The organism is Chryseobacterium gregarium DSM 19109, assembly GCF_000430845.1.
Classification (GTDB): domain Bacteria; phylum Bacteroidota; class Bacteroidia; order Flavobacteriales; family Weeksellaceae; genus Chryseobacterium; species Chryseobacterium gregarium.
The window spans coordinates 1-115343 of record NZ_AUMU01000015.1; the positions used below are offsets into that span (position 1 = coordinate 1).

The window sequence follows — 115343 nt, forward strand, 5'->3', positions numbered from 1 at the left end:
ATTTGCACCACTAAAATAAACAGACCCATGGTGTAACGGTAGCACTCTGGTTTTTGGTACCATCAGTTGGGGTTCGAATCCCTGTGGGTCTACAAGCCATCCTTTTAAGGGTGGCTTTTTTGTTTCCTATTCTATCAAATAAAAAGATGCAGAATAAAAATTCTGCATCTCTGTTAATATTCAAGATAATTTAAACTACAACTGATTTAAATCGCTGACGATAAGTTGTAAATCGCCTTCTTTCAAAAGACTTCCATTTCCTACACGCATAGCATCAATTTTTAATGTTGAGTAATAGGTATTCGGAAGCTTCAGCCAAAGATAGACATGAGAGTCTGAACCTACATATTGGCCTGCTGTAATAGCCGTAGATACAGCTACATGAGATTTATGATTGATAATATTCCCAATGGGCTGATAACAGTAACCAACCCATGTTACATCAATAATATCTACCGAACCATAAGCATAACCTGAAGCTTTTATGTGATACATCGCGTAATGTGTATTTACTTTATAAGGAAGCTTAATATGGAAAATATCCGTACCGCTCTGGTTAGCCGTAAAAAATTTTAAGATTCCTTCTCTTGTGCTTCCTACATCAGTTGGCCCTTCAATATCTACAACGACATTTCCGGTTTGTCCATTAACACTATGTACCAAGTTATTAGGAATTCCCATATTACTTTTGATGTCCTGAAGGGAAATTTGGGCAACAACAGAGTTATCCATTCCTCTGAGCTTCAGATATCCGTTCTCCGTATTGATATTATTGGTGATTCTGGCTAGCTGCGGACCGTCTAAATGTGCGTAACTTTCCAGAAAATCTGCAAACTGATTTTCAGTAGGCCTTTTTCCTGCTCTGAAATATTCTTTTAATTCTGATATTAGTCTTTTTGGCATTATAGTTTATTTACATATGATTTTAACTGCTCAATTTCCTTATGCTGAAAAATTGCATATAGTGTGAGCTCTTCTATTTTCTGTAATAATTTCATCTGGAAATCTCCCAGTGTGACTCCATCCTGAGTCATTTTATTTCCTGAAGGAATCTCCGGGAGATGCTTGTTTTCTTTAATAAACGATTCAAGTTCATTCAGATCCATCATGGCATAATCTTCTCTGATTGATGAATGATTATCATAATATTTCTCGAATACATAATCTGCCGGGACATTCATATCTATAATGACATCTTCCGCATGAATTTTACCCTTAACTGTAAACTTCTGATCCGCATTTTGAGTTCCGATTCCTATATTACCGGTAGTAGCATTAATATGAATTCTTTCTATCCCATTCGTTCCCAATGTTAAATGTCTGCTTCCAAAAGTTTTTAGCTCGACAATACCGTTTCCGTTTCTGGAGAAAGACATTTCACAAACATTATCCCCTAACTCACTGATATTGAAGCCTACCTTATTTGTTGAATTTATACTGGAATTTGTTATTGTGCTGGTCACAAAACCATTAACATCTAGTTTTGCCTGTGGATCGTTTATGCCAATCCCTACATTTCCGCTATCTCTGTTCAACACAGTTCTATTACCAACAGGGTTTATCTGAAGAGTAGAACCTGAATGGCTCTGAATCCAGGTATATTGTGAATTATATCCCATCCTAAGGTTTGGAGAAGTGGTATCACCTAATGAAAAACTTCCCTGCTGATCAGGTGTTGAGAAAGGCGAAACGATATGTAATCTTGCTTGGGGATTTTTAGTTCCTATTCCTACATTCTGATTATAGTTAATGAAATGCCTGTTTTGTCCAACAATAGGTTTATTATATATAGTTGATAAACTTATCTTCTCTAAAGCAAGTTCTCCTAAAGCCTGTTGTGAAATTTTAAGATTATACGGATTTCCTAAAGGCACGGTATGGTAGATTGTAATCTTGTACTGATTAATTGCTGGATCCCATACAAAATCTCCGATATAAACATTATCAAGAATACTGCCTTCCGCTTCAACTACTCTTGATGTAGTAGGATACCATATAAAATTATCAGGATTAGCCCCAATCTGAAACTGTTTTTTTATACTTCCCACACTGCTTTGGTATGAGTAAGACCCCACCATTTCAAGAGTAACTAATCCATTTACAAAGTTATTTCCAAACACTACATCAATAGCAGCATTACTCTCATTATGGGGAAAATCAATATAGAAATCTACGTAATCACTATTTAAATTTTTATTTTGATGGACATAACTGTCGAGCAAGTCTCCAAATTGGTCTTCCGTAGGTCGTTTTCCTGCTTTAAAATACTCTTTCAATTCTGATATTTGTTTCTTTGACATAATTTCTTGTTTTAATTGTTAAGGCCTGATAATAAATGTTCCCTGAGTGATCATCCCATCAATTCCGTCCGATGAAATACCTCCAATGTCTGACCAGGTTTCTTCTTTATAAATGGTAAGGATTTTTTCCTGGGTGCTGAACATATTGGATGTATTCTGTGCCACTAATTTAAAGTGGTGATACAAAATATTTCCGTCAGAGTCTTTAATCTGCATCGGATCCAGATTTACTTTTTCAAGCGGTAAATAGAATTTATTTGCCGTAAGATCAAATGTCTCCTGAATTACCCATTCTTCCGTATTGGTTGAAGGGATCGTTTGAAGCAGAGATAAATGCGCTTTAGAAATATCTTTAACATCTGTATCAATTTTTGCAATTTCTTTCCAGTTCCCCTGGTTGCCTAGCTTGTATAATTGATATTTTCCTTTATAACAAACTTGGTCCCATGATAAAATTACCCAGTTGATGGTATCCGAATCTACAGCTACAGGCTCAGAGTGATACTTCAGTTCAGGGGTCGGCGGATTATAATTTTCAATCAGCATGCTTACCACCACTTTTGAAGGCATTGAAGGAGCTTCTTCAACAATGACTTCTGCAGCAGGAGGTGATAGAGTATAATTTGTAGAAGAATACTCTACTTTTCTGGTCACAACGACACGATAAAAAAGAAGGTCTCCATACGGTTTATCTGTAAGATCTTCAAATCCGTCATATAAAACCCAGTTATCCGTTGCTTGATCTATTTCCAGATCTGCAACATCCACCGTCTTAATATGTTTCATACTCAGGATGGAATCTGCATCCAGCTTATTGTTGCCACGGTAAAGAGAAACTTTAGTAATCTTCTGTACATCCGGATAAGGATTAACTTCCACTTTTACTTTAGCGGTAATTCCCAGTGTTGCATTATCCACTACCGGTAAAAGACTTGCAATTTTAGGAGGTTCAGCCGGATTTGTATTGACCAGTTTGATCGGTCCTAAAAATGCACTGAACTCTCCCATCTGCATCTGGTTTCCAAGTTCCCTTGCCCCGTAAAAATAGAAGTTGTCTGAAGCACCATCCAATGTAAAATCCGTAAACAGGGTTGAATGTTTTGGAGATGAACTATACACGGCTGCCATGGGAGCCATATCAAAATCTGCATGGGTAGCAGGCAACAGGTATCCTGAAGCATCCCGGATATTCTGTTTCTTATTCTTCGGCCTGTGCCCGGAAGGATCAGAGAAACTCATACTCTTAATATGCTGATAGATCATCGGAACTTCTGTTAAAGGAAGGAAACAGTTGAAAATCCTTTCTTTAATGAAATGTCCTAATCTCAATTCATCAGATGTATTCGGAACGGCATTAATGACACGATGGTTGATTTTATATATCCCGTTTTTCCAATTTCCTTCATCCAATAATGGTGAATAGATGCCTTGTTGAGAAGGTTCGAGTTTAAAATAACGGTTGTGTTCTGTTATAAAGGCATTAATATCATTCCAGAAATCCTCACTGTCCGGGATAGGCATCGTATACCGTTTTTTTCCGGCATAAGGAAATTCTGTATATACGGTACTTACCGGATTGGTTAACATATCAAAGTCCATGAAGTTAATCCAGCGGTCATTAAAGAATTCCTCATCCGTACCTCCCAGTCCATTAAGCCTGCTTTTGATCTTTTCGATGGTAGCCGGCGTGTAGAGTGCTGCCATCAACAATGCGTTATTCGCTCTGAAAAACTGGACGGAATAAGGTTTATGACTGTATTCTGTAATAAAACTGTAGGTTGATTTTCCGAATTTATCGGGTCTGGTAGCATATTTTGATCCTGTAGGCTGCTTCGGCTGATTCGGCTCAATAATCTTATTGGCGAACATGACGGCAGGAACACTGAATTTTGATTTATACTTTGCACCCTGCAGATCCAATGTATCGTTGTCTACACTTCGTAACCCGAATACCGAATATCTCACATCTTCATTATCATCAGGCAAAATAACATCCTGCGTAAGATTATTCGCTACATTTTTGTACAGAAATACTTTATATGAAGGATAATAGTTCAATTTAAGTCCTGATCCCAAAACAGGATCGGAAGTTTTAGACGCAAAGTTTGTATCATTAATATGATGAAACTTCGGCTTATGATCATTATCCTCTTCAATAATAAAATTATTATCGTAAACATATAAAATCAAGTCGTTATTGGTTCCTATATTTTCCGTTCTAACGACTTTAAATACCGATCTGGATTCTGAAGGATTTCCATTGTTGTAATCTTCATTGATAAACATTCTTACAATACCATTCTGCCATTCCACGGAATGGGAGGATGCATTATACTGTAAGTGCTGTGCCATTTTGAACCCGGGGAATGTAATCTTATAAATACCTTTATGGACAAGGGGCCCATCCGGATAATCAATCACTGTTCCCTGACTGTTCTGATACACAGTAAGTGTTTCAAAATATTTTTCCACTACAGCCGGTTTCCAGAATCCCCTGCTCTTTTCAAGATATCTTTGGGTTCCTCCTGCAGATGATGCCGTTTCGATAATTTCTCTATGAACAGTCCAATCGCTGGTCCCGATCTTTACTTTTAATGAATTCGGGTTTTTAATACCCCAGGTTGAAGTATTCTGCATATTTTCCGTTACGCTGAAAAGACCTTCCGTAGCAGGGTTGATTACGGGAAGCGTCAAACTTGCCTGATCGATCAGTGGTGTCGTTCCGGCTATAATCGCTTCGCTGGCAGCCTTTTTAAAGACCGTAAAATGAAGACCTGCGGAGGTCTGGTCTATTCCGTTAATGATATAGCTGTCACCGTCCATCATGAATATTCCTCCGATATAATCACCTGCTGATGTTCCTGCAGGAATTTCAGACTTATAGGTTTGTGTCGGAATGGAAGGCTGTGTTACACCGCTGTTCAAAGCTCCTGAGCCGGGAACCAGATAATCCATTGTCTTAATAATGGCCATAAGCTGATTGGCATGCGGCAGTACTTCATATGCTTTTGCAGAGATGATTTTTGGAGCATAGTTTCTGTAAAAAATTTCCACTTCATCCGCGAAGACTTCTTTATTATCCGGGAATAAGCTTTCAGGATCCTGTTCGTATGTTGTACTTGAAATTGCGGAATCAAACGGAACTGAGTAACCGATCATATCCTGATAAATATGATAATCGTAAGTGATCCTTACTAAAGTTTTGTCTTCGTTTTCACTGATAGCCAGTAAACGTTCCTGCTCATTCTGAGTAGTAAAGGTTAACGGTTTTTCTTTCTGAATATTAAAAGCATTTGTTCCCGACGGAGGCAGTAGCCTGTTTGCCGGCTTGATATCCGTATCAATGGAGAGTTCTTTCTCTCCATACTGAGCTCTTGAAAACCAGTTGATTCCATATCCTTTATAAAAATAGGTTCCGCTTTTATCCTGTTTATGCATGTAAAGCGGTGCATATGTTGACGGAATCTGAATCGGCAATGTCTCAAAAGAATTGGCTGAGGTATCTGCATTCAGGTATTGGGTATCATGGCAAAGTTCGGGTTTGGCCCAGACATAGGTATCGGGTTCGCCTGGTTTTACCAGTCTATGTTCCAACCCTGCATATACCGGATTGGTAAATGAGGAAGCATCAAATGCCTGGCTCGAATCAAAAAATGAAGGATTCATCTGAAAATCCGGAATCTGGATATTATAGATACTGATATACCTGTATTTTCCGTCATGGGAATACCCTTCACTGTTATAAAGGCCGGCAGAGTTCGGATTATTACCTTCCATTCCTTTAGAAAGCTTCAGCAGATCTACCGGAAGGGATAATCTCTCGGTTTGTATAGATACCGGCAATGACATGGATAATAACTGATACGTTTTATCAGACGTATTGATATCCAGGTTTTTATTGGTGTAATATTCTGCAATGTAAATGAATTCATCATTTATTACATCGTTTTTCACATCCAGATGCCCTAATCCCAGCATTCTTGCTATGTGATAATCCAGTGAAGCAATATTCAGAATATCCAAATTTGAAATTTCTGTCTGCCCATCCTGAACTGGATCTGCACTGATGACTACTGACGGATCATTCTGGGCAGCTCCGAAATTCAGATCAAGAGTTTCATTAGCCTTAGGATTCGGCTGTGCATTACTGAGGCTGATATACTTTTTAATCACTGTAAGAATATCCCTGTCCAAAGGTCCTTGGGAAGGATGCTCCCATTTATTTTTATAGTTATCGGTATTTACAAAAGCATTGTCATTATATCGCAGCCAGGCTCCATTTACAGGGTTGGAATCCGGCAAAGGGTCCAGTCTGTTCAACGCCTGAGCAGTATTTGTTGTCAGGGAGAATTGCCCTGTAAATTTCCATGCCTGCGCACGGTTCCTGCTGATGATAAAATCTGAATAGAATTCAAAATCAATAACTGATATCAGGCAGTTGTCCGCCTTAAAGCGAACGGTCTTTCCATTTTCAGCATTGAAATGGTTGGAACCGGCTTCTGTTCCGTAGAATGCTTTTCTGCAAGTAAGGTTCTGTTGTGCAACAGAGCTGTTGTCCACTACAGAAAGCGCTTCCAGCTGCAGTCCGGAATAAGACTGCAGATTATTCACTTTCAGAGAGGCTGCGAAAAACAGATCGGTTTTACACTGTACTTCAATCAGTTCGTTTCCATATTTTTCAATAAACTGTAAAGGATTTGTAAGCGGATTATAAGACTGTCTAACCTGTGCATATACATTTTTATTTTTGAAATATACATAAATGAGTCTTGTATTATGGTTGAATTTATAGACCCACATTTTCTGGTTATCATCTACCAGCTGCGGGGGCGCAGAAAAGTCCAGTGAGAAAACAGATTTTACATACGGCGTCCTGTATATTTTGACAAAATCATCCGGTTTGTTGAAGTTATATGACGTAGAAGCAGCATTTCCTTTAGGCAAATGGTTTTCCCCTAATTTCCCTCCAAAGCTCCACCTCAGATGTATTCCTTTTGTACTGTCTGCGCCGGTTGAACCGGCAGCCTGCAAATAGAAGCTTGGGGTCTGCAAACCTGAAAGATCATTAAAATTGATGCTGTTTCCTACTTCACATACCTCCGAAAGATCATATGATAAATCAGCCATATCAAATCCCCTTTCGTATGTTTTGAATCCACTGTTTTCAAATTTATATTCTGCAGAAACCTTCTGAAATTCTATAGGCTGGGGTCTGAAGTATTCCTGCGGAACTGTTTTACAGCTGTTAAAATCACTCTGCAGGTATCCGGAATAACTTGCTGAATCATGAAGCCCGTGAAACAACGGCAGACCATTCCAAACCTGATCAATTCTAAGTGTTTTCACATCCAGCTTTTTAACCCATTCATGTATGTAGTTATAGTCTGAATGAATGATCTCATTTCTACTGTTGTAAGCATAGAAAGACGTTTCACTTATCGCAAATTTTGTAGGCAGATCTTTAAACTGCTGATAATTTACTCCATACCCTTCATCGAATTTTAAAAAATAAGGGAGATCATTGGCAGTTCCTGAAATGAAAAATGTTCCCACCGACTGATGGCAGTAAGCGCCGTCCGGAATGATGGGTACGTCATCATATAATGAGATGTATTTTGCATCTGCCGCATCCTGTCCAATTTCTCCTTTTATGACAATTCCTCTTTCCATTTTGTCTGCCATTTCAACCCCTGCCAGATAGATAAGCTCTCCGTAAGTGGCGAAACCTGTCAGTTTAAAATCTCTTTTACCCTGACTGTTCAGAACAAACTGCTGATAGATTATTTCCCCTCTTTCCGAAATGAACATCAAGCCGCTCTCATTTAACCTGGAGTCATGAAAAGCAAAATGAATATACTGTTCATAAAAATCCTTCATGAAAATATTTTCCTTAACGGTAATCTCCGGAAAGCTCTTATACCATAAAACAATTCCTGACTCTGTCATACGAAGCAGAAACGGGGATTCCCCGTTTTCTGCTCCCATAATGACGTATCCGTCCTGGAATTTCATTACTTTTTTGAAATTAATATCCGCATCTGTAGTATAGGTTCTACTCCATACTGTATTTCCACTTTCGTCCAGTATACTTATAAAACCGGCACCGTTTTGCTGACCAACCTGTGCCAATACATCGGAACCTTTACAGGTGTGATTGATAACAGCATCCGAACTGCTGTAGTTATGATATTTAAAAAAACTCATTTTAATTTAATTTTATAATTGGATTTCATTTAATGTAACGACAGATTTTTGCTCGTAAAGCGCTCCGTTCCAGGTTTTGTATCTGAATCTGCAGTTTAATTTTGAATTAATAATTTTCTTACTCTGATGCATGACCAGAATCTGAGAATAATCTTTGGAATAAATCACTTTGAATTCCAGATTTACATTCCCGGTCTGGCTCAGCACCTCGAAGCAGTTGGCCATATCGCTTAACGGAATTCTCGGATCATTGAAAGGCTCAGGATTCCTGATTAATAAAGCCACTACATTTTTCGTAGCATTATCTATGATCTTTACAAATTCTGTATTGGAAGGCGGATCAAGCGGTTTCAGCCCCATTACGCCCTCAAGAGCCCTGTCGAAAATTTCAGAATAGGTATTGGCCAGATCTTTCAAATGTGCATTTTCAGTTCCTCCCGACACCAAACTATACAGATCATCCAGTTTCTGCTGGTTAAAATTGGCATTGATTTGATATACTGCCTCTTTTTCTCCTATAACTGCCTGATGATCATTATATTCTTTCAGTTTATAGCTTTCTACCTGCTCTTTGAAATTTTTATACCTTGATGTTTTAAATACAAATTCGTGTACTGAAGGGTTTTCAACATAAGTTTTATCTTCAGGCAGAGGATACGGTGCAAAATCCAGGTCTCCATTATCATCAAATGCATTGGATACAATCGCTGTATATAATTTTTCCGGATTCAGGTTATCCAGTACTACGGAGTAGCTGTTGGATTTCGGTTTTACTGCTTTACCCGGCTTAATATTACAGATCAGAGTACTGTTAGGTGAATTCGCGTAGTTGATGTAGTTCATCATCTGCTGAATTCCCAGCGGAAGGTTCGGATCATTATCCCCTACCCATTCTGTAATGGTTTCAGGCACAGTTTCATGGGTCCAGTGTTCCGGTAACGGATATGGAATAATAACGTTTGTTACAGGATCTTTAATCATGATATTCATTTCTCCTTTGATAGGTCCAAGCCCCTGCCCCGGCTCCCAGTTTTTAAGCATATTGTATACGTAAGGCTTGGTAAAGAATAAACGGATCTCACATTCTTCATGACCATAAAATAACGGTTTCGCCATCAAAAGGTCACCGTTTGCTTTAGGATAAGACCTCTTCATATCAATATAAGAGCCGAGAGAAGTAATCGGATATTCTTCCTTACTTTTCTTTTTCGGAGGGGTAACAGGTTCTCCTTCCTCATCTCTCACCCAATCTATATAACCAGGATTCTTCTGTTCAAAATGCCCAATAGGTCCGGCGGTTTTGAAAGCAAAATAATAATTAAAGTCATGCGGAGTATCTCCGTTTACATTATCCCTCGTCTTGATATGGATGCAGTAAGCACTGCTTGGTCTCCATACAGGCTGTACTACTTTAGACATGGCATCAAGCATCAGCTGCATATCCTGCTGTACGGCCGGTTGTGCCGGAATGGTCTGTTCATACTCATAGTCAGTAGCGGTCATCCATGAAACCTGTTGCAGTAGCGTATAACAGTTGGTTACATAATCTACAGGATCAGTACATCCGCAGTCTCCGATTTCGTATAGGATATCAAAAATCTTTTTTACAATATCCAAAGCTCCCTGCAGGGTAGCACCGTCTGTATCCAGGTATTTCTTCAGTTCATCCATCAGATTCAGGATAAGCCCGGCTCCGCTGATCAGGTTGTAATAAGGATAATCTTTATCAAAAACGTAGATGGCATTCATCAGGATCTCAAAACATTTACGGTTGTTACGCAGCGGCGTTCCCGGTGTGATACAGTTATAAAGACTGGCATTGATCTCACTGAGGAAATTACACAACAGATCATCTTTTTTGCAGGGTTCCGTTTCTTCATTACATCCGCAATTCGGTGTAAACTTAAGTCCGATCGGTTTTTGAGCGACTTTATTTACCTTGATAATTACTGCCTTATTGATTAACTCTTTCGGATATTCAGCAGAATAACAGACATCAATTCCATCTGTTTTATCTGATATTTTTGTAATGACACTGTTTCTTTCGATAAATGAACTGAAAGGATTGTTCGGCAGATACAGGAAAATAACAGAATGAATATTAAAATCCACATACGGTGCCTGCCCGCCATAGGTTGTCTGCATGTACATACTTTCAAACTCTGCCCAGTTATTTACGACGGCAGAAGCATCAAAGTTCACTATTCCGGAGCCGAATAATCCCTGATAGTTGTTAACGGTTTCCAGCACTTCAAAATCCAGTTCATTACATTGGGCACTGGTACATCCTGCATCTTTCAAGCTATCCAGCTGAGCAACCAAATTATCATGCAGCTCCTGATCATCCTGAGAAAGAATGACTGAACTCACCTCTCCGGTTGTATTGGCCGTGGCATTTGCCCAGATCTGGTCAATCTGTGCATTGATCGCATCGATCTGTGCCTGGTTCACATGGTAAGGGATAACCTCAATTTTGCTGACATACTTACTGAAAAGATCTCCCTCGTTAAATTCGAGTTCTACAGCAAGTTCATCTTTTGTTTTGTTAACTTCCGTAATCAGTTCATAGTTCTGGTAGATCGCATTGGAAAACACTTCTTTATAAAGTCTGATTGTTACATCACTTGCCAATGTTGAAAGTTTCAGCTTAATCCTGGCGGAAGCTTCCGGAAGCAGGATGACCATTGCATTTCCATTGGTAATCTTCAGGGATTTTGCAAAACCATGAGGATTGGATGCATTGGAAACAACCATATAGTCATCATCCGTTGCCGTTCCAAGGATATTGTAATAGGCTCCGTTGATATATTCATTCGGATACATAACAGGCTGATGGTATACCGTCCCGACTGTTTTATCCAGTACATTGGAATGATGCCAGACAGACTGATGATCGGTACAGAACAGTGAAGAAGCGGTAATTCCATACTGTTCCGGGATAAACCACCCGGGCTGTCCTCCGTCCAGGAATGAGAAAGGAGTGGATGCCAGAAGCCTGATCGTATCATACTTTTCATTGGTTTTCTGCCAAAACCCTATTTTAAAATCATCAATTCCTGTGATACTGTTGGCCTGCTGTTCAGACAATACACCACGATACGGGTTATATTCTATCCAGCTATCCCCTTTAGCAATTAAAATACGGACATCCTCCAGAGAATATTGGTGCTTCACCTGACGGATTACATGACCTCCGGGCTGCACTTTTTCAGGAGGTATAAGATCAGTATAGCCGTTTGCACCGCTGGTATGTCCCCCGATTTTCTTGTCGACCTGTGAAGTCGGGATCATTCCTTTTTCCACTTTAAAATCCACATAGGTATCGAGCGGAATATAATTCACTTTAGGATCATTTCTCACTGTTGAAGGGCTCGGGATCTGAATTCCTGTAAATGCCTTAAGTATGAAATCCTCATTCGTGAGCATATTTACGCCTTTTGCAGCACTTTCAAGCCTGGCTACTTTAGGATAGTCAATATTGGGGTTATCTGAAACATAGGTAATCGGAGCTACCGGATCTGTATCCACCTGATCGTTTTTCTCCCATTTGATCGTTAAATGGATTTTCAGCTTGATCTTAATAAACAGGACTTTCACTTTTAGCTCCAGTTTGAATTCGGCAAGAATAAGGAACGGCTTTACGAGCTCGACCCTGAAGTAAATGGAAATGAACAATGAAACCTTAACAATAAACAGATTGATTTCCGCTCCTCCTTCAACATAAACATACCCTCCTACCTGAGGCCGCTCAAAACTGATTTTGGTTCCCACTTCAATAGCGGCCCAGACTTTCAGGATGAGAAGGTTCAGGTTGAAATCCACTCTTGCTCCCGCTTCGATGCCTTTGGCAGCGATCATCAGGTAGGCCTGCGCTTTAATGTTAAGAGAATCTTTAAATAAAGCTGCTGTAATCGGCTTTTCTCTGGTTCCGAAATTGATATACCATGGTTTCTGGTTTTTAAAAAAGAATCCCATCTGAACCTCAGCTTTAATATCAATAAAGGAGCCGTCATTTTTATTGAGCTGGAAGTTTCCTCCCGCCCCGATTTCCAAGGAATCGCTGCTGACAATAACAAATGCATAGAACGGCGGCATACGCGGATCGTCTTCCGCAAGACCCAGACGCTCACTGAGGATCGTCAATCCCGCATCAATAGCGAACATACTCGGAACGGACAGCAATACCATGGCGCGTAGCGATGCCAGACGGCCATCCAGCGTGGCCAGCGATGCTCCGGCCCCAATGGAGAATGGAAAGCCCATATCTTTGGTATGCTGCGGACCGATAAATTTATCCATGTGGATTCCTCTTTCCGGATGAACATAATAGTCGTACCAGCTGTCATTATCTCCCATTCCGATGGCACTCTTATGGGCTACATACCGGTAGCCGAGCAGGCCCCTGAATCCAAAGATCCCGAACGATCCCAGCGGAATCACAAAAGGAAACTCTACATTGGCATCAATTAAAAACCCGGGATATTTAGGATCAAAAGCCATTTCGGCAGAACCGTAAATATTCATCTGCGGCAGCTGAAGCGCCACTTTTCCGCGATATTCCGTCGAAATTCCAGGCTCAGGAATTGTCAGTGACCCTTTAATGATGGCCACGGCGGCTTCTGCACTGGCTGTTCCCGGAATGACTAAATCGATCTCAAGAGTTGAAATATGGAAATAGTCATCTTTGTAATCTTTTTCTTCACCGCCATACTGAGCAACCATTTCATCGTTATCATTGGTGTAATAGTATTTTACCCCGTTTCCTCTTACATCGATTCCTAATGGGTTTACATTGATTCCTCCATCAAATCCGATATAATTATACTGACGCATTACCCCATTGAACATTTTCTGTACTGTCCCAATGTGGATGGCAGAAACGCTCATGGTCACCGGTCCGATATTCAGGTTCAGGTTTACAGGAATAATTGAGTTCCCGCCTCCGAGCTCAAATTTCCCGCTGGCATAGTAGCGGATGGATGGAAGATCGATCCCCTGTTCACCAAATAGTTTCTCTCCGAAGGAATCTGCCGGAAAGAAAATCTGCGTATCGGCTTCGATGTAAAAGTTATCATCCTTTTTGCCGATCTCAATACTCTGAAGATTAAATTTCAGGATATCGAATAGATTCATGGTAAGTCCCGAAGGCAAAAATGCAGCAGCAAGCTTGAAGTTTTCTTTGCTTTCCCATTCTCCTATTACATTAATAAGCAATTCTCCCTGTCCATTTTCGGGCTTAAACTTTTTAATTCTCAAGGCGGCATTTAATAAGGAATGGACTACCTGTCCGTGATGGAAATCAATTTCAAAATTGCTGAATCCCAATTCCCATGACTTATCTGCATCTTTTCCAAGATTAAACCATAATGTACGTTTGCTGATATCAGTAAGCTGATTAACATCAAGGCTGCTTAAGAATTTAGTATATTCATCCTCTTTCTTGAAGGTCCTGTGTTGTCCTGCTGTGGTCGTCAGCTCCAAAGGAAAGACAAATTTCAGCTGTGCAGGAGACTCCAGTCCGTTGATATATAGTAATAAATCTGCTTTACTGGCAATAGGCTGCACAGATGCACCGTTCATGGATTTCACTTTAAGATTGGTATAATCCAGATTAAAGAAATTTCCAAAATAATCGACTACTTTTGTAGTGTTGCCTATTTTTTCCGTACTGTATGTAGGACGGATGGCAATATTTCCGGACAATCCGCCTGTACCGATCAGCAAATGGTTGGCAGAAATCCCGAGAGTCTGCCCGGTCTGCTGTTTTTTAAACCATTTTTTAGGCAGGAAGATCTCGGTATATTCCATATAGACCCCCATGAATTCCTTAGGCCGTCCGTCGGCATCGGCTTCTGCGATGTTTTCTTTTTTGCTTAAATCGATCTTCATGTTGTGAATATCGATAGCAAAGCCTGTATTCCCGATCAGTGCGGGAGAACTGGTGCTGAGGGCCAGGTCCATATTGTACCCAAAGCCTCTTTCAGTATCGGCGTAAAATACAGCCTCCCCAAATTTCAGCATTACTTTATCCAAAAATCCCGGTGTATTTTCAGGAATAGGATCCAGGGCTTTTTCATGATTACGGGGATAAGCCGGTGTTAAAATATTCCTAGGAAATTCAATAGCTGCCGAAAGCATCAGCGTGGCTTTGAATTTCGGAATGATCACTTCCTTGATGAATTCATCGATATCCTGCGGGATCAGCGAACGGAAAAATTCTTTCACTTTTTTCCCGGTTTCCTGGATGTCGTCTGTTGATAAATAAGTAGCGAACGCTACTAAAGATGCATATTTTTCATTTGATTTCTGGTAAATATCCATTACCACATCTGTTACTGTAGTTGCATTGGTAGCAGGTGTTAATCCTAAATTCTGATCTCCATCTAGTTCCTGCACAAACTTCATTAATGGTGTAATATTCGGATTGTCAGACTCTACAAAAGTATTAACAATATGGGCAATTACCTGTTCTTCCGTAATGTTCAGCACCCGAAGCGCGACTTCAAATATTTGCTGCGGCTCAAAGGAAAAATTCCCTAAGCTGAACTGGCGCAGGTACGCCAGGATTTTCCATTGGTATTCGATCGTGATCGGAAAAGCCGAGATCAATGAATCGTTTCCTTCGAGATCCGGATTGAGGACCAAAGAAATTCCCGTTCCCGGAAGTTCAATATCCAATCTCTTCGATACGATGGATAAACTGTAAAAAGCCGAATCTCCTTTCGGGCCTTTACTGTACTGTAAATCTTTGTAATAGATCTTGTCGAGGAGCCCGATGACTCCGTCTTTTATAAATCCCAGAATGTCTGGGATCTGGTCAGGTGTAACCACAGAGGATAACCTCGGGTAATACCTGTGTGTTACCGGTGTTTGATTTGGCATGTAAATTATTTTGTGTTGAGGGGGTTATTTAAAGAGTAACATGATATACATTAAATAAAAAATCATCTTCTAAGAATAAAGCATTACTCTAAATACTCTCTTCAAGAAAAGCATCTTTTTCAATTCTTGTAAAGGAATAATAGTTTGTAACCCATATTGAAGTAACCTATTTTATTCATATCATATTTTTAAAATTTGTAAGGATATATAAACGTTAATTACTGTTGTAATAATCATTATAAAAAGTTCTTCAATAACATATTTATCAAGAACTTACCTTGGTAAATCCATTTTTTCTCCCATACATATGGTGGAATTATTATTTATTTCATAGGTTGTCAGTTTTTGGTTTAACAGCATCCATCGGCCCCATTGAATAAAATTAGTCAGACAATTACTTAAAATGCTTACGCGTTAACTCGTCTGTTATTCTGAAACAAAGGTATCCGGGCACAACGCCAAAACTTGACGTGTTATTTTTTATTTAAAAAAACTTTTAAAATTTTATTGTGGAATAAAAGGCAGGGAATCAGATTGATTTAATTTCCCTGCCTTAGAAGAATTAGATAAATGCCTTTGTAATATTTATTATCCTGTAATAGTTTCAAGTATTCCAAGACGGCTTATATTTCTTAAAGTAATTTGCCTATTCATTAATAATCCTCATAAGATCTCTCCTTTCCGCTTCTGCTCTTCAGCTGATTTATACATAGATCTCTGAATGTTTTTGTGCCAAAGGATAACCCTAAGTAAGACCTGCGTTAATTTGGCATATAAATTATTTCATTTTTGGATTCATTACAGCTTTGTTTTTAGACAAATAAAAGTCGTATTGAGTAAAGTATTTACCTAATTTCCATAATTATTATTTTAAATTTTGTTAAACTAAAAACTTAACCCAATCTAAAATTTTGATTTTTAAACACTTACAGAAGTAGGTAAAAATGGCATTAATGAATGGTAATATGGATGAGCATCCCAAAAAGCCTGACCAAAAAGTTCAATAAATTTAGTTACATTCATTGTATTTATTTGTCCTGTAGTTTCATTCAGATCTTTTATAGAAATAACAAATTGATTAGTATTTATATCAAACTCATATGTGAATATTAACTCTAGATTGGGTAATCCATTTGCCGTATCCAGAGGTGTTCCAAAGTAGTATTTTGTTGGAGAATATGCAGGATGACGAGTTATTTCATTTGTTTGTAAATCGAAATTAGCACGTAAAATTGTTCTACCTTGCTCATCAATCACAATTTTTTTCTTGGATTTTAAAACTCCATTCTCATTGTAAAACTCACAATCCCAAGCTTCAAATCCAAATATACTCTGCTTATTAAAATAAATAAGCACAGAATGACTTTGCATTGAATTTGTATATTGTTGAACTATGTCGCTTTTACTCTCTGAGAAGTTTAAGTAATATTCATGCCATGTTTTCTTAATTCCTGCCCTGTTTAAGTGGCTAAAATTTTCTGTTTTTTTCAGTTTTCCTGTAGCATCATCATATATATAGATCTTACCTTCTTTCAGCATACTAAATTGTTGTGCTGTAACAGTTTTTCCATTAGAGTTTTTGTATTCTATCATAATTTTAGTATTTAAATGGTATTTCTGGTAACTTATCGTATTTTCCTCCTTTTTTAATGATTGCAAAATTAATATCACCAAAATCAAAATTAGTATGAGAATCAGCAGCTTGCCTTATTTTACTTACAAAATCAGAATTTCCAATAGGAACTTGTTTAAGAATTTCATCGTATTGTAACTTTCCATTAGTATTCTCAATTTTTTTTATCAATCTTGTCGCTTCTTCAGAATCATCTATTGTATCTAATACCACCATTTTTAACTCTTCAACAAAATTATCATAATCCGTAGCATTTAATCTCATACCCATATCAATATCATCAGCCTTTTTTAATGGTATTGTGACTCCAGATGTAGATACTAAAGGATCACCTTGTTTTAAGGTTCGCGCTGCAGAACCTTTCACTACGAATTCCAAGCTCCCGATATGATCAGATAAGTCGCCTGGTAAATCTAATAAATTTTGTTTGAATTTATTTCTGACTGCATTACAAAAACTTTTATATTGAGATAAATTATTGAATCCAGCGCCAAAACCCCTTACTAAAATTTCTTTAACATAAAAATTTGTCTGCAAAATCAGTTCATCAGGAGAAATAAATTTAACTCCATCTTTACCTTTCTTATTAGCAATTACCACTAAGTCTTCTATAAAATCATCTGAAAGACCTAAGTCTTGTCTACAAAGTTTTATATATTCAGATAAAAAGTTGTTTGTATATAGAGGATCCAAATCCCACGTTTGTTGCTTAATAAGTCCTTTGATTTTATTAATCAAAAAGGAAGGATCTATTGGAATAATACTGCAATAATAAATTTTATCCGTAGCCTGCTGTATAATAGTATCACTTTCATTAGGATGCAACTGTTTTAAACGCTCTTTTACCTTTTGCCTCAACACATCAGGTGTTAAACCTTCACCAAAAGTTTTTGTTGCATTCTTAGCAGATTTTCTCAATGCTACTGTTGTAAAAGTATCTGCTGCTGTTACCGAAAGCGTTGCTAATTGCAAAAGCATAATAAAGTTTTTCATGTTTTTGCAAAAAGCGTCATTTGTATCACAATTCACAAAGTTGGCAAAAAAACCTAAAACGCCTGAGGTAAATTCTACACCTCCTAGTACAACTCTTAATCCTGTTTTAGTCAACAAACCAACTTCACCAGCTCCCATTGCTGCCCATCTAAGGTGTCGTAACTTTATAGCATTACCTATCCCAGAAAGAGTAAGTACTCCATCTACGCTATAGCCAATTACCGTTTCCACATCACTTCTATCTCCAAGATCGTCTACCATTTTTAAAACAAAGATTGGAATAAGAGAGTTTATGGTAACTGAGCCATCACCAATCTGTATCTCATCACCATAAAGTGTTAGTATAGGGACTTTTGTTTCCACATTGTTATTAATTAATGTAACAGGTTGGTAAGGATGGTAAGTTCCATATAACATAGTTTTTTGAGAATAATGACTGGATCCCTGATATAACTCGTCGTCTAATATGTACCAAGGTAATTTTTCTCGTAAAACTTCTATCTTCCCATCTTTAAATTGAAAAGTAAAATTATCTCTAAATACTCCTATTCTTTTCTCAGATTCATAGGGAATTGTTATTGGTGCTGCTTCAGGAAAGTGAACTGAATAAACATATTCTGTATGGCCTGACAACCAATATGGGTATTCTGTAACTGGATGTATTCTTATCTCATCAAGTTGGTATGCGGTTTCATAGCTATACTTATACAAAACAGAGGAAGGGACAGTAGCTGCATTATCCTCGACAAAATATTTATTATTCGCAACAGGTTTATTCGATGTTGGATTTAAAGATTCTATATAAAAAACATTCTGTTTTAGATTCCCATTAGTATCATACGGATTGTATTTACTATTCATCCATAATCCATACATTGCATGCACAAAAGCACTTTTTGTTTCTGTTGGCTTAAAATCTGTCTTGAATAATAAATTTGAAAATTCTAATAAAGCAACCGAAATGTTATAACTTTGTCCTAGGTTATCATACAATACTTGATATAGCGGTATTTTATTAACAAATAGAAGTCCATCATCAATATTATTCAGCATATGATCTAAAAAATAATCTACTTCCGTACTTTTGACGGAATATACCAAATTAACAATAAATGAACCCAAAACCTCATCTGAAAATGGAACCCCATTCAAAAAAATACTTTTAGTATGTATAATGTTTTTTTCGTTATCAAGCCCTGTAATATTTCTTACATTATTTACATACTTTTTACTGCATATAAATTTAAGAATTTCAATTTTTAATGTCGCAGGAATCAATTGTAAAACAGCAGGGCTAAATGGTATCGCTAAATAAAGTAATTTTTCTAAATCAGAATGATTGCTACCATTGGGATTGGAATTAAGGATATAATTTTTAAAATTTACATATAACTCAAAATATTTGCTAAGTATATTTCTGTTATTGATATAAATTTTTTTCCGATCATTATCCGGTATAGTAATAATGTTTCCAATAAGAAGAGGAGGATCAACCCATAACTGCTTCTGATAATTTTTTATTTCCGTCACTCTATCTTTTATCTCTTGATTAACTATATCAATCTCGGAAAATGCTTTAAAAACGGTTTGAGTTATGTTGTAAATAGTTTGTGCCGTATCAGCAATTGCATCTGCAGTCTCCCGATCTTTTGCATATTTAATATTATTTTTGAAGTATTGATATGCTGATATTTCATCGTTAAAATAGACTTCATCTACTTCTTGACCGGTCTGTGTAAAACCAGTTATAAGTACTTCATCTTTAGAAAAAAAATCTCCAGATGCATATTGTTTAGTATAATCAACCCATTTGTAATGATCATCCGAAGAAGTGTCATTTATGACGAAAACAATCTCTCGCTTACGTACTATTATTGATTCACCAACATTAGGATTTTGCCAATCTAAGAAAACATTTACATCCTCGATATCTCTTAATTTATTTCTATATTCAATATATTGCAAATAATTAGAATAATTCCCTTCATCATTATATTGAAAAAAAGTTCCAGAATCAGTTTCAAAACCTGCTAAGTGACCAGAGGTAAAGAATTTTAAGCTATTGTATTTTACTTGTGACAGCTTTTTCACAATACCATCTTTTCTAACTATAACTACATCCATATTGTTGACATTATCAATTTATAATCATTACTATTTATCATCGGCACCCACTTACTATATTCCTCACTTGCAAATACCATATTGTCCACAGTGCTTACCAATATTTTATTAGCAGGTTCCAGAATCTGTAATTTTCCTGTCTGATCTTCACCTATAATGGATAAGGAATATCTTGTATATAAAACATTTTCTAAAGAAGTATAATAAGCGTCGTTATCTTTTAGTTCATTATTAAGAAAGAACTTTGGATTATTAAGCGTACTTCCAATAAGAGTAACGAAAACATCATTCTCAGTCTTGGTAATTCCCAGCACTTTTTTACTAGGCAGTGATCCATCTACTACATTAAGAGAAAGCCCTGTAATAGTAACAGCATCTGTACCCGTAAAAACTTCGGTTTTTAAAAAATAAGGACTTTCCGGCTGATAAAAATTGTTTCTCTTATCACTGTAGGCGATTGTTCCCCCATTAGAATTATCCAGATAAGCAGATCGGCTTTCAAAAAAGCTTCCCGTACTCTGCCTGATATTGTGTAATAGTGTCTCATAAGTTACCCTTTTCAAACTTTCCGTATCATTTTTCATGATCAGATCTTCTACTTTCTTTGTAGTCACCGTCGCAATATCTTTCCCGCCTGCTTTATTCTCAAAATCAATCAATAACAAGTTCTGGTCGATCACATAAGCCAGCTCTTCGGGCTTTCTGCTTTCAATTTGCGGACTTACATTGATCAGTCCAAAGACATCATCAATATCCTTTAAGTTATAACTTGTCGTTACAACAGGATCCCCCGGATTGGCGCCCGGTGTTTCAGAAGTAATCTGTAGGCTTTTCCCCTCATAAATCAGCTGTATAAATGAAGCCACCGTTTTATTACTGCTGGTTCTGCTCAGGCTGAAAGTGATCGGTTTTGTGAAATTGGTATCGACTCCGGTAGCGACTTCCTGAAGGAGATTTTTTCCCCGGATGAAATAGTCTTCATTATCGGTATCAGTATGCAAAACGCCCCGTTTTACATACATCGCTGCCGCATCATTGTTATCGGTCGTCAGCTGAATAACCAGTGACGGCTGAGCATTAAGCTCTTTTACCGGCCATCCCTGTTCAAACTGCTGCAGGGAAAGGTTGTTGGCTGCCGTTCCGATCTTCATATTGTTCGTGCTTCCCTGAAGGCTGTGATTGCCGTAAAAATTATAGGATCTCTGCCTGCTGCCCTGGATATACAGATAGGTAGTCTGAGCGGTTGCAAAAGAGGCAATCTGAGCGGCAATCTGATCCACTGTCTGCAGGACAGAATGATCACTCAGATGGATCTTCCCTTTTCCCTGGGTATGTAAGCCATAGAAAGCGACAATATCAAGGAACTGGGTTGCCGTTTCCCGGATCAGCTTCTTCTGGAAATCATTCGCTCCCGAAGCCTGGTTCAAAACATGATCCGGATTGCGGGCAAAGTCGAGATTCAGCTGAAATGGATTGGGGTCATTGGCAATGGTATAGTCTCCTTCGTTTAAAACTATGTCAATACCTATGCTTCCATCTACTGTTCCCAGATGGGTTCCTCCCGGGATCATCGGCAGTTCGAATGCCTTTGCAGGCTCAGCTTCGGTAGTTGTGGTTCCGGTGGTCTGCGTTTTGGAGACTTTCAGGAAGTAATCATCAATCAGCGTATTGGCAGGCTGCGGGCTGCTGGATCCCGGAAACCCGATAAACTGCGCCGTAAATGTAGGTTCTGAAATTCCCAGCATACTGTAAAGGGCTGTAAATTCTTTTCTGATGACGTCTACAAAACCTGTTGCTCCCAGTCCGTTGATGACATCATCACTTCCACTAAAGAAATCAGATTTTTTCAGGCCTCTGTATACAATGTATTTAATAGCAAGGCCCTTGATCGGCTGACTGAAAGGCTTCAGGATCGCATTTACTTTAGTAGTGTCGGTTCCGCAAGGCTGCAAAAAAACCTGTCCCTGGCAAATCGTATAAACCTTGCCGTTATAGCTGCTTATTTTGGAAGTGGTCCTGAAAACGGTACCGTTGGATCCGAACTTATCTGCTGTACCCTGCAAGAATGATTTTCCCTTTTCCAGAAAGAAAAAAGACTCCGGCAGAAGGTCCGGCCGCACATTCAGGCCTTTGCTGTCTGAAGAGGTGGGCATGGATGCCTGTGTCGTATTTTGTGGCATTTGGTGTTGTTTTTTGGTGTTAAATAATTTTTGAAAAGCTTTTCAGAAAAGCTTATTTTTGTAAAAATTCCGTTGTTGGAATCTGGTGTTGGTGTCATTTATTTCATAGTTGTTAGTTTTGGTTAAACAGCATCAATCGGCCAATTGATTATTTAGATTTCGTCAGACAATGATTTAAATTCTTACTCGTTAACTCGTCTGTTATTTCTGAAACAAAGGTATCCGGGCACAACGCCAAAACTTGACGTGTTATTTTTTATTCAGGGAAATTCCTAAATATTACCCTACTGCATAAAAAAGGCGCGGGGATCAAATCGTATGATTTGATCCCCCCGCCTTAAGATAAAAGTATTGTTCTTTTTATTTCCTGCATTTGCTATATTCAGAAATAATATTGATCAGATTTTCTTCATTCTTTAAATCCAGGTTGTCTTTTTTCAAGCTTTCGGAAACGGCTTTACAGTCTTTAAGGTAATCTGCCAATTTTAAGGATAATTTTTCACTGGAACGGTTGTCGATCATCTGTCCTTTCGGCTGAATATCAGTTTTGATAACATACTTCTGAAGTTCCACCGGATCCTGAAGCAGCATGATTTTATTTTCTTTTGCCACCAAACGGTAGAAATAGTAGTTGTTCCCGTGAAGCGCTCCGTAATTCTGCAACTTTTTCATCAGCTCCCCTTTTACATCCAGCCCATAATAGCAGTCTTCTCCACCATTGTATGGCACACAGAAATGAATCCCGGAATCCGCATCATATGTTTTTATTCCTGTTCCTCTTGGCAAGCCGGTTTTCAGCGTTACCCTTTGTCCAAACAGATCTGCCCCTTCAGCCGATAGTTTTTGCCCGGTTCTTTCAGTGTCCAGCTGCTCAAACCAGATGGTAACTAAGCCTTCGGTTCTTTTACCCGACCGGTCTACAACATATCCCGGAACATCATATAAATTAATGCTGCGGTCAACAGCATCTTTTACTTTTGCCTGCTGAAGTTCCTGGTTTTTGTAATACGCCTGGTGACCAAGTGTGTATCCTTCCGCCAAAAGGTAAGTAACAAACTCATTCATAAAGGCATAATCCGAAGGAGCATAGGTCCTGATGGCAGGATAGGTAAATTCATTATTGTCGAAAGTCGTTACAATATAATTTTTAATGCCCCGGTTGCTCTGGTATAAGGTGGCCACGCGAATCCCGTCGAGATCCCGCACTTCAAGACAGGGGCTTGAGGAATTGAATCCGCAATTGAACACGGAAGAATATCCTATAATTTTTGCAGGATAGACACCGTCATTCACCAGGATCTCACCTTTTGGACCGATCCTTGGATTATAAAGGGTCCTGATATTGTTCAGGCCGCTCTGCCTGTCGCTTTCAGCAGCAATACTTCCGGCTTTGGCCTGCAGGTATTTATCCGTCAGGTTTTCCCGTTGGACATCAAAAAAAGCATTGATTTCTTCTGTATTCAGTCCTTGTTTAGTAAAGAAATTGTATTTTACCGCCAGCTGATGGGCAATAATACGGTCCGGCTTAAAGGAAGTAATCAGAATTTCATAAGGAATCTGGGTTGTTCTGCCGTCCGCAGCTTTCATATCCAGATAATACAGAAATTCTTTCCCGGCCAGAGCAATACCTTTAAGATCCAGATCAAAAACTTTTTGGTTATTCAAAGTATAAAACTCATAATGGTCTCTGTAGGAAGACTTGATAACAGCCACTTCTTCCTCATTATAAAGAACCTTATCTTTTTTAATTCCAATTTTCTGACAAAGAGCAAAGCCCGGAAGCATAATACAAAACAGTAAAAGTAATCTCATCATATTATATTTAATTAATAGGTAAAAGTCGGAATTTATCTTTAAACAGTAAATAATTCATTGAAAAATGAAAAATAGATGATGATTGTATGATGGAAAAGTCTGTTGAAAGTTAAAACAATTGTTACTACAGACTAAAGCTTTCAGTCATATTAGAAACTATGACTGTTTATATTAGATATGTGATGAATATTTGCTTTTGTATCATCTGAAAATTACCGATATTCTTCAGGGACCTCAATCCCGTTCTTTTTCATATATTCAATAAGGTCGCGGTATTTGTCTTCATAGCCATTACTGCTGTTGTTGCACTGATCGGAAATGCTGCAGATGTCGGCAGGCCTGATCTCTAAGATCGCAGAGATTTTCGTCAGGATATCGAGGTTGATCTTTACTTTGGAATTTTCGATATCCGAATAGGCTTTCTGCGAAATCCCCATCTCAAAAGCCATATATTCCTGGGTGAAATCCTTACTTCTCCTGATTTTCCTGATATTCTGACCGCAAATTTTCATCCTTTTTCTTTTAGTAGTTTTCAGTATATTTTAGAAGTATACCTATTAGACTCCCACAAAGTTAGTGAATACCTTTGTCAAAACATTACCACGCTATATGATATTTATTTTTAACGGAATTTCAAACTTATTATTTACATAAGAACTTCTGTTTCAGAGCAAATATCATTTCAGTACAATACATTGGAATTATGGAGACGCAACAATTTAGTTATGACAACAGCATTGTCAAGGCATTCCTCTATGCTACGATCGCATTTGGTCTGATAGGCTTCTTACTGGGTCTTACCGCGGCCCTGATGCTGTTCTATCCCGAGCTTCCGGAATTTCTGTTCGGAACCGATGACACGACGATTAAAAGCCTGTCATCAGGAAATATTCAGGGACTGATCAACACTCAGGGCGCCTTGGGATTCGGAAGGATCAGGATGCTGCATACCAGTGCCGTGATTTTTGCGTTCGTCTGCAATTCCTTTTTCTGCGGAGCCTATTACAGCATGCAGCGGCTGCTGAAAACCAGGATGTACAGTGATAATTTGTCATGGATCCATTTCTGGACCTGGCAGATCATGATTATCAGCGTAGTGATTACCTTCCTGATGGGCATCAATACCTCAAAAGAGTACGCCGAGCATGAATGGCCGATTGATATTTTAATTACCGTTTCATGGGTGATTTTCGGAATCAATATGTTCGGAACCATTGCCAAAAGAAGGGTGCGACATTTATATGTAGCCATCTGGTTCTATATCGGAACCTGGATTGCCGTAGCCATGCTTCATATCTTCAATAACCTGGAAGTTCCTCTATCATTCACCACTTGGAAATCCTACTCTATTTACGCCGGGACGAAAGACGCTTTGGTACAGTGGTGGTACGGCCACAATGCGGTAGCTTTTGTACTGACGACTCCGGTTTTAGGCCTGATGTATTATTTCCTGCCGAAAGCTGCAGACAGACCCGTTTTTTCCTATAAATTATCCATCATTCATTTCTGGTCGCTGATCTTCGTATACCTTTGGGCAGGACCGCACCATCTTCAGTATACTGCACTTCCGGCCTGGGCACAGGCAGTGGGTACCGGTTTTTCCATTATGCTGATTGCTCCGTCATGGGGCGGAATGCTGAACGGGCTGTTAACCTTAAGGGGGGCCTGGGATAAAGTGCGGGAAAACCCGATCCTGAAGTTCTTCGTCGTAGCCGTTACCTGTTATGGAATGGCCACTTTTGAAGGACCGTTGCTCGCCACCAAATCTTTAAATAAAATCGGGCATTACACCGACTGGGTAATCGGCCACGTACATATCGGAGCTTTAGGCTGGAACGGTTTTATGGCATTTGGAATTGTCTATTACCTGATTCCCGTGATGTGGAGAACATCACTTTGGTCTAAAAAACTGGCCAACTGGCATTTCTGGCTCGGGACATTAGGGATTATTTTCTATGCTGTTCCGATGTATATTTCAGGATTTACCCAGGGACTGATGTGGAAACAGTTCAATCCTGACGGAACCCTGGTATGGAAAAACTGGCTGGATACTGTTACTGCTATTATTCCCTATTATAAACTGAGGTTTTTAGGCGGTATATTTTACCTTTTAGGAGCCGTCTTAATGGTGGTGAATGTCATCAGGACCATAAAAGCCGGTTCATTCCAGAAAGACGTTCCTGCAGAAGCACCTGCTTTAGCACCTGTAGGAAGCGGAAGAAAAGAAGGCGAAGGCATTCACCTATGGATCGAAAGAACCCCAAGACTCATGGCAATATTGGCTTTTATCACCATTGCCATCGGCGGCCTGGTGGAAATCATTCCGACCTTAACTCTAAAACAAAGCGTTCCGACCATTACCGCTGTAAAACCTTATTCACCCCTGGAACTGGAAGGACGCGATCTGTATATCAGGGAAGGATGCAATGCCTGCCATTCGCAGATGATCAGACCGTTCCGTGACGAGATTGTAAGATTTGAAGGGAAGAACGGACAGTATTCAAAAGCGGGAGAATTCATCTATGACCGTCCATTCCTCTGGGGATCAAAAAGAACAGGACCGGATCTTCAGAGAGAAGGCGGTAGAAATCCTGATTCATGGCACTTCAAACATATGTACAACCCGAGAATTACGTCTGCCGGATCTATCATGCCGCGTTTCCCATGGCTGATCACAAACAAACTGGATAAGAAACAGATGATAGACAAGATGAAACTTATGAAAAACTATTTTGAGGTTCCGTATACGAAAGCTCAGATCGATTCTGCCAATCAATGGGCAGATCATCAGGCGGAAGGTATCGTAAAAAGAATTTATTCCGAAGCCACGGATGTAAAACAGCAGGTGGAAAAAGATAAAATTGCAAAAGGCAGTTCATTCGTTCCGCTTGAACAGAGAGAAATCGTAGCCATGATTGCTTATCTGCAAAGACTGGGAACCGATATCAAGACGACACAGATACAGACTGCAAGTGCAGAATAATTTAAATCCATTCATATGAAAACAAGAACTCCCGTTTCCGTATACATCCTCGTTACTGTCGGCTTAACCATTATGGCGTTCGAAATGTTCGCACCCGGCTCAGGATATTTTTCTTCACTTTTTTTCTGGGGCCTGATGGCCATTGCGGTGATCCTGCTTCTTATTATGGATTCTATCGGGGACCTGATTGAAAACCAGAACTTCACCCGGTTATCTGATGAAGAAAAAGCTGAATATATCAAAGAAAAAAACACGCCGTATTTTCAGAAGCTCTGGAACTCGGCCTTTAAGAAACAGCCGGCTACAGAAGAAAAAGACATCCTGATCGATCACGGTTTTGACGGAATTACAGAGTTTGACAATTCCCTTCCCAAATGGTGGGTCGGCCTGTTCTACTTCGGATTTATTTTCTGTGCCGTGTATATGGCAGCATTTGCGTTCACAGATTATGCCCACCCCGAAGCGGAGCTGACCGATGAAACCAAAGTCATGCTGGCCTCCATTGAAGAATTTGAGAAAACCGCGCCTCAGATCACGCTTGAATCTGCAAAATATAATGCAGACTATGTAACCGAAGGCCGGGAACTTTTCAAAACCAATTGTGTAACCTGCCACGGAGAAGGAGCAAAGGGCGGAATCGGACCGAATTTAACAGATACCCACTGGATCAATATCAAAGAAAAAAACTTGTTTAAAAATGTCTTCTGGATGCTGGAAAACGGATCCCCCAACAATCCTGCCATGCGGCCTATGATCAAAGAAGGAACCATTACCGGAAGAGATGCCGAAAAAATAGCCGCCTATATTTACCACATCAACCAGGAAACGGCACCTGTTACGCCTGCCCAAGGTGGTGCCGTTCCGCAGGGAGAACCCGTACAATGGGAAAACGGAAACCAATAAATTATTATCTCAGCATATTTAAACCATGCCATACCCCCTTTTAAAACACTGAACTTATATTGAATTTTCATTTTTGCTAAACCTTTTCAACATAGATAAATGATAAAAGGGGGTTTTTAAAAACCTAAATCCAAGCTTTGGCTGTCTTCATCAACTTATTCACTACATAGTTAATCAACTAAATTCCATAACAGGCAGTCAAGGCAGGATTTTTGCACTCACAAAAGGGTACCACAACAGATAATTAGTAAATTAGTATTATTATATTTGTTCTAAACCCATCACTCTTGAAACTGAAATTTAACAAAAGAAAATTCTTAAAGCGCTTTGCCATAACCATTATATCCATTGTGGTTTTTTTTACGCTGCTTATCCTTAGTTTAAGACTTCCGGTCGTTCAGAATTTTGTCAAGGACAGGCTGGTTGTATACTTGGAGAAAAAAATCAAAACCAAAGTAAGTCTGGAACGGGTTTACATAGGATTTCCAAACAGCCTTGTTATGGAAAATCTGTATTTAAAAGGACAGAATATCGATACGCTTTTAGCCGTTAAAAAACTGGATGTCGGACTGAACATGATGAAGCTGATCAATTCTACGGCAGATATCACCTCAGTGGATCTGGAAGGTGCCCGGGCAAATGTTGTAAGAAAGCCTGACGGAACATTCAATTTCGATTACATCCTTGATGCTTTTGCGACGAGCGATAAAGAAGAAAGCCCGTCAAAACCTTTTATTATATCCCTTGATAAAATCAATTTAAAAGATATCGGAATTACTTTTAATGACCAGCAGTCAAAGAATGATATTAATCTGTATTTCAAGTCTTTTGATACGAGGGTGAAAACTTTTGATCTCCAGAATAATTCGTACGCAGTAAGTGATATTAACCTCGATGGACTGAAATTAAAGCTTAAACAGGATCTGATAGAGGAAGTTTCAAAAAAAGTAGAGAAAAAAGTAGATTCCCTGAATAATAAAAAGCCGATGCAGCTTGGATTAAGGGGAATTAAACTGACCAATTTCAATATCGATTACGGTGATGACAATACCAAGACTTTTGCCAAAGTCCTGTTCAAAGAGTTAAGCACAAAAGTAAACAAACTTGATCTTGAAAACAATGCCTATCGTGTAGAGAATGTAGTTCTTTCAGGTGCAGATATCAATGCCAACCTTTACCTTCCGGCTCAGAATGCCAATCCTAAAGAAAACACAGAATCTGAAGTTTCAAAAAAATCTGATCAGCAGAAAGCACTGAGCTTACTGCTTGGAAAACTGGTTTTAAATGATGTGAAAGTAGCCTATAACAATATGGCAATCACCCCGACGCGTCAGGGAATGGATTTCAACCACCTGAATTTTTCCAGGATGAATGTTGAGGTAAAAGGCTTTAAAATGCAGAACAACACATTTGCAGGAACGGTGAATTCAGCGGAAATCAGGGAAGCAAGAGGCCTGGATATCCAGAAATTCAATACCGATTTTGTATACAATGAAAAGGAAGCTTATCTTAAAGACCTTTATCTTCAGACCCCGAAAACGGTTTTGCGCGATGAAGTAGTGCTGAATTATAATTCTATTGAGCAGCTAAGTTCAAACCTGGGTGCGGTAAAAATTTCAGCCAATATCAAAGATTCAAAAATAGGATTCTCTGATATTTTAAATCTTGTCCCAACCCTGCGCAATACGTCGCCTTTCAACAAATATCCGAATGCTATTCTCAATGTCAATGCGAATGTCAAAGGAAATGTCAATGACCTTCTGATCAATAATCTTAAAGTTTCCGGTTTGGACCAATTAAGGGTCGCTGCCTCAGGAAGGATCAGGAATGCCATGAATCCGGATAACCTCTATTATGATCTGAAAATCGCAGAGTTATCTTCATCTGCCAGAACCATCTTCAATCTGGTGCCGAAGAATACCATTCCTTCCAATATTTCCCTTCCTTCCCATATGAGCATTAAAGGAACGGCAAAAGGAACCACCAAAGTTGTGGATGCCAACCTGAACCTTTACTCTACCCTTGGCAACGCAGCTGTTATAGCCAAACTGGATATGCGGAGAAAAAACCGCGAGTTGTATGATGTGAAAGCAAACCTTCAGGGACTGCAGATCGGAAAAATTATTCAGAATAAAGATATCGGAACCGTCTCCGCACAGATTTATGTGAAAGGAGAAAGTTTTGATTTTAAAAATGCCAATACTGACCTCAGAGGCCATGTTGCTTCCGCCGTTTACAAAGGATACCGATATCAGAACATGAATTTAATTGGGAAAATAAGACGCGGCAACTACCATATCATTCTGAATTCAAAAGACCCGAATGCCAATTTACAGTTAACGGCTTCCGGAATCTACAATGAAAAAAATCCTACCGTAAAAATCAACGGTAATATAAATAAATTAGATCTTAATAAACTCGGGTTTTATAAAGACCCGATGATTCTGGCCGGAAAAATCGACGGTGATTTTACAAACCTGGATCCTGATAATCTAAACGGATATCTCAACCTGAAAGACTTTGCTTTTTCAGATGCCAAAGAAGTATACCCGATACAGGAAGTCAACCTGAAAGCATCTTCTACCAACGATTCTACCAATATTGTCTTCAATTCTCAGGTTGCAGATGTGGAATTGAGAGGTAAATATAAACTGACCCAGATTTTCGGGGCGTTATCACAAACAGTCAATCAATATTATCAGTTCCAGAAACCTGCAAAAAACCAGAAAATCCAGTCCGGGCAGTTCTTTACCTTTAATGCAAAAATTAAAAATGATGACCTGATCCGGAAATTCGTGCCGGAACTGAAAAGTTTTGAAACCATTAATCTGACCGGAAATTATAATGCGGATTCACAAAAAATAGAAATCGACGGACAGATCCCGCGGGTGCTGTATGGTGAAAACGCCATTGAAAATGCTATGATCCGGGTAACCAATGAAAACCGGGCATTACAGTATAACCTGAATGTAGCCGCATTGAAAAGCTCAAGTTTTGCATTAAACAAAGTGAATATCGGCGGGGATGTGGCGAACAACATCATCAATTATAACATCACCACCAAAGACGAAAAAGATGAAACGCAGTTCCTGATTGCCGGTAATGCAAAATCGCTGAACGATATTACGGAAATTTCATTAAATCCCGACGGCTTAAAATTAAACTATACGGACTGGACTGTTGGCGAAGGCAATAAAATCCAGATCAGCAGCAGGGGAATCCTGGCAGATAATTTCAGGCTTTCCAATGCAGGCAGTGAAATTTTGCTGCAGTCTGAGACCCAGTCACCGAATGCGCCCCTTAATGTTTCACTGAAAGATTTCAAGATAGAAACCATTACGGAACTGATTAAAAAAGATACCGTGCTGGCAAGAGGAACGATTAACGGGACTGCCCAGCTGCGTGACCTGACGAAAAAGATGACTTTTACATCTGACTTGAATGTTTCTGATTTAATCGTCTACGGAAGTCCGGTCGGAAACCTTGCCGTAAAGGTAAACAATACATCATCCAATCTGTTAAACGCAGATATTACCTTATCCGGAAATAATAATGATGTGAAGATTCTGGGAGATTACAACACCTCATCAAGCACCTTTGACCTGAATATGGCCATCAACCAGTTGCAGATGAAATCCGTACAGGGCTTCTCCATGAATGCCATTACCAATACGGAAGGATATATTTCCGGAAACCTGAAAATTACCGGCAACACATCACAACCGAATATTTTAGGTAAGGTAAAATTCAATGAGGTCGGACTGGAAATTGCCAAGACCGGAAGTGATTTCAGGAAACTGAACGATGATATCGACTTTACCAGCCGAGGAATTGAGTTCGATGATTTCAAAATCAATGATAAGGATGGAAATTCCCTTGTCATCGACGGGCAGGTATTGACACAGACCTACAGGGATTTTGCGTTCAATCTCGATCTTAATGCCAAAGACTTCAAAGTGGTAAATTCCGAGAAATCCAATGATGCCATGATGTACGGAATCCTTGCGATTGATGCCGGTTTACACATCAGAGGAAACCTCGATTTGCCGAAAGTAGACGGAAGACTGTCAGTTGCCGACAATACGGATTTCACTTTTGTGCTTCCCCAGTCCTCTCCTACATTGCAGGAAAGAGAAGGAATCGTTGAATTTATCGATCAGGATCAGATTGCCTTGAACAAAACCATCAAAGCGGATTCTTTAAACAGCCAGACCCGAATTAAAGGGATGGATGTCAACGTAAATATCGAATTAAGTAAAGAAGCCAAACTATCTTTATTGATTGACAAGGCGAACGGGGATTTTGTCAAAATTCAAGGTGAAGCTGAACTGACCGGAGGAATCGACCCGTCAGGAAAGACTACTCTTGTCGGAGTCTACGAAGTGGAATCGGGAAGCTATGAAATGACCGTAAGTGTATTAAAACGTAAATTCGATATCCAGAAAGGCAGCACCATTACCTGGACCGGAGAACCGACCACTGCGAATCTTGATATTACCGCAGTGTATAAGACCGAAGCGGCACCGATTGATCTGGTGGAGCAGCAGGTGAGCGGGGAAAGCTCAGGAATACTCAATCAGTTTAAGCAGAGAATCCCTTTCAATACCTTACTAAAGATGAATGGCGAGCTGCTGAAACCGGTTATTACTTTTGATATTACCACCGATGAGAAGAATAATGCCGTTTCTTCAACCGTTACGGATATCGTAGACCAGAAACTGTCTCAGCTGAGAACCCAGGAGTCTGAAATGAACAAACAGGTATTTGCTTTATTGTTGCTGAACAGGTTTATCGGGGAAAACCCGTTCCAGTCAGGAGCCGGACTTTCAGGAGAGATGATGGCCAGGCAGAGTGTGAGCAAGATTTTATCCCAGCAGCTGAATAACTTGGCTTCCGACCTGATCAAAGGTGTTGACCTTAATTTCGACCTGGAATCTTCAGAAGATTATTCTACAGGAACACAAAATACAAGAACCGACCTGAATGTCGACATCAGCAAAAAACTGCTGAATGACCGCCTTAAGGTTTCGGTAGGAAGCAATTTTGGTCTGGAGGGCGAATCCCGCCAGAATGAAAGCATGACCAATATTGCCGGCGACGTAACGGTAGATTACAGCCTTTCCAAAGACGAAAGATACATGCTCCGTGCTTACCGTAAAAATGAATATCAGGTGGCGTTACAGGGCCAGATCGTGGAAACCGGGTTAGGATTTATTATCACGCTGGATTATGATAAATTCCGGGATATTTTCCATAAATCAAAAAACAAGAAGCAGAAAGAATCTAAAAAGAACAAGCAAAACCAAGTTGTAGAATTTAAATAATGAGAAAAAATTATCAGACATATTTCAGATATATCCTTACTTTCGGAATGGCTTCGGTAACGCTTTCATGCAGCAATACCAAATACCTGAAACAAGGGCAGATGCTGTATACCGGGGCAGAGATCAATATTGAAAATGACACCATTTCCAAAAATGAGAAAAAAGATCTTAAAACTGCCTTGGAAGCTAATCTTACGCCTAAACCCAATTCATCATTTCTGGGACTGAGGCCAAAACTGTTCTTTTACAATATTGCCAAAGAGCCAAAAAAGGAAAAAGGGTTCAATTACTGGCTTAAATATAAAATAGGTGAGAAACCGGTTCTTTTAGGTGACGTCGACCGTGAGTTTAACAAGGAGATTATTGAAAACTATTCTGAAAACAAAGGGTATTTCAATGCCAGTGCCACTTATGATACGGTTTCTAAAAATAAAAAAGCCCAAGTTATTTATACGGTAAAGCCGGGCGCGAGATATCTGATCAGTAGCGTAAAGTTCCAGAAAGATTCTTCTGTGGTAAATCAGGAAATCCAGAATATTACAGAGAAAACCTTTCTGAAAAAAGGAAAGCCTTTTGACCTCGATGTGATCAAGTCTGAAAGACAAAGGATTGACAACGGTTTAAAGGAAAAAGGGTTTTACTATTTCCATCCCGATAATATTATTGTTCAGGCAGACAGTACAGTAAGCAAAAACCATACAGTGGAGCTTAATGTAAAACTAAAAGACAATACGCCTGATCTTTCTACCCAGCAGTTCAGCATTGATAAAGTAATCGTTTTCCCGAATTATAATATTCAGGACGTGAGAAAGGGGAAATACAGCGTCCCGATGGATCCGGATTCTCTTCAGAAATATGCTTACGAGGATATTTACGTCATTGACCCTCAACACAAATTCAAGCCGAAAATTTTCGACAGGGCACTGTATTTTAAACGGGGCGATCTTTATAACCGGACCAATCATAACCTTACCCTAAACCGGCTGATCAGTTTAGGCGTTTTCAAGTTCGTGAAAAATGAATTTGTGGTTTCAGATTCTCTGCAGCATAAATTTGATTCTTATTACCTGCTGACCCCAAGAGAACTTCAGTCTCTCCGCCTGGAAGCTTTGGGAAGGACCAACTCCGCCAACTATGCAGGGAGCGAACTGAATCTGAACTGGACCCACAGAAATTTCTTCAGAGGAGCGGAACAGTTTAAGGCTTCTGTTTACGGAGCTTTTGATGTACAGATCGGAGGACCGGAAAATGCTAAAAACATCTTCAGGGCCGGAACCAATGTGCAGCTTTCCATTCCGAGAATTGTGGCACCTTTCCGGTTCAATTCATCGAGTGCCTTTGTACCGAGGACCAATATTACATTAGGCTACGAGTTTCAGAACCGTACGGAATATTATACTTTAAATACATTCAGCGGTTCATTCGGTTATGTATGGAAAGAAAATGTAAGGAAGGAGCATGACCTGAAGATCCTTGATATCACCTATGTTTCTCCGGCCAATATTACGCCGTTGTATGATTCCATTTCCAGAAAAAGCGATGCGATGCGAAGGGTGGTGGAACGCCAGCTGATCTTCGGGCCGACCTATTCTTATACGTATACGAACACAATGCTGTCGAAACCTACAACCATGTATTATAAAGGGACGCTGGACCTTGCCGGAAATCTTACGGGACTGGTTACGGGGGCCAATGTAAAAAAAGATAAAGAAAAAAGTATTTTCGGAGTCCCGTTCAGCCAGTATGCCAAGATAGAAAATGATTTCAGGCTGTATCATAAATTCAGTGAAAAAACATCATTGGCCTCCCGATTGATTGCCGGTGTGGCCTATCCATACGGAAATTCAGAACATATCCCTTTTTCGAGACAGTTTTTCTCGGGAGGGAGCAACAGCGTAAGGGCTTTCAGGGCAAGAACGCTGGGCCCGGGAAGTTTTGACCCGCGGACGATCCAGGAAGGGTATTATTTTGACCAGTCCGGAGATATCAAGCTGGAATTAAATGCTGAATACCGGGCCAACCTTTATAAATTTTTAAATGTTGCGGTTTTTGCTGATGCCGGGAACGTTTGGCTTGTCAATGAAGATATTGAAAGGCCGGGTGCCAAATTTTCCAAAGAGTTTTTAAGTGAGGTAGCCGTAGGAGCCGGAGTTGGTCTGAGACTTGATTTCTCTATATTAATTTTAAGGCTCGATCTGGCAATGCCACTCCGGGTCCCTTATTATCAACGAGGTGACCGATGGGCTTTTGATAAAATTAATTTCGGGGATTCCAGCTGGAGGAGAGACAATCTTATTCTGAATATTGCGATCGGTTATCCTTTCTAAAATTGAATACATGGTAAAAAGAGCAAAATTTTTCTGGGAAACATTAAAGGAAACTTATACGCAATGGAATAAATCTTCGGCATCCAACGACTCGGCAAGCCTTGCTTATTATGCCATTTTCTCGATTCCCGGCCTGTTGATCATCATCATCTGGATTGCCGGCTATTTCTTTGGCGAAGAAGCGATCAGCGGAGAAATCAGCAAGCAGATCAGAGGGGTGATGGGTGAGGAAGCATCAAAAAGTGTTGAAGCCATGATTGCCGGCGCTTTGATTGATAAAGAGAATATCATTATGAAAGCTATTGGTATCGGCTCGCTTGTATTCGGTTCCACTACCCTTTTCTTTCAGCTCCAGCGTTCTTTAAACAGTTTATGGGATGTACAGGCAGCACCTAAGAAAGCGTTGACTAAGTTTTTACTTGACAGAGCCAATTCATTGGGAATGATCCTTATTTTAGGATTTCTACTGATGGTAACAATGATCCTTTCTAATGTGATCAGTTTTTTAAACAACTGGATCACCTCTTATTTCGGGTTTGAAACCTATCTGATTATAGAATTGATTAATTATGCTATCGGATTTGGAGTGGTAATGCTATTGTTTGCTTTAATGTTTAAAGTACTGCCGGATGTTCAGATCAGTTGGAAGCCTGTCTGGGGCGGTGCTTTCCTGACCGCCATTCTGTTTACACTGGGTAAATTTCTGTTAGGATTATACTTCGGAACTGCACAGCCTACCTCCACTTTCGGAGCTGCCGGAACCGTGATTTTGATTATGATGTGGATTAACTATTCCTGTATGCTGGTGTTCTTCGGTGCGGAATACACGAAGGTCTACGCCCTGAGGAAAGGATATAGAATTATTCCTTCAAAACACGCCAAATGGAGTGAGGCCAAAATGTATGAAGAAAGCCTGAGGGTCGAAAATAATAAATTGGTAAGCCGGAAAAATCCATAATTCCTCATTAATTATAAAAATAAAGGCCTCCATATATTCGGAGACCTTTGCTTTTACATTCTGTTTACGGTCTTTATTCCTAAAAGATACAGTAATTTTTTTATGGTTTTAGCGGTTAAGTCTGATAGGTTTAACCGCGCCTGCTTCAGGTTTTCATCCTCAAGTTTTAAAATCGGATTGCTCTGGTAAAATGAATTGTATGATTTAACCAGATCATAAAGATAGTTGGCAACCAGGGCAGGGCTCAACAGCTCTGCAGATTTTTCAACGGTCCCTTTATAATTGGAAAGCAACATGATTAATTCTTTCTCATGGGGATTGAAATTAATATCTTCAGCTTCCTTATACTGATAATCGGCTTTTCCTAATAAAGACTGGGTTCGGGCATAGGTATAAAGAATAAAAGGTCCTGTATTCCCATTAAAATCGATACTCTCTGCCGGATTAAACAGCATTTTTTTCTTAGGATCAACTTTCAGCATAAAATATTTCAATGCCGCCTGACCTATAATTTCATAGGAAATTTCCTTTTTCTCCTCCGAAAGGCTTTCAAGCTTGCCAAGCTCCTGGGTTTTCGCTTTGGCTGTTTCATGCATTTCCTGCATCAGGTCATCGGCATCAACCACCGTTCCTTCACGGGATTTCATTTTACCATTGGGTAATTCTACCATCCCATAAGACAGGTGGTACAGCTGGTCCGCCCACGCATATCCGAGTTTACCTAAAATCTTAAATAAAACCTGAAAGTGGTAATCCTGTTCATTGCCGACTGTATAAATCAGTTTTTTGATATCATTTTCTTTAAAACGTTCTACGGCAGTCCCAAGATCCTGGGTCATGTAGACAGAAGTTCCGTCTGAACGCAGCAGCAATTTCTGGTCCAGTCCTTCATCGGTAAGATCACACCATACCGAACCATCTTCTTTCTGGTACAATACTCCTTTATCCAGGCCTTCCTGTATAAGGTCTTTCCCTAAAATATAGGTATTGCTTTCATATTGAACCTGGTCAAAATTTACTCCTAATCTTTTATAGGTTTCATTAAAACCTTCGTACACCCAAGAGTTCATTTCATTCCACAGGTTCCTTACTTTCTCGTCACCGTTTTCCCAGTCCAGCAACATTTTTTGGGCTTCTTTAATCAAAGGAGCCTCTTTTTTTGCCTGTTCTTCATCAATTCCCTGATTAACCAATTCAGCAATTTCCTTTTTATATTCCTGGTCAAATTTTACGTAATAATTCCCTACAAACTTATCCCCTTTTGTTCCTGTTACATCCGGGGTTCCCCCTTTTCCAAATTTTTCCCAGGCCAGCATGGATTTGCAGATATGAATCCCGCGGTCGTTGATGATCTGGGTCTTGATAACATCATACCCTGCTTCCTTAAGAATCTCGGCTACAGAAAATCCTAATAAATTGTTTCTGATATGCCCTAAGTGAAGCGGTTTATTGGTATTCGGGGAAGAATACTCGATCATCACCGTAGCATTCTTTTTATCGATTGTATCAAAATGATCGGCTACGGACTTAAAGTTATCTATAAAAAACTGATTTTTAACTTTAACATTAAGGAAACCTTTTACCACATTGAAGCTTTCCAGCAATTCAGTCTGTTCAGTCAGCGCCTGCCCGAGCTCCACTCCTATAGTCTCCGGATTTTTCTTCAATTGTTTCACCAACGGAAAAGTAACAACGGTGAAATCGCCTTCAAATTCTGTTTTATTTTCCTGAACCTCCAGGGTAATCTCTTTCAGCTGGTAAACATTCAGAATCACTTCTGACAGCTTTTCTTCAATTATATTTTTAATATTCATGTGTGTATCGTTTTACGGACCTTCATCATCCGTTTAAAATTTTCGAAATACAAATATACAGAAATAAAAAAACCGCCCGAAGGCGGTTTTAGATATATTAATCTAAGATGCTAGATTAGTTTTGGTTCCAGAAAGGAGTGTATTGGTTTTTCGAGAATGCTTGTGCTTGAGTTACATTTGGAACATTACTAGAGTTCCCAGTATATTCAGAACTTGGATAAATAAGTCTATAAGGCTTATTAGGATAAATTGCATTATCAGCAACAGGAATATTTGGATAACCTGTCTTAAGGAAATTAATATAAGTTTCAACTTGTCTTAAATTTGCAAGAGAAGCAAATCTCTGGTATTGAATTGCGGCAATTTTATTAGGCGCTCCTGCCCAACCCACTATAGTAGCATTTAATCCATTAAGATAGTTAGTTGCTTGCGTGCTTGTCAAACCATAAAAGTTGAAAGAATCTTGTACTGCTGCCGTATAAAGTGCATCAGCTCCAAATGTAAAAATTGTTGGATACAATGTAGCAGCTTCAGCAAGCAGAAGTTTATTTTCTGCACCTAATGCTAAAAACCCATCCATTGCAGCACCTTTTTCAGCAATTGAAGCACCCGAATTAGTATCTCCCAGTTGGGTCATACGATAAATATCTACAGTATTATAGGGTGTATTAACACCATTTATAGGTGCATTACTTCCTATAAAGCCCCATCCAATAACAGATGCGAGGCTCCATTCATTACCTGTAAGCTTAGGAGCACCTTGTCTAAGACCTAATACACTAGTTGCCGGCTGAGGATTATTATTACTTGAAATACGTCTAAACAGAACTGTACCTCTTACGTCTGCTGCCGCAGAACCGTAACTGGTCCCATTTACTGAATATGCATAATATTGAGCAGCTTTATATAATCTCCATCCGTTAGTATTTAAAGCACTACCCTGAAAATTCACTGCACCATAATTACTAAACATTGGGTTAGCTGTAGACGCATTTTGATTGCTATAACCAGGATTAATAGCTACATTTCCTGTATAAAATTTATTTGCATAATTGGTAGTGGAAGCAGCTAATGTTTGAAGCTGTGCATCTACAAATGATCTTACAGTCGCATCAGTTACTTTAGATTGCCTTAAGAGAATTCTAAGCTTAACATTATTAGCAAATTGTTTCCATTTATCCATATCTCCCTGGAATATTACATCTTCAGAACCCGTAACAATGTTATCACCATTAATCCCGCTAGTTTGTGTTGCATTAATATCTGCAATAGCCTTATTAATCTCTAAAACCAGTTCTCTATAAATACTTGCGTCATCGTCATATCTTGGCGCAAGATTCTCTTGACCTTTAAAAGCTTCCGAATATGGTGCATCACCATAGAAATCCACAACATACTGCATAGTATATGCTTTTAAAATTCTTGCAATGGAAGAATGTAATGGAAGTGAAGAACCATTGTTAATAATAGTCTGTAAGTTATTTGTAGCAACATAACTGCTCGTCCAGATACCTGTACCGAAAGTATTAGAGATATCAAGAGAATATTCTCTTGTTAAAGGATTACCGAAATAAAAATTATTACCTGCCCATGTATTAGTCCATACATTCGAAAGAGAATTCATTGTACCCGCTTGAGCCGTAAAAACTAAGTTTTCAGAAGCTGTTAGAGTCTGTCTAGGTGAAATAAGCGCAGGATCAACATTATTTGGAGAAATATTGTCATCCATTTCACTACATGACGATACGAACGCTGTAAGTACAATCGATGAATATAAAAATATTTTTTTCATTTTTTATTTTATTAAAAATTAACATTTACACTAAAACCGTATGATTTTATAGAAGGATATTGTCCCACTGTAGCATAACCCTGTGCATTTCCTGTAGTGTAAGCAGATTCAGGATCAACAAAATTTCTGTTGTTATCAGAGTATTTTACAAAAGGATTTCTTGCGTGTACACCTATTGAAAGTCCTGATAAACCACTGTTTTTCAGCATATCTGAAGAAAAAGTATAAGAAAGTGCAACTTCCCTAAGTTTGAAATATGATGCAGAGACAACCTGATTTGCACCTACTGTCCCAAATTGGCTTTGATAATAGTATTCAACACCATCATATAAAGTATTTCCTGTTCCACCACTAGCATACTGATAATATACACTACTATTAGCAACATATTGGCCATTAGACAAATATGAAGAATTAGGCATAATAAAGCCTTGCTCTCTATCAAAGTTACCACTGTCTGGTAAACTACCACTAAATGCCATATTTTGAAGCAGTTCAGTTGTAATCTTGCCACCAATTCTCCAGTCAGCTGTAGCCGTAAGTTTAAAGCCTTTGTAATTTATACTGGTATTAAATCCCCAAAGATATTTAGGATTGACCGATCCTAAATTCTGTAATGTTGAAGTTACTGATGGCCTACCTGTTGTTGCATCTACTATTACTCTACCTTGATCATCTCTTACAAAATCAGTACCCATCAACTGTAGTCCTTTCATACCTTGTATGGCATAAATACCTACCAATGAAGTCCCTCCAATTGCTACCCTATCGGTATCAGGAGCTACTTCAAGTACTTCCGTTTCATACATTGTAAAATTTGCTCCAATATCCCATCTGAAATCCTGGCTTTTTAAAGCAGTTACATTGATATCAGCATCAATTCCCCTATTTCTTAATTTTCCAACATTTGTTAATAAACTTGCGATACCTGAAGCTACAGAAGTAGTTCTGTTAGTAATCATATCTGTAGTATCATCCTGATAAACAGATCCGTTAAGTAATACTCTATTGTTAAATAATCCTAAGGATAAACCAACTTCTTTTTTCGATACTTTTTCAGGTCTGATGTTTTTATCTGTCTGAGATGTTGGAGAAAGGAAACTTAAACCTCCTGTCGGTGTAAATGGAAATCCAGCACCTAGTCCAAAATAATTTCTTACGCTATAATTACTTACAGAAGAAGCATTGGCAGTACCACTGATGTTACCATATATTTTCATATAACTTAATATATTCCCTCCAAAATCAGCAAATTTAGTTGGAATAAAACTTAATCCAACTGATGGGAAGAAGTAACTTCTCTCACCTTCAGGCAGTACAGAATTCCACTCATTTCTAGCAGTAGCAGTAAGGAATAAATAATCCTTATATCCAAGATCTAAGTTAGCAAATACGGCTTGAGAATTATAAGAACCTCTTGTATTGTCGAGACTGTAAGGAGTTGTTGGATTAGCTAAATTCCAAACTTGGTATAAATTAGGAATAATTAAGCCTGATCCTCCAGCAGAAGTTGTATTATAACTAAAGTTCTGAAAATTATGCCCAATATTAAGCTTCATGTTCAAATCATCCGTGAGATTATAATTAAAGTTAACTAATAAATCTCCATAATATTTAGTCTGACTTGCATTAGACTGTGCATAAGATGATGTGATAGCTGTAGCATCAGTGACCAAAGTACTGTTCCATCCATCGTTCCATTGATTTGAGAAACTGCCAACGTACTGAAGATTTGATCTGTACAATACATCAATATTCTTATTGATTTTGTAACCAGCCGTACCGATTAAGTTTAATCGATCAGTCGTTGTATTAAATCTTACATGTTTCATGCTCCAGTAAGGATTCTGATAATAAATATTCCATGCATATGCATTATCAGGATAATCTTTCCATCTTGTAATAGGAATATCTACTGATGACATCATTAAATCTTCATACAGATTAGAATCGGTAGTATTTGTAGTTTGACGGGTATAGTTCACAATAGCATCAAAATTCCATTTACCGAATTTAGTTCCTGCTTTTAAGAATGCTGATATTCTTTTTAACTTATCATCAGGTACAACAAATTCTCTTTGAAGATGATCCAATGACATTAATAAATAACTGTTTTCATCTCCAATATTTGCAGTTACACCATTTTGATAAACAGTACCTGTTTTAAAGAAATCTTTGACATTATTTTTTCCATAAGGAGCATAAGTTGACATAATTGATGACGAATCATCCACACCAGGAGTAGCATCGTCAACATTTACGTCAATATGTCCATCTCCATCAACATCATATAATGGAATACCGTAGGGTACCATTTGACCAGCTAAAGGACCATTAAACGGTGCACCCCATGAACCATTTTCAACATTTACTTTTCCTCCATACCATCCCTGTCCGTAATTCCTTTGTCTTTCAGGTGTATTTAAAACAGATTCAAAATCAATAGATCCATTATAAGTAACTCTCATTCTTCCTTTTGCTCCTTTTTTAGTGGTAACCAAAACTACTCCGTTTACCCCATCAGAACCATAAAGAGCAGCTGCCTGAGAACCTTTAAGAATGTTCATTGATTCAATTAACTCAGGAGCTAACTGTTGAAGGGCTGCAGCTGATGAAATCACATTATCAATTACAACCAAAGCATTATTATTACCTGTAAGAGATCTTATACCTCGGATTTGAATCTTCGGCGTACCTGTTACACTGCTATTTGTATTTGTAATACTTACACCAGAAACCTTACCTTGTAATGAAAAGATTGCACTCGGGTTTGAGGCCGCAGTGATCTGATCACTGCTAATAACCTGTACAGCAGCAGTTTGAGCATCAGCCTTTTTTTGAATACCCAAGGCTCCAGTAATAACTACCTCTCCTATGTTTCCTTCTCTAGTTATCGTATCATTTCCTTTTTTCTGTGCATTTACTATCACAAAAGAAGATGATAAAACTACCAGTAGAACACTTGCTGTTAATTTCTTCATATTTAAATTGATTATTTTTTTATTATCTGCAAATATGTAAAACTTTCTTAAAATAACCAAATGTTTTGTTAAAAATATTTAATTTTACACGCTTTTATATTTTATGTCGCAATATAATTATGGATTTATTAAAAAAGTGGTCGGTTTTTTACGTTGAAGCGGGGTGTGATGAGGTAGGCAGGGGGTGCTTATGCGGGCCTGTGGTAGCTGCTGCTGTGATTTTAGATGAAAATTTTAACCAAAATTTAGTTAATGATTCTAAAAAATTAACATTTAAAACCAGACTGGGTCTGGACCACTATATTAAAGACAACGTTAAAGATTATGCCATTGCCGAACTGCCAGCTGACTTTATTGATCAGCACAACATCCTCAATGCCAGTATTCATGCCATGCACAAGGCACTTGATCAGTTAACAGTACGGCCTGAACTGATTTTGGTAGACGGTAACAAATTTCATCCTTATAATTACATCCCTCATGAATGCATTGTTAAAGGGGACTCAAAACTTCTTTCCATTGCCGCGGCTTCAATATTGGCTAAAAACTACAGGGACCGGCTAATGATTGAACTCCATGATGAGCATCCTGAATACGGATGGGATACTAATTTTGGATATGCCACAAAAAAACACCAAGAAGCCCTCATCAAATTCGGGCCGACAAAATATCACCGGCAGTCTTTCAGGTTAAAATATGATTAACAAAAGAAAAGGATAAATTAAATTGATTGTATACCTTATTATATATCCAAATAAAAAAAGAGAAGCAATCTAGCTTCTCTTTTCTGTTGATTTTATAATTAAATCATTATTTTTTCTTTTTCTGCTCCTGGTACTTCTGCTGTTCCTGAGCTTTCTCCATCATCTCCCGCATGCGTTTCTGGAACTTGCCTTCAGACTTGGGCTTTTCCTTATTGGCCTGAATCTGGGCATGGATTTTCTTTTCATCCAGAATGATATATTTAATCACCAGAATAATCAAAATATTAATCGCATTGGATACAAAATAATACCATGACAATCCGGATGCGGAAGTATTTAAGAAGAACAGGAATGTAACCGGGAAAATATACATCAGTACCTTCATATTCGGCATACCTTCCTGCTGAGGCTGCTGCATATTTCCGGAAGTCATAATGGTATAAATCAAAATTACAATGGTACAGGCAATAGCGAACACACTTAAATGATCTCCTAAGAACGGAACTTTGAACGGTAACTTAATCAAGTCGTCATAAGCGGTCAGATCCTTTGCAAACCAGAAGCCCTGACCTCTCAGATCGATAAAATTCGGGAAGAAACGGAATAAGGCGTAGAATATAGGAATCTGTACCAGTGCCGGTAAACATCCTGCCATCTGGTTGACGCCGGCTTTTCTGTAAATTTCCATAGTAGCCTGCTGCTTTTTCATTGCATCTCCATCTTTTAATCTGGCATTGGCTTCATCAATTTCGGGACGGATTACCCTCATCATTGCACTTAGCTTATGTTGTTTGTACATAATCGGTGACAGGATCAATTTAACCAAAATGGTCAGCAAGAAGATCGCCCAGCCGGCTGTTATGCCCCATGAAGCAATGAAGTTATAAATAGGAATAAAGAATCCTCTGTTCATCCATCCGATGAAAGACCAGCCCAATGGCAGAATTTCGTCAAAGTTTTTATCGTAAGATTTTAATAAAGGTAAATCCAACGGCATAAAATACCAGGTAAAATCCTGATTCAGTTCATTTCCCGTCATCTGAACAAAACCTTCGTAGTTCAGCTTTTTAAGATATTCTCCTTCTTCGATGGTTTCCTGATTTCCCTTACTTTGGGTGAACCCGCTTTTGGCTTCAATGACTGAAGTAAAGAACTGTTGTTTAACACCGATCCAGTTAAGGGTTTCCTTCTCTTCCTCCATGGTTGTTCTCCCGTCATAATCATAATCCTTATAATTATTAAAGGCATATGAGAATTCCGAATGAGACTGTTCCTGCGCCCGGCCCTTTTCCAGGCTTCTTACATTATAGTTCCAGATAAAGTCGGCTTTGTTATCAGCCGTTACTTTTGCCAGACCCTGAGTCCTTACTTTAAAATCCAATCTGTATTTGTCCAGCAGAGTATAGACAAACTGAATGACTGCCCCATTATAGTTTGCCGTCATTGTAACAGCATTTCTGTTCACTGTAGGTGAAAAAACAAGATCTCTTGTGTTGATTACTTTTCCTGTTTTATCTTTAAACTGGAAACCGTAATTGGAATTGTTTTTAGTGATCAGTAAAAGGGGAAGATCTGCTTTATCGGTTTTATGATCGTATGCTTTGTATTCTGCAAGTTCCACTTTGGAAACCTGGCCCCCTAAACCGGCGAACTCAATATTCAGCTCTTTATTAGAAAGATTGGCGGTCTGAATCGCATTGGGAGTTACATCTGGATTGATATTGCTTGCCTGAGTTGGTTTTACAGGATTTTTAGCCTGTTCAGTTTTCTGTTGCTGAGCTTTTACCTCTTCTTCCTTCGATTGCTTGTTCTGAAAATAAAACATGAAACCGAAAAGAACCAAACATAAAACCGCAAAACTAATCATTTGACTTTTATCGAGTCCGTTGTTCTGTTGCATTTTATCTTAATTAAAATTTTTACTATTTAAAGATGTATTGCAAAACGCCATACATTTTGAGTCGACAAAAATACTGTTTTTTTATCAAAACTCTATACTATAATCTGTTACTATATAATAAACTCAGGGTGATAATCATCAGCCTGAGTTTATTGTATAGACGTTATAATTTTACAATTACTTTACTTCTTTTCCGCAAGCCTTAATAAAAGCCCTGAATAACGGATGCGGCGTAGCTACCGTACTCTTGTATTCCGGGTGATACTGCACCCCGATATAGAACGGATGGTCCGGCATTTCCAGCGCTTCCACCAAACCTGTTTCCGGATTGGTTCCGGTTGCCAAGAAACCGTTCATTTCGAATTCACCGCTGTAATCACTGTTGAATTCATAGCGGTGACGGTGTCTTTCCGTAATATGCTTGGTCCCGTAGATATCGTTTAATGCAGAACCATTTTTCAGGGAACACTTCCATGCTCCGAGACGCATGGTTCCACCTTTATCCACTACATTTTTCTGTTCTTCCATTAAAGAAATCACTGCATGTTCCGTAGACGTATCAAATTCCATGGAATTGGCTTTTGAATATCCTAAAACATTTCTGGCAAATTCAATCGTCATGATCTGCATTCCCAGGCAAATTCCCAGCATCGGCACTTTATTTTCCCTTGCATATCGGGCGGTAAGAATTTTCCCTTCAATTCCCCTGTCGCCAAAGCCCGGAGCGACCAGAATGCCGTTTACTCCTGCCAGGGTTTCTTGGATGTTTTCAGTCGTTAAGTCACCACTGTATACCCATCTGATCTTTACTTCAGTCTCCAGATCGGCACCGGCATGCTTGAATGCTTCAGCAATGGAAATATAGGAATCCTGAAGGGAAATGTATTTTCCCACCAATGCAATTTCTACTGTCCTCTTCGGATTCTGGAATTTTTTAAGGAATGTTTTCCAGTCTTTCAGATCAGCCTCTTTGTCACTTTTCAGATCCAGTCCTTTTAAAACCACATCATCAAAATTCTGCTTCTGAAGGTACATCGGAACTTCATAGATCGTTTCAAGGTCTTTACATTCAATAACGTTATCCAAAGGAACGTTACAGAACTGGGCAAGCTTTGCCCTCTGGTCTTTCGGGATTTTATGTTCTGTTCTGCAGACCAAAACATCCGCCATAATCCCGCTTTCCATCAACTGACGGACAGAATGCTGGGAAGGCTTGGTCTTTAATTCCCCGCTTGACGCAAGGTAAGGCAGCAAGGTAAGGTGAATCACCATGGAATTTTTCTCACCCAGTTCCCATTTCAGCTGGCGGACCGTTTCGATATAAGGCAAAGATTCAATATCCCCTACGGTTCCTCCGATCTCCGTAATAATGATATCGTAGTTCTGTTTGGATAAGATTTTTATTCTGCGCTTGATTTCGTTGGTGATATGGGGAATGACCTGAACGGTTTTTCCAAGGAAGTCTCCTTTTCTCTCTTTTTCGATAACCGTCTGGTAGATTTTCCCTGTCGTAACATTATTGTTTTGGGAAGTGGGAGCATCAAGGTAACGCTCATAATGACCTAAATCCAGATCTGTTTCCGCACCATCTTCGGTTACATAGCATTCTCCGTGTTCATAAGGATTCAGTGTTCCCGGGTCAATATTAATATAAGGATCTAATTTCTGGATCGTTACATTAAAGCCGCGTGATTTTAGCAGAAGTCCCAGAGAAGCAGAAACGATTCCTTTCCCCAAAGATGAAGTTACACCTCCTGTCACAAAGATGTACTTTGTATTCTTTTTACTCATTAGATTAGGTTTGTGCAAAGTTATGGGAAAAAGATAGACAAAGCAATTTTTTAGATTTATCAATTTTAGAAATAGCAATTATTTTCTTAAATTTAACGAAATTTTTTATCTGTATTTAATCTTATCAAAACGCAAAAAGCCAATAGAAATAATGATTTCTGTATATAATTCAAGCCAAGGTGGCAACAGTTGCTCAGCCCTAAACTATTATTGTACACAAAAAAATAAATTACAGCTGATCAAATTCCGGTCTGTTCTATTCTGCCATCTGCAGAGTCCTGAAATCTTTGGAATTTCCTTAATCACGATCGCTTTAGGTTATTAATCTTAATGGTTCTAAAAATCATCTCCAAGACGATTGAAGAACAAAAAATCAATTATTTTCCCTTTCAGAAATAAAAACGGATGGTGAAATCACGATCAGGTCTTCCCTCTTTATTTTTTAAATATCATTATGTTGAGAATGCGAATGAATGAAAAGCAATTAAAAATCCGGCAGCAGGCATTTGCATTAACCATCTGTACCATTATATTCATGGCTGTTTACAATTTTTCCGCCTGGTATGTTTCTTCTCTAGATCAAGTGCCGTCATTCACTTTTGACTTTGAAAAATCTATTCCATTCGTACCTTTGTCGATCATTCCGTATATGGCAAGCGGGCTTTTTTTCTGCGTCGTATTTTTTTCATGTCAAAATAAAAATCAATTAAAAATATTGACATGGAGAATGCTTTTTGTAATTATTACAGCAGGCATATTTTTCATTACCGTTCCTTTACGATTTTCATTTGCAAAACCTGAAGTTTCCAATGTTATTTTGGCGCTGCCTTTTTCGTTTTTAAAAACATTTGACTCCCCTTTCAACCAATCCCCATCGTTGCATATTGCTTTTGCCTTCATATTCTGGTCAGTGTTTAAAGATCTTTCAAAGTGGCGGATTTTCTTCATGACCTGGCTGATTCTTTTGGGAATTTCAACATTGACAACTTATCAGCATCATGTGATTGATATTTTAACCGGAGCCATTCTTGCGCATATTACTTTTATAATTATTCCTTATCGTAAAAATGATCCTGAATACCGGAATTTCCGGGTGGCTAATTATTATTTCCTCTCAGGGTGTATCTTCATTTCAGCGGCTTTACTGCTCAATAAATACATCAGAACTGAGGGGTTAATCCTTTTATTACCTGCATTAGTAACGATTATTACCGGTTATCATTATCAGAAAAATAATGGATAAAAAAAACGCAATAAAATAGCCGTCTCATCATTTATCTTTATACAAAAAAAGGTTTCCAAAAACTGAAAACCTTTTTCTAAACCAAATTATATATGAAAATTATTATTGCTTGATCAGCTCAAAATATAAATTAACATCAACGTCTTTAGCTACGCCCGTTCCCGTAGGATCATATTTAATGTTATAATCCAGACGGTTTACTTTAAAGATGGCCTGGAAGCCCATTACTTCTTTTCCCTGCTGGTTTTTTGTCACCCCGCCAAAAGTTACCGGAACACTGATTTCTTTGGAGACATCTTTAATGGTCAGTTTCCCTTTTAAGGTATACATGTTATTTTTATCCTTCGTAAGAGAGCTTGACTGGAATGTCATGGAAGGAAATTTCTCTGCATCAAAGAAATCGGCACTTTTTAAATGCTTATCCCTCATTTCAACGGCTGTGTTGATAGAATTTACCTCTACTACAAAAGAAAGTTTTGCATCATCCAGACTATTGGATTTCGTTACGGCTTTTCCTTCAAATTTATCAAATCTTCCCTGCACAAAGTTGATGCCCATATGTTTGATATTGAAATTTACGGAAGAATGCATCGGGTCGGTCTGCCAAGCAGTCTGTGCAAAACCCACAATACTTAAAAGAGACAATACAAAAGTTAAGAATACTTTTTTCATTATATTTTTTTTAAATTAATTTTAAACAAATGTATGCCGATTATGATGACCTGACATTGACCTATGGTAGTTTTTACTGTTTATTTAAATTTTTTGATGCTGAGTTTTTTCATAATTTTACAGTATGGCAAAATTAAGAACAGCATATTTCTGTCAGAACTGCGGAACCCAGTACTCCCAATGGATGGGACAATGCAAAAACTGCGGAGAATGGAATACTTTGGTGGAAGAAGTCGTTGAAAAGACCTCATCCAAAACACCGCCGTTTTCAAAATCGAAGCAAAATGTCATCAATATCATTGAAGTTGAAACCAGTGAGGAACCCAGAATCAAAACCCCTTCCGAAGAACTTAACCGAGTACTGGGAGGCGGAATCGTTTTAGGTTCTGTTACTTTGATCGGGGGCGAACCGGGAATCGGCAAATCCACCCTGCTTCTTCAGTTGGCCCTTAAAATGAAGAAAAAAATCTTCTATGTTTCGGGAGAAGAAAGTGCCTCACAAATTAAAATGAGGGCTGACCGCTTAACGGATATCCAGAACCCGAACTGTTTTCTTTTTACGGAAACTTCGCTGGAAAAAATCCTTCATGAAGCCAAGAAGCTAGAACCCGATTTTGTCATTATAGATTCCATCCAGACCTTACAATCCCAGCTGATTGAAAGCTCACCGGGAACGGTTTCCCAGATCAGGGAATGTTCCAATGAAATCATTAAATACGCCAAGGAAAACAACGTTCCTGTTTTCCTAGTGGGCCACATCACCAAAGACGGGCAGATTGCGGGTCCGAAAGTACTGGAACACATGGTGGATGTTGTTCTGAACTTCGATGGCGACAGGAACCACCTGTTCCGGTTACTGAGAGCCAACAAGAACCGTTTCGGGTCTACGGCTGAGATCGGGATTTATGAAATGGTTTCCCAGGGACTGAAAGAAATTAAGAACCCGTCCGAAATTCTGATTACCAAAAAGTTTGAGGAACTTTCCGGAAATTCCGTTGCGGTAACATTAGAGGGAAACCGCCCGATGCTCCTTGAAATACAGGCACTCGTCAGTACGGCCGTCTACGGTACCCCGCAGAGGAGTTCCACCGGGTTTGATGCCAAAAGGCTGAATATGCTTTTAGCAGTTCTTGAAAAAAGAGCAGGCTTCCAGCTCGGTGCCAAAGATGTTTTCCTGAACATTACGGGGGGAATTAAAACCGATGATCCGGCACTGGATCTGGCCGTGGTTGCTTCTATCCTTTCTTCCAATGAAGACATTGCCATTTCCGAACATTACTGTTTTGCAGGGGAAATTGGTCTGAGTGGGGAAATACGCCCGATTGCACAGGCTGAGCAGAGGATTACCGAAGCAGAAAAATTGGGTTATGAAAAGATTTTCGTTTCCAATCTTAATAAAATCCCAAAGAAGAAATACGGAATAAAAATTGAAGAAGTGAGTAAAATTGAAGATTTCCACGAAAGATTATTTTAACAAATACACCAATATATTATGATGAAAACCGGTATTCTGGATTATTACGACAACCTTGCGAAAACGTATGATGAAAACCGGTTTGGGAATTCCTACGGTCAATATATCGATCGACAGGAGAAAAATTTCCTGATGTCTTTTTTCAAAGATAAAAAATATTCAAAAGTTCTTGATCTGGGATGCGGCACCGGCCGGTTGCTGGACTTTGCAACCCACGGAACAGATTTCAGTGAAGAAATGCTGAATATGGCCAGGAAAAAGAATCCCGGGAAAATTTTACTGAAAGGCGAAATTTCAAAAATTCCTTTTGATGGTGAATTTGACTGTATTTTTTGCTTCCATGTCATTATGCACCAAAATAAAAATGAAACCAGATTATTTTTAAACGAGTGCCATCGGAAATTAAGCAGGAACGGGATTCTACTCTTTGATTACCCTACAAAAAACAGACGAAAAGCCGTTTCTCCACAGGCAGACTGGCATGCCAACAACAGTTTTAATACTGCAGAAATTGCACAACTTTCAGAAGGTCAATGGAAAGTAAAGAATGCAACCGGAATTTTACTGTTCCCGGTTCATAGGATACCCAAGGGTATAAGGAAATATTTTCTTCCCCTTGATATTTTCCTGTGTAAAACGTTCATTAGAAATTGGGCTTCGTATCACATTGCAGTTCTGGAAAAGATATGAAACAGCAACTGAAAAAATGGCTGCCCCATCGCTGGAAAATGCAGCTGAAGCTCTTGCAGAGGTACCTTAGTGAACGGAAGACCAGATATGTATATTCAAAAAACTACAGCCCGGAAGATATTGGAAAACATAAAATTGAACTCAGGCAGGTCATTAAAAAAGGAGAATATCATCAGAATAAGATTCATAATTTACAGATTGTCGGAAACAAGGTTAATAATTTAATAATTAAACCCGATGAAGTATTTTCTTTCTGGAAACTAACCGGTAAACCGAGTGAAAAGAATCACTTCAGACCGGGTAGAAACCTAATCAAAAATAATATTTCAAGTGATTTCGGCGGCGGAATCTGCCAGTTTTCTTCCATTATCTATTTTTTGGCTTTACAATGCGGCTTAGATATTATTGAAAGGTTTCCGCATTCAATGGATATTTATCAGGAACATGAACGCTTCACACCTCTTGGCTCTGACTGTACCGTGGTGTATGGCTATAAAGATCTGCAGGTCCGTAACCCTTTCTCGTTTCCCATCCAGATGAAATGCTCTGTGGGCAATGAAGAACTTTCACTCAGTCTGGTATCACCCAATGAAATTGTTCTGCATACCATCGATTTCAAAAAGCATGAAACCGAAAAAGGAGTCTGGGTAGAAACCTTAAGCAATAACAAGACTTTGTTTAAAAATTTTTATATTCGTTTATGAATTATCTGGCGCATTCTTTTCTCACTTTTACTGACGGGCAGATCGTCGGTCAGTTCCTCGAAGATTTTATCCGGAACAAAGACCGGTATTCTTTCCCGAAAGATATCCAGGACGGAATCACCCTGCACCGTGCCATCGATACATTCACGGATTCCCACCCCGCCATCCATGAAGCCAAAAAAGTGTTTGCACCCCTGGTCAGGTTATACGCCGGAGCCTTTGTAGACGTGGCGATGGATTACTTTGTGGCTAATGATTTACATTTAAACTCATTACAGGGCTGGAAAGATCATTCATTGAAAGTTTACCGGGTTTTGAATGAGCATTATGAATTTTTACCTGAAAATTTCAGGAGGATGCTTGAAAAGATGGAACAGGATGACTGGCTCTACCATTACCGGCAGGACCAGAATATTAAATTCAGCATGCGGAATGTCCTGAATAAAGCAAAGTATTTAGATAAGGATATTCCTGTATTTGAAGCATTCTTAGCTCATAAAGAAGTACTTCAAAAATGCTATGATAATTTTTTTCCTGATCTGATGGAACATGCCAAAGGAATTAATACTCTTTTACAGTTGGAAAACTAAAATTGCTGAAACAAATAACGGTTGGGATAGGTCAGTTTTTCACTTTTTCTTTCTCCATTGACGATAATATGGACGATGTTCATCTGGTCGTCAAACAGATTATACAAAAAGCTTACGGCAGCTTCCACCTTTTTGGGGTTATCAACTCTTTCAGATTCCAGATAAACATTTACCGATTCGTGGTCCTCTTCATAGCCTATAAAATTTACCTTCAGAAATGTATTATTGGCCTTAAGCTTAAAGTATTCGGCAGAATAATTTTTAACTGCTTCCTGAAGCATTGTTCTAAATTTCGGATCATTAAAATGCAGTGATTTCCCGTATTTTTCATTCAGTCCGTTCTCAAGGTCGTCAAGAAAAAAGCGTCCTGTTACTTCAAAAGTTTTGGATTTCGGATTATAGTTAATCTCCACTGACCCTACATGATAAGGATGCTTTGCTTTAGCAAAAGAGCAAAGCAGCAATAAGGAAAATAACAGGAAAAGTATTTTTTTCATTTTAATAAATCAATTATTTTTTGCGGATCCTGCTTCATGTCAAAGAAAAGCAAAACAATGATCCTGTCATTGGTTTCCGTTCTGAAGAACATTCTTACATGTTTTTTACCGATTAAAAAACTTCTTGTGTTTTTTGTTGATTTTTGAAATTGCTGATAATTCCCGTTCTCAAGATCGGTTAAAATTCTTTGTATATCTTCAAGAAAAATTCTGATCTCCCGGTAAGTCCAGGTGATTTCAAGAAAAGCAATATGATCCGATAAAGTTTTCCTTGCTACTTTTGAGAATTCAACCTGCATATTTCTACGTCAATATATTTAAAGAACTCTTCTTTTGAAATAAGGTCCTCATCTTTCAAATTTGCACCATATTCTTCAATTTTTTCAAAAACATGTACAGGTAATCCTTCAACAGTTTCATATTCCGCATTGATGATTTTCACCCCTTTTAAACTTTCCAGAAGTTTTTTAATAAAGGGATAATCATCTTGGTTTTCTATTTCAATTGTAAGGTTCATCACTTTGATTTTATACAAAGTTAAAATAAATTTTGTATCATCGCATTTCGAAAAATGATTTAACAATGCAGGATTTTTTATTTTACCTCAACCTGGGCTGGGAGCATATTATTTCGCTAGATGCACTGGATCATCAGCTTTTTGTACTGGCTCTGATTGCCGTATATTCTTTTAATGACCTGAAGAAGATCTTAATTCTGGTCACGGCATTTACCATCGGGCACTCCGTTACCCTGGCTTTGAGTATTTTTGACATTGTAAGGATCAATTCTGCCTGGGTGGAATTCCTGATTCCGCTGACCATTGTTATCACTTCAATGGATAATATCCTGATGAAAAACAGAAAGCAGACGCTGATGAAAGCCAATTATTACCTGGCCCTGATTTTCGGACTGATTCATGGGATGGGGTTTGCCAACACAGCAAGGGTAATGATTGCCAAGAGTCAGAGCATCGCCGTTCCGCTTTTAGGCTTTAATATCGGTCTTGAACTTGGGCAGATTGCCATCGTTTTCGGTATTTTAATCCTCTTGTTTATTTTGCTTAAAGTTTTTAAAGTCAATCAGAAAGACTGGGTGCTTTTTGTCTCTTCAGGTGTCTTTGCCTTATCATTGAAAATGACGCTAGAAAGAATTCCTTTTTAAGGCTGAAACATTTCCGACTTTTCAACTACTTATTATTATATTTGAAAATCCTTAAACAATTTCGGTTATGAAACTAAAAGTTGCCATACTTTCCCTTTCTGTATTTGCGTATACAGGTTTCACCGCACAAAATATTCAGAACAATCCGGGCAGCAACCACGGAAACAGGTTTGAACAGCTGGGAACCATTCTTCCTACACCAAACATTTACAGAACGGCTTCCGGTGCACCGGGCCACGGCTACTGGCAGAATAAGGCGGATTACAATATCACGGCGTATCTTGATGAAGACAAGAGGAATCTGAAAGGTTCCGAAACCATTACCTATTATAACAATTCCCCGGACGATCTGGATTATATCTGGCTCCAGCTGGACGAAAACCAGCAGTCGACGGTAAAAAAAGCGGATTTCCCTTCCTCTTCTACCCTTCTGAAGGCATCCAACGATCAGCAGCTGCGCCCGACAGAAGTTCCTGTTTCAGATAACGGGTACGGCGTAAACCTTGAAAAAGTGACCGACACTTCCGGAACGTCTCTGAAATACACGGTGAATAAAACCATGATGCGTATTGACCTGCCTAAAGTCCTGAAGAAAGGAGATAAGCTGGTTTTTAAAATAGACTGGAACTACAATATCCCGAACAGGATAAAAATGGGCGGCCGCGGAGGTTATGAAAACTTTGCCGAAGACGGAAACGACCTGTATACCATGACCCAATGGTATCCGAGAATGTGCGTGTACAGCGACTTTCACGGATGGCAGAACCACCAGTTTACCGGGCGCGGAGAATTCGCCCTGGTTTTCGGAAATTTTAAAGTTTCCATGAATGTCCCGGCAGACCATGTCGTGGGCGGGACTGGAGAATGTAAAAACTACGATCAGGTTTTAACATCTGATCAGCTGGCGAGATACAACAAATCCAAAACAGCAACAGAGCCCGTTGAGATTGTGACGCTGGATGAAGCCAAAAAAGCGGAAAAGAACCATTCCAAGCAAAGAAAAACCTGGAATTTCGAAGCGAATGACGTAAGGGATTTTGCCTGGACTTCCTCCAGAAAATTCGTCTGGGACGGAATGGGTGTTACTATTCCCGAAAACAACAATAAAGTAATGGCCATGAGCTTCTATCCAAAAGAAGCATACGGGCTGTACCGAAAATATTCAACGAAAGCGGTAGCCCATACCATTAAAACCTATTCGGAATTCACGATTCCTTATCCGTATCCGGTGGCACAGTCGGTGGAAGCCGCCAACGGCATGGAATACCCGATGATCTGTTTCAACTACGGAAGAACGGAAAAAGACGGGACATATTCCGAAGGGATTAAAAACGGAATGCTGGGCGTGGTGATCCATGAAGTCGGGCACAATTTCTTCCCGATGATCATCAACTCGGACGAAAGGCAGTGGTCGTGGATGGATGAAGGGCTGAATACCTTTGTGGAATACCTCACGGAAGAACGGTGGGATAATAAATTCCCGTCAAAGCGCGGACCGGCCTGGACCATTACCGATTACATGAAGCTGCCGAAAGATCAGCTGGAACCGATCATGTCCAACTCGGAAAACATTATCCAATTCGGCCCGAATGCCTATTCAAAGCCGGCAACGGGACTGAATATCCTTCGTGAAACCATTATGGGACGCGAACTTTTTGACAAAGCGTTTAAAACCTATGCCAAAAGATGGGCGTTCAGGCATCCTGAACCTGCCGATTTTTTCAGGACGATGGAAGATGCCAGCGGTGAAGACCTGGACTGGTTCTGGAGAGGCTGGTTCTACGGGACAGATCCAGTGGATATTGCAATTGATAAAGTTACCATAGCAACACCTGACCTGAATACCGCTCCGAGAGAAGCTAAAGAAACGAAATACAAAGTAGACAAACCCCTGCAAAATGATTTTGAAGACATTTCAAAGATCAGGAACAGAAACGATAAGAATATTACTTTCTACGTAGACCAGGATAAAGAAGCACAGGATTTCTATTACCGATACGACAGAGGACAGGAAAAAGTTGACAGTAACAAAGAGTACATTTCCAAATTTGAAGGAACTGACCCTTTAACGCAAAAGGAAAAAGACAAGTTTAAAAATATAACCGCCTATCAGATTGATTTCACCAACAAAGGCGGCCTGGTGATGCCGGTGATCCTTGAGTTTACGTTTGAAGACGGAACCAAATTAACCGACAAATCTTCAGCCCAGATCTGGAGGCTGAATGAACAGAAAGTATCCAAGACCTATTACTTTGATAAAAAATTAAAGTCCATCCAGCTGGACCCGATGAGGGAAACGGCTGACATCGACACTTCAAACAATTTCTGGAGCAACGACGGCGGAAATGCACAGGTTTCCAAATTCGACCTGTTTAAACAGAAAGAAGCAGGAAACACGAGAGGTACCTCCAACGGCAAGGTCAACCCGATGCAGGCGGCAGGAAAAAAGTAACCGAAAAGTAATGTAACTTTTATATAAAAGGCACTACTTATTATTAAAAAAATCATGAAAACATTTCTGATCCTTTTAATAGTAAGCAGTGCCAATTTTTTTGCACAGAATTCCATTACACCATCCGGCGTAAAGCTTGAGTCACAGTATATAAAAGATAAAGTTTCGAACATGGTATGGTATGCCGAAAAAGACAGTGAGAAAATCGCCATCGGTAAGATTTCCACCCAAATGAAAAAAACGGATAAAAATACCTTCCTTGTCGAGACTACTGTAAAAATGAACCAAGCCCCGGAAAGCGTATGGGTAGATTCAACCTTAGTCAAAATTTCAGATTTCAGTCCGATCTACCATTCTTCTTATAATATGATGAGGGACATGCGCTTTAAATTTGAAAAAAATAAAGTCACAGGCTTTTATTTTGATAAAAAAACTCAGCAGAAACAACCTATTGACGAGCAGGTTTCCGGAGAATATTTTGACAGCAATGCCTATCCTACCCTGATCCCGTTTCTTCCCCTAAAGGAGCACTACTCTGCTGAAATATCGATCTTCGACTATAATCCGGCAGCAAAAAAAGGAATATTAAAGGCTTATCTTGAAGAGGTAAACAGCGGCGAGGTAAACGGTAAAAAAGTATGGATCGTAAAAACAACGGATGATATCCAGGACAGGAAAACGGTCGTAACCTACTTTATTGATAAAGAAACCAGAGAGGTTATCAGACAGGAAATTGATTCCGGCGATAGAAAAATGACCATGGAAACGGAAAAATAAAAGCAATAATGCATTTTCTATTAAAAGTATTCAGAATCCGGATACTTTTTTTTTAGATTTGCCCCAGATAAAAAAATGTTTTATAATCCATGAAAAAACTCAGCGCACTATTACTGTTCCTATTCTCAGTACAAAACTTCTTCACCCAGTCTTTACAGTTCTATACCGGAAAGAGAGACTTTATCCCTATTGAAATCCTGATGGAAGACGGAAGCTCCAAAAAAGGATTTGCACAGGATTTCATGCTTCCTGATGTTGCCACTTTTACCATTATGGGAAAAGGCCCGAAATATGCCAATCTGGACCGGAAAGAAGTCAAATTCAAATCCTCGAAAAGCGATACCCAGGTACAGATGATTCCGGTTTCGGATATTAAAAGCCTGATTTACACCAATGAACAGACCCAGGAACAATTCCAGTTGGATAAACGCCTTGTTAAAGAAATCAACAACGACCAGGAACTGGAACCGGAAGGAAAAGTCCTGATGCTTCCTTTGATGGAAAAAGGACCCATTAACCTTTACGGCTATAGAAGCATGATGTGCAAGGCAGATTTCGGCAATAATTTCTCAGCAGGATCTGATGGAAATGAAGACAATTGTCAGTTGACCTATGTCATGATCTATTTAAGCAAACCTAATGAAACTGTTGCCGTGGCACCGGTAGATTATCCTTCATTAACTCCTTTGGCGTTGCTTAATATGAAAACCTTATATAAAAAGTTCTACACCGCGTATGAAATTGTAGGAGCCGACTGCCCGGAATTCCTGAAAAAGGTAGACGAAGCAAGACAGGCCGATTACTTTTCCAATAAAACATTCAGAGAGAAAAAGAAAGCATCCGATACCGAAAGAAAGGCTTTGCTTAAAGGAAAAAGAGGAGCAGAAGCCTCAAGGATCAATATGAAATACAGATCCGAAATATACACGGATATTTATAAAAAGCTGATTGAGGATTATAAGGAATCTTGTGTATCGCACCTTTAACCCTAAAGTAAAAGATAAATTTAAAAAGCTGAATTCACCAAAAAGCGGCCAGATCATGTCGATCATTCTTTAATTTAACCTGAAGGCAGAACAAAACTGACTGATAAAAGTTGTTCCCAAAATCAGCCTAATGCAGACAGCAGAAAAAAACTGAAATAAATAATTTAAAAAAGTATCTCCAATTGAGGTGCTTTTTTTTAGATTTACCTCCAAACTTTTAACTATTTAACTTATGAAAAAATTATTTATTCTGATTCTGGGCTTTTTTTTCGCTCAATCATTTGGTCAGGGCCTGGATATTACCGTAGGGAAAAGACCTTATGTGAAAGCAGACCTTTTAATGGAAAACGGACAAACTAAACATGGGTATTTAAAAGACTTTCTTATCCCGAAATTTGTTGAAAGCGGTATCGCCAACAGTTTTAAAAGAGTCGAAAGTCTTTATCATTATGATACGAAAATATTTAAATTTAAAAGCAATCAGGATGAAGATGCTCAGGAAATCCCGCTCACTGAAATTAAATCGATTATTATAGTGGATGAAGATGATTCCGACACCACAAGGTTTGATAAAATGAAACTTAAGACCATCAACTCAAAATATGAGATTGAAGATTTGGATCTTACAGTGATGCTTCCGCTGCAGTCCGAAGGTAAAATAAATCTTTACGGATTTTCGGTTCTGCTCTTTATGGGAAGGTCCTATTATAGTTCGTTCTTTTTCCCTTACATTAAAAAGCCGAATGAAGAATATGCCTATGTAGTTCTTGATTATGATAATATGGGTTTATTCAATAGCGGTAAAATAAAAGGGAAATTTAAAAAAGCTTTTGAAGCAGTCACTTCTGATTGCACAATGTATCAGCCCCATTTAAATAGTGCCGTTGAAAAACTGATGGATAAAAAAATGATGAAAGAATCCAATAAAGAAAGATTTGACAAAAAGAAAGAAGCGAAGAAAAGCATAAAAGATAAAGAGATGGAACTTCAGATACTCCAGAAAATCGATAATGATTACAATATTAAACCTTATATAGATCTTATTGAAGAGTACGGAAGCCTATGCCCCTAAAAATATTGAATCATCTCATTTCCCTGAGATGATTTTTTTCTGCCAAAATTTCACATCATCCCCTAAAAATTCTGCCATTTCAGACAAAGACCGGTGATGGCATACATTTAGCCAATTACAACACAGAATAATTAAAAAATTAAATATATTATGTCAGTAAACTTTAAACCATTAGCAGACAGAGTTCTGATCGAGCCGATCGCTGCAGAAACTAAAACAGCTTCAGGTATTATTATCCCGGACACCGCAAAAGAAAAACCACAGGAAGGTACCGTGGTAGCTGCCGGTCCCGGTAAAAAAGATGAGCCTACCACTGTGAAAGTAGGTGACAAAGTTCTTTACGGAAAGTACTCAGGTTCCGAATTAAAATTGGACGGAAAAGATTATTTAATTGTAAAAGAGGGAGATCTTCTTGGGATTATCGGGTAATAACCTGTACGTTGTACAATGTAAAAGGTACAATGTGTTAATGGCTGATAAAAATAAATATTAAAAAAGTAAATCAAGTACTTTGTACAGGGTACATCGTACATTAATACAACAAACAATGGCAAAAGAAATAAAATTCGATATTGAGTCTAGAGACGCTTTAAAAAGAGGGGTTGATGCATTGGCAAATGCAGTAAAAGTTACGTTGGGACCAAAAGGGAGAAACGTAGTAATTGAAAAATCTTTTGGGGCTCCTCACGTAACGAAGGACGGGGTTTCCGTAGCAAAAGAAATCGAACTTGAAGACAGAGTAGAAAACATGGGAGCCCAGATGGTAAAAGAAGTGGCTTCCAAAACCAATGATATCGCAGGAGATGGTACTACTACCGCTACGGTTCTGGCACAGGCAATCGTAAGAGAAGGCCTTAAGAACGTTGCGGCAGGGGCAAACCCAATGGACTTGAAAAGAGGGATCGACAAAGCTGTAACCGCAGTGGTGGCTAACCTTAAAGAACAGTCTAAAGAAGTGGGAGATTCTACGGAAATGGTAAAGCAGGTAGCTTCCGTTTCTGCAAACAACGACGAAACCATCGGATCTCTGATCGCTGAAGCGTTCGGAAAAGTAGGTAAAGAAGGGGTAATCACGGTAGAAGAAGCAAAAGGGATCGATACAACGGTAGACGTTGTAGAAGGGATGCAGTTTGACAGAGGATACCAGTCGCCTTACTTCGTGACCAACCCTGAGAAAATGCTGACTGAGCTTGATAACCCATATATCCTTTTGGTAGAGAAGAAAATCTCTTCCATGAAAGAATTGCTTCCGGTTCTTGAGCCGATTGCACAGGGAGGGAAGGCTTTATTAATCATCTCTGAAGAAGTGGATGGTGAAGCATTGGCAACTTTGGTAGTAAACAAGTTGAGAGGTTCTCTGAAAATTGCTGCTGTGAAGGCTCCGGGATTTGGCGACAGAAGAAAAGCCATGCTGGAAGATATTGCCATCCTGACCGGCGGACAGGTAATTTCCGAAGAGCAGGGTATCACCATGGAAAACATTACCATGGATATGCTGGGAACGGCTGAAAAAGTGTCTATCGATAAAGATAACACAACCATTGTAAACGGTGGTGGTGAAGAAAGCAAGATCAAAGGAAGAGTAAACCAGATCAAAGCGCAGATGGAAACAACCACTTCTGACTATGACAGAGAAAAACTTCAGGAAAGGCTGGCTAAATTGGCCGGAGGTGTTGCCGTACTATACGTAGGGGCTGCTTCTGAAGTAGAAATGAAGGAGAAAAAAGACAGAGTGGATGATGCATTAAACGCTACGAGAGCAGCCGTTGAAGAAGGGATCGTTGCCGGTGGTGGTGTTGCTTTTGTAAGAGCAATCTCTGCTTTGGCTAATCTTGAAGGCATCAATGCAGACGAAACAACAGGGATCAAAATCGTGAAAAGAGCGATTGAAGAGCCGTTGAGACAAATTGTTGCCAATGCAGGCGGAGAAGGTTCTGTAATCGTTGCTAAAGTTGCTGAAGGCAGCGGAGACTTCGGATACAACGCTAAAACTGACGAGTATGTCAACATGCTTGAAGCAGGAATCATTGACCCTACGAAAGTAACCAGAGTGGCCCTTGAAAATGCAGCTTCTGTTTCAGGAATGTTATTGACCACTGAATGTGTCATCACTGAAGTGAAAAAAGACGAACCAGCCATGCCAATGGGTGGCGGAATGCCGGGAATGATGTAACAGCGTGTCGCTGAGACCATTTAATATACTAACCGCTCTATTTTTATAGGGCGGTTTTGTTTTCTTTTCATTTTACTATATTGCAAAAAATAATAAACATGGAATTATTTAAAATACAACAGAAACAAATAGATAATCTATGAATAAAATACTTACCATTTTAATCTTAATGATTTTAAGCATAAAACTAAATGCCCAAGGCAAGCCATCGTATCCACAACCAAAAGATGGTTTCAAAAGAGTTGATTTACTTCTCCCCAAAATAGAAAATTCAAAAGACTATAAAGTACAGGTTAAATTTTCATTTGAAGCAACAGCTAGAGAATGTTCAGACGCAAGTTTCAGTTTTAATAGAAAAAATTTAAAAGAAGAATATGGAATTCAGCAAGGTTCAAGATATCCCTATTATGTTATAGAAAATGATGCAGCAGAAATTTTTGAAGGAATGAATTCTGACTGTAAAAGCGATAAAAAAGTAAAACGGAAAATTATAAGCAGCCAAGATATTTTCATTGAATATCAGAGTTATTACGCAAGACCATTTTATATTCCCGAATCTTGGTCAGTTGAATATAGAATATGGAAAGGAGAAGATAAATACATTACTGTAAAAAATTGATTTTTTCGGTAATATAGTTCGCTTGCAGAAATACTAACCATTACTATTTTTAAATTATTTTATTATGAAAAATGTTTTACTTATTCTCTATTTATCATTCTTTTCATGGAGCTGTGCCCAAAACTCAGAATCTAAAAATAAACCGAATTCTAACGAAGAAGAATTTACTGAAATTATAAATTTTGAGGATTATGATATTTCTATGCTGAGATTAATTGTTACTCCGGAAAAATATCATAATAAAACTGTCCAAATTATTGGATACTTAAATCTTGAGTTTGAAGGAAATGCAATTTATTTTCATCAGGAAGATTACGAAAAGGGATCATCAAGAAATGGAATGTGGGTTGATTTCAGTGAGGATTTAGTTCATAAAATAGATTTGAAAAAATATAATAAGAAATACGTAATTATAGTAGGAAAATTTGATATGAATTCAAAGGGACACATGGGAATGTTTGGAGGCTCAATCAAAAACATATCCCGGCTTGATGAATGGAATTAAAAAATACTGACATAATATTTTCCCGATCTCGCGGATTTGTAATCCGTGAGAATCATATTACTTCAAATCCAACAGTTCCGACAAAGAAACTTCCAAAGCATTAGCCAATTCCAACAAAGTATAAAGCGTAGGATTAACCTTACCGTTTTCCAATTTTTCAATGGCCTGACGGTCTTTATTGCAGGCACGGGCAAGATCAGATTGGCTCCAGCCCTTTTGTCCACGCAGCATGATAATACGTTTACCTAATTCTATCTTTAACTGATCTTTAGTCATGAATAAAATAACTTCTGATTAGTCGGCATATCAATTACCTGTTGAAACCAATAATTCCCGAATATCCACTTTCAGAAATTTAGATATTTCATAAAGCGTTTCAACAGAAGGCTGGACTTCATTGGTACACCAACGCGAAATAGTTGATTCGGTCTTCCCTAAATGACCAGCTAAATCCTTACTGGTTTTATTTTTTTCCGCTAAGACAGATTTTATTCTATTTAAATTTATTTTCGACACAGTGCACAATTATTAACTTCTCCTACAAATATCGTAAAAATCTAAAGAACTGAAAATCACGCATAAATAGTAAATAATTATAATTTACTGCGTTATTATTTGCATTATAGTATTATTAATTATATTTTTACATCAATAAATAATAATGGAGCAAGAAAAAAAATTTCAGCATAAGAAAGACCGGCATTTGAAAGTGTATGGAAAATACGCTGATCGTATTAATTCCTGCCGTCCTAACATACTTCCAGAAATACGGCTATGCGGAAAATGGCTGAAGGATATCGGCTTTGAGCACGGACAGACCATTAAAGTGCAACAGAGAAAAAATAAAATAACCATTACTCTCGATCATCAGAAAAAAGAGTACTGATTTTATCAGCATCTGAATGTGATAATCATTTCATTACAAACAGAAGTGTTTGTAAGTTACGGAGTCCTCTAGTAGTCTCAAACAACATGCGGGGAATTTTCGGAGAAGTCATGTGGTTACAAACAGGGGTGTTTCTAACTTCCGGAGCCCTCCGGTAGTCTCAAACAACTTGCGGGAAACTTCCGGAGGCGTCATTTGGTTACAAACAATGCTGTTGGGAACTTCCGGAGACCTCCGGTGGTCTCAAACAACTTGCGCAAGACCTCCTGTAATCGCATTTGATCATAAACACACCTGTTTGTAATCTCCTGCAAATGCATTTAGTCATAATCATACTTGTTTGTAACCTTCTGCAATGGCAGGGAACCCTCATGGCGCGACTTTACAATCCGTATTATCCAATACAAACCACACAGCTAAAGAGCGATTTTTCACTTTAAAACTAATTGATGTCACATATCTTACAATCCGCAACTTTTCTCTATCTTTAAAATAAATTTTCCTGCTGAATTTCTATATAAAAAATCTCCGGGATCTTAAAAAAACATCAAGTAAACCAAATCTTAATACCATTGAAAACTAAATTATTACTCTTTTCGCTTTTCGGCTCATGGTTAACGCATGCACAAACCCTCACATTTCAAGATCTTTCTAATATGCATACCGGCAGAGGTGCCATAAACAGTGTTATTGTAGATGATAATATTTATGTAAGCAATGGATATAAGGAAACCGATGGTAATGCCAATTATATTGAGAAATACAGCTTCAAAGATAACCGTTGGAGTATGATCAATTCTACTCTGGTTCCTGAAAAATTTGCCAATTCGGAGACGGATCGTAATAAAATTTATATTTTTAACGGATCAGAAAATAATCGGCTTGAGATTTTAGATCTTGCGGCTCATACTGTAACCCATGGAGCTGTTAATCCTTTTTATGCCGAAGGCGCAGGCTCTGCCATACACCATGGTAAAATATATGTGTTTGGAGGCAGCGGATTAAACGGAGCCGCAAAGACTGTATTTTCTGATCAATTTCAGTATTACGATATTGCTTCGGACACCTGGAATTCATTACCCGATATGCCGACAGCCAAAGAAACAAGAGGTAAAATTGTTAATGATAAGCTTTATGTAATCGGCGGTTTCAACGGTACTTCTTCTAATCTGATCAACGTTTATGACCTTAATACCAATCTTTGGACTGACCAATATATGATGCCTGTGGGTGTTTCGGGACATTCCTTAGCGGTATCCGGGGATAAGATTTTTATTGTGGGCGGTTATGATGATCAAACCTTTTTGGCCTATTTTGACACCACCACCAAAACATTACATCAGCTCTCATCCAATATGATTCCCCGAAGGCATTCAGCAGCGGAAGTACATGACCATAAATTATACATTATCGGGGGAAGTACCACTTCTATTACGGCCTCTGCCATTAAAAGCATACAAGTTGCAGACATTAGCGAAAGTGTACTTTCCGCCAATAAAACCAGTGAAGATCAGGCTAAAACAAAGGTCTATACCAATGCACACAGAGACGGTTTTATCATCAGTAATAAAAATAACAGCAATCAGTTTGAATACACTGTATTTTCATTAGAGGGGAAACCAATCGGTAAAGGTTTTGCCCATTATAATAAAAATATAGATTTATCAAAAGTACCGCGTGGAACTTATATTTTTAGCTATAAAAATGAAAAAGGACTTTTGCAACAGGTTAGAATTATAAGATAACCATCTTATCCTGTGGTAAATTTACAATCCATGATGTAACATCACCAGTTCAGGCAGAGAAAGAAACTTCACAATGTTGGCCAATACAAGCAAGGTATAAGCGTAGGATTCACTTTTCCAGTTTCCAGTTTTTCAATGGACTGACTGTCTTTGTTACAAGGGCAGATCAGACTGGCTCCAGCCATTTTGCTCACGCAGCATCACAATATGCTTCCCTGATTTTATCTTTAACTGATCTTCTTGTCATGAAGTAAATACCTTCTGACTGGTCGGCATATCAATACCTGTAGACACCAATAACTTCCGGATATCCACTTTCAGAAACTTCAATATTTCATAAAGCGTTTCAACATACGGCTGGACTTCATTAGTACACCAACGTGAAATGACTGAACAAAGTGACCACAAAAAAGGTTGTTGGCAACTTCCAGAGTACTTTGTTGATTTAAGACAACATGATAAATAAGACTTTATTAATTCATCTGAATAAAAATTAATAAATTCGTTACTGTCTTTTTTGAACGAAACTAAAACCACTCAATTCATGTTTGAATTATACCGTTACCGCAATCGCATTGTTATTCTTCTCAGGTTGTAAACAAAATGGTACAAAATACAGTGCAGGCCAGGAATGGAAATACAAAACCCGCCCTGGCGAGGAAAACTCTACCCTGAAAATTTTAAAAGTTGAAGAATATGCTAAAACCGGGAAAGTGGTTCATATTTCAATCAGCGGCTTAAAGATTAAAAATCCTAAAAGTCCAGAAGGTTTTGCTCAAAATCTCAGTCATATCCCTGTTTCTGAAGAAGCTTTAGACAAAAGTGTTACCAGACTACAAAATGAAAACAGCAAAGCCCCCGATACTCTTGAACTTGATGGCTATTCTTATTGGAAAAAAGAGTTCGACAAAGGTAAGGCTGGAATATTTACTATTCCTGTGGTTGAGATTATAGATTCTATGGAAGAGACTATTGTTTCCGGAAACGTCGGTGAGTAAACTTTCCAAATATCTGAATCTAATCTAAATCATTATGTAAGTCTTCAAAATAGATCTGTTTTCATTATTTTTACCCTACAAAAGAAACAGGCATGAAGAACCTAGAAGCAAAAATAGATGAAGCCTTCAGGGAGACCATTCTCCTTCCGAGGGAAACCACGGTTACCAATTTCCTGGCTGATGTGCTAAGTTCGAAATACCAATTCCGGGAAGATGACCGGAAAATTGAAGTCATCAGCCTGTATTATTATGCTGCCAGCCCGCTAAGCTTTTTATTTGCCCTGCCGAATTATGAATATTATTCCCCGGACAAAACCGTCCTAATGGCAGAACTCCATGTAAAAGAACATGGGTTTGAAGATTATACCTATACCGATGTTCAGGAATTGTGCAAAAAAGTGCTGGATGAAAATGACATCAATTATGCTGCCCATGCCGATGAGAACGGCCTGCCGGACCTGTCCAATTACTGGGAAAACCAGTCCGGACTGGAAATTGATTTCTTAACAAAATGCTGGAAAAAAGCCAAAGAGCAGACCCGCTCCAAAACACTCGGGTTTTTAGAATCCTCAGATCCCGGAGGCGGACTGTATGATCTGGATAACTGCTATGACCTTCCTTTTGAGATCGGGCTGGATGAATACCTGCAGTCTCACGGTTTCAATTTTGAAAAGGAGCTGTAGGCTTTTCATCACCGGGAAATCTTTAATTTTAAAAATAAAAAAAATGAATCCGACCGCACAGCAATACCTATCCGGGCTGAAAAAAGCCTATTATGAAAACGAGGCAGAAGAATCCTGGGTTCACTTTGAAAAGATCAGGCACGGCGCAGCAGAAGAAAATATTAAAAAACTTACCGGGTTATATCCTGACATTCCGGACGCGCTGGTCAGCCTGCTGAATTACGTTGATGGAACTTACTGGCGGGAATATGAAGGCGAAAAAATTGCTTTTTATATTCTCGGCTCTGATATGGAAGAATATCCCTATTACCTCCTGTCCTCCGCAGAAATGATTGAAAACCATTATATAGCCGTTAAATATTATTCGGATTATATCGAACGGAAATATGAGGAAGTGGAGATCGATGAAAAAATCACCGATACAGCAAAAGATCTTAAATGGCTCCACTTTTCAGACTGCATGAACAACGGCGGGACCTCGCAGCTGTTCATCGATTTCAGTCCTTCAGAGAAAGGCACCAAAGGACAGATCGTAAGGTTTTTACATGATCCTGATGAGTTCAGCGTCATTGCCGACAGCTTTGAAGATTATTTACAGATGCTGATGGATAAAGACTACGACTTTATTAATGAAGATCTGCTGGAATAAAAAATTAAGGCTGGTCCGGAAGGACAAATAGGAATTGAAATCCTTAGCCGGATAAATTTGTCACAAAAGGTCACAGTAAAAAAACACAGAATGGATTTTAAAAGCATCGCTGAAGAAATAAGCAGTCTGAAAAATGCAGATCTCGAACTCAGAGACCGGCTTATAAAAAGCGGAAAACTGGGAGAAGGGTATGATGAAGCAATGAAAAAGCGGCATACCCGGAATGCAGAAATATTAGACGGCATTATTGACCGCATCGGTTATCCTACGGCCGATAAGGTAGGTGAAGAAGCCGTTGAAGCGGCCTGGCTGGTCATCCAGCATTCCATCAACCATCCCTGCTTTATGAAAAAATGCGCGAAGCTGCTGGCAGCTGCGGTAGACGAAAATAAAGCCGAAAAACTCAGTTTGGCTTACCTTACTGACAGAATTGCAGTATTTGAAGGGAAACCTCAGCAGTACGGTACCCAGTTTGACTGGGATGAAAACGGCTTATTAAGCCCAAACTTTTACGACAGCCTGAACCAAGTAAATGAACGAAGAAAATCTGTAGGGCTTAACACGCTTGAGGAGCAGACCGCTATTATAAGGAAACTGGCACAGGAGGAAAACCAACAACCTCCGAAAGATCCTGAAAAAAGAAAAAAGGAAATGGAAGCCTGGAAAAAAGCCGTAGGCTGGACTCAATAAAACTTTGTTATCAGGATCAGCAAAAAGATATTGCTTTTTACTGTATTCAGATATTTAAACATCTGCATCAAACATCAATAAACCAATAATATAATCCGCCTGAAAGTTTTTCTGAGCGGATTTCTTTTATTTAACGGAATTCAATTAAAATATTGCGGCCGGTGCCGTTGTGTTGTTCAGTTTCTTCTGGAGATCCGTCTTTTTGCCCTTTGAGAAATCATAGTTGAAACCTAAGACGAACATCGATCTGTTATTCATGATCCGGTTCACACGGCTGTAATCTACCAGACTTTCCGGTAAGCTTTTGGTCTTATATTCTGAAGGCATCCCGATCCAGTACATGCCGGCCGTCAAAGTCCATTCTTTCTTTTTATAGCTGGCAAAAATATGGTTCTGGTTTTCATTGGTGGTTAAAAAAGCGCCGTTTAGGGTGTACACCGGAATATTCAGCTGATACTGCAGGCTGAACGATTTATATTCCGATGACAGGACAAGATTATTGGCCAAGTAATTATTCTTAATCAAAGCACCACTGCTTGTTCTGATGGTTTCCGTGGCCGGCGTCAGATTAAGTTTGGCCACAAGAAGGCTGTTCCCGAAAGGTTTATAGGAACCTGACAGCTGTACCCCGAACTGCTGTGAATTTCTGGCATTTTCATACGTCAGGGCATACCCGAAGTTTTCATCTGAAACATAATACTGATTGATGGTCCGGTCCGTATATTTGTAAAATACATTGGCATTAAAATCAAAATATTTATTATTGAATGAATAAATGAAATTATTGGCAAATACCTGCTGGGATTTTAAAAACGGGTTTCCTTTCTGCACGATATTCGGAGCCATCTGTACAATATTGCTGCTTAATGCAGCGCTCCACGGGCTTACTGGCCGGTAACTGCTCGTTAAACGGAGACTCTGATTGTCTTTAAGCTGATAACCCAGGATAACTTTCGGCGTAAAAGACCACTGATCAAAAGTATTTTCCGCACTTTTATTGTGGATGTTTGTAAGGCCGGCTCCCACTCTGTAACTGAATTTATTGATCTTTCCTGAAAATTCGGTGTAAAAATACTGCTCCAGATAATTCACGCTGTACTCTGAAAAACCGGCCAGGTTCTGAAGGTCATTGGAGATATTGGTATTGGAAACCCTGTATCCCGAGGCCAGTTTCCCGGCTTCAAAAGTATGGGTATGGGCCAGTTCACCGACAATCCCGGTCTGCATGGTTTCAAGGTTCATGTCATTATCAAAAACCGGGGCTCCTGAAGAAATCACCCATTCTTTCGCCAGTTCTGTCGTATTGGTTTTAAAGCTTGAGCCGACGATATTGATGCTGAACTCATCACTCTTACCCATATTTTTAGAAAAATATAAGTCTAAAGTCGGTGTCGTATAACCGGAAGATCCGTTTTTCAGCATGGCATGTTCCTCGGTCAGGGTATCATTTGTAAAAATACTCTGTCCATTTCCTTTGATAAAACTTGTGAAGATATCCATATCCATTTTCGCCTGAAAAGCATAATGGTCCGGGACCATCCTTGTGTACCGCAAGGCAATATTCTGGGAAGTATACCCGAAATGGTCTGTCTTGTTTTCATCTGTCCGGTAATGACTGCCTTCTAACTGATAATCATAGATACTGTGTACTTTCCTGTTATCGTAATCCCTTAAATTAATCGAATATTCCAGTCCGAGATTATTTTTCCCTTTGGTAAAACTGGCATATGTCGTTCCGTTCACAAAGCCCGTGTTCAGGGCAGAACTCACATCAGTACCAAAAACATAGCCCGTTTCGGCAGAACGCGTAATCAGGTTTACGACAACATCCGCTCTTGTGGCCCATCTCGCCGGAGGAATATCGTAATACTCCACTTTTACCACTTCAGAAGGAGCAACGCTGCGCATTTGCATATCGGTGGCTTCAATCCCGTTGATTAAAAATAATGTGGTTCCGCCTTTTGTACTCTTCAGGATATTCCCGACCGGATCTATCTGCAGTTCCGGTAAGGTCTGCAGCAAGTCCCGGGCAAAGCGGGCTTTTTCCAGGGCTTCTTGATCAAAAGTATATACTGCTTTGTCTGTAAACTGTTTTTTGCGCTGGGCTTTTAAAATAACTTCCTGAATCTCCGAAGTCCTGGTTTTTCCAATGGTATCGTTCTTTACATTTTCCTGAGAGAGTACAAAAATTCCACAAAGGAAAAGCACGGAACCTATCGTTTTTTTCATATCCGAAAATTGAATAATATAAATAATGACAGGCCATAAGCGGCATTCATTACATTCCTCCTACACTAAAAGTCCGGTCTAATTATAAACAACTCATAAACAGATACTTATTTTTTTTCACCATAAAGTGTATTTCAGTGATTTTCTGCCCGTTTTTTGCTTTTACCAAAATAACATCAAACCATAAAAATTTTTAATCATGAAAAAATACTTTATTCTCATTTCGTATTCTGTTTTTTCAGCGCTGCATGCCCAGGAAGCACCTGCTCCGCCAACAGAAAAAATGAACATCATTAAAACGAATGTTACGGCCTATGCATTTAGGAATATCAATCTTTCTTATGAAAGGGCTTTTACACAATGGTTCTCCGTCAATATGGGCTTCGGCGCCATACCGGAAGGAAAAGTCCCCTTCATCAATTCTTTTTTGAGCGATGAAGATGAACAGAGGTTTCAGAACCTTGAAGCAAAAGTTTTCAATTTTACCATTGAACCGAGATTCTATCTCGGCGCAGGCTATGGAAAAGGATTTTATATCGCGCCATACTACCGGTACTCTAAGATAACATCCAATACCTTTGATTTTTATTATGATTATACGTTCAGCGGAACCACTTTCCAGATCCCTCTGAAGGGCAACGGGAACACCAACGGGAACAGCGGCGGGGTCATGGTCGGGGTACAGTTTTTTCTGACTCCGAGCCGGAATTTAGTCCTGGACCTATGGATTGCCGGAGCGCATTACGGAGCCGGGAAAGGGGATTTCACCATGACCAGCGATATCGTGCTGACTCCTGAAATGCAGGCCCAGCTGAAACGTGAAATAGAAGACCTGGATGTCCCTTATATCAATTATACCGTAGAAACCAATACCAACGGAGCAAGGGTAATGATTGACGGCCCGTGGATCGGCTTCAGAAGTGGCCTATCTCTGGGGTATAGATTTTGAAAAGTTTTATTTGAATATTTTTTGAAACCGTTCTATCTTAGAGCGGTTTTATTTTGCCTGTTATCTACAGTAAGATCATATTTTTCAGGATAAATAAGACCATACTATCTTATCATTAAAAAACTGTTGTTCCTCTATGAATTCATCACAAATTACCACTGCCCAAAGAATCAAGGCCATCGTTGGCGGATCCATCGGGAATCTTGTAGAATGGTATGACTGGTATGCTTATGCAGCCTTTGCCATTTACTTTTCCAATTCATTTTTCCCGGATTCGGATATGACAGCCCAGCTTCTGAATACGGCAGGAATTTTTGCAGTCGGTTTTCTGATGCGTCCGGTCGGAGGCTGGCTTTTCGGGAGCATCGCAGACCGGGTAGGAAGGAAAAAAGCAATGACCCTTTCGGTTTTGCTGATGTCTTTCGGTTCTTTACTGATTGCCCTAACCCCTACTTATCAGAGCATTGGCGTCTTGGCCCCATTGCTTTTACTGGCCGCCAGATTATTGCAGGGTTTAAGCATAGGCGGAGAATACGGAGTGTCTGCCACGTATCTCAGCGAAATGGCTACGGCGGAACGGAGAGGATTTTATTCCAGCTTTCAGTATGTCACCCTGATCGGCGGACAGCTGATCGCTTTGGGAATTCAGCTGATCCTACAAAAATTAGTATTGACGGAAGCCCAGCTTGAAGACTGGGGATGGAGGATCCCTTTCGCATTCGGGGCTGTGCTCTCTGTAATCGCTCTGTATTTAAGGGCCAACCTCCATGAAACTGAAGCCTTTGAAAATAAAAAAGACGACAACGAAAAGAAAAAAGGATCGGTTCATGAACTGCTGAAGCATCCTAAAGCTTTACTTACTGTTGTCGGTCTCACATTGGGAGGTACCCTGGCCTTCTATACTTATACTACGTATATGCAGAAATTCCTGGTGAATACCGTTCATCTGACCAAAGAAGAATCTACCCTGCTCTCTTTCATCTCACTCTTTATTTTTGCCTGCCTGCAGCCTGTTTTCGGTGCGTTATCGGACAAAATAGGGAGAAGGCCCCTGTTATTGGCCTTCGGAATCCTGGGTACGGTATTCACCTATCCTTTACTGACTGCCTTAAGCACAACGACTTCAATAGGGATGGCTTTTCTACTACTGATGGCAGCCCTGATTATCGTGAGCGGCTATACTTCCATCAATGCAGTGGTAAAAGCTGAGCTTTTCCCTGCCGAAGTACGGGCACTCGGTGTAGGATTACCCTATGCCTTAACGGTCGCTATCTTCGGAGGAACGGCAGAATATATTGCGCTTTGGTGCAAACAGGCCCATGTAGAACATTATTTTTACTGGTATATTACCGCCTGCATCTTCTTTTCATTCATCGTATACTCAACAATGAAAGACACTAAAAAAACGTCTGAACTGGATAAGGATTAATAATAGGCGAAAAAAACGCGCGGCTCAGAAATCTGAGCCGCGCGTTCTATTTTTTAATGATAAGCCTGCTTGAATTTTGCAATGATATTGTCCAGATTATGTCGCTGAACATATACACTCTTAACATCCTCGTATCTTGGTGATTTGTAGAATACTTCATGGAAATCCATACTTCCGTTCCCTACTTTTACCACTTTCTGTACTTCAATATTCAACTTTCCGAGTTCATCTTTAAAAACCTGAAATTCATCTTGTATATTCTTCATCTATATTTTTGGATTTTAATTAACACTATAATCATCAAACATCTTACCAATTTCCGGCAGTATAGCCTGATTTCACAATAAAGGTAATAAATCTATTTATACAAATATAACATTATGTTAACATTTGAGTAATATTAATATCAAATTCCGTGCAACTTTTCAATAGATACGGATTTTTTTTGAATTTTAAAATGATTAAAAACTCACCACATAAAGAAAAACAGATAAATCATATAAAAAAATGCCTGTATATAAAGATTTTTATATTATTTAGGATGTAAGTAAATGTTTAGGAATTCTCTAATAAAAATTAGATATCAGTAATTATGAAATGATCCGAAGAAATAAACCCAAACTATATGAGCCTGCTTAAATTTATTCTTGAAAATTGATAAAAACTTTTAAAACTTGATTTTTAAATCTATTTCCATTCTGTTTTTTTTAGATTCAGCAGATTTAATGCAGATAAAAATCTTTGGGACCACCCTAATCGGCAAGAAATTATTTTTTCAAAGTGAATCTCTAATAATAGGTCTAATTGTATTGTTGTTTTATTTGCGGTTCTCCAGATTACCAGAGATGGAAAATGGGCATGCCAAAACTTAAAAATAAAGAAAGCAGTTTGAATAAATTATCCAAACTACTTTCTTTATATATATTACTGATGTTAAGACTGTTTTTCCACTTCTTCCTCCAATTCCACTTCATGCCTCAGCTGGGCTTTGTAGAGGGTTGCGTAATAGCCGTTTTTATCCAACAGTTCCAGATGTTTTCCTTCTTCCACAATCTTGCCGTGCTCCATCACAATAATCTTATCCGCTTTTTCAATGGTTGAAAGACGGTGGGCAATAATAATCGATGTCCTGTTTTGGGTAATCTTTTCTGTGGCCCGCTGGATCAGCTTCTCACTTTCATGGTCAATAGAAGACGTAGCTTCATCCAGGATTAAAATCTTGGGATCGGATAAATAGGCTCTCAGGAAAGACAGCAATTGCCTCTGCCCTAGAGAAATGGACGAACCTCTTTCGCTGACCACATAATCATAACCTCCCGGAAGGCTTTCAATAAAATCATCCACTTCAATTTCTTTTGCCCCGGCCTTTATATGCTCTAAAGTAATGCTGTCATCTCCGAATGCAAGATTTTCAAAAATGCTCCCGTGAAACAGGAATACATCCTGAAGTACTACCCCGATATGGCTTCTCAGGCAATACAGTTCATAATCTTTCAGGTCCACGTCATCAATCAGGATATTCCCTGAATTGATATCATAGAGCCTTGTGATCAGGCTGATGATGGTCGATTTCCCTGCCCCGGTGGCCCCTACGATGGCTACAGTCTCCCCCGGATTTACTTTGAAATCAATTCCTTTCAGCACTTCCTGTTTGTCATCATAGGCAAAATGCACTTTTTTAAATTCTATTTTCCCGTCAAAATGATCTTTCTGAACGGTCCCGGTATTCGGCATTGAATTTTCTTCATCCATCAGGCCCAATACCCGTTCCGCGCCAACAATTCCTCTCTGGATATTATTGAAACGGTCTGCAATCTGCCTCAAAGGACGGATCAGCATCGAAATATACTGGATAAATGCGATCACGACCCCCGCGCTGATAGTAATATAACCGCCGTAAAAAAGGATAAATCCAATGAACAGGGAAGAAATCAGCTCCACCACCGGAAAGAACAGAGAAAAGATGAAAACCGTTTTCAGCAGTGCACCTTTGAGCGTAATATTGATCTCATCAAATTTTTTAAATTCTGATTCCTGCCTGTTGAATACCTGGATAATCGGCATTCCCGCCAGCCTTTCCTGTACGAATGAGTTCTGGTTGGACGTCCAGGTCCGTTCATCCCCGAAAGCTTTTTTCAGCCTTTTCTGGAAGAATCTTGTGATCAGGACCATTAATGGCAAAATAGCGAGCGTAATATAGCTTAAGTGCACATTCGTATTGAACATCATCACCAGTACGAAAGCAATTCTGAGCACATCCCCGAATACCATCAGGAAGCCGTCTGTATAGACGGTCGCAATAGTTTCCACATCCCCGACGGCCCGCGTAACCAGCTGCCCGATCGGCGTCTTATCAAAGAATGAAGTTTTAAAGTAGATCAGTTTATTGTAAAGGCGCTGCCTGATATCCCTGATTACGTTCTGTGAAATATAATTGGAAAAATAAACCAGGAAGAAGTTTAAAACCGTTTCGGCAAACACCAGCCCCACCAGGATGTAGATGTGCTTCATCATTAGCGCCTTGTCCTGAAGCTTGGTGATATCGTTATCCACCACTTCCATGGTAAGGTACGGCCTGTAGGTAGAAACCATAGCGAGTATAATGGAGATAATCAGCGTAAGGATGAACCACGACCGGAATTTCATTCCGATAAAGAACAGCCTTTTCACAATTCCCCAGGTATCTTGTTGTTTCATTATATGAATTGAAGAAAGAATTAAAATAAAATTGCCCTGCAAAAATAAGACTTTCTGATTGTACAAGCTTTACAACTTCATAAAATAGTCATGAAAATTAGAGATCACCATGATTTATGGTATGAATAAATTTACATTTCAGGATCCCTGCCTATTTTTTCAATTTCCAATGAAGGCCTTTTGATTTCTTTTTTAAATTTATTTTCTAAAATTTTATAGACGCCGTAAACCGCCCCGATGGCCAGCAACCAGCTTATTATATTTACTAATGAAAAGCCGGTGTAACTGTTTTCGGAATAGGTATTGGTAAGACCCTGATAGATCCCGTAACAGAAAAGAAACATTATCTGAAACCCCAGATAAATGGCGATTGCCAGAAGCCCGAAATGCCATTTGGTTTTTCCGAACCTTTCAGCCAAGCCTGCATAATATCGGTAAGCTCCGATTAATATAAAAATTGACATCATAAGTTATTGTTTTATCAGTTATTAAAGTCATATCCCACATCCACCAGGTACAGTCCATGTGCCGGTGCGGAAGTTCCTGCGGAATTACGGTGCTTATCCTCAATAACTTTCCGTAAATCGTCAGGTTGTATTTTCCCTAAGCCGATTTCCACCATAGTTCCGACAATGGCTCTTACCATATTCCGTAAAAAACGGTTGGCCGAAACGGTGAATTTCAGCTCGCTCCCATGCTGTTCCCATTCGGCTTTATAGATGGCGCAGATATTGGTCTTATTATCAGTTTTGAGCTTGGCAAAGCTTGTAAAATCCTTATATTCGAATAAAATCTTACAGGCTTCATTCATTTTATCCAGATCAAGCCCTCTTTTCCAGTGCTGCCAGGCAGATTCCTGTGTAAACGGGTTCTTATCCAGTGAAATGTAATATTCATAGGTTCTGTAAGTGGCATCAAAACGGGCATGGAAATCATCTTTTACCTTAAAAACCCTCTTCACCGAAATATCAGGCGGAAGAAAGCTATTTAGTTTTCGGGAAAGGTCATTATCAGGTGGTTTTTCCGTATCAAAATGGGCGAACATTTTTTTCGCATGCACACCGGTGTCTGTTCTTCCGGCTCCTGTGGTCTTAATTCCTTCCCTAAGGATGGTGGAAAGTGCTTTCTCCAGTTCTTCCTGTACGGAAACCGCATCCGGCTGAACCTGATAGCCGAAATAATTTTTCCCATTGTAGGAAAATTCAATACAATATCTCAATGCCATATAATAAGGCACAAAAATATCCAATTAATCATCATCATGCATATTATTTTTTAAATAATTATATAAAATCATCTACCATAACCAGCCAAATCCCTGTTAAAATTCTTATTTTTGTAAGGTATGAAAAGATGGTATCTCTATCCTTTTTCTTTGGGCTATCACATGGTAACGGGCATCCGGAACACCCTGTATGACCTGAGGATTTTTAAATCAACATCATTTAAAACCCCGATCATCTGCGTCGGGAACCTTTCCGTAGGCGGAAGCGGGAAATCGCCGATGGTGATGTACCTTGCCCAGTTTTTAGCCAAACGTTACAGAACAGGAGTACTTTCCAGAGGATACGGGAGGCTGACCAAAGGCTATTCGGTTACCAATTATGAAAGCAACTATAAAACCGTGGGCGACGAAGCCATGCAGCTTTTTGAACGTTTTAAAAACCGTTTCGTCATTGCCGTCTCGGAAGAAAGGGTACCGGGAGCCAAAAAAGTAATTGAAGAAATGGATCTTGATGTATTGGTACTGGATGATGCCATGCAGCACAGGGCTATCAGTCCGGGATTCAATATCATGATGACGGATTTTAATGACCCTTATTTCAGAGACCACCTTCTGCCTGCCGGCGACCTCAGGGAATCAAGGGGCGGTGTAAAGCGGGCGAATATTATCATGGTCAGCAAATGTCCTGATGAACTGACGGAGGAAACTAAGCAGTACTATATTTCGAGAATCCGGCCGGACCGTACCCAAAAAGTATTCTTCTCCTCCATCGGCTACGACGAGAATGTTTACGGAAGAGAGAAAATGCTTCCCGACAACAACCTGAACTACTATGACATCCTTTTAATTACAGGCATTGCCAATCCGAAACCCCTGCTTACCCATCTTGCCAAGTTTTCACAAAGGGTAAAGCATTTGAAATTCAGGGACCATCACAATTTTTCCGATGCAGACATTAAGGAGATTATTGCGGAATATAAAAAGCTAGGGGAGTATAAATTAATCTTGACGACCGAAAAAGACTATGTCCGTTTGAAAAGTTTTGATTACCTCAGGGATCTGGTTTATTACTGGCCGATCAATGTGATTATTGATAAAAAAGAAGAATTCAACCAAATCATCCTGGATTATGTTAGAAAAAATTAAGCAGACCGCAAATTTTATTGAAAACATCATTAAGGACAGCCCTGATTTTGCCATTGTTTTAGGTTCCGGGCTCGGAAAGCTGCAGGATGAGGTGGAAGCCATCCATATCCTGGAATACGGAGATATTCCTAACTTCCCGCAGACCACCGTTGCCGGCCATAGCGGAAAACTGATCTACGGAATACTGGAAGGCAAAAAAGTGCTGATGATGAGCGGCCGTTTTCATTACTATGAAGGCCATTCGATGGAAACCGTTGTGTTCCCGATCAGGGTTTTTCATTTGCTGGGCATTAAAAACTTGATTCTTTCCAACGCTTCAGGCGGGGTAAATCCAAATTACCATATTGCTGATATTGCGATTGTGAAGGACCACATCAACATGATGCCAGAACATCCGCTCCGGGGCAGGAACATTGATGCTTTTGGTCCGCGTTTTGTCGATATGAGCGAGCCTTACAACAGAAACATGATTTCGGTAGCGGAACAGGTGGCTGCTGAAAAAAATGTTAAAACCCATCAGGGTATTTATGTGGCCTTACAGGGCCCGACTTTTGAAACCCCTGCAGAATATGGAATGATCAAAGCCATCGGCGGAGATATGGTCGGGATGAGCACGGTTCCTGAAGTGATCGTTGCCAGACACATGAAAATGGATGTCTTCTGTATTTCAGTAATTACCGATCTGGGCGGGCCGGATATTGCATTTTCCGTTTCCCATGAAGAAGTACTGAATGCCGCCAATAAAGCCATGCCTGATGTAATTGCTTTGGTGAAAGGCATGGTAAAAAGATATCAGCCTCTTTCATAGAAATCTTCAATCCCTTCAATTTTAATTAATTCATCCGAAATCATTTCCAATTACATTCCATTGTTTAGATTTGCATAAATGAAACTGAATATGAAAAAGTTATTGTTATTTTTAATGATGGGGATTTTCGGACTGAGCTGCTCACAGCAGACCCCAAAAGTTCTAAAGACAGGTTTTTCCAAAGAAGCCCTAAACCAAAAGCTGGAAGATGAAGAAGGAAAAAGCATATCCATCCAGCAGATTCTGGACCAGCATAAAGGAAAAGTAGTCGTCATTGATTTTTGGGCCGGCTGGTGCAGAGACTGTCTTAAAGCCCTTCCGAAAGCCAAGGAACTGGAAGAACATAATAAGAATGTCGATTTTATATTCCTATCCCTGGACCGTTCAAAAGAAGGTTTTGAGAGAAGCATGGACCGGTTTGAAATGAAGGATAAAGAAAATTACTGGTTTGCCACAGGCTGGGAAAATGATTTCAATAAATATGTAGACCTGAACTGGATCCCTAGATATATGGTCATCGATCAGAAATCCGCTATTGCCAAATACTACGCCATTTCGCCGGAAGACCCGGAAATTCAAAATACAATTGATCAGCTTTTGAAATAGCAAATAATTAACGACTTAAGAAATGAATGCATACGTTCGGAATTTCCAGGTCTTGAATTTCTGTTTCTTTTGTTTCCAGACAAAATAAAATTTAGGAATCCATATCTTTGCGATATGGATTCTCCTTTTCCGGTACGCAAAATTATTCATGTCGATATGGATGCATTTTATGCTTCCGTAGAGCAGCATGACGATCCTTCATTAAAGGGAAAAGCAATTGCCGTAGGCGGGCAGCACCGTGGCGTGGTAGCTGCAGCCAGCTATGAAGCCAGGAAATTCGGTGTCCGTTCTGCCATGCCCAGCAAAACTGCGAAACAAAAATGTCCGGACCTGATTTTCGTATCTCCCCGCTTTCCTCGGTACAAAGAAATCTCCAGGCAGATCCGTGAAATATTTTATGAATACACTGATCTGGTGGAGCCGCTGTCTTTGGATGAAGCCTACCTTGACGTTACCGAAAATAAAAAAGGAATAGAATCCGCCAACCAGATTGCAAGGGAAATCCGCCAGAAGATTTTCGAACAGACCGGATTAACGGCTTCGGCAGGTATTTCCGTCAATAAGTTTTTAGCCAAAGTCGCTTCAGACATCAATAAGCCTAACGGGCAGAAAACCATTCATCCCGATAAACTGGAAGGCTTTCTGGAAGAACTGCCTGTTGAAAAATTTTACGGCGTGGGAAAGGTGACTGCCAATAAAATGTTCAGCTTAGGGATTTATAAAGGAAAAGACCTGAAGAAAAGATCGGTTGAAGACCTTACAAGAATATTCGGAAAATCGGGAGCCTACTACTATAATGTAGTCCGCGGGATCCATACTTCCGAAGTGAAACCTCATCGCATCCAGAAGAGCGTAGCGGTGGAACGCACCTTTCTGGAAGATCTTTTTGACGAGCAGCAGATCAATGAAAAACTCCAAAGTTTAAGTGAAGAACTGCATACCCGCCTGCAGAAAAACAATATTCAGGGAAGGTCGTTAACGTTAAAAATCAAATACAAAGACTTTTCACTTTTTACCAGAAGCATCACCAGAGAAACCTATTTCTCTTTACCGGAACACTACTTCAATACCGGAAAAAAACTGTGGGAGCTCCGCCCTTTTGATAAACCTGTCCGCCTGTTGGGATTATCCCTCTCCCATCTTAATACAGAGGAAAAAAAACTGGTTTCCGTCCAGCTAAAAATCCCGTTTTCCGAGTTTGAGGATTGATGGTCTGATTTTTTCACTATAGGGTAAGAACCAATTTTTACAATTTATGAATGAAACGATGATCCAGTATTTCCACTGGTACATAGAAGAAGGCGGGACGCTGTGGAAACAGGCAGAAAAAGAAGCAGGTTATTTAGCAGAACTGGGAATTACGTCCGTATGGTTCCCGCCCGCTTATAAGGCGGCAGGCGGCAAACATTCTGTAGGTTATGATACTTATGACCTTTTTGACCTCGGAGAATTTGACCAGAAAGAAACCATAGCCACAAAATACGGAACCAAGGAAGATTATCTCAATGCCATTAAAGCGCTTAAAGACCGTGATATCAAGGTGATCGTAGATATTGTCCTTAACCACAAAGGAGGCGGTGATGAACTGGAGACATTCAAAGTCGTAAAAGTAGATGAAGAAGACCGTGATAAAATCATCTCTGATGAATTTGATATCCAGTCGTATACAAAGTTTAATTTTCCGGGAAGGAATAAAAAATATTCAGATTTTGAGTGGAATTTTACCTGTTTCAGCGGTGTGGATTATGCCGAAGGCATGGATACCCATATTTATAAAATCAAATCTGAATACGGTGACGGCTGGGAAGAAATGATTGATGATGAAAAAGGGAATTATGATTACCTGATGTTCAATGATATCGAACACAGAAACCCCCATGTTCGCGAAGAGCTTAACCACTGGGCGAAATGGTATTTTGACCAGACTGATTTCGACGGTGTAAGGCTGGATGCCGTGAAGCACATTTCTTATGATTTTTATAAAGAATGGCTAACCCTGTTGCGCTCCAATGCCGGTAAAAATATTTTTGCCGTAGGGGAATACTGGGCTCCGGGACGCTTACCTCTGCTTCAGAAATACATTGACGTTACTGAAGGTTGTATGAGTCTTTTTGATAGTTCCTTACATCATAATTTCCACAATGCATCGAATGAAGGAAATTCGTATGATATGAGAAGAATTTTTGATGAAACCCTGACGAAGCAGGATCCGATACATTCGGTAACACTGGTAGACAATCATGACACACAGCCCTTACAAGATCTGGAAGCTCCTGTGGAAACATGGTTCAAGCCATTGGCGTATGCATTGATTTTATTGAGAAAGGACGGGTATCCGTGTGTATTTTATCCTGACCTGTACGGAGCCCATTATGTGGATAAAGACAGGGAAGGTAACGATCAGGAAATATTCCTGGATAAAGTGGACGGCATTGAAGAATTGCTGAAAGCCCGCAAGAATTACGCATATGGTGAACAAAAAGACTATTTTGAGGATGCCAACTGTCTGGGCTGGGTCCGTGAAGGAGATGATGAACATTCCGGTTGCGCTGTAGTATTGAGCAACAAAGATGCCTATAAAAAGCCCATGGAAATGGGTGAAAAATATATCGGGAAAACTTTCTATGATATATTGGGAAGAACTGAAGATAAGGTATCCATCGATGAAAACGGTTGGGGAACCTTTCCCGTTCCGGCAGGAAATGTAAGTGTGTGGATCGCTGAATAAATATTTACGAAATTATACCTGTAATTTTGTCATTCTGCAGGAGCCTGATCATTAGATTTGGGTTTCCTCAGAGTGACAAATTTGTTTTATTCCTCTATCTATTTATTCCAATGGCTTATTTTAAACTAAACTTTTCGGAGATTAAGTATTTCCGGCCTTTCCGAGTCATCCTGTATATGGCCGGTCCTAGCGAATTCTGCCCAGAGGGCACGAAGATTCCTGCCGTTTTCAAAAACAGATTCCCAGGGAATATCTTTGAGGAGTTCCGAATGTTTCCATGCAGATTCATTGGCAAAAATGAGTGGCAGGTCTACACAGTGTGAAGCTCCGATGTAATTGTTTTTAAGTTTTGAATGAATTTTAAAAAGATAGATATTTCCGCCTCCGGCTGCATAATTTTCCGAAAAGATACGGGCCGGTTTTTCATAGATGGATTTTGTGGTAGAGCGGACAATACGGTTCAGAATCATGTCATTTAAATATGTATAAATTCCCTGTTTCGCCGTTTTAACATAAAATGCCTTCTCATCATGATTCGAACCTATTAAGATATCATATTTCCAGGCATTTTCTTTCCATCTTTCAAGGCTTTCTTCTTCTCTGCATAAGGGAGGATGACCATATTGAGTACAAAACGGCATGGCTGTTTTCAATCCGTATTTCCTGAAAGAAGGTAAAAGATTCACATAGCCTTCCACCATTTTCAAAGGATCCGGCTCATCTTTCAGCTTTTGTGTTTTCAGGAAGAACTCACGGGACATTTTTTGCCTGTTAAGCCTGAACCCCAGCGGCGCACTGTGAATAATTGCCCGGTGAAACAGGCCTTCAATGCCTTCGGAAATCATCAGATGGGCAATGGCATCACCTCCGGAAGACTGTCCGAAAAGGGTGACATTCCCGGGGTCTCCTCCAAAGCCCCGGATATTTTTCTGGATCCACCGTAAAGCTTCCATGATATCAAATAGCCCGAGGTTTGCCGGCCTGGCTTCATCACCTCCCAAAAACCCGAACAGTCCCAAACGGTAAGAAACCGAAACCACAATAATATTCTGTTCTTTTACCCATACCGACGGATCAGAGGTCGGGAGGTCACCACACCCGACTTCATACGAACCGCCGTGGATCCAGACGATAACCGGAAGTTTCTCATCTTCATTAAATTTTTCAGGACGTGTGATGGTTAAAAACTGTGTTGATTCATCAGGCTCAAACCGATTGATTTTTGTTTTCTGGACCAGCCTTTCCAGAAGCGGACTGATATTCTGAGGACAAACCGGAATCTTATCTCTTATTTCTTCTGACTCAACGAATTGCAGAAGGACAGGCATTCCAAACCTTTCAGAGCGTGCATAACGGATACTTCCGGACCTGATAACCCCATTTTCTTTTAGTGCAGAAATGTTTCCGAAAGGAGTCTGAAAAGTATGGGTTCCAATAGTTTGTTTTGGGATCATGCAAAAAAATCAAATTTATTTATCAATTAAATTTAATATTTTTTGATTTTCAAAACAATGGATATATATAAATTGTAACTGTGAAATTTTTAGTTTAACGATTTATATTCACTGGGGGACACCCCTGTCTTGCTCTTGAACAGTCTTGTAAAATGCTGCGGATATTTAAAGCCCAGATCATAGGAAATTTCGCTGATCGATTTTGTATGATTAAAAATATGATCTTTTGCTGTATCGATCAGTTTGTTATGAATAAATTCCTGTGCCGAAATTCCGAGTTCCTTTTTGATTAAATCCCCGAAATAGTTGGCGGACAGGTTAAGCTGCTCTGCAAAATAATTGACCATTGGCAAACCGATGTTTTTCGGATTATCAGATTTCAGATATTCATCCACCAGCTTATCGAATTTCCCGATATATCCCTGGTTAATATGGTCCCTGGTAATGAACTGGCGGTCATAAAAGCGCATACAGTAATTCAGGAACAATTCGATATTATTGACGATTAATGACTTGCTGTGCTTATCAATGGTCTGTTCCAGTTCATGTTTGATATTTTTAAAACATTCTAAAATAATTGCTCTTTCCTTTTCGGAAAGATGCAAAGCTTCATGGACTTCATAAGAAAAGAAATTATATTCTTTGATATTTTTGCCGAGATTAGTCCCTTTCAGTAAATCCGGATGAAATACCAATGCAAAACCGGCGGGCTGAATGTAAGTTTCTGCATTATAAATTCCGTAGGTCTGCCCAGGCGCAATAAAAACCAGGGTGCCTTCCTGGTAATCATAGCTATGTTTCCCGTACTGCATATCGCCGCACATCACATCTTTCAGAAAAACGGTATAAAAACCGAATGTTCTTCTGAACTGGCAGATAGGATCAGATTTAGAAAAATCGATTATGCTTACCAATGGATGCATGGTTTCATGATTAAGCAATTTATTGTATTCCGAAACACTTTTATAGATCTCGACCTGCTGATTTTCCATGAAGTATATTTTTATGACCTTTCAAAAGTACTACTTTCTGTACCGACAATACATAATGTCGGTAAAATTGGTACATCTTTCCGTAATTTGTATAAGTATTGCTATTAATAAACTATCGATTTTTGTTATCAAAGAAATACCAACTAAAATTAAATAAAAAATGAGCACATTTACAGTAAAGGCTTACGGAACAGAATCCAAAACTGCAGATCTGGAGGCCATGACCATTGAAAGAAGAACAGTAACCCCTAAAGACGTAGAGATTGAAATCCTGTACTGCGGGGTCTGCCATTCGGATCTCCACACCGCGAGAAATGACTGGGGCGGGTCCATGTATCCTGTAGTTCCTGGACATGAAATTGTAGGCCGGATTACCCATGTGGGAAGCGAAGTTTCCAAATTCAAAGTCGGAGACTTGGCTGCGGTCGGTTGTATGGTAGATTCATGCGGACATTGCGAAAGCTGCAGGCACGATCTGGAACAGTACTGCCAAAACGGATTTACAGGGACATATAACGGAAAAGACAAACATCTCGGAGGACAAACATTCGGAGGATATTCTGAAAAAGTAGTTGTTGACGAAGGTTTTGTTTTAAGCGTTCCTGAAAACTTAGACCTGGCAGCAGTGGCTCCTCTTCTTTGTGCGGGGATTACCACCTGGTCACCTTTAAAGCACTGGAATGTGGGTCCGGATTCCAAAGTTGCAGTTGTAGGCTTGGGAGGTTTGGGACACATGGCAATCAAACTGGCCAAAGGTCTGGGTGCTGAGGTTACTTTATTCTCAAGAACTCCGGGAAAAACGGATGATGCCAAAAAACTGGGAGCCGATCACGTGGTCATCTCTACCGATGAATCTCAGATGAAGTCGGTGACAGGTAAATTTGATGTCATTATTGATACCGTCCCTTATGAGCACGACATCAATCCCTACATGCAGACGGTTGCGCTGAACGGGACTTTGGTTTTGGTAGGCTTTGTCGGTCAGTTTGAAGAAACCAAGCCAAGCACCGTACCGATGATTTTCCAGCGCCGTTCTGTTGCAGGTTCGTTAATTGGCGGCATTGCTGAAACCCAGGAAATGCTTGATTTCTGCGGTGAACATAATATTGTTTCTGATATTGAACTGATTAAAATGGATGAGATTAACCATGCGTATGAAAGAATGCTGAAAAGTGATGTGAAATACCGTTTCGTGGTGGATATGAAATCCTTATAAAAATTTGTTTATAAAAAATACTCTTCGTTTTGAAGAGTATTTTTTATTTAATTATATTCAGAAATATCAGGATCGTAACATTACGGATGTTGCTGTCCCATATCTTCATAGGCCCAATCTGCCATTGCATCAATTACCGGAGCCAGCTTTAAGCCTGCGCCACTCAGTTTATAGGTAACGTACGGAGGTACAACAGGTTTTGCCGTTCTGATGATCAGCCCGTCGCTTTCCAGCTGTTTCAAATGCTGAATAAGCATCTTTTCCGTTACTTTAGGAATCGCCCTTTTGAGTTCGCTGTATCTTTTCTCTCCCGTAGAAAGGTTAAACAAAATAACCGGTTTCCAAAAACCGGAAATTCTTTCCATAACATACATTACGGGACACTGGTCCAGCAAATGTTTCCTGTTTTCCTGAATGGTAGAGTTTTCCTTGATTGCCGTCATATCGATACATACTTTAGGGTAAGTACTTGTATAAAAGTAAGTACAAATATAACTTTGTTCACGGAAACAAACAACAATTATTATGAAAATCATCATTACAGGTTCTTTAGGGAACGTTGCCAAACCATTGGCTCAACAATTAATTTCGGAAGGCCATGACATTACTGTGATCAGCAGCAGTGAACATAAAAAAAATGAAATCGAATCTTTGGGAGCGAAGGCTGCCATCGGATCTATTACTGATGTGAATTTTCTGGTTAAAACCTTTGAAGGTGCCGATGCTGTATTTGCCATGACTCCACCAATCATGGGTGAGACCCATATTGTAGAAAATACAGTGAACGCAGGAAAAAACTATGCTGAGGCCATTGCAAAAACAAGAATAAAAAGGGTTGTCATGCTAAGCAGTGTAGGGGCTGATTCCCAGGTTGAAAACGGTCCGATTAAAGGACTTCATCATATTGAAAAATTATATCATGAGTTGGAAAATGCTTCCGTTACTTTTTTAAGGGCAGGTTATTTCTACATTAATTTATTCAATGATATTCCCATGATTAAAAACGCAGGAATTATCGGCGGAAACTATCCTCCTGAGGCTGAAATTCCTCTGGTACACCCAATAGATATTGCCAAAGCTGCCGCTGAAGAACTGGTAAAAACATCTTTTGACCAGAACATCCGTTATGCAGTTACCGATTATCGCAAAGCAGAAGCATTGTCTAAAGTATTAGGCTCTGCTATCGGACATCCTGATTTACCCTGGTTTGAATTTACAGACCAGCAGGCTTTTGAAGGCATGCTGCAGGCCGGGCTCCCAGAAGAAATGGCTACACTGTATGCGGAAATGGGAAGAGGCATCAGAACGGGTATTATACAGAAAGATTTTATACAATCCGGTTCGCCGGTTTCCGAAGGGACAAAACTGGAAGATTTTGCAAAGGAATTTAAGGATAAGTTCCAGGAATCTGTCTCAAAATAAAGATCTGAATTCAGGGCCTTATAAAAAGTTTCGGCGCACCTTTGGTGCGCCGAAACTTTATCTGAAATCTGAAACTTACTTCAGTTATTTTTCCTCTTTCAATATTTTTTTCAGCACTTTTAATTTCCCGTCAATGGGATGGTTAACCGACAAGCCCAGAATTTCAGCGACTAAAGGATAAACATTGATATTCTCAAATTCATCAATGACCAGATTATTCTTCAATTCAGGGCCCCAGGCAAAGAAAACGGCTTTCATTTCAGGAACGAGTTTCGGATTATAGCCATGTTTTCCCACAGAGGTTTTTTTGTCTTTTTCTAAAAATATTTTCGGAGCTTCGGGTATTAACAAAATCTGTCCGATTCTGTTATATCGGTCATCTTTTGTCCTGAAGTGAAGATATCCAGGCAGTTTTTTATCAAGATATACTTTATAATTATCTTTTTTACTGGTTTTCAGTTCTTTGTAAACACTTTTAACCTCAGCAGGATTTTTAACATACACTCTCAGCAACGTCTGTGAATTATAAAAATCAAATCTTTTTTTATCAAAAAGTATCGCCGGAATTTCCAATGGAGATCCGCCGTCAACCTTTATCATCCCGTGATCGGAAACAAAAATAAAATTTACATTTTTCAGCCCTAAATCATTTACCTTCTGAACCAGTTCCCCTATTGCTTTATCCACTAAATGGACGGCATCTTCAGTCTCTTTTGAATCCGGACCGAAATGGTGTCCGCTTCCATCAACTTCAGGAAAATAAAGAGAGATGAAATGAGGTCTTTTTTCATCAGGCAATTTCAGCCAGTTCACTACTTTTTCAACTTTATCCGAAGGGGTAAATTTCTCGTGATAAGGATAATAATAGGTAGGCCTTGTGCCTCCTGCATTACTGGCAGACCCTACCCACATTAGGGATGCTGAAAGCATTTCCTGCTGTTCAGCCAGCGCCCAAAGCGGAACTCCGCCGTACCAGCTTCCGTCTTCAGCATTTTCCCTGTCGTTCATTGCATAGCCTTCTTTTCTCTTATAATCGTAAAAAAAATTATCAATCAGACCGTGATGGGAAGGGTAAAGACCGGTGATCAATGTCCAGTGGTTCGGGAATGTAATACTCGGGTAGCTTGGAAGCATGGCTTTGGCACGAACACCTTCATCAGAAAATTTTAAAAGGTTTTCAGCATGGTATTTCTCAGCATAATCATACCGGAAACCATCTGTGGAAATCATAATGACATACGGTTTTGCCTGTGCTTCAATATGGTTATACCTGTTTGGAATAACTACCTGAGCAGTGTCCGTACTTCCTTTTTGAGCCGGAACCATTAATGAAAAAATCAACAGTAAGAATAGTAACCCCTGCTTCATTATTTAAAATTTATACAAAGGTACCTGCTGAATCCGGGAGCGGAAAATTTAACAGGTTAAAAAATCATTAAAAGTATGACTAGAAATATTCATCAATAAAAAAGCCGCTTTTCAGCGGCTTCCATTCAATTTAAATTATTCTTTAATCAGCTGCTCAAAAGAAGCTGACCCGTCTTTTAACTTAATTTCCAGGTAATAATTTCCGGATTTCAGATCAGAAATATTGATCTCTTTTCCGTCTGTTTGTATGGTCTTCACTTTTCTTCCTGTAGATTCGTAAATATCAATAGATTTTACTTTATCTGCATTTTTGAAATTCACCATTTCTTTTGCAGGATTCGGATAAAAAATAATATTGTTCTTCTGTGCAGCCACTTCATCAGTTGCCAGAACAGATCCCATGGTAAGGGTTGCATAGCCCCTATTTGCTGCACCGTGATAACCTGATGAAAGGTCCGTTGCAGGACCTTTTGAAAAGAAAATATTGATTATTCCTGATGCATTCGGAATTAGGAAGTCTCCGCTCCCGCCTGTAAGAGACCTTGTGGCTACAATTGTTCTTACACCGCCTGCTGTAGTATTGGATGTTTGTGTCCAGTCTTGGGATGAATCAGCAGAAGGTGTTACTCCTACTCCTCCAAATGTATAGTCTCTGTTAGCCGAAGAATTATAAATAAATCCATCTGCGCCGTTGGCCATTCCACTGTTTCCGAAACCTATACCAAGGTAAGATGTATCTGCACCAGTCAACGTTATTGTAACTTGAGTTGGTGAAGTCACCAATTTTACAGTCATTCCGGTCGATCCCAGAGTTACTGTTCCTGATGAGAAAAACTGTGCTCCCAGGGAAGTTGCCAGGACCATTGATGTTAATAGTAAAACTTTTTTCATATGTTAATTTTTTAAGAGATTAATAATTTCTGTATTTTTTGTCTGCAAGGCATATTCAAAAGGAGTCATGCCCTGTGCATCTTTTATCGTTTTATCGGCGTTGTGCTTCAATAATAACTCAACCAATTCTTTATTGCCAAATTTCACAGCCCAGAATAAAGGGGTTGCTCCTGTAGCATCAGCAATATTCGGATCAGGATTCCTATTTAACAGATGCTCTGTCAGAGCTTTATTGTATTTTACCGAAAGCCCGGCCAACGCAGTTCCTTCCTGGCTTTTGTAATTGACATCCTTCACATGATCTATCAAAAAATCAGCTACTTCCACATTGCCTTTGTAGCATGCCAGAATAAGCGGCGAAAAACCGTTTTCATTGGTCTGGTTGATGACATCCGGATTCTTTTTCATCATATCTTTTGCTTCAGCCACAGTTCCGGCACGGGCAACATCAAATATCGATTTTGCTTTTTCCTGAGCATACATTGTTGTAAAACTCAGAAAAACACCCATTATTACAATCAGCTTTTTCATTGTTTTGACAGTACATAATTATATTGAACGTTTACACTTTCAGCAACTTTTTTCATTACCATTTTCGGGATGGTTACTTTATAATCTGCTGCTTTTGCGACAAAATTTCCCTGCATATAAATTTTCCCGTCTTTAGAATAAATTGCAGCTACCGAAGTCACAGCTTTATCCACTCCATGAAAGTTCAACGTTCCCTGAACGGTATATTTTTGAGGTGAAGCAGAAAGTTTAGTTTTATCAAAATTTACAATCTTACCTGTGAATGTTGTTTTAGGATATTTCCCTGTTTCTGCATAACTCTCGTTGAAATGTTCTTCCATTAACTTGGTCTTAAAATGGAAATTTTTAACAATAGAAACCGATGCAAAATCTCCGGTATCAGCATTAATGACAGCTACATTGTTGTCATCCTGCGCAAAAACATCTTCGAATAAAGGTATAGATGCTTCGAACGTTACTTTTCCTGTTTTAGACAAATATTTCTGTGCAAAAACAAAATTGGTAAAAAGTAACGAAACAATAAATAATACTAGCTTTTTCATATTAATTCTTTTAATTTTCGGTAAGCCCATCGGCTTTCCATTTTGTGAAAATATTAATTTGTGATGGCGATAAACTTCCACCTTGAGGCATTTTCTGAGGATCTCCGGTTGGCCTTCCTATTCTGTCTATAATCTTGTCGATATTATTTTTCACCTGATTGTAGCTCGTCCATGGCTGAAACGAAGCCGCACCTCCAGGCGCATGACAACTAATACAATTGGCATCAATAATAGGTTTTACATCTTTGGTATAGGTTACCTGCTCCGGAATAGGAGTATTATCTGAGATTTCTTCATAAGTTCTGCTTTCACAGGCAACCAATACAATCGCCGATAAAATGATGTACATATACTTTTTCATAATTAAAAAACTCTATAAAGATTAAACCCGAAGAAAATCTGTCCCTTTTCCCACTTGCCTGTAGCATTCGTAAGGTATCCGATATCTGAATTGATCTGGGAATTTGTAAATAATAACTGGAACACATGTCCCCCGGTTTCTATATCCATCCCTAAAGACAAAGGGTTTTTATAGAAACTGTGGTTATCGAAATTCACAAAATATTCTGCATTAATGGATATTCTTTTTGAAATCTTATACCTTCCGCCGAGGCCGGTCAGAAACTGGTTATTATCTTCTATTTTTGGTTCATAGAGATTTTTATGAACATAAGACGGCGTAAGCTGCAATGAAAAATTATCATTGAATCGTCTGGAAATCAAAGCCTGTGTAAGATAAGAAAGTCTGTCCCCGAATTTAAGATGCGGATAATTGTCTTTGCTGAGGTCTGTATTAACCGCTATAACGTTATATCCGACTACATCTACCGGAAAGTTTTCGCTTTGCTTTACCAGCCTGTACTTGGTACCGCCCTCAAAAGTTTTAAGATTGGTTTCTCTGGAAAAGTTTAATGAAAGCCAGTCTGTAGCACCGTAAATAACACCCAGTTTAGTAGAAGCGTCATCCAATCCGAAGAAATCTTTAAATCCTTTGCTGACATCCCCGAAACGGTGCGCTACAACAATGTACCATTCATTTTCTGCAGAAAGTTTTGTAGATTGTCCTGTAACAATCTGCAATGCCTTAAAGGCAGGCTGGGAAGTCTCGGTAGTTTTTGTTTGAACAGTGTCAATATCTTTCAACAGGTCTTCCTGGGCAAAGGAGAGAACTGATGTAAGTATTGACAAAAATAAGAGAGTTTTTGTCATACACATTATTAATAAAATTAGTACAACAAACTTATAGACTTAAAGGGTTAAAATCGTGTGATAAAAGTCACCGGCCGAATTGTTTTTTAATTATGAAATATAATAAAGAGAAATCATCTCATTATAACGGTATAGACCAGGTTTTATTTTTCGAAGTTATTTTTAAAGACACAGTAATTTAAATAAAAAGGCCATCTGTACAGGTTGTAAGACGGCCTCATTATTATTATTATTATTATTATTATTATTATTATTATTATTTCTCAGTTTTTAAGGAACAAGAGGATTACTGTTAAAAATATGACTGATTGATGAAAGTTCAGGACTTAGTTGTGCTGAAGAACCTGCTGAATGACATCCAAAGCAGTTGGTTCTGGGATCGCTATTCACATTTTGAAATTGTGAATATGTTTCCATAGTGGTGTTGGATAACTGGTTTGTTCCCGCGTGTGTAAAATCTGTTGCAGAAATATTCCAGGTTGAGCCTATATGAAAGTATTTTTTTCTGATATCATTTCCTATAAGTCTTGCGTTAACATCATTATTTCCTGCAATAACCTGAGCATTGCTTCTGTCTTCAGTTAATCCGACAAAAGATGATTTAAAACCGAAAGGTTTGGTTCGCTGAGTATCACTCCCGCTTATCGTAAAAGGAGATATTGCATTAATATCAACATCATTCATTTGCATATGAGAAACATTAAAAGATGTTGCAGTAGCGGAAGAAAATAACCAAGCTGTACCTGTTCCGAAGTTTGTATCAGCAGCTACAGATGTAATTCCGTTATTAGAATTCCTATAATTATATGCTCTGTTGGGAGAATTATTAATATGTTCTATCGACCCCCATATCATTTCAGGATGTCCCGCTACACTTCCTACGATATGCATACCTACCAAAGCAACAATAGCTATCTTTGTTCCGTTTCTGGTCCAAACATTTGTTGATGTTTGTGTATAATTCGGGATTGTGGCTCTCACTGTTATATAGTCTTGAGGGTTGGGTAGATTAGTAGTTTCTATCCACGATGTTTTTAATTCCATGGCAAGAGAATTTGGTTCAATTATAGGAATATTTTTTGTTGCGGCGTAAGCAATTATGGCATTCAACTCTGTCTGAGTAGTAGGAAATCTTGCTGTAGCTGGTAAAACCCCATTCTTTACCATTGTTAAGAAAACAGCGAAAACATCATTTACCATTGAATTGTAGTAGATCAGAGATCCATTTTTAGCCATTAAAACATCACCAGTCGCTTGTCCCTGATCTGACACAATGATAGTAATAACACCATTTATTCTGGCAATAAATACATCTTTTAGTAAATCGGTTTTAAACTGCTGTACAGTACTATTCTCATTTAATGGTTTTGAATAAATAAGTTTTGGCTCATTAATTATCTGAGCACTAGTATCAAAAAAAGCAACTTTTTCATTAACTATTTTAACATATTTTATTTCTTTTTGATTATTCCCATCCATTATTAATTTATTACCATTATTAGAAATCGGAGCTCTATCTAGATCAAATATTTTTTTTGTTTCTTTTTCAAAAATTACCGGTAATTTATTTTCTCCATTTGATGTTCCTTTGATATCAAAGGTCATATCAGTACCTACATCTAGGCTTTTAAATGATTGTTCAGGATTAGTAGAGGACTTTAAAAAAAATGATTTACATGTATGCTTTTTTAAAGTTCTTAAACCTGTAACCGGATCTGCAGTAGTTACATCATAAAACTCTGGAGAATTAAATACGAAGCCATTACAGCTACCATACCCGCCAGTAGAAGGCGTCGGTGATAAAAGCCACAGGAACATTTGTTCTGTCCATCTGTAAAAGTTCAGATTTATAAATGCATTCGTAGGATTTGACGAGTGTAAGGCCACCGGATTAGGAGCAGAATCATTAAAGGTTAAACCATTTGCCGGTTTTACAAACACATTCTCAACGGGCGTTACTCCGGTAGGTAACCAGTTATCAAATTCCGACTGAGGAACTATATTTCCTGTATCCATTGCATTTAACGGCATAACCGTAGCTTTGAACCCCTGATAAATATCTGAGGTTTTCATAAAGTTATAAGTTATTAAAATGGAAGCAGCAAAAGAGATTGTAAATAATATCTTTTTCATAATTTCATAGTTATTAGTTAGTTAATGGTTGCTTTATTAGTTTTTTATTAATTTATGCGTGGTAACCTGTTTGTCGGTATATATTTTTACATAATAAACTCCCGGAAGCTGCTTGCTTAAATCAATGTATGTGTTCTTAGATATCTTTTCCAATTTAATAACTCTGTCTCCCTTTGCATCAAAGACCTCACAGTTAAAGCTATCGGTATCTGCCATAATCTGGAATACGTTTTTCGTTGGATTTGGATATAATATATCTTTTTTATAGCTTAAGCTTTTTTGTACATCGTTTTTTGCTTTAAATATGGTCACATCGTCCAAAACTATAGGGTTGGCACTATCCGTTTTATATTGTGTTGAAACAAATCTTATAACCGATTTGCTATTTTTAGAATAATCTGTTAAAGGAATTTGTATTTTCTCCTGTCCGTCATTTTTATTGGCATTGAGAGTTAAAAGTTTTTGCCATTTTCCTTTTTCATCAAGAAGTTCGACCGATAAAGTATTGTCTGTCCCATTTTCTTTTTTCTTCTGCAAATAAAGAAATTCCAATACTATATTGCCTTTTGATAAATCAATTGGTTGCGTGCTTAATGACGTTGAGACAGGACGAGTAGCGAGACCGTTAAAAAAAACGGCACTATTTTTACCTTTTAAGGGAGAATCTACTCCTATTGCGGAAATTCCGAAATCAATCCAGGTAGTCTCCTGATCGATAAAATCTTGTGTAAATTTACCTGGAAAGCCATCTTCAAAGTTCTCTTCAAAAATGGTCTCCTGTGCATCTAAAAGTGAAAAAGATGCCATTATAGACAATAGAATTGTTTTTTTCATGATATATTAGTTTAAAATATTTCAAATATTTAATTTGATAATTATATCACAAACTTAAAGAATTATATATTCATAATTATGTGATAAATGTCACCGATTAAATTGTTTTTATCAATTAACCATCTGAAATAATTAAAACTTTATATATATATCATAATTTTCTTACTAAATCATCAACGGGAATTTTTATACCTTCTTTAGTCTGAATAAGCTCGCCTTCATTTTCCATCTTTTTTATTACTCTGCTGACCACTTCCCGGGAAGTTCCAAGATTGCTGGCAATTTCTCTGTGTGTAAGCTTAACCGGGTTACTTCCTATAGCAGAAATCTGCTGTTTAATATAGTTCAGAACCCTTTTGTCCAGTTTGTGGAAAACAGCGTCATTCACCATATTCATTACATCTGAGAATCTTTTGTCATATTCATGATAAAAAACCCTGTTGATTTCAGGAAACCTGATCAGCCATTCGTGAACCACGGAAATAGGAATCAGTATCACTTCAGAGTTTTCTTCCGCAACGGCATAGATGCGGCTTATACAGTCTGTGAAAATAGATGAAAAGGTCATCAGGCAGCTGTCATTTGCTTTTATGTAATAATAAATAAGTTCCCTACCATCGTTTAAAGTAAAAACCCTGATAGAACCTTTTGTCAGAAAGGGAATGAACTTGTTTTTCTGCCCGTCTCTTACGATTTCGGTTTTTGCTTTGATCTCGGTAAGCATCGCATGCTGATCAAACTCATTCAGAAAATCAGCTCCTAAAAAGCCGAATTTATTTAGAATAAACTGATTATTTACCATATCCTTTGTCATTATTTAATAACAAAGATATACAATTGTGAAGTTTGTATATTATTTTTTTAATCTATCAAAGATATTTAAGCCCATACAAAAATTTAATCTTTGTCTGTATCACTCTTAATAAAAAATGCCTCAGTTTTCACTGAGGCATCCTTATTTATGTAAGAAAATCTTAAGCATTTACATTGTTCCCTCCTAAAACGAAAGGCTCAACTTCTTTGATTTCTCCGAACTGCTGCTCATAGTTAGTAATGTTCTGTTGAAGAGCAGTAAGTACTCTTTTAGCATGAAGTGGAGCAAGAATTACTCTTGAACGCACATTCGCCTGCTGTACACCCGGCATTAACTGGATGAAATCTACTACAAACTCAGACGGAGAGTGGTTTACTAACGCAAGGTTACAGTAAACTCCTGATGCTACCATCTCGTTCAGTTGGATGTTGATGTTGTTTGGATCGTTGTTTTGATTCTGGTTGTCCATTGTATAAATTATATTTTTTGAAAATGAAATTTGAGATTGTGAAAGTATAAAAATAAATTCAAACCTCAAATTTCAAATTATTAATTTTAGTTAAGATCTTCGAATTCTTTTTTAGAACCCACGATCACATTCTGATATTCTTTAAGACCTGTACCTGCAGGGATTCTGTGTCCTACAATTACATTTTCCTTAAGACCGCTTAAGAAATCTATCTTACCGGCAACTGCCGCCTCGTTAAGAACCTTGGTGGTTTCCTGGAATGATGCTGCAGACATGAATGACTTCGTCTGAAGGGCTGCTCTCGTAATCCCTTGCAATACAGGAGTTGCTGTAGCAGGCAAAGCTTCTCTTACTTCAACCAAAGCCTGATCTTCACGCTTCAACTTAGAGTTTTCGTCTCTTAATTCTCTTGCTGTAATCATCTGACCCGGTTTGAATTCTTTCGAATCTCCCGCTTCAGTAACTACTTTAAGACCGAATACTCTGTTATTTTCTTCCAAGAAATCAAACTTATGCTCCAAAGCACCTTCAAGGAACTGAGTATCACCTCCGTCAACGATAGATACTTTCGTCATCATCTGTCTTACGATAATTTCGAAGTGCTTATCATCAATTTTTACTCCCTGAAGTCGGTACACTTCCTGAATTTCATTTACCAGATATTCCTGAACTGCCGTTGGACCTTTAATTCTCAGGATATCATCCGGAGTGATAGATCCGTCAGAAAGCGGCGAACCGGCTCTTACGAAGTCATTCTCTTGAACAAGGATCTGGTTGGATAATTTAACTAGGTAAATTTTTCTTTCACCCGTTTTAGCCTCCACGATTAATTCACGGTTACCTCTTTTGATTTTTCCGTAAGAAACCACCCCGTCGATTTCTGTAACCACTGCCGGGTTGGAAGGGTTTCTTGCTTCGAACAATTCGGTAACTCTCGGAAGACCTCCGGTGATATCCCCTGCTTTTGCAGATTTTCTCGGGATTTTGATCAAGACTTTACCAGCCTTGATTTTCTCACCATCGTTTACCATTAAGTGGGCTCCTACCGGTAAGTTGTATGCTTTCTGCTCAACTCCTTTAGAATCTACCACTTTTAAAGTAGGTACGGCTTTCTTATTTCTGGATTCAGAGATTACTTTCTCTTCAAATCCGGTCTGTTCGTCAATCTCTAGCTGGAATGAAATACCCTGGATGATATCTTCATATTCTACCTTACCGGCAGTTTCTGCAATGATAACCGCGTTATACGGATCCCATCTACAGATCACATCTCCTTTATTTACTTTATCGCCTGGTTTTACAGCCAATATGGAACCGTAAGGGACGTTAGCGATCATTAACGGAGTTCTGGACTCATTATCAGCCACCAATCTGAATTCTGTAGAACGGGAAACCACCACTTCAGCCGTATTTCCGCTTTCATCTTCAGAAGTAATGGTTCTTACTTCGTCCATTTCAACGATACCGTCTCTTCTTGCAACAATCGATGGATTTTCTGATACGTTACCTGCAGTACCCCCCTGGTGGAAAGTTCTCAACGTAAGCTGAGTTCCCGGTTCCCCGATGGACTGTGCTGCAATTACACCTACCGCTTCACCCATGTGGATTACTTTACCGGTGGCTAAGTTTCTACCGTAACATTTCGCACAGATTCCTTTCTTAGCTTCACAGGTCAACGGTGAACGAACTTCCACCGATTCCAATGCCGCTTCTTCAATTCTCTTGGCTAATGCTTCGTTGATTACCTGATCCGCTTCAGTGATTAATTCATCACTTTCAGGATCATAAATATTATGAAGAGAAACCCTACCTAAGATTCTTTCAGAGATTCTTTCAACAATCTCGTCATTTTTCTTAAGCGCAGTTACCTCTGTACCTCTTAAAGTTCCGCAGTCTGCTTCTGTAACGATAACATCCTGAGCAACGTCTACCAATCTTCTCGTTAAGTAACCGGCATCGGCCGTCTTAAGAGCGGTATCCGCAAGACCTTTACGGGCACCGTGGGTAGAGATAAAGTATTCTAAGATGGAAAGGCCTTCCTTAAAGTTTGCAAGGATCGGGTTTTCGATGATTTCCGCACCGGTAGATCCGGCTTTCTGCGGTTTTGCCATCAAACCTCTCATCCCTGACAACTGACGGATCTGTTCCTTAGAACCCCTTGCTCCGGAGTCAAGCATCATATATACAGAATTGAATCCACCCTGGTCAACTTTCATTCTGCTCATGATCATTTCAGTTAATCCTGCGTTGGTGTTTGTCCAAACGTCAATTACCTGATTGTAACGTTCCGTATCCGTAATAAGACCCATGTTATAGTTGGCTCTGATTTCGTCTACCGTTTCAATAGAGGTCGCAATCATTTTCTTTTTCTCAACAGGAACTACAATGTCACCTAATGAGAACGAAAGCCCTCCTTTGAATGCGTTTGAATACCCTAAGTCTTTCATTGCATCCAGGAACTTCACTGTGGTAGGGAAATCGGTATCCGCTAAAACTCTACCGATAACGTTTCTTAATGATTTCTTAGTTAATAGTTCATTAATATACCCTGACTTTTTAGGTACAATCTGGTTGAACAGGATTCTCCCCACAGAAGTTTCGATCAGTCTTGTGACGATCTCCCCTTCTTCTTTTACCGGAAGACGGCATCTTACCTTGGCATTTAAAGAAACCCTGCCTTCAGCATAAGCGATTTCCGCTTCTTCAGGAGAATAGAATGTAAGGCCTTCACCTTTCACTTTCACATCATCTGTAGAGCTTAATTCTTTGGTCATGAAATAAAGACCAAGAACCATGTCCTGAGAAGGTACGGTGATCGGAGAACCGTTTGCCGGGTTCAGGATATTCTGAGAACCTAACATCAGTAACTGTGCTTCAAGGATTGCTTCAGGACCTAATGGTAAGTGTACCGCCATCTGGTCACCGTCGAAATCGGCATTAAAGGCTGTTGTTACCAACGGGTGAAGCTGGATTGCTTTCCCTTCGATCATCTTAGGCTGGAATGCCTGGATCCCCAGTCTGTGAAGCGTAGGTGCTCTGTTCAGAAGAACAGGGTGACCTTTCATCACGTTTTCAAGGATATCATATACTACAGGCTCTTTCCTGTCAATAATTCTCTTTGCAGATTTTACTGTTTTTACAATCCCTCTTTCAATCAGTTTTCTGATGATAAACGGTTTGTAAAGCTCAGCAGCCATATCTTTAGGGATACCGCATTCGTGAAGCTGTAAGTTCGGACCTACAACAATTACCGAACGCGCCGAGTAATCTACCCTTTTCCCCAATAAGTTCTGACGGAAACGACCCTGCTTACCTTTCAATGAATCTGAAAGTGATTTCAACGGTCTGTTAGACTCAGATTTTACGGCTGAAGATTTTCTTGTATTATCAAATAATGAATCTACTGATTCCTGAAGCATACGCTTCTCGTTTCTTAAGATTACTTCCGGAGCTTTGATCTCCAGTAATCTTTTCAAACGGTTATTTCTGATAATTACCCTTCTGTAAAGGTCATTTAAATCGGAAGTGGCGAAACGTCCACCATCCAACGGAACCAATGGTCTCAATTCCGGTGGTATAACCGGAAGCACACGCATAATCATCCATTCCGGCTTATTGATCATTCTTGTATTGGCACCTCTCAATGCTTCTACAACGTTCAGTCTTTTTAAAGCCTCCGTTCTTCTTTGTTTTGAACCTTCGTTGTGTGCTTTGTGTCTTAAATCGAAAGACAGTGCATCAAGGTCGATTCTCTTCAACAATTCCTCAACGGCTTCAGCACCCATTTTGGCGATAAATTTGTTCGGATCGGAATCATCAAGATACTGGTTTTCAACCGGAAGCGTTTCCATGATGTCAAGGTATTCCTCTTCTGTCAGGAATTCCATGTTATCAAAGTCGGATCCGTCTAATTTCTTAGCAATCCCCTGCTGAATCACTACATACCTTTCGTAATAGATGATCATATCCAATTTCTTGGAAGGGATCCCTAAAAGATATCCGATTTTATTCGGCAATGAACGGAAATACCAGATGTGCGCGATAGGAACGACCAGGTTAATATGCCCGATTCTTTCCCTTCTTACCTTTTTCTCGGTAACTTCTACTCCACAACGGTCACAAACAATCCCCTTGTAACGAATTCTCTTGTATTTTCCACAAGCACATTCGTAATCTTTGATAGGACCGAAGATCTTTTCACAGAACAAACCATCCCTTTCAGGCTTGTGTGTTCTGTAGTTAATGGTTTCCGGTTTTAAAACCTCTCCTCTTGAGTCCTGAAGAATGGACTCCGGAGAAGCTAAACCGATGGTTATTTTATTAAATCTACTTGATTTATTTTTATTTGACATTTTTTAGATTTTAGATTTTGGATTATAAATTTTGGATTATAAATTCTGAATCGATTCAAAATTCACATTCAAAATTTAAAATTATTCCTCAAGTCTTACATCAAGTCCAAGTCCTTGTAACTCGTGAAGTAATACGTTGAAAGATTCAGGAATACCAGGTTCCGGCATCGATTCACCTTTCGCAATGGCTTCATAAGTTTTTGCTCTACCAATTACGTCATCAGATTTCACAGTCAGGATTTCTCTCAGGATATTGGATGCTCCGAATGCTTCAAGAGCCCAAACCTCCATCTCTCCGAATCTCTGGCCTCCGAACTGAGCTTTACCTCCTAAAGGCTGCTGGGTAATCAATGAGTAAGGTCCGATAGAACGGGCGTGCATTTTATCATCAACCATGTGTCCTAATTTCAGCATGTAGATAATCCCTACGGTTGCTGCCTGTGTAAATCTTTCTCCGGTACCTCCGTCATAAAGATACGTGTGACCGAATTTAGGAAGGCCTGCCTTTTCTGTGTACTCAGTGATCTGATCAAGAGTAGCCCCGTCAAAGATCGGCGTAGCGAACTTCATTCCTAATTTCTGACCGGCCCATCCAAGAACCGTTTCATAGATCTGTCCGATGTTCATACGGGAAGGTACCCCAAGCGGGTTCAATACGATGTCTACTGGTGTTCCGTCTTCCAGGAATGGCATATCTTCTTCACGAACGATTCTCGAAACAATCCCTTTGTTACCGTGACGTCCTGCCATTTTATCCCCTACATTCAGCTTACGCTTCTTAGCAATATACACTTTAGCCAGCTTCATAATCCCTGCAGGCAGCTCATCCCCGATAGAAATTGCGAATTTCTCACGGTTTTTAACTCCCTGGATATCGTTGAATTTGATTTTATAATTGTGAATCAACTGCTTGATCAATTCATTCTTATCATTATCAACCGTCCAGTCTGCACCGCTTACGTTAACGTAATCTTCAACTGATGTCAATAATTTGTGAGTAAATTTAATTCCTTTACCGATAATTTCTTCATCAAGGTCATTTTTCACACCCTGAGAAGTTTTGCCGCTAACCAGCGTATTCAGTTTCTCAATTAAAGTATTTCTCAGTTCGTCAAACTTAGCTTTATAGGTATTTTCAATCTCTTCAAGCTTAAGTTTTTCTTCGCTTCTTTTCTTTTTATCCTTAATATTTCTTGAGAATAATTTTTTATTGATCACCACCCCTCTTAATGAAGAGTCGGCTTTCAATGAAGCATCTTTTACATCACCTGCCTTGTCTCCGAAGATCGCTCTCAAAAGCTTTTCTTCAGGAGTAGGATCAGATTCACCTTTCGGCGTGATCTTACCGATCATGATATCACCAGGCTTCACTTCAGCACCGATTCGGATCATTCCGTTCTCATCAAGATCTTTGGTTGCTTCTTCAGAAACGTTAGGAATATCAGCGGTCAGTTCTTCCATACCTAATTTGGTATCACGAACTTCAAGAGAATATTCATCTACATGGATGGAAGTAAACCAGTCTTCACGAACAACTTTTTCATTGATTACGATCGCATCCTCGAAGTTGTATCCCTTCCAAGGCATGAACGCAACCACTAAGTTTCTTCCTAAAGCCAATTCTCCTTTTTCAGTAGCGTAACCGTCACAAAGAACCTGTCCTTTTTCCACTGTATCGCCTACTCTTACGTTTGGTCTCAGGGTAATGGTTGTACTCTGGTTGGTTTTTCTGAACTTGGTCAGTTTATAAGTTTTAGTAGCAGACTCGAACTGTACCAGATCTTCGTCTTCACTTCTTTCATATTTAATAATGATCTTATCTGCATCTACATATTCTACCGTACCGGTACCTTCAGCATTGATCAAAATTCTTGAATCTCTTGCTACCTGCTGCTCAAGCCCTGTACCTACAATCGGAGCCTGCGGCTTCAATAAAGGAACTGCCTGACGCATCATGTTGGACCCCATCAATGCACGGTTCGCATCATCATGTTCCAGAAATGGAATCAATGAAGCGGAAATACCGGAAATCTGGTTAGGGGCCACGTCGATAAGGTTTACCTGAGAAGGCTCCACTACCGGATAGTCACCATCCAATCTTGCAATAATCCTGTCTGTCAAGAATTCACCGTTGTCGGTCAACTCAACGTTTGCCTGAGCAATTACTTTGTCTTCTTCGTCCTCCGCATTCAGGTAGATAGGATCCGCGTTAAGATCGATCTTGCTATCAGCTACTTTTCTGTACGGTGTTTCGATGAAACCAAGCCTGTTGATTTTGGCATAAATACCCAAAGATGAAATCAAACCGATGTTTGGTCCTTCCGGAGTTTCAATCGGACAGATTCTTCCGTAGTGGGTATGGTGAACGTCACGAACCTCGAAACCTGCTCTTTCTCTTGATAAACCACCAGGCCCTAGTGCAGAAAGTCTACGCTTGTGCGTGATTTCCGAAAGCGGGTTGGTCTGGTCCATAAACTGAGAAAGCTGGTTGGTCCCGAAGAACGAGTTGATGACGGATGTCAGCGTTTTAGCATTAACAAGGTCAAGCGGGGTAAAGATTTCATTATCTCTAACGTTCATCCTTTCCTTGATTGTTCTTGCAATTCTCGAAAGACCTACACCGAACTGTCCTGCCAACTGCTCACCAACCGTTTTAATTCTTCTATTAGATAAGTGGTCAATATCATCAACCTCCGCTTTAGAGTTTACCAATTCAATCAGGTGTCTTACGATTGCAATGATATCTTCTTTGGTAAGAACTTCAGTGGTAGTCGGGATATTAAGACCTAACTTTTTGTTCAGCCTGTAACGTCCAACTTCACCTAATGAATACCTCTGCTCAGAGAAGAATAATTTTTCAATGATTCCTCTTGCCGTTTCCTCATCGGGCGGATCTGCATTTCTTAACTGACGGTAAATATATTCTACCGCTTCTTTTTCAGAGTTAGTAGGGTCTTTCTGTAATGTGTTCTGGATAATAGAGAACTCGTTGCTGTTTTCTTTGTGAATCAGGATTGATTTCACACCGGCATCAAGGATAAGATCCAAGTGTTCTTTTTCAAGAATCGTTTCTCTGTCCAGGATGATTTCATTTCTTTCAATGGAAACGACTTCACCTGTATCTTCATCTACAAAATCTTCGAACCAAGTGTTCAAAACTCTCGCAGCCAATGTTCTTCCTTCTACTTTTTTAAGGGCAGCTTTAGAAACTTTCACTTCTTCAGCAAGGTCAAAGATCTGAAGGATATCCTTATCAGATTCGAAACCGATGGCTCTTAAAAGAGTGGTTAACGGTAACTTTTTCTTACGGTCGATATACGCGTACATCACGCTGTTGATATCGGTTGTAAATTCCATCCAAGATCCTTTGAAAGGGATAATTCTTGAATAGTACAGCTTGGTTCCGTTAGCGTGGTACGTCTGTCCGAAGAATACACCGGGTGAACGGTGAAGCTGCGTAACAATAACTCTTTCAGCACCGTTGATGATGAAAGATCCGCTAGGCGTCATATAAGGAACCGGGCCTAAATATACATCCTGAACCACAGTCTGGAAATCCTCGTGTTCAGGGTCTGTACAATACAATTTAAGTCTTGCTTTCAGAGGAACGGAATACGTCAGTCCTCTTTCCACACACTCATCAATTGAATAACGTGGAGAATCTACCAGATAATCCAGGAATTCCAATACAAATTGGTTTCTGGAGTCTGTAATAGGGAAATTTTCCTGGAAAGTCTTGTAAAGACCTTCATCCGTTCTGTCTTCAGGAAGCGTATCCAGCTGAAAAAACTCTCTGAAAGACTCGATCTGGATATCCAGGAAGTCAGGAGTGATGATTTTTCCTTTTGCTGAAGAGAAATTAATTCTCGACGTTCCCTTAGTTGTTGCTGTTGTTTTACTCATAAAACTTTTAAGAAAGGGTTAAAAAATATTTTGATTTACAAAAAATATCAGAAAAGGACCAGAGACAAGGTAAAAAGTAAAAAGGTAAAAGTGTTTTTGGCGCTCACGAAGGCCTTCAGATCTTTAACTTTGTACTTGGTTCTTTCTAACTGCAACGCTGGTATATCTTTTCACAGCGTAATGCAAAATATTTTTATTACTTTTGACAGGACCTGCAATAATATCCATAAACACGAAATCCCTTTCACTTATATGAAAGAGCTGGGATTCAATATTTTATAGATGTATGTACAATGATTCGCGCCAAAAGAGAGGCAAAGATACAACAATTCTTATGAAATAACAAATAAACTGTTTCATAATGAATCAGTTAAGACTTGAATGAATATAAACTGTCTGTATCCTTAGCCCCAATAGAAGCGGCTAACCCGCAGCAGCAGGGCCTCAGGAGAGCGCGAGTAGTAAAAGCGGATAGCGGGATAAAGCTCCAAATAAATATCCAGGATTAAATATTTCTCCTGAAGAGAGCAATAACAGAAATTTTAAACAACAAAAAGCCCGGACATGAATGTCCGGGCTTATATTTTGAGGTAAAAAACCAGAATTATTTCAATTCTACTTCAGCACCAGCTTCTTCTAATTGCTTTTTAAGCGCTTCAGCTTCGTCTTTAGAGATACCTGTTTTGATTGCAGCCGGAGCTCCATCTACGATATCTTTAGCTTCTTTAAGACCAGCACCAGTTAAATCTTTTACCAATTTAACGATTGCCAATTTAGAAGCACCTGCAGCTTTAAGAATTACGTCGAATTCAGTTTTTTCTTCTACAGCTTCTCCTGCACCAGGACCAGCCATAACAACTGCAGCAGCAGCCGGCTCAATTCCGTACTCGTCCTTAAGGATAGCAGCTAATTCGTTTACGTCTTTTACGGTTAAGTTTACTAGCGTTTCAGCTAAATTTTTTAAATCTGACATTGTTGTAATGTTTTTGTTGATTATTTATTTAATTCTTTGAGTATAATTATTCAGCAGCCGGAGTTTCTTCGGTGCTTTCTGCAGATGCTTCAGGAGCGTCAGCAGTTTTTTCTTCTTCAGCAGGAGCCGCTTCTTCAGCGTTTGCTTCTGCAGATTCAGATTTGTTTTGAAGAGCAGAAACCACTCTCTGGATTGGAGACTGAAGCAATCCGATGATTTCACCGATCATTTCTTCTCTTGATTTAATGCTTACTAAAGCATCAAGATTGTTGTCACCAACATAGAAAGTTTCCTGTACAAAAGCAGACTTCAACGCCGGCTTCTCTTCTTTCTTTCTGAAGTCTTTGATTAATTTTGCAGGAGCGTTAGCCGTTTCAGCAATCATTAATGCAGAATTCCCTTTGAAAGTTTCGAACATTTCAGAGTAATCTACTCCTTCAATCTGCTCCATTGCTTTTTGCAAAAGTGTATTTTTTACAACTTTTACTTTAATATTCTGTTTGAAAGCCTGTCTTCTGAAATCTGAAGATTTAGCAGCGTTCAAACCGTCTAGATCAGCTACATAAACTACTTTAGCATCCTGAAGCAAATCTTTGATCTCTTGTATTGCTACAACTTTTTGGTCTTTTGTCATTGTCTTAAGGATTATAATTAGTTAACAGCTTTAGTATCAATTGCAATACCCGGGCTCATGGTAGAAGACAGATAAATGCTCTTCACATAAACACCTTTAGCAGCAGTCGGTTTCATCTTGATCAATGTAGAAATCAATTCCTGAGCATTTTCTCTGATCTTGGCAGCATCGAAAGATACTTTACCGATACCAGCGTGGATAATACCGTATTTGTCTACTTTGAAATCAATTTTACCTGCTTTTACTTCAGTTACCGCTTTACCGATTTCCATCGTTACAGTACCGGATTTCGGGTTAGGCATCAAACCTCTTGGTCCTAAAACTCTACCCAAAGGTCCTAATTTACCCATAACAGCCGGCATAGTAACGATAACGTCAACATCTGTCCAGCCTTCTTTTATTTTTTGTAAATATTCGTCAAGACCTACATAATCAGCACCAGCTTCTCTCGCTTCTGCTTCTTTATCCGGTGTTACCAAAGCCAAAACTTTGATATCTTTACCGGTACCGTGAGGAAGAGATACAACACCTCTTACCATTTGGTTAGCTTTTCTAGGGTCTACTCCTAATCGTACAGCGATATCTACAGAAGCATCAAACTTTGCCGTGTTCACTTCTTTTACAAGAGCTGAACCTTCCTCAAGGTTATAGATTCTTCCTTTTTCTACTTTGCTTAAAGCTTCCTTTTGCTTTTTAGTTAATTTTGCCATTTCAATAAGTTTTAAGCGTTAGTTGGTTTAGTTCCTGTTACTCTTAATCCCATAGATCTTGCAGTACCTGCTACCATAGAAATAGCTGAATCCATTGTGAAGCAGTTAAGGTCTCCCATTTTATCTTCAGCAATCTTTTTTACCTGATCCCAAGATACGGCACCTACTTTGTTTCTGTTTGGTTCACCGGAACCTCCTTTGATTTTAGCCGCATCCATTAACTGGATCGCTGCAGGTGGAGTTTTAATTACGAATTCAAAAGATTTGTCTTCGTATACTGTAATTACTACAGGTAAAACTTGCCCTGGCTTATCTTGGGTTCTTCCGTTAAATTGCTTACAAAACTCCATGATGTTCACACCTGCAGAACCCAATGCTGGACCTACCGGTGGAGAAGGGTTAGCTGCGCCACCTTTCACCTGAAGTTTTACCATTTTAAAGACTTTTTTAGCCATTTTTTATTTTTTAAATTTGAATAATTAATGAGTTTGGAAGCATTATTATTCAGCAGGTTACCCATTCTCACATTAGGTAAACCTACTTTTCGGACTGCAAAAGTATAAAATATTTTTGAAATAGCAAACATTTATTGATGAAATACTTGCGTAAAAGTCGAATATTCAATTTACTACTAAAAATTCACTTGTTTTGAACAAGTTTGATGTCTTTTGAATTATTAGATTTCAAACATCAGCCGTTAACTAAGTCATATATACTATCCGTCTGCTAACAAGTTTAAATTCACAATAATATTTAATATGTGAGGTTTTATATATGTATGAAATTGATATATTTATATTGCCGCCTAAGACAGAAATATATTTCATATAAAAATACCGCTCATTTCTGAACGGTATTTTTATTTATTTTATCTGAAAAGCACTACACTTTTTCTACCTGCATATAGCTCAATTCCATCGGAGTTTTTCTTCCGAAGATCAAAACAGAAACTTCGATTTTCTTTTTATCCTCAAGGATTTTTTCCACGGTTCCGTTGAATCCGTTGAACGGTCCGTCAATTACCTTGACGTTTTCACCCACGATATACGGGATTTCAACATCGCTGGCAAATTCCGAAAGCTCATCCATTCTTCCTAACATCCTGTTAACTTCAGATTTTCTCATCGGAACAGGATCTCCTCCTTTCGTTAAACTCAAGAAAGAAATAACACCGGGAATATTTTTGATCGCGTGAGGAATTTCCCCCATCAAATCTGCTTCTATCATTAAGTATCCAGGGTAGTAAGGCCTTTCTTTAGGAACCTTTTTACCGTTCCTGATCTGAATTACCTTTTCCATAGGAATAACCACCTGAGTAACATACTGCTCAAACCCTAAACGCTTGATCTCTGTCTCAATATAGTTCTTCACTTTATTTTCCTGTCCGCTGATTGCTTTCAGCACATACCATTTCAATTCGCTCATTGTGGGAAAATACTTTATTATTAATTGAATACGTTGATAAGCATTCCTATGATGTTGCTGACTGCTTTGGAAAACAATTCGTCAACCCCAAAAGTAAATAATGCCAGAATTACTGTTGCAATCGTTACTACGATCGTAGAAGACTGCAGATCAGACCATTTCGGCCATTCAACTTTATGTCTGAATTCGTTATAAGAACCTTTTAAAAAATCGATTAATGAACTCATAATTATTATTTGCACGGGCACAAGGATTCGAACCCTGATCAACGGTTTTGGAGACCGGTATCCTACCATTGGACGATGCCCGTAGTTAAAAAGCTTCCGTAAAGAAATTCCTTACGGAAGCTTTATTATTTTTAAGATGATTAGTCTAAGATTTCAGTAACCTGACCTGAACCAACTGTTCTACCTCCTTCTCTGATCGCAAATCTAAGACCTACGTTAAGAGCGATTGGCTGTAACAATTCTACAGTGATCTCTAAGTTATCACCAGGCATTACCATTTCTACACCTTCTGGCAAGAAGATCTCACCTGTAACGTCAGTAGTTCTTACGTAGAACTGAGGACGGTATTTGTTGTGGAATGGAGTGTGACGTCCACCTTCTTCTTTAGAAAGGATATAAACTGATGCTTTCAGTTTTTTGTGTGGCTTCACAGAGTCTTTCTTAGCGATTACCATACCTCTCTTGATGTCAGTTTTTTCAATACCTCTCAACAATAGACCTACGTTATCACCAGCTTCACCTCTGTCTAGGATTTTTCTGAACATCTCAACTCCTGTAATTGTAGAAGTTAATTTTTCATCACCCATACCAACGATATCAACAGGATCTCCTGTGTTGATGATACCAGCTTCGATTCTACCTGTTGCTACAGTACCTCTACCTGTAATAGAGAATACATCTTCAATTGGCATCAAGAATGGCTTTTCAGTATCTCTTACCGGCTCTTCGATCCAGGTATCAACAGCATCCATTAATTCTTCAACACTCTTAAACCACTGATCGTCAGTGTTTACCGGAGTTGCAGTAGCAGCTGTAAGCGCACCAAGTGCAGACCCCTGAATTACTGGAGAATTATCACCGTCGAAATCATAAGTAGACAATAAGTCTCTCAATTCCATTTCAACAAGTTCTAATAATTCAGCATCATCCACCATGTCAACTTTGTTCATGAAAACAACGATTCTAGGTACGTTTACCTGACGGCAAAGTAGAATGTGTTCTCTGGTTTGAGGCATTGGTCCGTCAGTAGCAGCACACACTACGATAGCACCGTCCATCTGAGCAGCACCCGTTACCATGTTCTTAACATAATCCGCGTGACCTGGACAGTCAACGTGAGCATAATGTCTTTTTTCAGTTTCGTACTCGATGTGAGCAGTATTGATAGTAATCCCTCTTTCTTTTTCTTCTGGAGCAGAGTCAATAGCAGAGAAATCTTTTTTCTCAGCAAGACCTTTGCTCGCTAATACAGCACTGATCGCTGCAGTAAGTGTAGTTTTACCATGGTCAACGTGACCAATAGTACCAATGTTCAAGTGTGGTTTGTTACGATTAAACGTTTCCTTTGCCATGATGTAAATTATTTATTTATTGTTTTTCAAATTTTCGGTGTGCAAATATAATGATTTTTTAAATACTATAAACTTTTTGATAAAAAAAGTTTTAATATTCAAATCAATAGAGCACATGCCTTATATATCTCATGTATTGAGATTGCAAATTTACACAAATTTCTCAATTGAAAAAATCCTTGGCAGACCTTTTCCTTAAAATATAGGTTATTGTTCTGATTGTGAATATTTTGGAATCGGTAAACCGCTAAAGATCAGAATATTTCTTTTTTAAGCAATTCCCGACTTATACAATTCCCACACTAGTATCTTCCAAACTCTACCAAGCCAGTAAAAAGCTTTTGCTTTAAAATTATTATCCTATTATTTCAACAACAGAAGCCCGGAATGCGATATCACCGGGCTTCTCATATATGAATCTGTTCAGATTATTCCATTAAAATATCAGCTCAGCATTGCCTTATAAATTCCATGCTTTCCTATCTTCATGGTTGGTTTGGCAACCTTTCCAAACTGCTTTACAGGCTGATCATACGATCATGAGATCTGCTGCTATTTTTTCGTCCGGTTGAAAATCCAGAAGATGATCGGGAAGATCAGCAAGGTCAGCACCGTAGCGGTAATCAGCCCGCCGATAATGACTATCGCCAGAGGCTTCTGGGATTCCGATCCTATTCCTGTAGACAGCGCCGCCGGCATCAGTCCGATGGAAGCCATTAAGGCAGTCATGATAACAGGCCGGGTCCTGGATTTCACCCCATTGAAAATAGCTTCATCAAGGCCTGCTCCGTCCAGGACATTCTGATGGAATTCCGTGATGATGATGACCCCGTTCTGAATACAGATCCCGAGAAGCGCAATCATCCCTACGCCGGCGGAAATTCCGAAATTGATCCCGGTGAGATGCAGGGCAATGATTCCACCGATCAGGGCAAACGGCACATTGGCCAGGACCAGAAGCGAATCTTTCATATTCCCGAAAAGGATAAATAAAAGGAAGAAAATCCCTAGCATACTGACAGGAACTACCTGAGTCAGTCTTTTTGAAGCCCGCTGCTGGTTTTCAAACTGGCCGGTCCAGCCTACGGAATACCCGTCCGGAAGGTCTATTTTAGCTACCGCCTTTTGGGCATCTGCAATCGTTCCCCCCAGATCACGGTCACGGATCGAGAATTTCACCCCGATATACCTTTTGATATCATCCCGGTAAATAAATGCCGCCCCGTTATCTTTTTCAATGGTGCTGATTTCTTTTAAAGGTATCTTGGTTCCGTCCTGGGTAGGGACCATTAAAGCAGCAATATCATTCTCATCTTTTCTGTAGTCCTGGGCATAGCGGAGACGGATCGGGAATTTTCTCTCTCCGTCAAACATCTCCGAAGCCGTCTTTCCTCCAAAGGCCATTTCCAGGACAGACTGGGCATCATCCGGCATAATGCCGTACGCGGCCATTTTATCCCGGTCGAGTACGACGCTTACTTCCGGCTGCCCGATATTTTTAATGATTCCGGCATCTTTTACACCCCTGATGTCTTTTACCTGTTTCAGCACTTCTTCAGCCAACCTGTCCAGAGTCTGTAAATTGTCACCGTATATTTTAATCCCGTTCTCTGCTTTGAAGCCAGCCACCGCTTCAGCCACGTTATCGGAAATCGGCTGGGAATAATTGAACGTAATTCCCTGATATGCCCTCAGCTTTTTATCAATGCCTTCTATCAGTTCGTCATAGGTGATCTTCCGTTTCCAGTCTTCTTTAGGCTGAAGGTTTACAGCAAACTGTACAAACCCGAAACCGTTCGGATCGGTTCCGTCATTGCTCCTGCCCGTCTGTGCCAGCACATCGGTTACTTCCGGAAAGCTCATAATATCCTTCTTTAAGAGGTCTGCCGTTTTCAGAGATTCCTTTAATGAGGAACTCATCGGCATTTCTGCAGTAATCCAGAGCGAGCCTTCATTCAGCTGCGGCAGGAATTCCGTCCCCAAAAATTTTCCTGAAAACAAAGCCAATGCCATGAATGAAACGGCAACGATCAGACTCATTTTTTTGTGCTTAAAAGTATAGCCGAAGCCTTTTAAGACCATCCTGTCCCAGAAGCTCACAAAAGGATTGTTCTTTTCCTTTACATTTTTATTTAAAAGGATATGCGACAAAACAGGGACTAAGGTCAGCGTAAAGATCAAGGCCCCGATCAATGCAAACCCCAGCGTAAAAGCCAGTGGCGAGAACATCTTGCCCTCTACTTTCTGGAACGAGAAGATTGGGATCAATGATGTAATGATAATCAGTTTGGAAAAAAAGATGGCTTTCCCCAGACCAGTTCCGGTCTTTTTAATCCAGCCGGCTTTGGCCATTTTGTTGAATTTTTCCTGTCCGTATTTAAGTGCCTTATGGTCGAGCATCACAAAGAGGCCTTCGACCATGACGACGGCCCCGTCGATAATAATCCCAAAGTCCACCGCACCCAGGGAAAGGAGATTAGCACTCATCCCGGCAAGCTTTAAACATAAAAATGCAAATAATAAAGATAGCGGAATAATGATGGAAACAATTAGGGTCGTCCGCCAGTCGGCCATAAAGATCAGCACGATTACCGTGACCAGGACGATTCCTTCGAGCAGATTGTGCATTACCGTTTCGGTCGTAAAATCCATCAGGTTATCCCGGTCATAGAACGTCATCATCTTAACATCCTTCGGAAGGATTTTTTCATTAAGCTCTTTAATCTTAGCTTTTACGCCTACCAGTACTTCACGGGGGTTTTCGCCTTTCCGCATCACGACAATCCCTTCTACCGTATCCTCCTGGTTGTTAAGCCCGGCCTGTCCTACCCTGGGCATCGAACCCTCATGCACTTCCGCTACGTTTTTAACCAGAACCGGGTTCCCGCTTTCATTCTGTATCGTAATATTCCCGATATCGGCAACTGATTTTACGAGTCCGATTCCCCGCACCACATAGGCCTGACCGTTCTTTTCGATTACGTCACCGCCGACATTCAAGTTGCTTTTCGTTACGGCATCATATACCTGAAGCGGGGTAAGATTATATTTATCCAGTGCTCGCGGATCGATGCTTAATTCAAACACTTTGTCCTGTCCTCCGAAAACATTGATATCTGCAACCCCAGGAACGCCTCTTAATGCCCGGTCAATGACCCAGTTCTGCAATGTCAGCAATTCACGTGAGTCTTTCGTTTTACTCTGTAGTGTATACCGGAAAATCTCTCCGGTGGGTCCGTAGGGTGGCTGTACTTCAGGGTCTACCTCATCAGGAAGGCTAATGGTTCGTAACTGGTTATTGACCTGATTTCTGGCAAACATATCATCCACCCCGTCGTCAAAAAGAATCTTCACAATGGAAAGCCCGAACATGGTCGTACTCCGCACACTGGTTTTCTTCTGAACCGGACTCATGGCCAATTCGACAGGCGTAGTCACGAAACGTTCTACTTCTTCCGCGCTCCGCCCGTTCCATTGGGTAATAATAACAATCTGGGTATTGGTAACATCAGGAAACGCTTCAATAGGCATATTTTTAAAGCTTACGAATCCCGCAACCGCCAGCACCGCCACCCAGATAAAGGTAAATGCCTTATTTTTTAATGAAAAAGCAATGATATTTTTTATAAATCTGTTCATGAGGAATTTTTTGGTGACCTAAAAAAGCCGTTGAAATAAATTTTAAACATATCTTGATATTTATTGTAAAACTTTACTTTCAAATAATGTTGTTATCATCTTAATGGTTATATGACTAACTGTTCAGGGAACGGTAGATCAGCAGCTGATTGTTGGTAATGACCTGTTCGCCTTCAGAAAGACCTTCGGAAACATAGGTGGTATCGCCGGATTGTTTCAGCACTTTTATTTCCCTTACTTTGATATCCGTACGGGATTTATAAATCACCACAAAACTCCTGTTATCATCAAAAATTACCGCTTCAGAAGGAACCGTCAGTGCCGATGCATTTTCCGAGCGGGTCACTTTAATCGTAGCCTTGCTGTCAGGGATCAGCAATCCGTTCCGGTTTTCCAGCACTACCCTTGCCTGCATGGCATTGGTTTCTGGTTCGATGATCTTAAAGATTTTATCAATCTTCCCGTCGAATACCTTATCAGGATATGACAGTGTGGATACCTGGGCTTTCATCCCCAAGCTGATTTTATCAATGTCGGATTCATTTACATTTATGATGGCCCAGACATTGGTGGTATTGGCTACATCAAAAATATTTTCACTTCTGTCGTTTCTCAGTTGCATATCTTTATTGATGTTTTTCTGCACGATATAGCCGCTGATCGGGGCTATCACACTGTAAATATTCCCTTTCTTCACATTATAGACGGTGCTCACCGCACCTGCCCGTTGCATCTGGTCCTGCGCTTTCTGAACCTGGCTCCTGGCTTCCAGCACATCCCTTTCGGTATTCAGTTTTCCTTCATACATTTCCTTTGTGACCCGGAGGTTGTTCTGTGCCACAATCAGATCGGTTTTTGCATCGCTTACATCTTTCTGGACTTCAGCCAGCTCCGTACTCCTGATCGTCGCCAGCACCTGGCCTTTTCTCACATGGTCCCCCAGTTCTACATTAACGCTCAGGACATTCCCCCCGACCAGCGGATATACGTCGATATAGCTGTTTTTATCAGCTGAGATCTTTCCGTAAAAACTGTAGTTATCTTCTATATTCTTTTTCTCGACTTTTGCCAGGGCAATAGACTTAAGCATAGTATTGCTGAGCTCAAAACCTTTTTTGGCCTGTGGTTTTATATCCTCTTCTTTTTTTGAGCAGGACAGGATAGACAAAGCCACCATAACAGGGATGATATATTTTTTCATTTTAATAGAAGATTTTCGTTTGTACCAGTTGATTCAATTGTTCCGCTGACTGCATGATGCCGTTTTTCATATCATAGATCTGTAGTGCCGTTTCCCTGTAGCTGTCCATAAAATCAGCAAATTCAATCAGGCTGATGTTGCCTTTCCTGAAATTGTTCAGCATTCCGTTGTAGACCAGTTCCATATTATCAAGGTCGGCGGAGGTAATCATGGATAACTGTTCATGCTGCATTTTCCAGGTTTTATAAACCGCCTGCACCCGGGTTTCAAGATCCATTTTCCGAAAATCGGCATTTTCCCGGTTCTGCCGGATGGCAAAACCTGCTTTTTGAACATTCTCTTTATTGGATTTCCACAAAGG

The 115343-nt window shown here is 39.3% G+C and carries 85 protein-coding genes and 2 tRNA genes (1 of these 87 running past the window's edge); 36 read left to right on the forward strand and 51 right to left on the reverse strand.

Annotated elements, in window-relative coordinates:
- The first annotated feature begins 21 nt into the window (after positions 1–21).
- A tRNA-Gln gene (locus H561_RS0116045) sits at positions 22–92 on the forward strand.
- A gap of 103 nt (positions 93–195) precedes the next feature.
- On the opposite strand, the gene H561_RS0116050 is transcribed toward H561_RS0116045, so the two are convergent.
- From H561_RS0116050 to H561_RS0116095, 9 genes are all read right to left on the reverse strand, one after another.
- Positions 196–903, reverse strand: a complete 708-nt coding sequence (locus H561_RS0116050; protein ID WP_027387943.1) for a hypothetical protein — start codon at positions 901–903, stop codon at positions 196–198.
- Positions 903–2300: a hypothetical protein gene (locus H561_RS23405; protein ID WP_051349415.1), complete on the reverse strand. Its 1398-nt coding sequence runs from the start codon at positions 2298–2300 to the stop codon at positions 903–905. The genes H561_RS0116050 and H561_RS23405 overlap by 1 nt, the downstream gene beginning before the upstream one ends.
- An 18-nt stretch (positions 2301–2318) precedes the next feature.
- Positions 2319–8504, reverse strand: a complete 6186-nt coding sequence (locus H561_RS0116065; protein WP_027387944.1) for a hypothetical protein — start codon at positions 8502–8504, stop codon at positions 2319–2321.
- Between the two features lie 12 nt (positions 8505–8516).
- Positions 8517–15386, reverse strand: coding sequence for a hypothetical protein (locus H561_RS0116070; protein WP_027387945.1), 6870 nt, complete (start codon positions 15384–15386; stop codon positions 8517–8519).
- A gap of 918 nt (positions 15387–16304) precedes the next feature.
- The gene (locus H561_RS0116075) at positions 16305–16979 is read right to left on the reverse strand and encodes a hypothetical protein (protein WP_155845816.1); all 675 of its coding nucleotides are present in this window, start codon (positions 16977–16979) and stop codon (positions 16305–16307) included.
- A 4-nt stretch (positions 16980–16983) separates the two neighbouring features.
- Positions 16984–20136, reverse strand: a complete 3153-nt coding sequence (locus H561_RS0116080) for a hypothetical protein (protein WP_027387947.1) — start codon at positions 20134–20136, stop codon at positions 16984–16986.
- Entirely contained in the window at positions 20127–22316 is a 2190-nt protein-coding gene (locus H561_RS0116085; RefSeq protein WP_027387948.1) for a hypothetical protein, read from the reverse strand. The genes H561_RS0116080 and H561_RS0116085 overlap by 10 nt, the downstream gene beginning before the upstream one ends.
- 360 nt (positions 22317–22676) lie before the next feature.
- Complete coding sequence (locus H561_RS0116090) at positions 22677–24131, reverse strand: hypothetical protein (protein ID WP_155845817.1); 1455 nt, start codon at positions 24129–24131, stop codon at positions 22677–22679.
- A gap of 212 nt (positions 24132–24343) precedes the next feature.
- Positions 24344–24643 carry a helix-turn-helix domain-containing protein gene (locus tag H561_RS0116095; protein WP_027387950.1) on the reverse strand — a complete coding sequence of 100 codons (300 nt, stop codon included), beginning with the start codon at positions 24641–24643 and terminating at the stop codon, positions 24344–24346.
- Between the two features lie 191 nt (positions 24644–24834).
- On the opposite strand from H561_RS0116095, the gene ccoN reads away from it, so the two are divergent.
- The 5 genes from ccoN to H561_RS0116120 all read left to right on the forward strand — a co-directional run bounded on the left by ccoN (position 24835) and on the right by H561_RS0116120 (position 36626).
- Positions 24835–27114 (forward strand): cytochrome-c oxidase, cbb3-type subunit I, encoded by a 2280-nt coding sequence (ccoN, locus tag H561_RS0116100; protein WP_027387951.1) that lies wholly within the window; start codon positions 24835–24837, stop codon positions 27112–27114.
- A gap of 15 nt (positions 27115–27129) precedes the next feature.
- The gene (locus H561_RS0116105; protein ID WP_027387952.1) at positions 27130–28017 is read left to right on the forward strand and encodes a c-type cytochrome; all 888 of its coding nucleotides are present in this window, start codon (positions 27130–27132) and stop codon (positions 28015–28017) included.
- A 287-nt stretch (positions 28018–28304) separates the two neighbouring features.
- A complete protein-coding gene (locus tag H561_RS0116110; protein WP_081411679.1) occupies positions 28305–33341 on the forward strand; it encodes a translocation/assembly module TamB domain-containing protein in 5037 nt (1678 codons plus the stop codon).
- Positions 33341–35668: a translocation and assembly module lipoprotein TamL gene (gene tamL, locus H561_RS0116115; protein ID WP_027387954.1), complete on the forward strand. Its 2328-nt coding sequence runs from the start codon at positions 33341–33343 to the stop codon at positions 35666–35668. The genes H561_RS0116110 and tamL overlap by 1 nt, the downstream gene beginning before the upstream one ends.
- A 10-nt stretch (positions 35669–35678) precedes the next feature.
- Positions 35679–36626, forward strand: coding sequence for a YihY/virulence factor BrkB family protein (locus H561_RS0116120; protein WP_027387955.1), 948 nt, complete (start codon positions 35679–35681; stop codon positions 36624–36626).
- Between the two features lie 53 nt (positions 36627–36679).
- Here the strand turns inward: H561_RS0116120 and argS are convergent, their stop codons facing one another.
- From argS to H561_RS0116135, 3 genes are all read right to left on the reverse strand, one after another.
- Positions 36680–38440: an arginine--tRNA ligase gene (gene argS / locus H561_RS0116125; RefSeq protein ID WP_027387956.1), complete on the reverse strand. Its 1761-nt coding sequence runs from the start codon at positions 38438–38440 to the stop codon at positions 36680–36682.
- 115 nt (positions 38441–38555) lie between these two features.
- The gene (locus H561_RS0116130; protein ID WP_027387957.1) at positions 38556–40232 is read right to left on the reverse strand and encodes a SusD/RagB family nutrient-binding outer membrane lipoprotein; all 1677 of its coding nucleotides are present in this window, start codon (positions 40230–40232) and stop codon (positions 38556–38558) included.
- Between the two features lie 11 nt (positions 40233–40243).
- Positions 40244–43213 (reverse strand): SusC/RagA family TonB-linked outer membrane protein, encoded by a 2970-nt coding sequence (locus tag H561_RS0116135; RefSeq protein WP_027387958.1) that lies wholly within the window; start codon positions 43211–43213, stop codon positions 40244–40246.
- A gap of 119 nt (positions 43214–43332) precedes the next feature.
- Here H561_RS0116135 and H561_RS0116140 point away from each other — a divergent pair, with 119 nt between their 5' ends.
- Positions 43333–43917 carry a ribonuclease HII gene (locus H561_RS0116140; RefSeq protein WP_027387959.1) on the forward strand — a complete coding sequence of 195 codons (585 nt, stop codon included), beginning with the start codon at positions 43333–43335 and terminating at the stop codon, positions 43915–43917.
- 106 nt (positions 43918–44023) lie between these two features.
- Here the strand turns inward: H561_RS0116140 and yidC are convergent, their stop codons facing one another.
- Both yidC and H561_RS0116150 read right to left on the reverse strand, forming a co-directional pair.
- The gene (yidC, locus tag H561_RS0116145) at positions 44024–45817 is read right to left on the reverse strand and encodes a membrane protein insertase YidC (protein ID WP_027387960.1); all 1794 of its coding nucleotides are present in this window, start codon (positions 45815–45817) and stop codon (positions 44024–44026) included.
- A gap of 177 nt (positions 45818–45994) precedes the next feature.
- On the reverse strand, positions 45995–47608 hold the full coding sequence (locus H561_RS0116150; RefSeq protein ID WP_027387961.1) for a CTP synthase: 1614 nt from the start codon (positions 47606–47608) through the stop codon (positions 45995–45997).
- Between the two features lie 454 nt (positions 47609–48062).
- Between H561_RS0116150 and H561_RS22655 the strand changes: the two genes are divergently transcribed.
- Complete coding sequence (locus tag H561_RS22655; RefSeq protein ID WP_081411680.1) at positions 48063–48851, forward strand: phosphatase PAP2 family protein; 789 nt, start codon at positions 48063–48065, stop codon at positions 48849–48851.
- A gap of 102 nt (positions 48852–48953) precedes the next feature.
- Here the strand turns inward: H561_RS22655 and H561_RS0116160 are convergent, their stop codons facing one another.
- Entirely contained in the window at positions 48954–49523 is a 570-nt protein-coding gene (locus H561_RS0116160; RefSeq protein WP_027387962.1) for a YceI family protein, read from the reverse strand.
- 124 nt (positions 49524–49647) lie between these two features.
- Here H561_RS0116160 and radA point away from each other — a divergent pair, with 124 nt between their 5' ends.
- Genes radA through H561_RS0116180 form a run of 4 tightly spaced genes read left to right on the forward strand, consistent with a single transcriptional unit; the run spans position 49648 to position 52981 of the window.
- Positions 49648–50997, forward strand: coding sequence for a DNA repair protein RadA (gene radA, locus H561_RS0116165; RefSeq protein ID WP_027387963.1), 1350 nt, complete (start codon positions 49648–49650; stop codon positions 50995–50997).
- An 18-nt stretch (positions 50998–51015) separates the two neighbouring features.
- On the forward strand, positions 51016–51687 hold the full coding sequence (locus tag H561_RS0116170) for a class I SAM-dependent DNA methyltransferase (RefSeq protein ID WP_027387964.1): 672 nt from the start codon (positions 51016–51018) through the stop codon (positions 51685–51687).
- Positions 51684–52391 carry a VanW family protein gene (locus tag H561_RS0116175; RefSeq protein ID WP_051349418.1) on the forward strand — a complete coding sequence of 236 codons (708 nt, stop codon included), beginning with the start codon at positions 51684–51686 and terminating at the stop codon, positions 52389–52391. Before H561_RS0116170 ends, H561_RS0116175 begins: the two co-directional genes overlap by 4 nt.
- Positions 52388–52981, forward strand: coding sequence for an acyl carrier protein phosphodiesterase (locus H561_RS0116180; protein WP_027387966.1), 594 nt, complete (start codon positions 52388–52390; stop codon positions 52979–52981). Before H561_RS0116175 ends, H561_RS0116180 begins: the two co-directional genes overlap by 4 nt.
- On the opposite strand, the gene H561_RS0116185 is transcribed toward H561_RS0116180, so the two are convergent.
- The 3 genes from H561_RS0116185 to H561_RS0116195 are packed head-to-tail and all read right to left on the reverse strand — an operon-like array spanning position 52978 to position 53995.
- A complete protein-coding gene (locus H561_RS0116185; RefSeq protein WP_034762523.1) occupies positions 52978–53478 on the reverse strand; it encodes a DUF6702 family protein in 501 nt (166 codons plus the stop codon). The two genes, H561_RS0116180 and H561_RS0116185, sit on opposite strands and share 4 nt — an antisense overlap.
- Positions 53475–53777, reverse strand: coding sequence for a type II toxin-antitoxin system RelE/ParE family toxin (locus H561_RS0116190; protein WP_027387968.1), 303 nt, complete (start codon positions 53775–53777; stop codon positions 53475–53477). The genes H561_RS0116185 and H561_RS0116190 overlap by 4 nt, the downstream gene beginning before the upstream one ends.
- The gene (locus H561_RS0116195; protein ID WP_027387969.1) at positions 53753–53995 is read right to left on the reverse strand and encodes a hypothetical protein; all 243 of its coding nucleotides are present in this window, start codon (positions 53993–53995) and stop codon (positions 53753–53755) included. Before H561_RS0116195 ends, H561_RS0116190 begins: the two co-directional genes overlap by 25 nt.
- Positions 53996–54060: 65 nt before the next feature.
- Here H561_RS0116195 and H561_RS0116200 point away from each other — a divergent pair, with 65 nt between their 5' ends.
- The 9 genes from H561_RS0116200 to H561_RS0116240 all read left to right on the forward strand — a co-directional run bounded on the left by H561_RS0116200 (position 54061) and on the right by H561_RS0116240 (position 63223).
- Complete coding sequence (locus H561_RS0116200; RefSeq protein ID WP_027387970.1) at positions 54061–54639, forward strand: HupE/UreJ family protein; 579 nt, start codon at positions 54061–54063, stop codon at positions 54637–54639.
- 67 nt (positions 54640–54706) lie between these two features.
- A complete protein-coding gene (locus H561_RS0116205) occupies positions 54707–57091 on the forward strand; it encodes a M1 family metallopeptidase (RefSeq protein WP_027387971.1) in 2385 nt (794 codons plus the stop codon).
- A gap of 54 nt (positions 57092–57145) precedes the next feature.
- Positions 57146–57868 carry a DUF3108 domain-containing protein gene (locus H561_RS0116210; protein ID WP_027387972.1) on the forward strand — a complete coding sequence of 241 codons (723 nt, stop codon included), beginning with the start codon at positions 57146–57148 and terminating at the stop codon, positions 57866–57868.
- Between the two features lie 89 nt (positions 57869–57957).
- A complete protein-coding gene (locus H561_RS0116215) occupies positions 57958–58854 on the forward strand; it encodes a hypothetical protein (RefSeq protein ID WP_027387973.1) in 897 nt (298 codons plus the stop codon).
- Between the two features lie 232 nt (positions 58855–59086).
- Positions 59087–59926: a hypothetical protein gene (locus H561_RS0116220; RefSeq protein WP_027387974.1), complete on the forward strand. Its 840-nt coding sequence runs from the start codon at positions 59087–59089 to the stop codon at positions 59924–59926.
- A gap of 150 nt (positions 59927–60076) precedes the next feature.
- Entirely contained in the window at positions 60077–60355 is a 279-nt protein-coding gene (locus tag H561_RS0116225) for a co-chaperone GroES (RefSeq protein ID WP_027387975.1), read from the forward strand.
- Positions 60356–60473: 118 nt separating this feature from the next.
- Positions 60474–62099 carry a chaperonin GroEL gene (groL, locus tag H561_RS0116230; RefSeq protein WP_027387976.1) on the forward strand — a complete coding sequence of 542 codons (1626 nt, stop codon included), beginning with the start codon at positions 60474–60476 and terminating at the stop codon, positions 62097–62099.
- A 139-nt stretch (positions 62100–62238) separates the two neighbouring features.
- Entirely contained in the window at positions 62239–62718 is a 480-nt protein-coding gene (locus H561_RS0116235) for an ecotin family protein (protein WP_027387977.1), read from the forward strand.
- Between the two features lie 64 nt (positions 62719–62782).
- Positions 62783–63223, forward strand: coding sequence for a hypothetical protein (locus H561_RS0116240; protein ID WP_027387978.1), 441 nt, complete (start codon positions 62783–62785; stop codon positions 63221–63223).
- Positions 63224–63280: 57 nt separating this feature from the next.
- On the opposite strand, the gene H561_RS0116245 is transcribed toward H561_RS0116240, so the two are convergent.
- Both H561_RS0116245 and H561_RS0116250 read right to left on the reverse strand, forming a co-directional pair.
- Positions 63281–63499, reverse strand: a complete 219-nt coding sequence (locus tag H561_RS0116245; protein WP_027387979.1) for a helix-turn-helix domain-containing protein — start codon at positions 63497–63499, stop codon at positions 63281–63283.
- Positions 63500–63529: 30 nt separating this feature from the next.
- Positions 63530–63739, reverse strand: a complete 210-nt coding sequence (locus tag H561_RS0116250) for a helix-turn-helix transcriptional regulator (protein ID WP_027387980.1) — start codon at positions 63737–63739, stop codon at positions 63530–63532.
- A gap of 145 nt (positions 63740–63884) precedes the next feature.
- Between H561_RS0116250 and H561_RS0116255 the strand changes: the two genes are divergently transcribed.
- From H561_RS0116255 to H561_RS0116280, 6 genes are all read left to right on the forward strand, one after another.
- A complete protein-coding gene (locus H561_RS0116255; RefSeq protein ID WP_027387981.1) occupies positions 63885–64109 on the forward strand; it encodes a SymE family type I addiction module toxin in 225 nt (74 codons plus the stop codon).
- A 656-nt stretch (positions 64110–64765) separates the two neighbouring features.
- Positions 64766–65854, forward strand: coding sequence for a T9SS C-terminal target domain-containing protein (locus H561_RS0116260; RefSeq protein WP_027387982.1), 1089 nt, complete (start codon positions 64766–64768; stop codon positions 65852–65854).
- A gap of 548 nt (positions 65855–66402) precedes the next feature.
- Entirely contained in the window at positions 66403–66852 is a 450-nt protein-coding gene (locus H561_RS0116265; RefSeq protein WP_027387983.1) for a hypothetical protein, read from the forward strand.
- A gap of 92 nt (positions 66853–66944) precedes the next feature.
- On the forward strand, positions 66945–67535 hold the full coding sequence (locus tag H561_RS0116270; protein ID WP_027387984.1) for a hypothetical protein: 591 nt from the start codon (positions 66945–66947) through the stop codon (positions 67533–67535).
- A gap of 43 nt (positions 67536–67578) precedes the next feature.
- On the forward strand, positions 67579–68184 hold the full coding sequence (locus H561_RS0116275) for an SMI1/KNR4 family protein (RefSeq protein WP_027387985.1): 606 nt from the start codon (positions 67579–67581) through the stop codon (positions 68182–68184).
- A gap of 90 nt (positions 68185–68274) precedes the next feature.
- Positions 68275–68874 carry a DUF6624 domain-containing protein gene (locus H561_RS0116280; protein WP_027387986.1) on the forward strand — a complete coding sequence of 200 codons (600 nt, stop codon included), beginning with the start codon at positions 68275–68277 and terminating at the stop codon, positions 68872–68874.
- 144 nt (positions 68875–69018) lie between these two features.
- Here the strand turns inward: H561_RS0116280 and H561_RS0116285 are convergent, their stop codons facing one another.
- On the reverse strand, positions 69019–71103 hold the full coding sequence (locus H561_RS0116285) for a TonB-dependent receptor domain-containing protein (RefSeq protein WP_027387987.1): 2085 nt from the start codon (positions 71101–71103) through the stop codon (positions 69019–69021).
- 199 nt (positions 71104–71302) lie between these two features.
- On the opposite strand from H561_RS0116285, the gene H561_RS0116290 reads away from it, so the two are divergent.
- Both H561_RS0116290 and H561_RS0116295 read left to right on the forward strand, forming a co-directional pair.
- On the forward strand, positions 71303–72052 hold the full coding sequence (locus H561_RS0116290; RefSeq protein WP_027387988.1) for a hypothetical protein: 750 nt from the start codon (positions 71303–71305) through the stop codon (positions 72050–72052).
- Positions 72053–72188: 136 nt separating this feature from the next.
- The gene (locus H561_RS0116295; protein ID WP_027387989.1) at positions 72189–73481 is read left to right on the forward strand and encodes an MFS transporter; all 1293 of its coding nucleotides are present in this window, start codon (positions 72189–72191) and stop codon (positions 73479–73481) included.
- Positions 73482–73534: 53 nt separating this feature from the next.
- Here H561_RS0116295 and H561_RS0116300 read toward each other — a convergent pair whose 3' ends face one another.
- The 4 genes from H561_RS0116300 to truA form a co-directional block, all read right to left on the reverse strand.
- A complete protein-coding gene (locus H561_RS0116300) occupies positions 73535–73747 on the reverse strand; it encodes a hypothetical protein (RefSeq protein ID WP_027387990.1) in 213 nt (70 codons plus the stop codon).
- Between the two features lie 667 nt (positions 73748–74414).
- Entirely contained in the window at positions 74415–76178 is a 1764-nt protein-coding gene (locus H561_RS0116305) for an ABC transporter ATP-binding protein (protein WP_027387991.1), read from the reverse strand.
- A 131-nt stretch (positions 76179–76309) separates the two neighbouring features.
- Complete coding sequence (locus H561_RS0116310) at positions 76310–76645, reverse strand: hypothetical protein (protein WP_027387992.1); 336 nt, start codon at positions 76643–76645, stop codon at positions 76310–76312.
- Positions 76646–76659: 14 nt separating this feature from the next.
- Positions 76660–77403 carry a tRNA pseudouridine(38-40) synthase TruA gene (gene truA / locus H561_RS0116315; RefSeq protein WP_081411681.1) on the reverse strand — a complete coding sequence of 248 codons (744 nt, stop codon included), beginning with the start codon at positions 77401–77403 and terminating at the stop codon, positions 76660–76662.
- 120 nt (positions 77404–77523) lie between these two features.
- On the opposite strand from truA, the gene lpxK reads away from it, so the two are divergent.
- From lpxK to H561_RS0116340, 5 genes are all read left to right on the forward strand, one after another.
- Positions 77524–78549, forward strand: coding sequence for a tetraacyldisaccharide 4'-kinase (gene lpxK / locus H561_RS0116320; protein ID WP_027387994.1), 1026 nt, complete (start codon positions 77524–77526; stop codon positions 78547–78549).
- Positions 78533–79357, forward strand: a complete 825-nt coding sequence (locus tag H561_RS0116325) for a purine-nucleoside phosphorylase (protein ID WP_027387995.1) — start codon at positions 78533–78535, stop codon at positions 79355–79357. Before lpxK ends, H561_RS0116325 begins: the two co-directional genes overlap by 17 nt.
- A 90-nt stretch (positions 79358–79447) precedes the next feature.
- Positions 79448–79963, forward strand: a complete 516-nt coding sequence (locus tag H561_RS0116330) for a TlpA family protein disulfide reductase (protein ID WP_027387996.1) — start codon at positions 79448–79450, stop codon at positions 79961–79963.
- Between the two features lie 114 nt (positions 79964–80077).
- Positions 80078–81172 (forward strand): DNA polymerase IV, encoded by a 1095-nt coding sequence (gene dinB / locus H561_RS0116335; RefSeq protein WP_027387997.1) that lies wholly within the window; start codon positions 80078–80080, stop codon positions 81170–81172.
- Positions 81173–81218: 46 nt separating this feature from the next.
- Entirely contained in the window at positions 81219–82691 is a 1473-nt protein-coding gene (locus H561_RS0116340; protein WP_027387998.1) for an alpha-amylase, read from the forward strand.
- A 125-nt stretch (positions 82692–82816) separates the two neighbouring features.
- On the opposite strand, the gene H561_RS0116345 is transcribed toward H561_RS0116340, so the two are convergent.
- Both H561_RS0116345 and H561_RS0116350 read right to left on the reverse strand, forming a co-directional pair.
- Positions 82817–84145 (reverse strand): carboxylesterase family protein, encoded by a 1329-nt coding sequence (locus H561_RS0116345; protein WP_027387999.1) that lies wholly within the window; start codon positions 84143–84145, stop codon positions 82817–82819.
- Between the two features lie 89 nt (positions 84146–84234).
- A complete protein-coding gene (locus H561_RS0116350) occupies positions 84235–85137 on the reverse strand; it encodes a helix-turn-helix domain-containing protein (RefSeq protein WP_027388000.1) in 903 nt (300 codons plus the stop codon).
- 160 nt (positions 85138–85297) lie between these two features.
- Between H561_RS0116350 and H561_RS0116355 the strand changes: the two genes are divergently transcribed.
- Complete coding sequence (locus H561_RS0116355) at positions 85298–86353, forward strand: NAD(P)-dependent alcohol dehydrogenase (protein ID WP_027388001.1); 1056 nt, start codon at positions 85298–85300, stop codon at positions 86351–86353.
- 80 nt (positions 86354–86433) lie between these two features.
- On the opposite strand, the gene H561_RS0116360 is transcribed toward H561_RS0116355, so the two are convergent.
- Positions 86434–86796: a winged helix-turn-helix transcriptional regulator gene (locus tag H561_RS0116360; protein WP_027388002.1), complete on the reverse strand. Its 363-nt coding sequence runs from the start codon at positions 86794–86796 to the stop codon at positions 86434–86436.
- An 82-nt stretch (positions 86797–86878) separates the two neighbouring features.
- On the opposite strand from H561_RS0116360, the gene H561_RS0116365 reads away from it, so the two are divergent.
- Positions 86879–87775, forward strand: coding sequence for an NAD(P)H-binding protein (locus H561_RS0116365; RefSeq protein WP_027388003.1), 897 nt, complete (start codon positions 86879–86881; stop codon positions 87773–87775).
- Positions 87776–87859: 84 nt separating this feature from the next.
- Here H561_RS0116365 and H561_RS0116370 read toward each other — a convergent pair whose 3' ends face one another.
- The 23 genes from H561_RS0116370 to H561_RS0116495 form a co-directional block, all read right to left on the reverse strand.
- Positions 87860–89143, reverse strand: coding sequence for an alkaline phosphatase family protein (locus tag H561_RS0116370; RefSeq protein WP_027388004.1), 1284 nt, complete (start codon positions 89141–89143; stop codon positions 87860–87862).
- A gap of 135 nt (positions 89144–89278) precedes the next feature.
- Entirely contained in the window at positions 89279–90034 is a 756-nt protein-coding gene (locus tag H561_RS0116375) for a T9SS type A sorting domain-containing protein (RefSeq protein WP_027388005.1), read from the reverse strand.
- 3 nt (positions 90035–90037) lie between these two features.
- Positions 90038–90565 carry an ankyrin repeat domain-containing protein gene (locus H561_RS0116380; protein ID WP_027388006.1) on the reverse strand — a complete coding sequence of 176 codons (528 nt, stop codon included), beginning with the start codon at positions 90563–90565 and terminating at the stop codon, positions 90038–90040.
- Positions 90562–91107 (reverse strand): YceI family protein, encoded by a 546-nt coding sequence (locus tag H561_RS0116385; protein ID WP_027388007.1) that lies wholly within the window; start codon positions 91105–91107, stop codon positions 90562–90564. The genes H561_RS0116380 and H561_RS0116385 overlap by 4 nt, the downstream gene beginning before the upstream one ends.
- Positions 91108–91117: 10 nt before the next feature.
- Positions 91118–91468 (reverse strand): c-type cytochrome, encoded by a 351-nt coding sequence (locus tag H561_RS0116390; protein ID WP_027388008.1) that lies wholly within the window; start codon positions 91466–91468, stop codon positions 91118–91120.
- Between the two features lie 2 nt (positions 91469–91470).
- On the reverse strand, positions 91471–92316 hold the full coding sequence (locus H561_RS0116395; RefSeq protein ID WP_027388009.1) for a DUF5777 family beta-barrel protein: 846 nt from the start codon (positions 92314–92316) through the stop codon (positions 91471–91473).
- Positions 92317–92586: 270 nt separating this feature from the next.
- Entirely contained in the window at positions 92587–94449 is a 1863-nt protein-coding gene (locus H561_RS0116400) for a hypothetical protein (protein ID WP_155845818.1), read from the reverse strand.
- A gap of 36 nt (positions 94450–94485) precedes the next feature.
- Positions 94486–95283, reverse strand: coding sequence for a T9SS type A sorting domain-containing protein (locus H561_RS0116405; RefSeq protein ID WP_027388011.1), 798 nt, complete (start codon positions 95281–95283; stop codon positions 94486–94488).
- A gap of 151 nt (positions 95284–95434) precedes the next feature.
- Positions 95435–96097, reverse strand: coding sequence for a Crp/Fnr family transcriptional regulator (locus H561_RS0116410; protein ID WP_228372293.1), 663 nt, complete (start codon positions 96095–96097; stop codon positions 95435–95437).
- Positions 96098–96257: 160 nt separating this feature from the next.
- Complete coding sequence (locus tag H561_RS0116415; RefSeq protein ID WP_027388013.1) at positions 96258–96566, reverse strand: DUF3467 domain-containing protein; 309 nt, start codon at positions 96564–96566, stop codon at positions 96258–96260.
- 86 nt (positions 96567–96652) lie between these two features.
- Positions 96653–100918, reverse strand: a complete 4266-nt coding sequence (gene rpoC, locus H561_RS0116420) for a DNA-directed RNA polymerase subunit beta' (protein ID WP_027388014.1) — start codon at positions 100916–100918, stop codon at positions 96653–96655.
- Positions 100919–100999: 81 nt separating this feature from the next.
- Positions 101000–104821 carry a DNA-directed RNA polymerase subunit beta gene (rpoB, locus tag H561_RS0116425; protein ID WP_027388015.1) on the reverse strand — a complete coding sequence of 1274 codons (3822 nt, stop codon included), beginning with the start codon at positions 104819–104821 and terminating at the stop codon, positions 101000–101002.
- A 604-nt stretch (positions 104822–105425) separates the two neighbouring features.
- Positions 105426–105794, reverse strand: a complete 369-nt coding sequence (rplL, locus tag H561_RS0116435; RefSeq protein WP_027388017.1) for a 50S ribosomal protein L7/L12 — start codon at positions 105792–105794, stop codon at positions 105426–105428.
- A gap of 46 nt (positions 105795–105840) precedes the next feature.
- Entirely contained in the window at positions 105841–106428 is a 588-nt protein-coding gene (gene rplJ, locus H561_RS0116440; protein WP_027388018.1) for a 50S ribosomal protein L10, read from the reverse strand.
- Between the two features lie 17 nt (positions 106429–106445).
- Positions 106446–107138: a 50S ribosomal protein L1 gene (gene rplA, locus H561_RS0116445; RefSeq protein ID WP_027388019.1), complete on the reverse strand. Its 693-nt coding sequence runs from the start codon at positions 107136–107138 to the stop codon at positions 106446–106448.
- 11 nt (positions 107139–107149) lie between these two features.
- A complete protein-coding gene (gene rplK / locus H561_RS0116450) occupies positions 107150–107593 on the reverse strand; it encodes a 50S ribosomal protein L11 (RefSeq protein ID WP_027388020.1) in 444 nt (147 codons plus the stop codon).
- A 427-nt stretch (positions 107594–108020) separates the two neighbouring features.
- Positions 108021–108563: a transcription termination/antitermination protein NusG gene (nusG, locus tag H561_RS0116460; protein ID WP_027388021.1), complete on the reverse strand. Its 543-nt coding sequence runs from the start codon at positions 108561–108563 to the stop codon at positions 108021–108023.
- A 20-nt stretch (positions 108564–108583) separates the two neighbouring features.
- Entirely contained in the window at positions 108584–108790 is a 207-nt protein-coding gene (gene secE / locus H561_RS0116465; protein ID WP_027388022.1) for a preprotein translocase subunit SecE, read from the reverse strand.
- 12 nt (positions 108791–108802) lie between these two features.
- Positions 108803–108873, reverse strand: a tRNA-Trp gene (locus H561_RS0116470).
- Positions 108874–108930: 57 nt separating this feature from the next.
- On the reverse strand, positions 108931–110142 hold the full coding sequence (gene tuf, locus H561_RS0116475; RefSeq protein ID WP_027388023.1) for an elongation factor Tu: 1212 nt from the start codon (positions 110140–110142) through the stop codon (positions 108931–108933).
- 552 nt (positions 110143–110694) lie between these two features.
- Positions 110695–113781, reverse strand: a complete 3087-nt coding sequence (locus tag H561_RS0116485) for an efflux RND transporter permease subunit (protein WP_027388024.1) — start codon at positions 113779–113781, stop codon at positions 110695–110697.
- A gap of 115 nt (positions 113782–113896) precedes the next feature.
- Positions 113897–114982, reverse strand: coding sequence for an efflux RND transporter periplasmic adaptor subunit (locus H561_RS0116490; protein WP_027388025.1), 1086 nt, complete (start codon positions 114980–114982; stop codon positions 113897–113899).
- Position 114983: 1 nt separating this feature from the next.
- Positions 114984–115343: the final stretch of a TolC family protein gene (locus tag H561_RS0116495; RefSeq protein ID WP_027388026.1), read on the reverse strand. The gene runs 882 nt beyond the window's last position; the window shows 360 of its 1242 coding nt (coding positions 883–1242); the start codon falls outside the window, past its right edge; it ends in the stop codon at positions 114984–114986.

What these genes read in the sequence shown, in the direction of transcription:
- H561_RS0116050 (WP_027387943.1), bottom strand. Translation starts at nt 903, where the DNA reads ATGCCAAAAAGACTAATATCAGAATTAAAAGAATATTTCAGAGCAGGA.
- H561_RS23405 (WP_051349415.1), bottom strand. Translation starts at nt 2,300, where the DNA reads ATGTCAAAGAAACAAATATCAGAATTGAAAGAGTATTTTAAAGCAGGA.
- H561_RS0116065 (WP_027387944.1), bottom strand. Translation starts at nt 8,504, where the DNA reads ATGAGTTTTTTTAAATATCATAACTACAGCAGTTCGGATGCTGTTATC.
- H561_RS0116070 (WP_027387945.1), bottom strand. Translation starts at nt 15,386, where the DNA reads ATGCCAAATCAAACACCGGTAACACACAGGTATTACCCGAGGTTATCC.
- H561_RS0116075 (WP_155845816.1), bottom strand. Translation starts at nt 16,979, where the DNA reads ATGATAGAATACAAAAACTCTAATGGAAAAACTGTTACAGCACAACAA.
- H561_RS0116080 (WP_027387947.1), bottom strand. Translation starts at nt 20,136, where the DNA reads ATGGATGTAGTTATAGTTAGAAAAGATGGTATTGTGAAAAAGCTGTCA.
- H561_RS0116085 (WP_027387948.1), bottom strand. Translation starts at nt 22,316, where the DNA reads ATGCCACAAAATACGACACAGGCATCCATGCCCACCTCTTCAGACAGC.
- H561_RS0116090 (WP_155845817.1), bottom strand. Translation starts at nt 24,131, where the DNA reads ATGATGAGATTACTTTTACTGTTTTGTATTATGCTTCCGGGCTTTGCT.
- H561_RS0116095 (WP_027387950.1), bottom strand. Translation starts at nt 24,643, where the DNA reads ATGAAAATTTGCGGTCAGAATATCAGGAAAATCAGGAGAAGTAAGGAT.
- ccoN (WP_027387951.1), top strand. Translation starts at nt 24,835, where the DNA reads ATGGAGACGCAACAATTTAGTTATGACAACAGCATTGTCAAGGCATTC.
- H561_RS0116105 (WP_027387952.1), top strand. Translation starts at nt 27,130, where the DNA reads ATGAAAACAAGAACTCCCGTTTCCGTATACATCCTCGTTACTGTCGGC.
- tamL (WP_027387954.1), top strand. Translation starts at nt 33,341, where the DNA reads ATGAGAAAAAATTATCAGACATATTTCAGATATATCCTTACTTTCGGA.
- H561_RS0116120 (WP_027387955.1), top strand. Translation starts at nt 35,679, where the DNA reads ATGGTAAAAAGAGCAAAATTTTTCTGGGAAACATTAAAGGAAACTTAT.
- argS (WP_027387956.1), bottom strand. Translation starts at nt 38,440, where the DNA reads ATGAATATTAAAAATATAATTGAAGAAAAGCTGTCAGAAGTGATTCTG.
- H561_RS0116130 (WP_027387957.1), bottom strand. Translation starts at nt 40,232, where the DNA reads ATGAAAAAAATATTTTTATATTCATCGATTGTACTTACAGCGTTCGTA.
- H561_RS0116135 (WP_027387958.1), bottom strand. Translation starts at nt 43,213, where the DNA reads ATGAAGAAATTAACAGCAAGTGTTCTACTGGTAGTTTTATCATCTTCT.
- H561_RS0116140 (WP_027387959.1), top strand. Translation starts at nt 43,333, where the DNA reads ATGGATTTATTAAAAAAGTGGTCGGTTTTTTACGTTGAAGCGGGGTGT.
- yidC (WP_027387960.1), bottom strand. Translation starts at nt 45,817, where the DNA reads ATGCAACAGAACAACGGACTCGATAAAAGTCAAATGATTAGTTTTGCG.
- H561_RS0116150 (WP_027387961.1), bottom strand. Translation starts at nt 47,608, where the DNA reads ATGAGTAAAAAGAATACAAAGTACATCTTTGTGACAGGAGGTGTAACT.
- H561_RS22655 (WP_081411680.1), top strand. Translation starts at nt 48,063, where the DNA reads ATGTTGAGAATGCGAATGAATGAAAAGCAATTAAAAATCCGGCAGCAG.
- H561_RS0116160 (WP_027387962.1), bottom strand. Translation starts at nt 49,523, where the DNA reads ATGAAAAAAGTATTCTTAACTTTTGTATTGTCTCTTTTAAGTATTGTG.
- radA (WP_027387963.1), top strand. Translation starts at nt 49,648, where the DNA reads ATGGCAAAATTAAGAACAGCATATTTCTGTCAGAACTGCGGAACCCAG.
- H561_RS0116170 (WP_027387964.1), top strand. Translation starts at nt 51,016, where the DNA reads ATGATGAAAACCGGTATTCTGGATTATTACGACAACCTTGCGAAAACG.
- H561_RS0116175 (WP_051349418.1), top strand. Translation starts at nt 51,684, where the DNA reads ATGAAACAGCAACTGAAAAAATGGCTGCCCCATCGCTGGAAAATGCAG.
- H561_RS0116180 (WP_027387966.1), top strand. Translation starts at nt 52,388, where the DNA reads ATGAATTATCTGGCGCATTCTTTTCTCACTTTTACTGACGGGCAGATC.
- H561_RS0116185 (WP_034762523.1), bottom strand. Translation starts at nt 53,478, where the DNA reads ATGAAAAAAATACTTTTCCTGTTATTTTCCTTATTGCTGCTTTGCTCT.
- H561_RS0116190 (WP_027387968.1), bottom strand. Translation starts at nt 53,777, where the DNA reads ATGCAGGTTGAATTCTCAAAAGTAGCAAGGAAAACTTTATCGGATCAT.
- H561_RS0116195 (WP_027387969.1), bottom strand. Translation starts at nt 53,995, where the DNA reads ATGAACCTTACAATTGAAATAGAAAACCAAGATGATTATCCCTTTATT.
- H561_RS0116200 (WP_027387970.1), top strand. Translation starts at nt 54,061, where the DNA reads ATGCAGGATTTTTTATTTTACCTCAACCTGGGCTGGGAGCATATTATT.
- H561_RS0116205 (WP_027387971.1), top strand. Translation starts at nt 54,707, where the DNA reads ATGAAACTAAAAGTTGCCATACTTTCCCTTTCTGTATTTGCGTATACA.
- H561_RS0116210 (WP_027387972.1), top strand. Translation starts at nt 57,146, where the DNA reads ATGAAAACATTTCTGATCCTTTTAATAGTAAGCAGTGCCAATTTTTTT.
- H561_RS0116215 (WP_027387973.1), top strand. Translation starts at nt 57,958, where the DNA reads ATGAAAAAACTCAGCGCACTATTACTGTTCCTATTCTCAGTACAAAAC.
- H561_RS0116220 (WP_027387974.1), top strand. Translation starts at nt 59,087, where the DNA reads ATGAAAAAATTATTTATTCTGATTCTGGGCTTTTTTTTCGCTCAATCA.
- H561_RS0116225 (WP_027387975.1), top strand. Translation starts at nt 60,077, where the DNA reads ATGTCAGTAAACTTTAAACCATTAGCAGACAGAGTTCTGATCGAGCCG.
- groL (WP_027387976.1), top strand. Translation starts at nt 60,474, where the DNA reads ATGGCAAAAGAAATAAAATTCGATATTGAGTCTAGAGACGCTTTAAAA.
- H561_RS0116235 (WP_027387977.1), top strand. Translation starts at nt 62,239, where the DNA reads ATGAATAAAATACTTACCATTTTAATCTTAATGATTTTAAGCATAAAA.
- H561_RS0116240 (WP_027387978.1), top strand. Translation starts at nt 62,783, where the DNA reads ATGAAAAATGTTTTACTTATTCTCTATTTATCATTCTTTTCATGGAGC.
- H561_RS0116245 (WP_027387979.1), bottom strand. Translation starts at nt 63,499, where the DNA reads ATGACTAAAGATCAGTTAAAGATAGAATTAGGTAAACGTATTATCATG.
- H561_RS0116255 (WP_027387981.1), top strand. Translation starts at nt 63,885, where the DNA reads ATGGAGCAAGAAAAAAAATTTCAGCATAAGAAAGACCGGCATTTGAAA.
- H561_RS0116260 (WP_027387982.1), top strand. Translation starts at nt 64,766, where the DNA reads ATGCATACCGGCAGAGGTGCCATAAACAGTGTTATTGTAGATGATAAT.
- H561_RS0116270 (WP_027387984.1), top strand. Translation starts at nt 66,945, where the DNA reads ATGAAGAACCTAGAAGCAAAAATAGATGAAGCCTTCAGGGAGACCATT.
- H561_RS0116275 (WP_027387985.1), top strand. Translation starts at nt 67,579, where the DNA reads ATGAATCCGACCGCACAGCAATACCTATCCGGGCTGAAAAAAGCCTAT.
- H561_RS0116280 (WP_027387986.1), top strand. Translation starts at nt 68,275, where the DNA reads ATGGATTTTAAAAGCATCGCTGAAGAAATAAGCAGTCTGAAAAATGCA.
- H561_RS0116285 (WP_027387987.1), bottom strand. Translation starts at nt 71,103, where the DNA reads ATGAAAAAAACGATAGGTTCCGTGCTTTTCCTTTGTGGAATTTTTGTA.
- H561_RS0116290 (WP_027387988.1), top strand. Translation starts at nt 71,303, where the DNA reads ATGAAAAAATACTTTATTCTCATTTCGTATTCTGTTTTTTCAGCGCTG.
- H561_RS0116295 (WP_027387989.1), top strand. Translation starts at nt 72,189, where the DNA reads ATGAATTCATCACAAATTACCACTGCCCAAAGAATCAAGGCCATCGTT.
- H561_RS0116300 (WP_027387990.1), bottom strand. Translation starts at nt 73,747, where the DNA reads ATGAAGAATATACAAGATGAATTTCAGGTTTTTAAAGATGAACTCGGA.
- H561_RS0116305 (WP_027387991.1), bottom strand. Translation starts at nt 76,178, where the DNA reads ATGAAACAACAAGATACCTGGGGAATTGTGAAAAGGCTGTTCTTTATC.
- H561_RS0116310 (WP_027387992.1), bottom strand. Translation starts at nt 76,645, where the DNA reads ATGATGTCAATTTTTATATTAATCGGAGCTTACCGATATTATGCAGGC.
- truA (WP_081411681.1), bottom strand. Translation starts at nt 77,403, where the DNA reads ATGGCATTGAGATATTGTATTGAATTTTCCTACAATGGGAAAAATTAT.
- lpxK (WP_027387994.1), top strand. Translation starts at nt 77,524, where the DNA reads ATGAAAAGATGGTATCTCTATCCTTTTTCTTTGGGCTATCACATGGTA.
- H561_RS0116325 (WP_027387995.1), top strand. Translation starts at nt 78,533, where the DNA reads ATGTTAGAAAAAATTAAGCAGACCGCAAATTTTATTGAAAACATCATT.
- H561_RS0116330 (WP_027387996.1), top strand. Translation starts at nt 79,448, where the DNA reads ATGAAAAAGTTATTGTTATTTTTAATGATGGGGATTTTCGGACTGAGC.
- dinB (WP_027387997.1), top strand. Translation starts at nt 80,078, where the DNA reads ATGGATTCTCCTTTTCCGGTACGCAAAATTATTCATGTCGATATGGAT.
- H561_RS0116340 (WP_027387998.1), top strand. Translation starts at nt 81,219, where the DNA reads ATGAATGAAACGATGATCCAGTATTTCCACTGGTACATAGAAGAAGGC.
- H561_RS0116345 (WP_027387999.1), bottom strand. Translation starts at nt 84,145, where the DNA reads ATGATCCCAAAACAAACTATTGGAACCCATACTTTTCAGACTCCTTTC.
- H561_RS0116350 (WP_027388000.1), bottom strand. Translation starts at nt 85,137, where the DNA reads ATGGAAAATCAGCAGGTCGAGATCTATAAAAGTGTTTCGGAATACAAT.
- H561_RS0116355 (WP_027388001.1), top strand. Translation starts at nt 85,298, where the DNA reads ATGAGCACATTTACAGTAAAGGCTTACGGAACAGAATCCAAAACTGCA.
- H561_RS0116360 (WP_027388002.1), bottom strand. Translation starts at nt 86,796, where the DNA reads ATGACGGCAATCAAGGAAAACTCTACCATTCAGGAAAACAGGAAACAT.
- H561_RS0116365 (WP_027388003.1), top strand. Translation starts at nt 86,879, where the DNA reads ATGAAAATCATCATTACAGGTTCTTTAGGGAACGTTGCCAAACCATTG.
- H561_RS0116370 (WP_027388004.1), bottom strand. Translation starts at nt 89,143, where the DNA reads ATGAAGCAGGGGTTACTATTCTTACTGTTGATTTTTTCATTAATGGTT.
- H561_RS0116375 (WP_027388005.1), bottom strand. Translation starts at nt 90,034, where the DNA reads ATGAAAAAAGTTTTACTATTAACATCAATGGTCCTGGCAACTTCCCTG.
- H561_RS0116380 (WP_027388006.1), bottom strand. Translation starts at nt 90,565, where the DNA reads ATGAAAAAGCTGATTGTAATAATGGGTGTTTTTCTGAGTTTTACAACA.
- H561_RS0116385 (WP_027388007.1), bottom strand. Translation starts at nt 91,107, where the DNA reads ATGAAAAAGCTAGTATTATTTATTGTTTCGTTACTTTTTACCAATTTT.
- H561_RS0116390 (WP_027388008.1), bottom strand. Translation starts at nt 91,468, where the DNA reads ATGAAAAAGTATATGTACATCATTTTATCGGCGATTGTATTGGTTGCC.
- H561_RS0116395 (WP_027388009.1), bottom strand. Translation starts at nt 92,316, where the DNA reads ATGACAAAAACTCTCTTATTTTTGTCAATACTTACATCAGTTCTCTCC.
- H561_RS0116400 (WP_155845818.1), bottom strand. Translation starts at nt 94,449, where the DNA reads ATGAAAAAGATATTATTTACAATCTCTTTTGCTGCTTCCATTTTAATA.
- H561_RS0116405 (WP_027388011.1), bottom strand. Translation starts at nt 95,283, where the DNA reads ATGAAAAAAACAATTCTATTGTCTATAATGGCATCTTTTTCACTTTTA.
- H561_RS0116410 (WP_228372293.1), bottom strand. Translation starts at nt 96,097, where the DNA reads ATGACAAAGGATATGGTAAATAATCAGTTTATTCTAAATAAATTCGGC.
- H561_RS0116415 (WP_027388013.1), bottom strand. Translation starts at nt 96,566, where the DNA reads ATGGACAACCAGAATCAAAACAACGATCCAAACAACATCAACATCCAA.
- rpoC (WP_027388014.1), bottom strand. Translation starts at nt 100,918, where the DNA reads ATGTCAAATAAAAATAAATCAAGTAGATTTAATAAAATAACCATCGGT.
- rpoB (WP_027388015.1), bottom strand. Translation starts at nt 104,821, where the DNA reads ATGAGTAAAACAACAGCAACAACTAAGGGAACGTCGAGAATTAATTTC.
- rplL (WP_027388017.1), bottom strand. Translation starts at nt 105,794, where the DNA reads ATGTCAGATTTAAAAAATTTAGCTGAAACGCTAGTAAACTTAACCGTA.
- rplJ (WP_027388018.1), bottom strand. Translation starts at nt 106,428, where the DNA reads ATGACAAAAGACCAAAAAGTTGTAGCAATACAAGAGATCAAAGATTTG.
- rplA (WP_027388019.1), bottom strand. Translation starts at nt 107,138, where the DNA reads ATGGCAAAATTAACTAAAAAGCAAAAGGAAGCTTTAAGCAAAGTAGAA.
- rplK (WP_027388020.1), bottom strand. Translation starts at nt 107,593, where the DNA reads ATGGCTAAAAAAGTCTTTAAAATGGTAAAACTTCAGGTGAAAGGTGGC.
- nusG (WP_027388021.1), bottom strand. Translation starts at nt 108,563, where the DNA reads ATGAGCGAATTGAAATGGTATGTGCTGAAAGCAATCAGCGGACAGGAA.
- secE (WP_027388022.1), bottom strand. Translation starts at nt 108,790, where the DNA reads ATGAGTTCATTAATCGATTTTTTAAAAGGTTCTTATAACGAATTCAGA.
- tuf (WP_027388023.1), bottom strand. Translation starts at nt 110,142, where the DNA reads ATGGCAAAGGAAACGTTTAATCGTAACAAACCACACTTGAACATTGGT.
- H561_RS0116485 (WP_027388024.1), bottom strand. Translation starts at nt 113,781, where the DNA reads ATGAACAGATTTATAAAAAATATCATTGCTTTTTCATTAAAAAATAAG.
- H561_RS0116490 (WP_027388025.1), bottom strand. Translation starts at nt 114,982, where the DNA reads ATGAAAAAATATATCATCCCTGTTATGGTGGCTTTGTCTATCCTGTCC.